This window comes from Mesobacillus foraminis (genome assembly GCF_004340465.1).
In the GTDB taxonomy this organism is placed as follows: domain Bacteria; phylum Bacillota; class Bacilli; order Bacillales; family Cytobacillaceae; genus Mesobacillus_B; species Mesobacillus_B foraminis.
Window position 1 is genome coordinate 57,672 of sequence record NZ_SLVV01000013.1, and the last position, 115,343, is coordinate 173,014.

The 115,343-nt window shown below is 40.4% G+C and carries 97 protein-coding genes and 4 pseudogenes (2 of these 101 cut by a window edge); 17 read left to right on the top strand and 84 right to left on the bottom strand.

Features of this window, described 5'->3' with window-relative positions:
- Both EV146_RS21930 and EV146_RS21935 read right to left on the bottom strand, forming a co-directional pair.
- Positions 1 to 124: pseudogene (locus tag EV146_RS21930) on the bottom strand (PQQ-dependent sugar dehydrogenase) (its annotated part extends 56 nt beyond the left edge of the window); the annotation flags it as partial.
- A 245-nt stretch (positions 125 to 369) separates the two neighbouring features.
- A complete protein-coding gene (locus tag EV146_RS21935) occupies positions 370 to 1,488 on the bottom strand; it encodes an alpha/beta hydrolase (protein WP_132010776.1) in 1,119 nt (372 codons plus the stop codon).
- A 117-nt stretch (positions 1,489 to 1,605) separates the two neighbouring features.
- Between EV146_RS21935 and EV146_RS21940 the strand changes: the two are divergent.
- Positions 1,606 to 2,224: pseudogene (locus EV146_RS21940) on the top strand (LysR family transcriptional regulator); the annotation flags it as partial.
- Positions 2,225 to 2,407: 183 nt separating this feature from the next.
- On the opposite strand, the gene EV146_RS21945 reads toward EV146_RS21940, so the two are convergent.
- The 6 genes from EV146_RS21945 to EV146_RS21970 form a co-directional block, all read right to left on the bottom strand.
- A complete protein-coding gene (locus tag EV146_RS21945) occupies positions 2,408 to 5,539 on the bottom strand; it encodes an alpha-L-rhamnosidase (protein ID WP_199232704.1) in 3,132 nt (1,043 codons plus the stop codon).
- 1,018 nt (positions 5,540 to 6,557) lie between these two features.
- Positions 6,558 to 7,361 carry a fumarylacetoacetate hydrolase family protein gene (locus tag EV146_RS21950; protein WP_132010778.1) on the bottom strand — a complete coding sequence of 268 codons (804 nt, stop codon included), beginning with the start codon at positions 7,359 to 7,361 and terminating at the stop codon, positions 6,558 to 6,560.
- 167 nt (positions 7,362 to 7,528) lie between these two features.
- Positions 7,529 to 9,100, bottom strand: coding sequence for a BCCT family transporter (locus tag EV146_RS21955; RefSeq protein ID WP_132010780.1), 1,572 nt, complete (start codon positions 9,098 to 9,100; stop codon positions 7,529 to 7,531).
- A 108-nt stretch (positions 9,101 to 9,208) separates the two neighbouring features.
- Positions 9,209 to 10,651: an FGGY-family carbohydrate kinase gene (locus EV146_RS21960; RefSeq protein WP_241994009.1), complete on the bottom strand. Its 1,443-nt coding sequence runs from the start codon at positions 10,649 to 10,651 to the stop codon at positions 9,209 to 9,211.
- A 6-nt stretch (positions 10,652 to 10,657) separates the two neighbouring features.
- A complete protein-coding gene (locus EV146_RS21965) occupies positions 10,658 to 12,169 on the bottom strand; it encodes an FAD-binding oxidoreductase (RefSeq protein ID WP_241994010.1) in 1,512 nt (503 codons plus the stop codon).
- Positions 12,170 to 12,203: 34 nt separating this feature from the next.
- On the bottom strand, positions 12,204 to 12,989 hold the full coding sequence (locus EV146_RS21970) for an SDR family oxidoreductase (protein ID WP_132010784.1): 786 nt from the start codon (positions 12,987 to 12,989) through the stop codon (positions 12,204 to 12,206).
- Between the two features lie 117 nt (positions 12,990 to 13,106).
- On the opposite strand from EV146_RS21970, the gene EV146_RS21975 reads away from it, so the two are divergent.
- The gene (locus EV146_RS21975; RefSeq protein WP_132010786.1) at positions 13,107 to 13,886 is read left to right on the top strand and encodes a MurR/RpiR family transcriptional regulator; all 780 of its coding nucleotides are present in this window, start codon (positions 13,107 to 13,109) and stop codon (positions 13,884 to 13,886) included.
- Between the two features lie 42 nt (positions 13,887 to 13,928).
- On the opposite strand, the gene EV146_RS21980 is transcribed toward EV146_RS21975, so the two are convergent.
- From EV146_RS21980 to EV146_RS21990, 3 genes are read right to left on the bottom strand one after another with little or no spacing between them, the layout of a single operon-like run.
- The gene (locus EV146_RS21980; protein ID WP_132010788.1) at positions 13,929 to 15,092 is read right to left on the bottom strand and encodes a Zn-dependent alcohol dehydrogenase; all 1,164 of its coding nucleotides are present in this window, start codon (positions 15,090 to 15,092) and stop codon (positions 13,929 to 13,931) included.
- 30 nt (positions 15,093 to 15,122) lie between these two features.
- Positions 15,123 to 16,655: an aldehyde dehydrogenase family protein gene (locus EV146_RS21985; protein WP_241994011.1), complete on the bottom strand. Its 1,533-nt coding sequence runs from the start codon at positions 16,653 to 16,655 to the stop codon at positions 15,123 to 15,125.
- Positions 16,630 to 17,982 carry a lyase family protein gene (locus EV146_RS21990; RefSeq protein ID WP_132010792.1) on the bottom strand — a complete coding sequence of 451 codons (1,353 nt, stop codon included), beginning with the start codon at positions 17,980 to 17,982 and terminating at the stop codon, positions 16,630 to 16,632. Before EV146_RS21990 ends, EV146_RS21985 begins: the two co-directional genes overlap by 26 nt.
- 180 nt (positions 17,983 to 18,162) lie before the next feature.
- Between EV146_RS21990 and EV146_RS21995 the strand changes: the two genes are divergently transcribed.
- Positions 18,163 to 18,978 carry an IclR family transcriptional regulator gene (locus EV146_RS21995; protein ID WP_241994012.1) on the top strand — a complete coding sequence of 272 codons (816 nt, stop codon included), beginning with the start codon at positions 18,163 to 18,165 and terminating at the stop codon, positions 18,976 to 18,978.
- A gap of 915 nt (positions 18,979 to 19,893) precedes the next feature.
- Here the strand turns inward: EV146_RS21995 and EV146_RS27225 are convergent.
- From EV146_RS27225 to EV146_RS27700, 14 genes are all read right to left on the bottom strand, one after another.
- Complete coding sequence (locus tag EV146_RS27225; protein WP_158287171.1) at positions 19,894 to 20,034, bottom strand: hypothetical protein; 141 nt, start codon at positions 20,032 to 20,034, stop codon at positions 19,894 to 19,896.
- 727 nt (positions 20,035 to 20,761) lie between these two features.
- Positions 20,762 to 23,494 carry a glycoside hydrolase family 2 protein gene (locus EV146_RS22000; RefSeq protein ID WP_132010794.1) on the bottom strand — a complete coding sequence of 911 codons (2,733 nt, stop codon included), beginning with the start codon at positions 23,492 to 23,494 and terminating at the stop codon, positions 20,762 to 20,764.
- 21 nt (positions 23,495 to 23,515) lie between these two features.
- Positions 23,516 to 24,349, bottom strand: a complete 834-nt coding sequence (locus EV146_RS22005) for a carbohydrate ABC transporter permease (RefSeq protein WP_132010796.1) — start codon at positions 24,347 to 24,349, stop codon at positions 23,516 to 23,518.
- A 15-nt stretch (positions 24,350 to 24,364) separates the two neighbouring features.
- Positions 24,365 to 25,315 (bottom strand): carbohydrate ABC transporter permease, encoded by a 951-nt coding sequence (locus EV146_RS22010; RefSeq protein ID WP_241994013.1) that lies wholly within the window; start codon positions 25,313 to 25,315, stop codon positions 24,365 to 24,367.
- A gap of 86 nt (positions 25,316 to 25,401) precedes the next feature.
- Entirely contained in the window at positions 25,402 to 26,694 is a 1,293-nt protein-coding gene (locus EV146_RS22015; RefSeq protein WP_132010798.1) for an ABC transporter substrate-binding protein, read from the bottom strand.
- Positions 26,695 to 26,867: 173 nt separating this feature from the next.
- A complete protein-coding gene (locus EV146_RS22020; protein WP_132010800.1) occupies positions 26,868 to 27,785 on the bottom strand; it encodes an ArsR/SmtB family transcription factor in 918 nt (305 codons plus the stop codon).
- A gap of 359 nt (positions 27,786 to 28,144) precedes the next feature.
- Positions 28,145 to 28,885: a sulfite exporter TauE/SafE family protein gene (locus EV146_RS22025; RefSeq protein WP_132010802.1), complete on the bottom strand. Its 741-nt coding sequence runs from the start codon at positions 28,883 to 28,885 to the stop codon at positions 28,145 to 28,147.
- A 2-nt stretch (positions 28,886 to 28,887) separates the two neighbouring features.
- Positions 28,888 to 30,252, bottom strand: coding sequence for an amidase (locus tag EV146_RS22030; protein ID WP_132010804.1), 1,365 nt, complete (start codon positions 30,250 to 30,252; stop codon positions 28,888 to 28,890).
- Between the two features lie 63 nt (positions 30,253 to 30,315).
- The gene (locus EV146_RS22035; RefSeq protein ID WP_132010806.1) at positions 30,316 to 31,206 is read right to left on the bottom strand and encodes a carbon-nitrogen hydrolase family protein; all 891 of its coding nucleotides are present in this window, start codon (positions 31,204 to 31,206) and stop codon (positions 30,316 to 30,318) included.
- An 18-nt stretch (positions 31,207 to 31,224) separates the two neighbouring features.
- Positions 31,225 to 32,235 (bottom strand): ABC transporter substrate-binding protein, encoded by a 1,011-nt coding sequence (locus EV146_RS22040; protein WP_199232705.1) that lies wholly within the window; start codon positions 32,233 to 32,235, stop codon positions 31,225 to 31,227.
- A gap of 15 nt (positions 32,236 to 32,250) precedes the next feature.
- Positions 32,251 to 33,087: an ABC transporter permease gene (locus EV146_RS22045; protein ID WP_132010808.1), complete on the bottom strand. Its 837-nt coding sequence runs from the start codon at positions 33,085 to 33,087 to the stop codon at positions 32,251 to 32,253.
- Complete coding sequence (locus EV146_RS22050) at positions 33,087 to 33,914, bottom strand: ABC transporter ATP-binding protein (protein WP_241994014.1); 828 nt, start codon at positions 33,912 to 33,914, stop codon at positions 33,087 to 33,089. Before EV146_RS22050 ends, EV146_RS22045 begins: the two co-directional genes overlap by 1 nt.
- A gap of 286 nt (positions 33,915 to 34,200) precedes the next feature.
- The gene (locus tag EV146_RS22055; RefSeq protein ID WP_132010810.1) at positions 34,201 to 34,968 is read right to left on the bottom strand and encodes a GntR family transcriptional regulator; all 768 of its coding nucleotides are present in this window, start codon (positions 34,966 to 34,968) and stop codon (positions 34,201 to 34,203) included.
- A gap of 161 nt (positions 34,969 to 35,129) precedes the next feature.
- Entirely contained in the window at positions 35,130 to 35,315 is a 186-nt protein-coding gene (locus EV146_RS27700; RefSeq protein ID WP_199232706.1) for a hypothetical protein, read from the bottom strand.
- Between the two features lie 416 nt (positions 35,316 to 35,731).
- Between EV146_RS27700 and EV146_RS22060 the strand changes: the two genes are divergently transcribed.
- Both EV146_RS22060 and EV146_RS22065 read left to right on the top strand, forming a co-directional pair.
- Positions 35,732 to 37,339 (top strand): exosporium glycoprotein BclB-related protein, encoded by a 1,608-nt coding sequence (locus EV146_RS22060; protein WP_277873241.1) that lies wholly within the window; start codon positions 35,732 to 35,734, stop codon positions 37,337 to 37,339.
- 482 nt (positions 37,340 to 37,821) lie between these two features.
- Positions 37,822 to 38,532, top strand: coding sequence for an AraC family transcriptional regulator (locus EV146_RS22065; RefSeq protein ID WP_422392561.1), 711 nt, complete (start codon positions 37,822 to 37,824; stop codon positions 38,530 to 38,532).
- On the opposite strand, the pseudogene EV146_RS28435 reads toward EV146_RS22065, so the two are convergent.
- The 12 genes and pseudogenes from EV146_RS28435 to EV146_RS22120 all read right to left on the bottom strand — a co-directional run.
- Positions 38,522 to 38,753, bottom strand: a pseudogene (locus EV146_RS28435) (IS3 family transposase); the annotation flags it as partial. The gene EV146_RS22065 and the pseudogene EV146_RS28435 overlap by 11 nt on opposite strands.
- Before the next feature lie 404 nt (positions 38,754 to 39,157).
- Positions 39,158 to 40,075: an aldo/keto reductase gene (locus EV146_RS22070; RefSeq protein ID WP_132010816.1), complete on the bottom strand. Its 918-nt coding sequence runs from the start codon at positions 40,073 to 40,075 to the stop codon at positions 39,158 to 39,160.
- Positions 40,076 to 40,723: 648 nt separating this feature from the next.
- Positions 40,724 to 42,148, bottom strand: a complete 1,425-nt coding sequence (locus EV146_RS22075) for a HEAT repeat domain-containing protein (protein ID WP_132010818.1) — start codon at positions 42,146 to 42,148, stop codon at positions 40,724 to 40,726.
- Positions 42,149 to 42,753: 605 nt separating this feature from the next.
- Complete coding sequence (locus EV146_RS22080) at positions 42,754 to 43,053, bottom strand: Dabb family protein (protein ID WP_132010820.1); 300 nt, start codon at positions 43,051 to 43,053, stop codon at positions 42,754 to 42,756.
- A gap of 245 nt (positions 43,054 to 43,298) precedes the next feature.
- Positions 43,299 to 44,408, bottom strand: a complete 1,110-nt coding sequence (locus EV146_RS22085) for a GntR family transcriptional regulator (protein WP_132010822.1) — start codon at positions 44,406 to 44,408, stop codon at positions 43,299 to 43,301.
- 141 nt (positions 44,409 to 44,549) lie between these two features.
- Positions 44,550 to 46,520, bottom strand: a complete 1,971-nt coding sequence (locus EV146_RS22090) for a glycoside hydrolase family 127 protein (RefSeq protein WP_132010824.1) — start codon at positions 46,518 to 46,520, stop codon at positions 44,550 to 44,552.
- A 251-nt stretch (positions 46,521 to 46,771) separates the two neighbouring features.
- The gene (locus tag EV146_RS22095) at positions 46,772 to 48,673 is read right to left on the bottom strand and encodes a beta-L-arabinofuranosidase domain-containing protein (protein WP_132010826.1); all 1,902 of its coding nucleotides are present in this window, start codon (positions 48,671 to 48,673) and stop codon (positions 46,772 to 46,774) included.
- A 358-nt stretch (positions 48,674 to 49,031) separates the two neighbouring features.
- Entirely contained in the window at positions 49,032 to 50,702 is a 1,671-nt protein-coding gene (locus EV146_RS22100; protein WP_132010828.1) for a DUF6259 domain-containing protein, read from the bottom strand.
- A 148-nt stretch (positions 50,703 to 50,850) separates the two neighbouring features.
- Positions 50,851 to 51,696: a carbohydrate ABC transporter permease gene (locus EV146_RS22105; protein WP_132010830.1), complete on the bottom strand. Its 846-nt coding sequence runs from the start codon at positions 51,694 to 51,696 to the stop codon at positions 50,851 to 50,853.
- Between the two features lie 14 nt (positions 51,697 to 51,710).
- Complete coding sequence (locus EV146_RS22110) at positions 51,711 to 52,649, bottom strand: carbohydrate ABC transporter permease (protein WP_132010832.1); 939 nt, start codon at positions 52,647 to 52,649, stop codon at positions 51,711 to 51,713.
- Between the two features lie 55 nt (positions 52,650 to 52,704).
- Positions 52,705 to 53,982 carry an ABC transporter substrate-binding protein gene (locus tag EV146_RS22115; RefSeq protein ID WP_241994015.1) on the bottom strand — a complete coding sequence of 426 codons (1,278 nt, stop codon included), beginning with the start codon at positions 53,980 to 53,982 and terminating at the stop codon, positions 52,705 to 52,707.
- Positions 53,983 to 54,146: 164 nt separating this feature from the next.
- Positions 54,147 to 55,193, bottom strand: coding sequence for a LacI family DNA-binding transcriptional regulator (locus EV146_RS22120; protein WP_132010834.1), 1,047 nt, complete (start codon positions 55,191 to 55,193; stop codon positions 54,147 to 54,149).
- Positions 55,194 to 55,697: 504 nt separating this feature from the next.
- Between EV146_RS22120 and EV146_RS28000 the strand changes: the two genes are divergently transcribed.
- Positions 55,698 to 55,910, top strand: coding sequence for an endo-beta-N-acetylglucosaminidase (locus EV146_RS28000; RefSeq protein ID WP_258235998.1), 213 nt, complete (start codon positions 55,698 to 55,700; stop codon positions 55,908 to 55,910).
- A 254-nt stretch (positions 55,911 to 56,164) separates the two neighbouring features.
- On the opposite strand, the gene EV146_RS22130 is transcribed toward EV146_RS28000, so the two are convergent.
- A complete protein-coding gene (locus EV146_RS22130; RefSeq protein ID WP_132010836.1) occupies positions 56,165 to 56,464 on the bottom strand; it encodes a spore coat protein in 300 nt (99 codons plus the stop codon).
- Positions 56,461 to 56,667, bottom strand: a complete 207-nt coding sequence (locus tag EV146_RS22135) for a hypothetical protein (protein WP_132010838.1) — start codon at positions 56,665 to 56,667, stop codon at positions 56,461 to 56,463. The genes EV146_RS22130 and EV146_RS22135 overlap by 4 nt, the downstream gene beginning before the upstream one ends.
- A gap of 157 nt (positions 56,668 to 56,824) precedes the next feature.
- On the opposite strand from EV146_RS22135, the gene EV146_RS22140 reads away from it, so the two are divergent.
- Genes EV146_RS22140 through EV146_RS22150 form a run of 3 tightly spaced genes read left to right on the top strand, consistent with a single transcriptional unit; the run spans position 56,825 to position 58,564 of the window.
- Positions 56,825 to 57,034 carry a spore coat protein gene (locus EV146_RS22140; protein ID WP_132010968.1) on the top strand — a complete coding sequence of 70 codons (210 nt, stop codon included), beginning with the start codon at positions 56,825 to 56,827 and terminating at the stop codon, positions 57,032 to 57,034.
- Positions 57,035 to 57,049: 15 nt separating this feature from the next.
- A complete protein-coding gene (locus EV146_RS22145; RefSeq protein WP_132010840.1) occupies positions 57,050 to 57,409 on the top strand; it encodes a spore coat protein in 360 nt (119 codons plus the stop codon).
- An 18-nt stretch (positions 57,410 to 57,427) separates the two neighbouring features.
- The gene (locus tag EV146_RS22150; protein ID WP_132010842.1) at positions 57,428 to 58,564 is read left to right on the top strand and encodes a zinc-dependent alcohol dehydrogenase; all 1,137 of its coding nucleotides are present in this window, start codon (positions 57,428 to 57,430) and stop codon (positions 58,562 to 58,564) included.
- Positions 58,565 to 58,917: 353 nt separating this feature from the next.
- Here EV146_RS22150 and EV146_RS22155 read toward each other — a convergent pair whose 3' ends face one another.
- The gene (locus EV146_RS22155) at positions 58,918 to 59,790 is read right to left on the bottom strand and encodes an SDR family oxidoreductase (RefSeq protein WP_132010844.1); all 873 of its coding nucleotides are present in this window, start codon (positions 59,788 to 59,790) and stop codon (positions 58,918 to 58,920) included.
- Positions 59,791 to 59,963: 173 nt separating this feature from the next.
- On the opposite strand from EV146_RS22155, the gene EV146_RS22160 reads away from it, so the two are divergent.
- Positions 59,964 to 60,401, top strand: coding sequence for an Rrf2 family transcriptional regulator (locus tag EV146_RS22160; RefSeq protein WP_132010846.1), 438 nt, complete (start codon positions 59,964 to 59,966; stop codon positions 60,399 to 60,401).
- A gap of 430 nt (positions 60,402 to 60,831) precedes the next feature.
- Here the strand turns inward: EV146_RS22160 and EV146_RS22165 are convergent, their stop codons facing one another.
- The 4 genes from EV146_RS22165 to EV146_RS27230 all read right to left on the bottom strand — a co-directional run bounded on the left by EV146_RS22165 (position 60,832) and on the right by EV146_RS27230 (position 63,371).
- Complete coding sequence (locus EV146_RS22165) at positions 60,832 to 61,116, bottom strand: putative quinol monooxygenase (RefSeq protein ID WP_132010848.1); 285 nt, start codon at positions 61,114 to 61,116, stop codon at positions 60,832 to 60,834.
- Between the two features lie 419 nt (positions 61,117 to 61,535).
- Complete coding sequence (locus tag EV146_RS27705; protein ID WP_181215929.1) at positions 61,536 to 61,730, bottom strand: hypothetical protein; 195 nt, start codon at positions 61,728 to 61,730, stop codon at positions 61,536 to 61,538.
- Positions 61,731 to 62,029: 299 nt separating this feature from the next.
- The gene (locus EV146_RS22175; RefSeq protein ID WP_132010850.1) at positions 62,030 to 63,124 is read right to left on the bottom strand and encodes an L-dopachrome tautomerase-related protein; all 1,095 of its coding nucleotides are present in this window, start codon (positions 63,122 to 63,124) and stop codon (positions 62,030 to 62,032) included.
- 70 nt (positions 63,125 to 63,194) lie between these two features.
- Positions 63,195 to 63,371: a hypothetical protein gene (locus EV146_RS27230; protein WP_158287172.1), complete on the bottom strand. Its 177-nt coding sequence runs from the start codon at positions 63,369 to 63,371 to the stop codon at positions 63,195 to 63,197.
- Between the two features lie 337 nt (positions 63,372 to 63,708).
- On the opposite strand from EV146_RS27230, the gene EV146_RS22180 reads away from it, so the two are divergent.
- Entirely contained in the window at positions 63,709 to 64,908 is a 1,200-nt protein-coding gene (locus tag EV146_RS22180) for a NupC/NupG family nucleoside CNT transporter (RefSeq protein WP_132010852.1), read from the top strand.
- A gap of 320 nt (positions 64,909 to 65,228) precedes the next feature.
- Complete coding sequence (locus tag EV146_RS22185; protein WP_132010854.1) at positions 65,229 to 65,453, top strand: manganese catalase family protein; 225 nt, start codon at positions 65,229 to 65,231, stop codon at positions 65,451 to 65,453.
- A gap of 255 nt (positions 65,454 to 65,708) precedes the next feature.
- Here EV146_RS22185 and EV146_RS22190 read toward each other — a convergent pair whose 3' ends face one another.
- The 24 genes and pseudogenes from EV146_RS22190 to EV146_RS22310 form a co-directional block, all read right to left on the bottom strand.
- The gene (locus tag EV146_RS22190) at positions 65,709 to 66,335 is read right to left on the bottom strand and encodes an STAS domain-containing protein (RefSeq protein WP_158287173.1); all 627 of its coding nucleotides are present in this window, start codon (positions 66,333 to 66,335) and stop codon (positions 65,709 to 65,711) included.
- Positions 66,336 to 66,391: 56 nt separating this feature from the next.
- Positions 66,392 to 66,736: a hypothetical protein gene (locus EV146_RS22195; protein ID WP_132010858.1), complete on the bottom strand. Its 345-nt coding sequence runs from the start codon at positions 66,734 to 66,736 to the stop codon at positions 66,392 to 66,394.
- Positions 66,737 to 66,911: 175 nt separating this feature from the next.
- Positions 66,912 to 67,487: pseudogene (locus EV146_RS28440) on the bottom strand (MEDS domain-containing protein).
- Positions 67,488 to 68,472: 985 nt separating this feature from the next.
- A complete protein-coding gene (locus tag EV146_RS22210; RefSeq protein WP_132010862.1) occupies positions 68,473 to 69,456 on the bottom strand; it encodes an ROK family glucokinase in 984 nt (327 codons plus the stop codon).
- Between the two features lie 145 nt (positions 69,457 to 69,601).
- On the bottom strand, positions 69,602 to 70,789 hold the full coding sequence (locus EV146_RS22215) for a levoglucosan dehydrogenase (RefSeq protein ID WP_132010972.1): 1,188 nt from the start codon (positions 70,787 to 70,789) through the stop codon (positions 69,602 to 69,604).
- 64 nt (positions 70,790 to 70,853) lie between these two features.
- Entirely contained in the window at positions 70,854 to 71,675 is an 822-nt protein-coding gene (locus EV146_RS22220) for a sugar phosphate isomerase/epimerase family protein (protein WP_132010864.1), read from the bottom strand.
- Between the two features lie 487 nt (positions 71,676 to 72,162).
- Complete coding sequence (locus EV146_RS22225; protein ID WP_158287175.1) at positions 72,163 to 72,963, bottom strand: SDR family NAD(P)-dependent oxidoreductase; 801 nt, start codon at positions 72,961 to 72,963, stop codon at positions 72,163 to 72,165.
- A 124-nt stretch (positions 72,964 to 73,087) separates the two neighbouring features.
- Positions 73,088 to 73,381, bottom strand: coding sequence for a putative quinol monooxygenase (locus EV146_RS22230; protein WP_132010868.1), 294 nt, complete (start codon positions 73,379 to 73,381; stop codon positions 73,088 to 73,090).
- Positions 73,382 to 73,423: 42 nt separating this feature from the next.
- Positions 73,424 to 74,704, bottom strand: coding sequence for an MFS transporter (locus EV146_RS22235; protein ID WP_132010870.1), 1,281 nt, complete (start codon positions 74,702 to 74,704; stop codon positions 73,424 to 73,426).
- A gap of 55 nt (positions 74,705 to 74,759) precedes the next feature.
- Entirely contained in the window at positions 74,760 to 75,731 is a 972-nt protein-coding gene (locus EV146_RS22240; RefSeq protein WP_132010872.1) for a sugar phosphate isomerase/epimerase family protein, read from the bottom strand.
- Positions 75,728 to 76,906: a Gfo/Idh/MocA family protein gene (locus EV146_RS22245; RefSeq protein ID WP_132010874.1), complete on the bottom strand. Its 1,179-nt coding sequence runs from the start codon at positions 76,904 to 76,906 to the stop codon at positions 75,728 to 75,730. Before EV146_RS22245 ends, EV146_RS22240 begins: the two co-directional genes overlap by 4 nt.
- Before the next feature lie 462 nt (positions 76,907 to 77,368).
- A complete protein-coding gene (locus tag EV146_RS22250) occupies positions 77,369 to 78,376 on the bottom strand; it encodes a LacI family DNA-binding transcriptional regulator (protein ID WP_132010876.1) in 1,008 nt (335 codons plus the stop codon).
- 514 nt (positions 78,377 to 78,890) lie between these two features.
- The gene (locus EV146_RS22255) at positions 78,891 to 79,724 is read right to left on the bottom strand and encodes a sugar phosphate isomerase/epimerase family protein (protein WP_132010878.1); all 834 of its coding nucleotides are present in this window, start codon (positions 79,722 to 79,724) and stop codon (positions 78,891 to 78,893) included.
- A 74-nt stretch (positions 79,725 to 79,798) separates the two neighbouring features.
- On the bottom strand, positions 79,799 to 80,884 hold the full coding sequence (locus EV146_RS22260) for a zinc-dependent alcohol dehydrogenase (RefSeq protein ID WP_132010880.1): 1,086 nt from the start codon (positions 80,882 to 80,884) through the stop codon (positions 79,799 to 79,801).
- Between the two features lies 1 nt (position 80,885).
- A complete protein-coding gene (locus EV146_RS22265) occupies positions 80,886 to 81,710 on the bottom strand; it encodes a sugar phosphate isomerase/epimerase family protein (protein ID WP_132010882.1) in 825 nt (274 codons plus the stop codon).
- Positions 81,711 to 81,855: 145 nt separating this feature from the next.
- The gene (locus EV146_RS22270; RefSeq protein ID WP_132010884.1) at positions 81,856 to 83,025 is read right to left on the bottom strand and encodes a substrate-binding domain-containing protein; all 1,170 of its coding nucleotides are present in this window, start codon (positions 83,023 to 83,025) and stop codon (positions 81,856 to 81,858) included.
- Positions 83,026 to 83,063: 38 nt separating this feature from the next.
- Entirely contained in the window at positions 83,064 to 84,239 is a 1,176-nt protein-coding gene (locus EV146_RS22275; RefSeq protein WP_132010886.1) for a substrate-binding domain-containing protein, read from the bottom strand.
- A gap of 255 nt (positions 84,240 to 84,494) precedes the next feature.
- The gene (locus tag EV146_RS22280) at positions 84,495 to 85,337 is read right to left on the bottom strand and encodes a sugar phosphate isomerase/epimerase family protein (protein WP_132010888.1); all 843 of its coding nucleotides are present in this window, start codon (positions 85,335 to 85,337) and stop codon (positions 84,495 to 84,497) included.
- Positions 85,338 to 85,391: 54 nt separating this feature from the next.
- Positions 85,392 to 86,426, bottom strand: coding sequence for a zinc-dependent alcohol dehydrogenase family protein (locus EV146_RS22285; protein ID WP_241994016.1), 1,035 nt, complete (start codon positions 86,424 to 86,426; stop codon positions 85,392 to 85,394).
- A 125-nt stretch (positions 86,427 to 86,551) separates the two neighbouring features.
- Positions 86,552 to 87,532: an ABC transporter permease gene (locus EV146_RS22290; protein ID WP_132010890.1), complete on the bottom strand. Its 981-nt coding sequence runs from the start codon at positions 87,530 to 87,532 to the stop codon at positions 86,552 to 86,554.
- Positions 87,513 to 89,009: a sugar ABC transporter ATP-binding protein gene (locus EV146_RS22295; protein ID WP_132010892.1), complete on the bottom strand. Its 1,497-nt coding sequence runs from the start codon at positions 89,007 to 89,009 to the stop codon at positions 87,513 to 87,515. Before EV146_RS22295 ends, EV146_RS22290 begins: the two co-directional genes overlap by 20 nt.
- A 62-nt stretch (positions 89,010 to 89,071) precedes the next feature.
- The gene (locus EV146_RS22300; protein ID WP_132010894.1) at positions 89,072 to 90,241 is read right to left on the bottom strand and encodes a substrate-binding domain-containing protein; all 1,170 of its coding nucleotides are present in this window, start codon (positions 90,239 to 90,241) and stop codon (positions 89,072 to 89,074) included.
- Between the two features lie 167 nt (positions 90,242 to 90,408).
- Entirely contained in the window at positions 90,409 to 90,663 is a 255-nt protein-coding gene (locus EV146_RS22305) for a substrate-binding domain-containing protein (protein ID WP_132010896.1), read from the bottom strand.
- Positions 90,664 to 91,117: 454 nt separating this feature from the next.
- Positions 91,118 to 91,831 carry a LytR/AlgR family response regulator transcription factor gene (locus EV146_RS22310; protein ID WP_132010898.1) on the bottom strand — a complete coding sequence of 238 codons (714 nt, stop codon included), beginning with the start codon at positions 91,829 to 91,831 and terminating at the stop codon, positions 91,118 to 91,120.
- A gap of 228 nt (positions 91,832 to 92,059) precedes the next feature.
- On the opposite strand from EV146_RS22310, the gene EV146_RS22315 reads away from it, so the two are divergent.
- The 4 genes from EV146_RS22315 (at position 92,060) to EV146_RS22330 (ending at position 97,957) form a co-directional block, all read left to right on the top strand.
- On the top strand, positions 92,060 to 94,621 hold the full coding sequence (locus EV146_RS22315) for a substrate-binding domain-containing protein (protein ID WP_132010900.1): 2,562 nt from the start codon (positions 92,060 to 92,062) through the stop codon (positions 94,619 to 94,621).
- Positions 94,622 to 95,309: 688 nt separating this feature from the next.
- Positions 95,310 to 96,797 carry an alpha-L-arabinofuranosidase C-terminal domain-containing protein gene (locus EV146_RS22320; protein ID WP_132010902.1) on the top strand — a complete coding sequence of 496 codons (1,488 nt, stop codon included), beginning with the start codon at positions 95,310 to 95,312 and terminating at the stop codon, positions 96,795 to 96,797.
- Positions 96,798 to 97,190: 393 nt separating this feature from the next.
- Positions 97,191 to 97,724, top strand: a complete 534-nt coding sequence (locus tag EV146_RS22325; protein ID WP_132010904.1) for a GNAT family N-acetyltransferase — start codon at positions 97,191 to 97,193, stop codon at positions 97,722 to 97,724.
- Positions 97,703 to 97,957, top strand: coding sequence for a hypothetical protein (locus tag EV146_RS22330; RefSeq protein WP_132010906.1), 255 nt, complete (start codon positions 97,703 to 97,705; stop codon positions 97,955 to 97,957). The genes EV146_RS22325 and EV146_RS22330 overlap by 22 nt, the downstream gene beginning before the upstream one ends.
- 1,409 nt (positions 97,958 to 99,366) lie before the next feature.
- Here the strand turns inward: EV146_RS22330 and EV146_RS22335 are convergent.
- From EV146_RS22335 to EV146_RS22405, 15 genes are all read right to left on the bottom strand, one after another.
- Complete coding sequence (locus EV146_RS22335) at positions 99,367 to 100,239, bottom strand: PhnE/PtxC family ABC transporter permease (protein WP_132010908.1); 873 nt, start codon at positions 100,237 to 100,239, stop codon at positions 99,367 to 99,369.
- Positions 100,239 to 101,024, bottom strand: coding sequence for a PhnE/PtxC family ABC transporter permease (locus tag EV146_RS22340; RefSeq protein WP_132010910.1), 786 nt, complete (start codon positions 101,022 to 101,024; stop codon positions 100,239 to 100,241). Before EV146_RS22340 ends, EV146_RS22335 begins: the two co-directional genes overlap by 1 nt.
- A complete protein-coding gene (gene phnC, locus EV146_RS22345) occupies positions 101,014 to 101,802 on the bottom strand; it encodes a phosphonate ABC transporter ATP-binding protein (protein ID WP_132010912.1) in 789 nt (262 codons plus the stop codon). The genes EV146_RS22340 and phnC overlap by 11 nt, the downstream gene beginning before the upstream one ends.
- Before the next feature lie 22 nt (positions 101,803 to 101,824).
- A complete protein-coding gene (gene phnD, locus EV146_RS22350; protein ID WP_132010976.1) occupies positions 101,825 to 102,865 on the bottom strand; it encodes a phosphate/phosphite/phosphonate ABC transporter substrate-binding protein in 1,041 nt (346 codons plus the stop codon).
- 105 nt (positions 102,866 to 102,970) lie between these two features.
- Positions 102,971 to 103,672, bottom strand: coding sequence for a phosphonate C-P lyase system protein PhnL (locus tag EV146_RS22355; protein WP_132010914.1), 702 nt, complete (start codon positions 103,670 to 103,672; stop codon positions 102,971 to 102,973).
- A gap of 26 nt (positions 103,673 to 103,698) precedes the next feature.
- Entirely contained in the window at positions 103,699 to 104,877 is a 1,179-nt protein-coding gene (phnM, locus tag EV146_RS22360) for a phosphonate metabolism protein PhnM (protein ID WP_132010916.1), read from the bottom strand.
- Between the two features lie 36 nt (positions 104,878 to 104,913).
- Complete coding sequence (locus EV146_RS22365; protein WP_132010918.1) at positions 104,914 to 105,759, bottom strand: ATP-binding cassette domain-containing protein; 846 nt, start codon at positions 105,757 to 105,759, stop codon at positions 104,914 to 104,916.
- Positions 105,759 to 106,616: an alpha-D-ribose 1-methylphosphonate 5-phosphate C-P-lyase PhnJ gene (locus EV146_RS22370; protein WP_132010920.1), complete on the bottom strand. Its 858-nt coding sequence runs from the start codon at positions 106,614 to 106,616 to the stop codon at positions 105,759 to 105,761. Before EV146_RS22370 ends, EV146_RS22365 begins: the two co-directional genes overlap by 1 nt.
- Positions 106,616 to 107,749, bottom strand: a complete 1,134-nt coding sequence (locus tag EV146_RS22375) for a carbon-phosphorus lyase complex subunit PhnI (protein ID WP_132010922.1) — start codon at positions 107,747 to 107,749, stop codon at positions 106,616 to 106,618. Before EV146_RS22375 ends, EV146_RS22370 begins: the two co-directional genes overlap by 1 nt.
- Positions 107,749 to 108,351 (bottom strand): phosphonate C-P lyase system protein PhnH, encoded by a 603-nt coding sequence (gene phnH, locus EV146_RS22380; protein WP_132010924.1) that lies wholly within the window; start codon positions 108,349 to 108,351, stop codon positions 107,749 to 107,751. The genes EV146_RS22375 and phnH overlap by 1 nt, the downstream gene beginning before the upstream one ends.
- 12 nt (positions 108,352 to 108,363) lie before the next feature.
- Complete coding sequence (gene phnG, locus EV146_RS22385; RefSeq protein ID WP_132010926.1) at positions 108,364 to 108,789, bottom strand: phosphonate C-P lyase system protein PhnG; 426 nt, start codon at positions 108,787 to 108,789, stop codon at positions 108,364 to 108,366.
- Between the two features lie 361 nt (positions 108,790 to 109,150).
- Positions 109,151 to 109,852 (bottom strand): GntR family transcriptional regulator, encoded by a 702-nt coding sequence (locus tag EV146_RS22390; protein ID WP_132010928.1) that lies wholly within the window; start codon positions 109,850 to 109,852, stop codon positions 109,151 to 109,153.
- Positions 109,853 to 109,988: 136 nt separating this feature from the next.
- Complete coding sequence (locus tag EV146_RS22395) at positions 109,989 to 110,621, bottom strand: DapH/DapD/GlmU-related protein (RefSeq protein WP_132010930.1); 633 nt, start codon at positions 110,619 to 110,621, stop codon at positions 109,989 to 109,991.
- A gap of 24 nt (positions 110,622 to 110,645) precedes the next feature.
- A complete protein-coding gene (locus EV146_RS22400) occupies positions 110,646 to 111,524 on the bottom strand; it encodes a PHP domain-containing protein (protein ID WP_132010932.1) in 879 nt (292 codons plus the stop codon).
- 293 nt (positions 111,525 to 111,817) lie between these two features.
- The gene (locus EV146_RS22405; RefSeq protein ID WP_132010934.1) at positions 111,818 to 113,425 is read right to left on the bottom strand and encodes an alkaline phosphatase D family protein; all 1,608 of its coding nucleotides are present in this window, start codon (positions 113,423 to 113,425) and stop codon (positions 111,818 to 111,820) included.
- A gap of 765 nt (positions 113,426 to 114,190) precedes the next feature.
- Here EV146_RS22405 and EV146_RS22410 point away from each other — a divergent pair.
- Positions 114,191 to 114,931 carry a VCBS repeat-containing protein gene (locus EV146_RS22410; protein ID WP_241994021.1) on the top strand — a complete coding sequence of 247 codons (741 nt, stop codon included), beginning with the start codon at positions 114,191 to 114,193 and terminating at the stop codon, positions 114,929 to 114,931.
- A gap of 374 nt (positions 114,932 to 115,305) precedes the next feature.
- Here the strand turns inward: EV146_RS22410 and EV146_RS22415 are convergent, their stop codons facing one another.
- Positions 115,306 to 115,343, bottom strand: the 3' portion of a protein-coding gene (locus tag EV146_RS22415) for a site-specific integrase (RefSeq protein WP_132010938.1). It continues 913 nt past the right edge of the window; 38 of the gene's 951 nt are visible here — the last part of the coding sequence; its start codon lies off the right edge, out of view; it ends in the stop codon at positions 115,306 to 115,308.

The following is a 115,343-nucleotide window of genomic DNA, read 5'->3' on the forward strand; positions in this document are numbered from 1 at the left end:
TATATACGTAAGAATCAGGAAATGGGTTATCACTTGGATTCGAGCCATCAAGATTTATCCTAAAACTTTTCCACCAAATTAAAATTGAAATCTTGTGCATATTTTGTTCAGATATATCTCCAGACGATACATAAAAGGCATAGGAGGTTTGTTATGGAGACTTTGATTATTATGTTACTTTATTACCGTTGCGTAAAAACTCCATCATATTTGAATCTTTAACAACACTCTTAAAATCTATATCGCTTATGGAATTCTAGACTTAAAAGTGTGAATCCCGACAAGCTTTGCGGGATTCACACAACGTTTTAACTTAGATTACGATTGACAAAAAAGGCTCTCTATTTACATATAAATCTAATGTTTTCTCTAGAGATTTTCTTGGAAGAATGACTCCAGCATGTCAAATGGAATTAACTCCATGTTGTCGTATAAATCCACGTGTCCAGCACCTGGTACAATATAGAGTTCTTTTTCTTCGCCAGCTAGCTTAAAAGCGTCTTCACTGTAATATCTGGAATGGGCATTTTCACCTGCAATGAACAGCAATGGACGCGGACTAATCATTTCTATCTGCTCAAACGGGAAGAAGTTCATTAGTGCCCCTCTGCTTGTAAGGCTCATAGGCATAGAGCGAGGGTGTTGGCCCCTAGGCGTACCGTAGTATTCAGCAAACTCTGCAGCTGCTGCTTCTTGTGAAGGTTTTAGTTCAACAGCAGAGCCTACCAAGTCTTGTATTGGCTCTCCTCCTTCAGCCTCAATCCATCGCTGTTCAGCAGCTTCTTCAAGCGCCGCCCGCCATTCTTCCTCAGTCATCACCTCATCCGCTACAGGTGCTAACCCTAATCCTTCACGATTGGCGCGACCCATGTCGTACATACTCACTGTCGCAACAGCTTTCAATCGAGGGTCCGCCTGTGCAGCGTTGATTGTAAACCCGCCACTACCACAAACACCTATGACACCAATACGGTCTCGATCCACCAAATCATGCGTCCCTAAATAGTCTACTGCAGCACTAAAATCTTCAACAAATGCTTCTGGAGAGGCTATATTACGCGGTTCTCCACCGCTTTCTCCGTTGTAGGAGGCGTCAAATGCAATTGTTATAAATCCCCGTTCTGCCATCTCCTGGGCATACAAGCCGGATGTCTGTTCCTTCACGCCACCGAACGGATGTCCGACAATGATTGCAGGTAATTCAGCTGAGGTTTCAATATCACTAGGTATATACATATCCGCAACCAATTTAATTCCAAACCTGTTATCGAATGATACTTTTTCGTGAGTCACATAGTCGCTCTTCGGAAAAGTCTTGTCCCATTCTGAGGTACCTACTGTCTCCGTTTGAACTGCGCTTTCTTCATATTCTTCTCGATTATTTGCCGCATCCTTTTTTCCGCCTGAAGCGAATATAAAGATAGTGCTAAATAAAAACAAAACCAGAGTAATGGATCCAAGTGTTACAAACAATAACTTGTTTTTCATTTTATACCTCCTATTATCTTCTTCTCTTTTCAATAAAATCATAAAATGGTACCATCCAAATAACAAATACCTATATCAAATAACGCCATATACATAAAAGGCATAGGAGGTGTCATTATGGAAATTCGATTATTACGTTACTTTATTGCTGTCGCAAATCAACAAAGTATTTCTGCAGCAGCAAAATATTTACATATATCACAACCCACATTATCGACAATTAAGTGACTTGGAAGCCATTTAGGCACCTCTTTATTCATCAGGGGGAATCGAAAAATTACCTTAACAGAAGAAGATTCTTACTAATAAAAGCTAAAGAAGTTGTGGGATTAGTCGATAAAACAGAAGCTAATTTTAACCAACTAGCAGAAATTATAAGCGGAGAAATATATATCGGTGGCGGTGAAACAGAAGCAATGCATTTTATTGCCGAAACCTTAAAGGATTTACTGAAGGATCATCCAGCAATTCAATTTCATTTATACAGCGGAAATGCAGATGATATTACGGATAAGTTAGACAGTGGATTGTTAGACTTTGGTATCGTCATCGAACAGATAAGCAAAAATACGATTATATGCACTTACCAGCTAAAGATGTTTGGGGAGTATTAATGCGTAAAGATAGTCCATTGGCACATAAACCATCGATACAACCAGCGGATTTAATAGATAAGCCTTTAATAATCTCTCGTCAAACAACTGTCGATAACGAGCTATCCGGATGGTTTGGACAGAGATGAATTGGCATCCCACCCTTCTCTTAATATTAAGGTAAAAGGTGGTATCTTTCGGATAATGGGGGGTCATTCTTCGGTATTATTTAAAATATTTTAAAATAAAGTAAAGATAGTCAATGATAAAATTTATTACAAATAGAAAAAGCCTGTAGATATTCCTACCTACAGACTTTTTTGTTTTTATTGAGGTTTGGATCCTGCGATTATAGAGCGGAAGTCGTAGCTACCGGATTGAAGCTCATAAACCGCTTTTCCATCCTTGAATTCTACAAACTTAACACCTTCCGCCTTTTTAATTGGCTGATTCCCTTCTTTAATCGTATTAACATTGTTTGTCGGAATATAGAGGGTTGCTGTCGTATTGGCCGGTACAGTCGCTTGGTATGTTAAAGTACCATTTTTAACTTCCCAGCCACTCTCAATCTTACCGTACAATGACTCAAAGGAACCCTTTGAAGTTGTGATCCGCTTATCATTGTCAATCGTTGGCTTAAGGATGATATGCTTGAATCCAGGATTTGCTGGGTCATTAGAAATACCAAGCATGTCACTGTACATCCATTCACCAATGGCGCCATATGAAAAGTGATTAAAGGAATTCATTCCAGCTGGACCGAAACCATCCTCTTTGGAATAGGAGTTCCAGCGTTCCCAAATTGTAGTGGCGCCATTTTTAACTGAGTATAACCAAGACGGCATCTCATCCTGTAAAAGCAATGTGTAGGCTAAATCAGACTGTCCATTTTCACTTAACACTGGTGCTAGTACATTGATTCCTAGGAACCCAACGGAAAGAGTATTTTCTGCATAGTTTACCCTTGAACTTGTCGGATTAGCTGCCTTATACTCCTCATCATTACGGATATTACTAACCAGCAAATCAATCATTTGTTGTTTCTGATCTTCGTTATCATACAGTCCCAGCTTCAGTGCCCATAACAATGAAGTTTGTGCATTATTCTCACCATCGCCACCCGTTCTGTTTCCTGCCAACAAGGTTAGACGTCCATTGGTAGGATCCATCACGATATAGTTCTTGATAAAGGCATTCTTAATATTGGCAAACAATCTCTCGTACTTTTCTGCATCTTGAGTATAGCCCAGTGCTCTTGCCATTTGAGCCATTAGCTTGGCATCATATGCATAATAAGCATCGCTAATTAAGTTATGATTGGCTCCAGAAATTCCGTTGAAATTAGCTCTTTGGAAAGATAACCAATCCCCATAAAAACTGCCCGGACCTTTATAAGTATCTCCTGTTCTTTGGTATATCAAATCCATGTACTTCTTCATGCTTTGATATGACTTTTCTATAACCGTGGTATCACCGGTCATTTGCCAATGAGTCCAAGGAATAACTACTCCTGCATCTGACCATCCTGAGTCTGGATTTTGAGATCTGCTGTACCGTGTACGTGGTATAGTTACTGGAATGGAGCCGTTATCATATTGATTAGCTACAATATTGTCGGCAAAGTTTTCCATGAAGTTATACGTATCCATGTTATAGAAGCCCGTTTTCGCAAATAATTGTGCATCCCCTAGCCAACCAGCACGCTCATCCCTTTGAGGACAGTCAGTAGGTATCCATAGATAGTTGCCCCGTTGACCCCATTCGATGTTGCTAATAAGTTGGTTGACATCTTCGTTTGATGTCTCAATTTCACCAGTTACATCCACTGCAGATGTCGCAACTTTACCTGTTATGTTCTGGACTTCGACAGAAGCGCCTGGCGTTACTACGCTTACCTCTACATATCTGAAACCAAAGAATGATAGGGAAGTCTGATAGGTCTCTCCTTCTTCACTTCCTTTCAAGGTATAGGAAGCGGAAGCCTTTGCTGATCGAAGATTTGCCTGATAGATCGACCCTTTTGGACCGTCTGCATTCTGGCTGTCATCATTCAGCATTTCTGCGAACCTTAATTTAATCTGTGTGCCGGGTTCTCCCTTTACAGTAATATTAGGCACACCAACCATGTTTTGACCAAGGTCATAAATGACAGTATCACCAGCGGAAACTTTCACCTTATAATCTTTTGCTGTATTACGGTCATTATTGGTTCTTGAAGAGTCTATTTGGATTTCGCCTTTGCCGTTTTTGCTTGATTCTTGATTAATCACGCCTGTGGCGGTTGTGACTGAGATCGGTTTTTGATCTAGGTTATCAACAATTTGAGCCGTTTTTCCGTTATAAGAAGTGACGGTTGCAGCTGGGTATTTTTGTTTATAAAAGTGTTCTTTTACGCCTTTCCAGTTGGAGTCATCAAAACCACTCTTATTCCAGTTTGAAATTTCCTTGGTTGCATCATAGCTTTCTCCATCATAGATATCATTAGCTACATAAGGACTGTCATTAGAAGCCTTCCAGCCGGAAGTAGTATCGGTGACAATCGTCTCGGTGGAACCATCCTTGTAAGTGATTAGCATTTTTGCTAGCAATGCAAGATCATTCCCTGTTGAACTATAGTATTCTGCACTGCTAGATATCCTACTGTTGTACCAGCCATTTCCTAATACAGCAGCCAAAGTGGCACTATTTTTGCCTTGTAAATAACTCGTTACATCATAGGTCATATAATTAATATTCTTATGGTAAGCAGTCCAACCGGGTGCTAGTAACTCGTAAGTTTTACTGCCATCTTCATTAGCAATACCTAATTTTTCCCCGTTAATATAGGCATCAAAAACACCTAATGAAGAAACATATAAACGAGCACTCTTTACTTCACCCTTTAATGGAGTTTCTTTACGTAACATAGGAGCGCCTTTCTTTTCCGTGCTATCTAAGGAAATCCATTTAGCGCCATCCCATCCTTCGACTCCGTCTGTACTCAACAAGCCGGTTTCAAAATAAGTAGAATCTGTCTCCAGTTTATTACCATCTTTATCCCAGATAATAACTTTCCAATAATAACGAGTGGAAGAAGTAAAGGCTTTACCACCGTATTCTACCGCTACAGATTGATCAGACTCGACTTTTCCGCTATTCCATACATCCGCTGCATTTGCTGTAAGCTTTTCCGGGCTGGTTGCAACAAGCAGTTGATAGGCGGTTTGTTTTTGTCCGCGTTGATTTGAAACCATCTCCCAACTGAAACGGGGTTTTTCAGAATCAATTCCGAGTGGGTTGCTTCTATACTCCACTTTTAAATCTACTACCTTTGTTTCAATAGTTTCGGTTGCCGATACACCAGATTCGACTGCTCGGACCGGAACACTAGTACTAACCACCCCAGGAATTAGTAAAGTCATAGCCATGGTAACATTAATTGCAAATCGCTTTGAAACTCTTACTTTACTGTTTTTCATAGTCTCCTCCTATTAAAACGATTCCTTTTGGCATTTCTTAATAGTTTAATCTACAAAATTAGTAGTTTAATTTGCATTACCCCCTTCTTTTAAATATCAGAAAAACCAGTTTCGTAACTGGCCGAACTTAAACTAACTCCTAAATTCTCCGCTAGCAGGGTCTTACATAATTTTTGCTTTGATTCTTTCACTACTGGTTTTCCTCCCTTTAGTCTTAATCTATAAATTTGTTTACTTAATGCCTCCCTTCTATTTAATCCTTTATACAATCAGCCAAAGAGACTGTTACAAAATAATTAAAGTGAAAATCGGAATGTACTGAAAAATTTGCCGAAATAAAACTAACGTTTCCGTTGTAGTTGATTTCCTGATAGATACACAGGGAATTCCCTGGTGATGCCTCTAAGTTCAGTACAAATTCTGATGCTATCACTCCTAACATGTTGTGATTTCAGTAACCAGTCATTTTATTTATACCGTAACAGTATTTTGAATCCGCTTTCATTTATCATAATCAAACTTTTGGCTTACGTGTAGGAGATGATTTTCGGTTTAGGGGGTCTATTTTCTGATATTTATAAAAAATAAAAAAACTCCCGGAAAAGGGAGCTATCTTTGTTCCAATATTATTTCTCTTTGTACTTTGAAGGGGTTTCCCCATGCTGTCTTTTGAATAATTTACTGATTTGGCAGCAGCCAAATGTGAGCCAAACATGTTTAGTAAGCTGATAAAAAACCTTCTCTAAAAGTTGGTTATTGTGAAAAAAGAAAAGCATTTTTTGTTTACTTTGAGCAAAAATATGAGCATTTACCTTTATTCCACTATACCTATATATATTAAGGCTTTATGATGATTATTTCATTATGCCGCCCCTAAGGAGAGAGTATGTATATCTTTAGCAGGGTGTGCGTAGAGTGCGGTTTAGCAAGGTTTTTCTAAATTATTTCTGTAAAATCTTTAACGAGGTTTTAACGTTTTCACTGGATTACGTTAGCTAGAATTCGGTATTTGTATTTTTTATTTTACATAGTTACAAAGTTTACCGATTTGCTCTACTTCAACAACTACAGTATCACCAGACTTCATTGGGCAACTTCCAGAAGGTGAACCGGTAGCTAAAACATCACCCGGCTCTAGTGTCATAACCTGTGAAATCCAACTAATTAGGAAAGGAATTGATAGTGTCATCTCATTAGTGCTACCATCTTGTACAACTTTGCCGTTTAGAGTTGTTATTATTCGTAAATTTGTTGGATCAATACCTGTCACAATACATGGACCTAACGGGCCAAAGGTATCGAAACCTTTTCCGCGTGTAAACTGAGGATCAGTTTTTGTAAGATCTCTTGCAGTTACATCATTAAATACAGTACAGCCAAAAACATAGTCCAACGCCTCTTCTTCTTTTATGTTTTTACAGCGTTTTCCAATTACAACAGCCACCTCTCCCTCCATCTCCACCTGCTTGGTTAAACCACTTGGAGGAAGAATGATTTCACCATGATCGGGAATTACAGACGATGTAGGCTTTAAAAATAAAAACGGTTCTTTAAGATAGGCTGTACCTCCAGTCTCTTTTGCATGCCCAGCGTATGTCCAGCCAAAATTAACGATTTTTGAGGGTACTACCGGCTCCAGTATCTTTACATCACTATATTTAACTCTTATGCCATCATATCTTAGCTTACTGTTAACAATTTCTGTAAAATCACTAGTCAATTGTAAAATTTCCTCGCCCTGAACAAATCCGTAAAATACTTTACTGTTATGATTTTGATAACGAACTATTGTTTTCGTTTTTTGTAGTACCTGCGTCACCATCGCGAGATCAACTCCCTTATTTACTAATGAATCGGACCTGCTTGCTGATTAGTTCATATTGTTCTCCTTTCTTTTTATTGAACTCCACCTTTTTTGATGCATTAAATAAAGCCACTTAAAAGGAGTCCCATAGCTGAGACCCCTCTCGAATTCAAATGTTCAAAAAGTTACATTACTTTTTTTAAATCTTCTGTATCCTCAGCCTCATTGTTCTGGTCTTTGCTTGCGATATCATATTTTTCCGGGTTTCTTGCTACTTTCACTAAGGCGAAGACGGTTAACAGCCCTAATATAAGTGCAGGTACGCCTCCTAGGTTGGAAAGCATTTTGATTCCGTCAATTTTAGCGAAGCTAATCATGATCCAAGAGATAATTCCAATCGCCGCACCCCAAACCACTTTAATACCCAAGCCGGCTTCAGGGCTTTCAGGCGTAATTCCAGAAGAACTGATTCCGCCCATTGCCGAGATATTGGAGTCGGATGCCGTTACAAAAGAGATAAAGACGACAAACAGATAAAAAGGAATAACCAAACTAGACAATGGTACATCTGCTAAAACTGAATAAAGCACGGATTCCGGTCCTTGGTTCGTTAAGATATCCCCTAAGGTTCCTTCCGTCATCTGCTTGTGAATCGCCGTGCCTCCAAAGATTGTCATCCATAGAGCACCGAAAGCGGAAGGGAACACAAAATTCACCATAATAAACGCTCTTACGGAATAACCATAGGAGATTCTTCCAAGGAATAAGGCTGTAATGGCTGCCCATGAAAACCAGTTAGCCCAATAAAACACTGTCCACCATTGTGGCCACGGGTCAGCAGCTCCAGCACCTGTAAATAAGCTTTTTTCAAAAAAATGAGTAACAAAGTTTCCAAAGGATTCCGTTCCTAGATTGACGATATAAGCTGCTGGTCCAGCAACAAACATAAATAGGACGATCACAATATAGACCTTCATATTGATATCGGATAAAATTCTAATCCCCTTCATTAAACCGGTAGAAGCAGAAAGAATAAACGTTACCATGACCACGATAGAGATAATGGCCCAAAGGCTGGGAGTACTCGCAATACCTGTTAAGTAATTCACTCCACCAGCTAAGTTCAAAATACTGGTTCCCATGGCTGCAGCCATTCCAAGCGCTAATGTATATAAACATAATGCATCAATGGTTTTTCCCCAGCCGCCAAATATTTTATCGCCAAATAGCGGTGATAAGGTTGAACTTAAACTGAATGGCTTGCGCATATTATAATAAGCAAAAGCGAACATAAGTGCAGGTACACAATAAATGGCATATGGCGTCACCGTCCAGTGAAGATACATGGTTGACATCGAGAAAATGGCAGCCGCTGCGCTATTTGGTTCGATTCCTAGAGACTCAGGCGGAGCCGTTACATGATAGATCGGCTCAACAATTCCCCAAAACGTTACACCTGATGCAATCGTCGTACAAAGAGTAATTGCCAGCCAGTTTGATAACTTAAGCATCGGCTTTGCATCTTTTCCACCAATTTTGACTTTTCCCAGTGGTGAAAAATAAACCCCTACAACCGTTACTAGCATAATCAAGCCGCCTAAGCTAAATAACCAACCGACATTTGCCAGCAGCCAGTTATTCGCGTCGGTTGCCATTTTAATGAAGCCATCTCTGTTGAAAAAGCTAAAAAGAGCGGCAGCAATCAGCAACAAAAACGGCGGCCAAAAAACGCTGTGCCTTAAATTTAAATTTTTCATCCAATAATCCCCCTTGTTTCTTGACAATTTAGAAATATCTCGATATATAAGTCGCCAGAACATACTTGGAACGCTCCGGCTTCTTGATAACTCTAATCTAGTAAGGTCTTAGTTGAAGATTGGATGAGTAAGCTTAAAAATCTCATCTGTATGTTTTCTCACCTGTTTAACGACCGTATCGTTAACCGTGTTATAAAGCACGTGATTATTGGGATTCGGTAAAAACGTTTTTTGCGTTTTGACCATTGTTTCTACTGCATCATAGAAGTCACTATAAATAGATAGATGCTGGCAGACACAGATTGCAGCTCCTAGACAGGCAACACTGCTGCCTTCACGTCTATGGACAGGTAATCCAAACAGGTCGGCAATAATTTGCATCATCAAGTCACTTTTTGAGCCACCGCCGATTACCACCACATCATTTAGTGTTACATCAATTTCCGCTAGCATATCATCAATATTGTTCTTAATATTATAGGAAATCGCTTCCAAAATTGAGCGGTAGATATGGAATTTCGTATGGCGCTGATCAAACCCCATCATGATCCCTTTTCGATAAGGTTCAGATGGTGTTGATAACCAGTCGAGAATCGTAATCAGGCCGTCACTGCCCACCGGTACTTCCTGTGCTTTCCTGTTCAAGTATTCCTCTTCGGATACTCCGAGCTTGCCTGCTTCTGTAACGAGCTCTTCACCAATCAGCTTTTTAAACCAGCTCACGGTCCACATTCCACGCCTGATGCCAGTTGATTCATACACATATTTAAATGGAATACAGGCGAGCGTTGGGAAAAAATTCACTGCATTTTCCTTATATTGATTGCGTAACAACATCGACGAAATGAAGGTACCAAGAGAGATCATAATAGTCCCATCGTGCTTAATTCCAGAACCCAAAGCCTCTACCGCTTTATCATTGGCTGTAGCTACAACTGGGATGTCTGGATTCAATCCAAGCGCATCAGCCAGTTCCCGCCGAAGCGTCCCGAGCTTTTCCCCCGGCTTAACCAGAGTAAATACCATCTCTCTTTTCAAGCCATATGCCTTAAATACTTCCTCGTCCTTCGACCAATCAAGTGTTTTATGGTCTAACGGCCAGTGAACTTCATAATTAGCAGCCGTGTCCTTTAATTCCCCTGTCAATCGAAAGCCTAGATACCCAGAAGTAGTGGTTACATACTTTACTTGATCATCAGAATGGACATATGGTTTGTTTAAACGCGAATCCATCCAACTTATCACAGGATAAGCCAACTGGCCATCTTCCTTTAACAACACCCGGCAGCAGCGAATGGTACAAAGGCCAATCCCGGCAATCTCTTGAGGATTGCCGGTAAAATTGGCTAGACAATTTTTCATTGCTCCATATACACTGTCCCATAAATCATCATCGGGATGGATGACGACGCCTGGTTCCGGGGATAGCGTTTCTTTTAATTCAAAGGCTCCAAATGCAACCTCATTGCCTTCGAAATCATAAATGGCAACTTTAGTACTCTGCGAGCCATTATCAATCCCCATTACATAACCGCTCATATAGCCAGCCATCCTTTTTTATCCTTTGATATATTTTAGGCCTTCTTCTTGAGGGAAGATGGTGCCAAAATTCATGATACCATTCGGGTCAAACGCTTCTTTTAATTTTTCCAGCATATAGTAAGCAGAACCGTGCTCTTCTAGTGTCCACTCGCTGCGGTATTTTCCAATACCATGGTGATGACACATGGATCCACCAAGCTTTAATGTTTCTTCAACAATAATGGTTTGGATAGGATGATGATAAATTCTCATTTCATCCTCTGGTTCACAATTAATATTGTAGTTATATACAAAGTACATATTTGTTCCATTTAAATAGCTATGAGATGAGTGACCGCCAAGCATGGTGATATCTTCAATCCGGTCAAATTCTTCCCTCACTCTTTTGATTACATTGTGATAAATCTTTGTGATGGTTTCCCAGTCAGCGGATACTTCGGTTGTATAGCCATCATGCTTATCATGATTAATCATCGTTTGAATCTCATGATCAATATGACCTTGTGTCCAATTCAAGTTGTTGAACCAATTTTCGATGTAATGGTCTTCTACTTTTTCAACAATGCCTTCTTGGAATTTAGCGACTGCTTCTTCAATTGCTTCATTCGTCGCTTTGACAATCCCTTTTGGTCCTTCAGCCATAAAGATCAGTACACATTTGTCTTTGTAGAAGTGAGAAAAATGTTGTCTTGCATCTTCTTCCGAATAGACGCGTGCCACAGAAGGTCTAAATCCGTTCGTAATGACTTCTCTTAAAATGTGAATCCCTGTATCCATATCCTTGATTAAATAACCGTGGAATGCATTGTTCTCAGGATAGTATTTAAAAATTTTCACTGTCACTTCAGTGATGTAGCATAATGTTCCTTCATTACCGATGACGATGTGTCGGATATCAGGTCCGCCAGCTCTTCTTGGCACATTTTTAATTTTAGAAATGTGTCCGTCCGGGAAAACACATTCTAATCCGACAACCATGTCTTCAATCGCACCGTAAAGAGTTGAGAACTGGCCAATACTTCTTGTGGCTAGTAACCCGCCAAATTGGGCAACTGGCTTTGACTGCGGAGAGTGCCCTGTTGTATAGCCAATTTTACGAAGCTCATCTTCTAATGTTTGCAGCTTTACACCTGCTTGAACCGTTGCTTGCATATTATATGGATCGATTTTAATGATTTGGCTCATTTTTGAGCCATCAATAACTACTGCAATTTCCTTCCAGTTTTCAAGACCGCCTTCCGTAGCTGTTTTCCCGCTTCGAGGAATCACATTGATCTTGTGTTTATTGCAGAACTGTAGGAGGGATTGAACTTCTTCTGTAGAGTGTGGATAAACAATCGCCATTGGCATAGGAACATCAAGAACCTTTTTAGCCTTTGCATATTTTCTATAACGGTCCGCTGATGCATCATAAAGTGCTTCATGATCGGTATTAATTTGTTCTAGTGAGATAATAGACTCTAATTCTTTTAATAACTGCTCTTTACGCAACATCGTTTCTTCTTTCAATAATTGATTATTTGTCATCGCTGCATTTCCCCTTTTCCATTTCTATAGTCGGTTATCGTACTAAATATCCGCCATCAACATTTAAGAGAGTACCATTTACATAGTTGGAAGCATCTGAAGCTAAATAAACAACTGCACCCATTAAATCTAAGATATTCCCCCACCGATTGGCTGGAATATGATCCAAGATTCGTTGATTCGCTTCTGGGTTTGCTCTTGTCTCGGCTGTAACCGCCGTAGCAAAATACCCAGGTGCAATTCCGTTGACTTGAATATTGAATTGAGCTAACTCATCACAATAGGCTTTTGTAAAACCTGCTAAACCATGCTTCGTTGCTGCATAGGCTGGTGACCATTGCCCGCCCAGATAGGAGAACAAGGAACACGTGTTAATGATTTTCCCGCTTTGTTGTGGAATCATGTACTTAGCCACTTCATGTGATAATTCGAAAGCGGCTGTTAAATTGATTGAAACCATTTTATCCCATTGAAGTCTAGTAAACTTCGTCACGTCTGGTTCATTGATACTGATACCTGCGTTATTCATGAGGATATCGATTTTTCCAAAAGTACGGAAGCATTCTTCTGCAATCTTTTGACAAGCCCCGTCTTGAGTCACATCTGCTAGCATGAGATGATACCGAACACCCTCTGCTTCAATGAGGTTTTTCGTTTCATCATTGTCCCCAGCGATGCTGACCGCAAAAATATCTGCCCCCGCTTTTGCCAGTGCTAAAGCAAAGCCTTGACCGAGTCCTGAATTTCCTCCGGTGATGATGGCCACTTTTCCTTTTAAGCTAAAAAAATCCATTGAGAAGTCTTTGATATCAGTCGTCATGTTTAACCCTTCTTTTTAGAAAGTTTTTAAAATTAATAAGGTTAATATACAATAAACAACCCTCTATGTAAACGATTTCTATAGAAAATTTTCTAAAATAAATTAAAATATTTTATATTGTGGAAAATTTTCCACTTTGGTATACTTTCATTACAGAATAAAATAGGAAGTGAGGGAAAGGCCATAAATATTAATGTAAACAAGTTAAATGACCTGGAGCTTTCAATCCATAACAAACTCTCTGAAATTATAAAAGAGAACGATAACCTAAAAATTTTAGAAGCGGCAGATTATTGTCAGGTGTCTTCATCCAAAGTATCTAAGATGGTAAGGAAACTAGGATTTGAAAACTTTAAACAGTACAAACAATATCTTAGTGGTGAGCCTATCATTCACGAGGATAAAACCATTTCAAGTGAACTTGAACGATTAAATCACTTTATTAATCATTTTGACCAGACATTAGTGGATGAGTTTATCACCCTTTTTAACAAATACAACCGAATTGTTCTTTTCGGTTTGGGCCCATCCTTTATTTGTGTAGAATACTTTGCTTATAAGCTGGCTCTCGTTTCTGCAAAAAACATTTTAGTGTCCCAAGGGGAAGATCACGCGCAGCATTTGGTTGATGAGGATACGCTATTGATTGTTTTTTCCGTAACCGGTAAATTCACCTCTTTTGAAAACCTTTTCGAAAAAGTGAAGGCTAAAGGGGCTGAAAGCTTATTGATTTTGGAGGAATACGACAATACCTCGACTTTAAAGGCAGATCATACGTTTTACTTAACCCAATCCGCTCAAAGTGATAAATTACTACCGTACGAAAAAACTAGAACCATATTTTTTATTTTCATCGAAGAAATTATGGCCAAATTAATGTCCGAACGAGATAGCTAAAAAAACAGACCGTCTAGTCATCAGACGGTCTGCTTCCTTTTATTAGATAGTAACTACACTATCAGTAGATTTTAGTTGTTCCTTTTGTTCTTGTGATGAAAACTCAACGACGGTTCTACCGACGTTGATGCAGTTGCAGTCATGGAAGCTATCGAAGGCTTGATTAATATCGTCGAGTTGAATGCGTCCAAGGATGAGCTCATCCAGCATAAATTTGCCGTCCAAATAAAGTTGAGCAATCGTAGGGAAGTCGCGATATGGCTGTGTATCGCCATAGAAGCTGCCCTTTAAAATTTTTCCTACTCGATGGAAGCCGCCTGCTGGCAATTGGAGTGCTGCAGCTGGGTTGAATGCTCCAACGACCACCACGGTGCCGCCTTTTCTTGTCCCTTTCCATGCACTTTCTGTCGCTCCTGTATGTCCAGAGCAGTCGATCGCAAAATGCACACCGTATCCGCCTGTCAACTCTTTTAAGGCTTCTTCCGCATTTTGTTCAGCGACATCGATCGTATGAGTCGCCCCGAATTTTTTCGCGATCTCAAGGTTAGCCACTTTCATATCACAGGCAATAATTTTTGCCGCACCTGCGATACGTGCCCCTTGAATGGCGTTGACACCGACTCCCCCGATGCCGAATACCGCTACGGTCGAACCTGGTGTTATTTTTGCAGCATGAACGGCTGCGCCGTACCCTGTCGCCACTCCGCAACCGATCAACGACGCTTGGGCCAGCGGCATGGCATCAGGAATTCTTATACATGAAAGCTCCGGTACAACGGCATATTCTGCAAAGGTAGACAATAATGAGTTGTGATAAATCAATTCGCCATTTTTACTTAAACGGGAGGTTCCGTCCAATAGCGTCCCTTCAAACATAGGGCCGAATGCTGTTTCACATAGATGGACATTCCCTGTTACGCAAAACTCGCACGTTCCGCAATAAGGGGCCCAGCTTAAAGCAACCTTATCCCCCACTTTTACTTTCGTTACATTAGGGCCCACTGCGGCCACAATTCCTGCTCCTTCATGGCCAAGAATGGTGGGCTTCGGAGTGGTTTCGTCCCCTAAGGCATTTAAATCGCTGTGGCAGACGCCTGTTGCCCCCATTTTTACAAGAACTTCATTCGCTTTTGGTTGTGCAAGTTCCACTTCTTGAATTTGTAGTGGTGTTCCTACTCCCGTCATGACTGCAGCTTTCATTTTCATCTCTTACGTTCCCCCGTGTCCTCGGAATTTTTAATAAGCAAACCAAATTGCTTTTTGTTTTGTATATGATGACAGGGAATGAACCGCGTACTCTTTTCCCCATCCGCTTTGTTTCAAGCCGCCAAAAGGACTGGCAAAATCATAACAGCCATATTTATTCACAAAAATCATCCCTGCTTGAAGCTTACTGGCCACACGGTGTGCTCTTGATACATCATTTGTCCAAAGACCTGCCCCAAGACCATAGATTGTGTCGTTAGCCATGGCAATAACTTCTTCTTCTGTTTCAAAGGGAATAATGCAAAGAACAGGTCCAAAGATTTCCTCTTGCGCAATTTTCATCTTATTGTCTACGTCAGCAAAGACCGTAGGGCGAATATAGAATCCGTTTGCATTTTCCCCTGTCATATCCCGCTCTCCACCAGCTACTAATCTAGCACCTTGGCTTTTTCCACTTTCGATGTAGCCTAAAATCCGTTCCATATGCTCTTCAGAAACCTGGGCACCTTGATTGCTCTTTGGGTCGAATGGATCTCCTACTACATAGCTGTTTGCTAGTTTCGAGATGTCTTCAACCACTTTTTCGTACACATCTACATGAGCAAACAAACGAGTTGGTGCTGAACATTTCTCCCCTTTGTGTGTAAACAACCCATAGAACGAACGCTCAATTGCTTGATCTAGATTTGGCGGGTCGTTAAAGATAATGTTAGGAGATTTTCCGCCCAGTTCAAGGGAAACTGGCTTTAAGTTTGAATCCGCAGAATTGTGGACAAGTTTCTTCCCGATATCCGTGCTTCCCGTAAAGGCTACTTTATCAACGCCCATGTGAGTGGAAATATTCTGTCCTGTCTCTCCATCCCCAAGGAGCAGGTTGATGACTCCTTTTGGTAAGAGGTTGGCGCCATCGATTAATTCGAACAGACGAATCACCGAAAAAGAGGTTTTTTCTGACGGCTTTAATAAAACCGTATTTCCCATTGCTAAGGCTGGTGCAAGCTTCCAGGCAGCCATATCGAGCGGGAAGTTGAAAGGAAGGATTTGACCGCACACACCAATCGGATCTCTGGTTGTAACGCTTAAGAAATTTCCATCAACAGGGTTGTTTTCCCCATAATATTTGTCTGTCCATCCTGCATAATATTCAAAAATATCAACGGCTTCTCCCACCGCATCATGATAGGATTCCGTGTATAGCTTCCCGTTGTCCAAGGTCTCAAGCGTAGCCAACTCTGCACGATGCTGATCCATTAAATCGCTGATTTTCCGCAAAATTTTGGCACGCTCTTTACGAGAAACGGTACTCCATGCTCCATGTTCAAACGCGTCGCGTGCAGCTGATACTGCCTGGTCCACATCCGCTTTTGAAGCGGCTTGGAAATTACCAATTACTTTACCATTTGCCGGATTGATGGATTCGATGAATTGGCCGCTTGTGCTATCCATCCATTCGCCATTGATATATAGTTTTTTAGTTGTCTTAAGCCATTCCTTAGCCCATTCCAGTTTCGGCTGTTCGATTCCTTCAAATACTTTACTATTCATTGCTTGTGTCACGTTCATTCCCTCCATTTTGAATCATATTCTTTATTTCTTCTTTTCCTTTTTCCTTCACTAACCGAGCAGTAGCAGTGTAGCCAATCTTTTCTTTTAACTCGACAACCACAGGGATTAAGCTGTTAGCTAGCTCCTCACAGCGCTCTCGATTGGCTTCTGTACCTGTAATACATTTCTCAGTAAATGTAGTAAGTGCTTTTTCAAGCATCACCATCGCATCTAAAATATTGGCACCCGCTGCCCCTTCAAATACGTTTAGCCCTAATTCTCCATGTTCCAGTGTGGTCTGGACGACATGATCACAGCCTATTACTTGAAAGCAGCATTGAATCAACGTTTCCGGTATGACTGGATTCACTTTTCCAGGAAAAAAGGTGGACCCCGCCTGCACAGCCGGCAGCTGAATTTCAGAAAAACCTGCTTCCGGTCCAGATGATAGAAGTCGTAAATCCTTTGCTAGTTTCAGCAAACAGGAAGCAAGTATACGTAATTCACTTGAAACCCTAGCTAGGTCATCGATGTTTTGAGCCGCATCATATAAATTTTCACGATGGGACAACTCCATCCCTGAAACCCCACAAAGTTTGGATACTACTCTGTCCCGATAGGCTTTCGGAGCTCCAACCCCTGATCCGATTACTGTACCGCCTAGATTAATAGAGTGAAGTTTTTTGACTGCGTCTTCTAATGCAAGGACCCTCCGTTTGATCACTTGACTATACCCTCTGAAGGTCTCACCAAGCTGAACCCTCATCCCGTCTTGCAAGCATGTACGGGCAATCGTTGTCACGTCTTGGAACTCTCCTGCTTTTGCCTTCACTACCACGACTAGTTGGTCTAATGCTTTAAAAAGCGGTTGAAAGCTTTTCATGATAGCTAACCTTATGGCCGTGTGACACACATCAGACGTCGACTGGGAAGCGTTTACATGTTCAGCAGGATGCACGGGAGAATAGCTTCCTCTTGGGTACCCGAAAGATTCATTCGCAAGGTTGGCAATGACTTCGTTCACATTCATGTTGGTGCCAATTCCGCCGCCCCCATGCAAAATATCGATGGGAAATTGCTCATGGTGATCACCTTGGATTAAACTGTCGCATGCATGTATAATGGCATTTCCAATTATTTCGTCAAATACCCCTGCTTCCTGATTGGCGAGGGCAGCTGCCTTTTTGACCATGCCAAGCGATTCGATATATGTAGGATACTGGCTCAAAGTACGGCCAGAAAACGAGAGGTTTTGTATCGTTCTCACCGTTTGAATCCCATACAGAGCATCCTTTGGAATTTCAATGACCCCAAAATAATCCGATTCTTCCCTCATTAACAGCATTCAAACCATCCCCATATGAGTCTATTTCTATTGTTATTTTTTTGTTCGTATTGTGAACATAATGTTCATATAAGGAACTTTAGTGCAATTGTAAAATGGAAAATCATTTGTGTCAAACAAAAATTAAAAGTTTTCGGAAATATTTAAAAGGTTAGATTATGGTAAGGTATTTAAGCTATAATGAAAGACATGAAAAAGAATAGTGAATTACAAAACAAGGAAAAAACTAAACAGGAGAATACATCCGTTCAAGCAGTGGGCCGTGCATTATCGTTGCTCCAAATCGTAGCAGAAAGTAGCAACTCTATATCCATTGGCGACTTAGTGGAAAAATCCAATATGAATAGAACGACTGTATGGCGCCTCATAGGTACGCTTGAAAATTATGGGTTTGTAGAACGTGATCCGTTAACGAAAGGGTACCAGCTCGGGATTTCAGCTAATCGACTATCCGCACAAGCAACAAATCATTACGGTTCACTTATCCGACGTGCGCGTAATAGTATGGAGAAATTGAGAGATGAAACCCAAGAAACCGTTCTGCTGAGTGTACCAAAACATTATGGAACTTTAACTGTTGATCAAATTGATCCGGTGCATAGTGTAAGGCTGGTGGATTATGTAAACGCACACTTACCCCTTCATTGTACGTCTAATGGAAAACTGCTTTTAAGCTTGCTCCCTTCTGAAGAACTGGACATTATATTGGGACAGCCACTTGAAAAGGTTACACCGTTTACCATTACAAACCCTGATGAATTACTTGAAGAGATTCAAATCGTACGAAGACGAGGAATTGCTACATCTGTTGGAGAATTGGATGAAAATGAGAACGGCATTTCAGCTCCTATTTTTGATCAGCGAAATAATCTGATTGCATTTATTAGCGTTTGCGGTCCAAGCTTTCGCTTTACAAAGGAAAAAATGTTAGCATTATCGGATCGAATAATCAGTGCCACACAGGAAATTACAAAACACCTTGCATTAGGGAACTAAAATTGGGATGGTTCTTCTTTCCAATATGTATAAACCAAAAGAAGCGTCAATAATTCGAAGTCGAAACATTAAATCAGTAACTTATTTATAGAAAAGGTTAAAGCCCTTCCGTCTTGGAAGGGCTTAGCTTATTAATACAAAATAAATTTAAACCTACTTGTGGCCAAGGATATAGACCACTCTGCAATAATGCCGTCCTTATGTCTCCAGACTGAATTCCTCCAATTATAACCTATTGCTATCTTATTTCTCATGTGCGCTTCATTAATTTCAATTCCAAGGACACCATGATTGGTACTATTATAGGCTCTATTGCGAAAGGTTCATATGCCAGTTAATTACGCAAAAGGTGTGCATTATAATACTATAGTGTTACTGGTGGCGAACCCTCATCACTTTAAGAATGTTCCAAATAAATATAAATATTATTATTTATATTTTTATTAACAATTATAAAAATAATATTATAACCATGGCTGGTCCTGTAGATAAATTGTTGTGAGAAACTCTTTTATTTAGACATTTAAAATAGAGTATCCTATGCAAAAAAAGACTACCAAAGAATCTAGCTGCTATGCCTTATTTCTCTTTACTACCACTGGTAAATTGCTTATAGAAAATTAATTCACAGCAAGATTGCATTTGTAAATCGTGTGAGAACCATTTCCATTCGCATGAAGGATCGGGGGAATTTCCTGTTAATGTGCTCAGTTTTAACTTCATTTGATAAGGGAAATTGTTCGGGATACGCTTTCAGGGCAGCATTTCTTTAACTTAAATGAAACGGTAAAGATCAATATGATTCCAATACATCTAGTGCAATAAAAACCCGATTGCAATCGTAAAAACAAGGATTGTCCTCCGGCAATATAACATAAAGAAACCGGACAAAAACTGCCCGGTAAGGTAAGTAAACTATGCAGAAGGAAGTACCTTCTTACGTTTGTCTTGTACCATAAAGAAAGGTTCAGGGATTTGTTGGTTTTCCGTCTTTTTTAATTCACGGCGAAGTATGCGCCTAATCTCTCTCCGTCTATGAACAGCTTTTTTACCCATTACAAAACCCTCCTTAGAATGGGATTAATGGTTATAATTCTCGTTAATATTCAGGGACATACTTTTCATCAGATTCGAAGTAAAAATCGTAGATATTGTCCCCTGCGGTTAATTCTCGGCAAGCGGAACAATAAAGACTTGCAGGCCAAACTCGAAGTGTTCTTCCACAATTGATACAAGAATCTATCATGACGAACGCCCCTCCTTATTGAAATGATGTTTACGATTCTTATATATCAAAAATTAAAAGTAGTGACAACGCCAATGAAAAACGATTTTATGCCATAAATACCGGTTATTATTTATTTTGAGCAAAATTCTACAGAATTCTAAAAATATCTCATTATCTCTATTAGTTCCTTTGTGTTTGGATGCCTTTTTCAGAACGAAAGTAGGTTGCGCCTTTTCATCAAGCATTGGGGATTTAACATTACTAGAATTCACCTAACGTTAATAACCTGTTACCGATTCGATTTTATAGGTCATACTCCGGATATTCTATACCCTTGTTACACCTAACAAGGGTATTCATTAACCTAACTACATTCTTTAAGGTCTCCCGAGCCATTACTATTGAATGAATTAAGGAATACATGAATTAAAAAGAAGCCAGTTTATACCTGGCTTCCTGTGCGAAATGAAATTCAGCCTGACATTGTGGATTGTAGACCTTTAATATCAAAACCTAATGTTGCTATATATGTGATTTTTGATTTTTGAATATAAACTATACAGTAGCTGTTGTTTCCTTTATAAACAAGTCCTTAGTTTCCATCGAAATAAGTCGATCCAAAACTTGTGTTGCAATGGGATGAGTTCCATAATTCTCTTTCAGCTTCCAAGTAGTCAAGGTGATGGTCCCTTTTCCGCATCTTTGTACAATTAAAGAACCACCAACCTGGCCGACCCACCCTTGAAAGTATCCTGAAATCACTCTAGAGGATCGGGCGATACCAGGACTCCCAAACATATTGATGCTACGGCGGCTTCCAGGTTTTTTGTAGTCACTGAATGGGACAACGTAGTCCGGGATTAGTAGGTCGACCTCCCACCCCATTTCTGGATGTAAAGGGATCCCAGGAAAATGATTAGGATTAACGAAATTAAAGGAAGAGGCACGAGGCCAACTTTCCCCTTCAGGAAGTTCCCTGAAAGTGTAATGTCCTTTGTTCTCAATTCGATCTCCTTCTTCGGCGAGAAAGACAACTTTTCCCCCTTTATGAACGAAATTTAGAATCTCTTCGTCCAGGGTGTCGGTAATAACTGTTAGATTCTCGTCTAAATAATCGATTGTTTCATAACCGTTTAAGTCTAGTTCCGTTAATATCTGTTTATTCAGAGCGTAAACGGAAATCTCCCCTTTACTTCGCTTGATTCTTGGCGTAATGGTCATCTCCTCTTTATTTGTAGCAAGAGTTTGGCCGCCTGTTGTTTTTAGGAGCAGCTCTAACTGATGGAAGCCCGGCAAGGTCACCTCCGGAACTTGAAAGGAAATAGGATCGTTAAGTCTGGTGATGGCTTCTCCTGATGAATTTACGGGTATGCTTCCGCTAAGTTGTGTGCCTGTAATGGACCATTCAACCGCCCCTTCAAAAGGTCTTAAATGGTCATTACATACGATAATATCCAAGTCCACCATTTCCCCTGACCATACATTGTTGGCCATTTTATCTATCAAAACTGTGATGGGACCGTTAAAATCGATCAGTCGCTCGAATCCTTCCTTTGGATTTCTCAGGTAATCAAGCCACCCATTGGTCTCCCACTCAATATCTGTAAATTCTGTTACTACATATCCCGCAATACTTGGTCGCTTCCTCATTTCCTCAATGACCGATTTAACAGCCCGAAACATTCGGTTTTGAGATGCAACCGCTAAATTTTCAAATGAACCAAAGGTTTCATCCAATTGATATTTTGTGAAGTTTTCAAGATAGGTGGTCGGCTTTTTGTAGTCCTCCTGATGGGACTCTTCCCCCTGATTAATGAACCACCATGGCACTCCTTCGTAATGTTCCTTTAGCTTTTCGACACTAGGTAGTCCCCAAACGCCAAACTCAGAAACAATGATTGGTTCCCCCTTAGATTCATATCCATCAACAAAGTTTTTATCTGGGTCACCGATTACGAACTCATCCAGGTCTTTTTTCCATGATATCAACTGATCCGGACATACAAAATACCTATGATGATCATTTATGTCGGTTTTAACATGAGTCCAACCCGAATTGTCACAAATCAGCCTTGTAGGATCCAGCATTTTGATAGAATCATACATTTCCTCCACATGCTTCTGCTTGACCGGGTCATTGGCCAGATCCCATTCCAACCCCCATTCTTCATTATAGATAGACCAGATGATAATGGAAGGATGATTGAAATCCCTTTTTATCATAGCGGTTAATTCGTCCGTAAACCTCTTGGTTGCCTGTGGGGTGAACTTTACATAGTTAGGCGGTTCAGCCCAAATCAGGATTCCCATCCTATCGGCCCAATATAAATACCGTGGGATTTCCACTTTAATATGTTTTCTCAGCATGTTGAAGCCCATTTGTTTGGCAAGCCTGATTTCTTTTTGAATGTATTCATCAGATGGTGCCACGTATATAGTATCAGGATAAAACGCCTGATCTAGTGCACCTCGGATGTAGACCGGTTTGTTGTTTAATGTGATCCTGCCATCCTCAAAAGAGATCTTTCTCATCCCAAATGTACAAGTCATTGAGTCTTCCCCAATTGCTACTTCCAGATCATACAAGTGTGGATTCTCTAATTCCCACAGGACAGGATTAGGAATATTTAATATGTACTCGATATCGTTTGAAGTTAGGAATTCCTTTTGGGATATTACCGCCAAGTCAGTAGAAAGATGATTACAAACTGTAAATAGTGCCTCAGCGTTTCTGGATAACTTACCATTTACCTTCAACTTTACCTTTAATTGCTCTTTATCAGGATCCGGTATGACCTTAACACTTTCAATAAATGTATCAGGTCTTCTTTCTATACCAACACTTTGCCATATCCCGCTTACTCTTGTGTACCAGCTTCCCTGCTTACCGATCGGAATCTCGGCATTATCTTCAGGATCAAAAACTCTTACAGTCAATACATTCTCTTCATCCTGAAGCAGGACCTTTGAAATATCGAATTCAAAGGGGGTAAACCCGCCTTCGTGTTCACCAATATACTGTCCATTGAGCCAAACTTTTGTGTGATAATCAACCGCCTGAAATTGGAGAAAGATCCTCCCTTCGGTTTCCTTGAAAGGGAACCTTTTCTCATACCACGCAGCTCCATTATAGGTAACAAGCTCCTCTCCATCCCTTTGCCATATATGGGGTACCTTCACCTCGTATCCCCCCGGTACCCCTTCTACATGCCAGTCCCGCCATTCGCCTTCATCCTTTTTGTCCGGTCTAAAGGTCCAAACACCATCTAAACTTAACGTTTTTCTCATCTCTTCTCCTCCTCGTGGATATTATTTAATTCCTGTCATTGCAATACCTTTAATGATGTGTTTTTGGAACAGGATAAACACAATTAATGCTGGTAGACTTGCCAGCATATTTGCAGCCATTGGAATAGTAAGTTCCGCTGCATATCCGCTCTGGAAGAGCGGTATACCGATAGGCAAGGTCATCATTTTTTCATCGCTAATCGCGAGGAATGGCCATAAAAAGTTATTCCAGGAACTAATAAATGTAAAAATACCAAGGGCGGCCATAGAAGAACGGGAAAGAGGCAAGAAAATGCTCCACCAAATTCTAAGCTTATTCGCACCATCCATTTCAGCTGCTTCCACAAGCTCCTTCGGAATAGAATCATAGAATTGTTTTAAGATCAACACCCCAAGAGGTGCAGCAACACTTGGAAAAATGATCGAACTGTAGCTGTTAACAAGCCCGCTGTCGACCATCATCAAGAATAATGGAATGATCGTAGCCTCAGTCGGAACCATTAGCCCGGCAATGATTATTCCAAAAACGAGCTTATTTCCTTTGAAAGGGATCGTTGACAAGACGTATGCCGCCATAGAAGTTAACAGCAAGGTTAAAGCGGTCGTCACGACAGCTATATATACACTATTCCAGGTCCATCTCCAAATCGATGCGTTTTCGGAGACATACTGATAGTTGTCCATGGTAAAAGGAGGTTTAATCAGTTCTGTCAGTATAGTCACCGGACTCCCATCCGGTTTTATCGCTGTAATCACCATCCAAAGCATAGGAATCAGCCAGATTATCACAAAGGAATAACTGAAAATATAAAGGAGTGTTCTTCCTGGCTTAATTCTTGACTTGAGTATTTCCATTAGGCATCCCCTCCTCTAATCTTTCTTTGACATAAATTTAAACTGTACGATTGCAAATAGGATCATAACCAAAAACAGCACATAAGACATGGCCGATGCCACACCCATTTCATTGCTTCTGAACCCTGTTTCGTAGATATACTGAACAAGGGTTCTAGTCGAGGTGCCAGGACCACCGTTAGTCATGAGGTAGGATTGTCCGAATAACTTGAATGAAGCAATCGATTGGAGGACGACAACTAACAAAATAACACCTTTTAGTAAAGGGAGTGTGATGAATCTGAAACAGTGCCAGCTGTTAGCTCCATCAATACGTGCTGCTTCGTAATAATCATCCGGGATTTCCTGTAATCCGGCTAAGAACAGAACCATATTGAATCCCACTGTCCACCATATGGTTGCTAGAAGTATTGATAACCACGCAAGGTTTTCACTATCAAGCCAGAAAATTTCTGTGGTTATCCCTATAGATTTAAGCACAGCATTCATGAGACCGGTATAAGGCTGGAGGACGAATACCCAGATACTACTGATGACAGAGATTGATAGAATATGAGGAAGAAAGAATGCCGATCTTAAAAATCCTGTACCCTTAAGTTTGGCGTTTACGATTAATGCCAATAAGATTCCTGTTATTACGAGTGTTGGTGTGGAGATAACAACGAAATAAACTGTATTGCTCAAGGCTTCCCAGAAAAAACTATCTTGAAAAATACTTTTGTAGTTACCGAAACCTACAAACGTCCTCTCATTCCCAATGGACCACTCGTATAGGCTGATGATAAAGCCTTTTACAATGGGGTATAACATAAACCATGAATAAAACAATAAATATGGCGATAAAAACAGCCAGGCAAACAGGTTAAGCGATAATTTCTTCTTGTTTGACAACAAACCTATAACTTTATTCGCTTTCCTTTTTTTTTGTTGTTTTTTGTTTTCGTTGACTATCGATACTGGTTCCACACTTTTACCTCCTTCTTTCAAAATCGGAATGAATCATACCCATTTTACAAAGGGGGCCCCTGGGAAGGGGCGACCCTCTAATCTTATTATTTAGATAGCAACTGATTAACTTCCTTTTCGGCTTTGGTCATCACTTCGTCAACCGAAGCCTGTCCATTCATCACTAAATCAAAGTTTGCACGCAAGGCATCACCTATTGGCATTAACTTTTCGGAGCTAGGCATGAAATTAACATCGTCGATAACTCCTACATAATCCTTTCGATACGGCTGCTCAGTAAATTCCGTTGATTCAATAACTTCAGGTTTACTTGGAACGTGCCCAGCTTTTGACCACATGGCACCGTTTTGGGCAAGCCAGTTTGCGAAAGTGACAGCAGCCTTCTGCTTTTCGTCATTTACCTCCTTCTGGACTGGCAATACGATCGTATGGGAATCTCCCCAGGTAGCTTTTTGATCATAAAGCTGCGGGATGGTGGTCACTCCAAATTCAAGAGACTTGTTCTTTTCATATGTCCCGGTAGACCAGACTCCATTGAAATTAACGGCAGCTTTTCCGGCAGCAAAAATCTCTCCACCATTTTTCACATTTTTAGGCCAAAGTTTATCCTCGTGTACCAAATCTGAAATAAACTGTAATGCTTCCTTACCCTCATCATTGTTAAAGGCTGCTTTTTTTCCATCCTCACTTAGAAGCTCACCGTCCATTTGGCTGTATAGTGCCCACCACATCCAAAATGGGTTATTACCATTTGAAGTCCCAACGAAAGGCATTATATCCTTCGGTGCTTTTTTCTGTACTTGTTTCAGAAAATCTATGAAACCCTCTGCTCCAGGCTCAATCTTGGGGTTACCATCGCTGTCTAATAAACCGGCATCCCCAAGAATCTTCTTGTTGTAAAACATGACCATTGCGTGTGTATCAAGTGGAATGGCCATATGTTTATCGTTGAATACAGTGGCGTTTAAGATGTTCTCATTGAAAGATTCCCACTTGACCCCAGCTTCCTCTGCGATAGGGTCGAGTTCGTAAACCATATCTGAAGGAACAATCTCCCCTAGATATGAAGTGTGTGCCACCGCCACATCAGGGGCTTGCTTTGATACAACGGCCGTGCGCAGCTTCGTATAGTATTCTTCCCATTTCAAATTCAACATCTCAACATGGATATCTGAATTTGTTTTATTGAATTCCTGAACCATGGCTTTCATGTAATCGCCGTCACCCCCACTAAAGGGAACCCAATATTTTAGCTCAATTTCGTTGTTACCGCTTTCATTTTGACCTTCACTTGAGCTTGCGGATTCTGAATTACTGCAACCTGTGAAGATTGATAATGTTAAAAGCATGACGCAAACCAATAAATAAACCTTTTTCATTGCATTTCCCCCTTACTTAGTTTTAATTTTCTGAATTTTAATATAACACGGTTTTATTTTCTATTACAACCTTTATTGTAATAGAAGGTAAAAAAATTTTAATAGTTGATACAAGGTTCATATTCTGGAAAACAAGAAAATGCTGTTGACATTGTCTACAGCACATAAGAAAACTATATTTTCGATGAATGAAAGATTTTCAAAAGTATCCCTTGTTCATGGTTACCAAAACGGTGTCCAAAGAGGTTCATTCCACCCGAATTTAAAGCATCTTTCTTGACGCCAAACTTTATTGAGATATAGGGCTTTGAGTGTAGGGACAACTCCATCAATGTTACATCTGATAGCCTAACTCCGTCGACAAAGGATCCCTTCTTGTTAATTGTCCATGTTTTTAGAAGACCAAATTGCGTATTTTCAGTAAGCCACCATTCAGGAGTAAAGTTTCCTCGTTCACCCCCGAAATCACCAGGGCACGTCCACGTTCCTATTTCGATACCATTAACCCAAACTGTGATATCTGAAGGCCAGTCAAACTTATGATAAGGAGCCTCGGAGCATAACTCCGCCATGATTTCTATTTGGTCACACTTTGAATCATCTGGAACCCTGTTTGGGAACCTATATTCAATAAACCCACTCCGAAACCAAATTAACTCAGCATTTTTTCGGTCCGTTTCATAAAAAGTTCTGGGATCATCTAGCACCCCCAAAAAGTCTGTATCGCTGACTAATCCGCAGGTTGGCTCTACCTCACAATCTGTATACTCGCCAATTGGCATATCAATGGAAATCACATTCTCCTCACTATGTGTCTCCTTCCTAAGTTTAATGATTATCTGATCATATCTCTTTGAGCTCACTTTCTGCATCCCTCGGCCTGGTACCTGCTCAGTTGATATTAGGCCTGCATCCTCCAGCTTTTTTATATTTACCGCTGTAGTAGAAAAAGGCAGGTCCATCATTTCGGCTAAATCATTGACATTTAACGGACCCGAAGTAAGGATCTCTAGTATGTTCATCCTATGCTCATTTGACAGCGCCTTGCATATTACAATGGCTTCCTCTAAGGTTAATTGTAAGGTCCTCATAAATAAACTCCCTTTAAACTCCATTTGAAAATTATATTATCATAAAGACTGAAACTTCACATTTTTCTTTTATGGAATAACTATCATTACCTACTACTTAAATCAAAATTGAAGGTCATTATACTACGAGTGAAAACATATCACTTAAAGGCTGTTCCAAAAAATAATAAATATTATCAACTATATTCATATTAACAATAACATAAATATTAGTAATATAATCGTCACAACGCTAGTGATAATTTATTGTGATAAGCTCAATTATCATGAGCTTTAATATAAAGTGCCCCATGCAAAAAAGACTACCAAAAGATCTGGCAGCCTTTCTTTTCCCCATTCACTGAGGCCTAGTAAGTTATTTAAAGAAAATTAATTAATAGCAAGATGGCGCTTGTAATTGGTGTAAGAACCATTCCATATCGCAAGACGGCTCGCGGTAGTTTTCTGGTTAACTTCGCTCCCAGGTATGTACCAATGATTGTTCCTGAAGCAACTTTTAAGAATAGTGCCCCTCCCAAGTAGCCATTTTGAATGAAGCCAAAGGAAGCGAATAAGGCAATTGGCAGAATCACAAGCATGGTCGTTCCCACTGCAATCCTAATCGGGAAATGAAGCCATTTAATCAGGGACAATTGGATAAAAGGGGCAGCACCTATTCCACAAATCCCGGATATTAATCCATTCCCCATTCCAACGGCCATATATTTCATTGTTTTCAGCTCGGATTCCTGGTTTTGTTCTTCCAAGTTTAAATTCGTCCTCAGCCAAAGTAGCAGTCCGGATAAAGCTAAGCCTCCCACAGTGAAAAACATTAACACATTTGAATCGATAAACGGAGTCAACTGGGTGCCAAGATAAGCGCCAATCCCTCCAAAAAACCCTACTTTTAAGCCTTGCTTTAAATTTAAGTTTCCTTCCCGAAAATGACTCCAGCTTCCCGTCAATGTACTTAAACACATAACGGCCATTGCGGTCCCTAAAGCCGTATGGATTGGTACGTGAAAAATCGTAACAAGAATGGCAATGATAAATCCGGAACCCCCAGCTCCAATAAATCCTAACACGACCCCAAGGAAAAGCATTGTAATGGTAATACTCATTTTTATTTGAGTATCTCGGGTATATTTAAATGCCAATCTGTTTGTTTTTGAAACAGATATCCGGCATCAATGAGTTTTTGTTCCTCCAATGGCGCCGCTATTAGCTGGATGGCCATAGGAAGATTGCTATTTTTTGTGTAACCAGCAGGGAGTGTCAGGGTGGGAACACCTGCATTTGTAAAAGGAAGATTAAAAGCCGGTGAACCCGTTGCTAAAATTCCCTCTGGGGCAGGGGTTGGTGTTGCCGCTGTCAATAAGAGATCCACCTGTTTGAACAGATCACTTACCTCTTGCCGGAATACAGTTCGAATTCTCTGTGCCTTTAAATAGTCATTTGCTTTGATCTGAAGTCCGTCCCGAATGAACTCTTGGAGGAAAAAGCCAAATCGGGAGGCATCCTTCAAAAACTCCTCTTCATGAAAATGGGCAACTTCAGATTTCATTACGATATGGTGTGCGGCATTGGCAGCCTCTAAACTATCTGGGAGACGGATGTAAGTGATAGTAAAGCCCATTCTCTCAAACTCTCGAATTGCCTCCTCCATTGTCCTTTTTACCTCAGCATCTGTATCTTGGAAATAGTCATCGATGACAACACCGACTGTATATCCTCGTTGCTCCTGGATACGAAGATTTTGCTTTGGTAATGTCCATGTAGCTGAGTCGTCAGGATCTGGTCCGGAAATCTCATTGTATACAAGAACCGTATCTTCAACGGTACGAGTAAAAGCACCAATGTGATCCAGGCTCCAACTGGCTGGGATGACACCCGCCTTGCTGATTCTTCCATATGTTGCTTTTAGAACGGTTAATCCATTGTAGGCAGCAGGTCTGGATAAGGAGCCCGCCGTCTGGGTTCCTAATGAAAGCATGGCCATCCCTCCTGCAACAGCGGCAGCGGATCCAGAGCTTGAACCACCTGGCGTATGATTTAGGTTCCAAGGGTTCCTCGTTTCTGGAGGTCCCCCCCAGTTCGCAAATTCAGTTGTAGTGGTCTTCCCAAGCAGGATTGCTCCTGAATTTTGTAGTTTTTCAATGACTTTGGCATTCCGGTCAGGAATGAATCCTTTATTAACAAGGGATCCGCCTTCAGTAGGGATCCCCTTTGTATACATAATGTCCTTCGCTCCATATGGAATGGCAAATAACGGTGGCAGTTCATCAGGGTCCTTCATCTTCATTTCAAGTGCCTTTGCCCGTTCTACCGCCTGCGCCTTCTCCACTCTTACCCATGCTTTTACTTGGGGGTCAACTTTATCAATTTGATCGATGAACAAGGAAACCAATTCTGTGGGGGAAATCTGTTTTTCTCGTAATAACCGATGAGAATCTGCAATGGTTAAGGTAGATGTAGAGGTTTTAATCAATGGTCAAAACTCCTTTCGGTCCAAAAAGCGGCTCCGTTTCTTTTGTAATCTTATATCCTCTAATTACTTGAAGTTCATTGGAATAGGCATGATATAAATCCCCTGTAAAAAGTCCAAAAAGCTCAATTTTCTTCTGGTTTCTGCAATTTTTACAGTATCTACTTCAAGATGGAGTGCTTTCCATGGGGTACTGTCAAGATTGTGTGCCACTTCCTTTCCATCCGGACCAAAGGCACAGCTTAACCCAAAGAATTGAGATTTAATATCTGAACCTAAATGATTTATAGTCTCTTCCCCGGCCTTATTAACTCCCATTACATAAAGGCCATTTTCCCTTGCTCTTGCCTGACATTCTGACAGCCAAGCATTCTTTCTCTCTTCACCACCAGCAGCTGTTGGGATCACGATTAAGTCTGCCCCTTGTAAGGCTAAGGCTCTCGATGCTTCTGGAAAGGACCGGTCAAAACAGATTAATATGCCAACTTTGATTCCCTTAATCTCAAACACTGGGTATCCTAAACCTCTTGAGAAATACAGGGTTTCGTCTGTTGTTAAAGTAGCGAGTGATAATTTGGGAATATGGGTCTTCCGATAATAACCCACCATTTCTCCCTCATCGGAAATGACAATTGCTGTATTATAATAGAGAGTTTTACCCCCTTCCAAGTCCTTCTCAAAAATGGTGATGATTGCAAACACTCCTGCAGCTTTTGCCTTTTCCGAGAAAAATTGAAAGGTCTCCCCTTTTAATGGTTCAGCAAGATCAAAAAAAGTTTCATCCCTGACTTTACAAAAATAAGGCAATGTCATCAGCTCAGGGAAAACAATAAGATCTGCATCCGGCACTTCCAGTAAAGCTTTGTCGAACTGAGCAGCTAGCTGCTCAATCCGACCATGATAGCCCTTTTCTTCAATATTTGGACCACTTTGTAGTCCCACTACTTTTAATTTCATGTGGCCTTCTCCTCCTTATCACTCGGGAACGAAATCTGTATTGACGATATCCTCATATTTCATATTATTTTTTATATTCCCAACAAATTTTTGCATGTCGATGGCATTCTTAAACGCTTCTTCCGTAATGTCAACATCTTGAGGATATACATTGCTTTCAATCATCCGTTGTACTGCTTGTTCTACCACCTTTGCATCAAGTTCTGGGAATTCCTCTTTGGCTACTGCTTTTGCAACTTCAGGGTCTTTATGCATTAATGCAAGTGATTCCTTCATGGACTTTACAAAGCGTTTTACCAAATCAGGATTTTCCTCGATTAGTTTTTGAGATGTGTTAAAAGTAGAAAATGCATATTCTGGGTAGTCTTTGGTGAAATCATAGACTACGGTTAACCCTTCTGATAAGCCTTGTTCCACTTGCGGCTGATAAGCAACAGCAATATCGGCTTCTCCAGCAAGGACAGGGCCCAACTCCGAACCATTCTGTACTTCTGTCACCTTTACATCCTTTTCATAATCAAGGCCGTTATCTTCAAGCAAACGTTTCAACAAGGTATTGGATGTTCCTGGTGCTAACCCAACAACAATGCGTTTCCCTCTTAGGTCAGCAGGTGATTCAAATTTAACATCTTTATTTGCAAGCACCCAAACTGGGGCACTATTTGCTACAGCACTTATTGCTTTTGCGTCTCCTCCCTTTTCTTTAGCAAATCCTACGTGCTCTGGGCCATGAACAGAAAATTGAGCTTCACCAGAAAGAACAGAGGCTAAAGCGGTAGGCCCCGTACCTGCAGACCGAATATTTGTGATTTCAATTTTATTATCCTTAAAGATGCCTTCGTGGTGTCCAACATACACTGGCAAATAGAGGAGTGAATGAAAGGCCTCGGTTACAAGCACCGTATCCATCCCGCCGCTTTGTTGATTTGTTGCTGAAGCCGTCTTTGTTGAAGACGAAGCCCCTCCTGAACAAGCTGCTAAAATAAGCATGGTCAGTGAAATGAATGTGCCAAACAAGTATTTCTTCATATATTCTCCCCCTTATTAATTCTCCCTTTGTTTATTTGAAGCTTCCCATGGAATTAAGCGACTTTCCATTTTTGATACACCCACATAAAGGATGATAGCAACGGCCATTAAAGTTAGTACGCCTACCCATACAACATTCAGGTTAAATAGGTTTCCGGCAACGAATATCATTCTCCCTAACCCTTTATCGGATGAAATGAATTCCCCACCGATAACAGCAATAAGAGCAAAACCGATATTTAAACGAAAGGCGGAAATGATCCATGGCAAGGAGGACGGGATGACAACCTTTTTAAAAATCTGTCCCTTTGTCGCACCAAGTGATTTCATCAGATTGATTAAATTAGAATCAATTTGATGTGTCCCCTGATAAGCGGAAAGCAAGGCTACAATAAAAGTGGCAATGCTAGCCAGGGCAATTTTCGAAAACATCCCTGATCCAAACCAGATGATAATCATCGGAGCAAGGGCGATCTTGGGCAGACCATTTAACGCGACAACAAATGGGTCAATTATGTTGGCGAATGTTTTCGAGTACCATAGAAGCAACCCAATAATAGATCCGAGCAGACTTCCAAGAACGAAGCCGAAAATAGTGCCGTATACAGTGGCGAACATATCTGTAAATAATTGGCCGCTTTGGACTAACCGAACGCTTTCTTCCCAAATTCCACTTGGAGATCCCATTAAGAATGGATTGATCATTTGAAATCGTACTGCAAGCTCCCAAACCGCCAGTAAACCTAGGATTATACCTAGCCGACAGAGATTTATGAAGAGAATGGGGGTGCTTTTCCTTTTCACTTTCCTGATCTTTTGTTTTGTTACATTTTCAACTTGGATCATTTCCATTATGATGACCTCCCTATTTGAATATCTAAGTCAGCCCATATATTTTCAAAGAACTCATTGTACCTCTGGTCAGCTCTTGCCTTCATTCCTGATCCGAGCCTTTTGGCCAGCCCAACGTCATATATCTTCTTAACAGATGTCGGGCGCTGGGTCATCACGGCAATTCGGTCAGACATCGCAATGGCTTCCCCAATGTCATGGGTTATTAATACAGCGGTCTTCCCAAAGTCCCTTAAAATCCCTAGGATTTCTTCTTCCAACACTAGTCTGGTTTGATAGTCCAAGGCGGAAAAGGGTTCATCCAACAGGATAATATCGGGGTCAATGGCCAACGTTCTGATTAATGCAACCCTTTGCCGCATCCCTCCCGATAAGGTCGCTGGATAGGCCTTCGCAAAATCAGCCAGTCCATATTTCGCTAAATATTCTAAGGCAATGTCTTCCCTTTCTTTCTTCGCAATCCCTTTGACTTCAAGTCCAAGACTTACGTTATCCAATATGGTGCGCCAAGGAAACAGCAAGTCCTTCTGCATCATATATCCAACATGTCCCGTCGAACTTCCAATACTCTCTCCGTGTACCTTTACATTCCCTTCAGATGGTTCCATAAGGCCTGCAATGATATTAAACATGGTGCTCTTTCCACATCCGCTTGGGCCCACAATACTGATAAACTCTTTTTCTTTTATATCAAGGGTTATGTCCTTGATTACCTGGATTACATTTTCATCACTATCATAGAAATGTTTCTTCACTCCTCTTAGTTCAATCGCAATTCTTTTTTCCACATCCACCATACTCGTTTTTTCCAAATAAGTTTGAACCATTTCAGAAGATCACCTCTCATAATTTGTAATGATGTCTTTACAACTGGATGTAAAAAAATAATAGAACTTCATAAGGAGTTTTATTATGAAGATGTGAACAGAATCAATGAGTTTCTATTATTTATGATATAAAGCCTAAACTTTATACCATCGCCATCTCTTAAGTGAATTATATGTTGATAGATTTTGGATGTATATTGTGTTGTAACAAAATCTGACGCTGTTTTTTGCTTTGATTGAAAATACGACAAAAAAGCCTTCCATTGTAGATGGAAGACATCTTATGTTATTTATTATCTGAAACCCATTCATTGTCATTATTTAAATATATATTTGGCTGCTGTCTTGTTTGATCAATTTCAAATCGAAAATGAGAACCAAGATAAACCACTTTTACTTTTTCCATAGGCAACTCATTTGTGGTAAAAACAATCCCTTCCCACAGCATCAAAGGAGTTCCTTCGGTGACATTCAGTAACTCAGCTTCTTTCTCATTGGCTGGGACCGCCTGAAAGGTTTGTTTCGACCTTTTGGGAAAGATGCCTTTTTGTGCAAATAAGGAATAAAGCTCTTCGAGATTCTCCTCAAGCAAATTTGGATACAATTTAACAGGAATAATAGAGGTCCTTATAGCCAATGGTTTCCCTATGGCATATCTTAATCGAACAAGTTCAAATACCTCATCCCCTTCTTCTATACACAATGACTTAGCTAAACTGGAAGAAGCAGGGTAAATCTTTTTATCAATCAGCTTCGCACTATGACTGAATCCGAATATTTCCATCTCTTCAGCAAATGTCCTAAATATAGTAGCATCCCCAGTAAATAAAGGGGAAGATACAAACGTACCAAGCCCTCTCCTTTTAGTTAAATAACCTTCCTGAACTAGCTCAGATAAAGCTTGTCTGACAGTGGGACGGCTTATATTATGCATTTCGGAAAGGTTGTGTTCTGTTGGGATTTTTCCCCCACTTTTAAAAACTTCATTTTCAATCTGCTTGATGATCCACATCTTTAATTGAATATAAAGCGGCAGTCTGCTGTTTTGATCCATCCTCTCAATCCCTTTTTATTAGACGTTAGCAACTTATTTAAAATCAAGTATAGCAAAGGAGTTATTCTCTTTTAAACGATTAATTTCTATAAAAATACATTGGAAACACGAAAAATTCTCGTACTCGCCACCTTACAAGATACTTCCACTCTTTTAGCTCTTTAACCATAGACACACCTTCCACTTAAGGTGAGGTGAAAGAAAAGTAGCCAGCAATCCGCCTTTTCGTAGGATTGCGCCGAATAGCGGAGGAAACCTGCAAGGGAAGAGGTCTCGTTCTCCATCCATTGCTGAAGGTTCCCCAGTTCCGAAGCGGTCTTCTTTACCGCCATCTGCGACTCGGGCATTTTTTTAAAACTTTTTGAAATTTTTTCAAAGCCCCCGCCTAAAATTTTTTAAAAACTTTTCTAAGGGAAGACCGGCGCCAGGGAGGGGCTTTTCCGAGAAAGGCCGTTGTACACCCTAGGGAACCCTCTTTGAACTTGTTTCGGATGGAATCGCAGATGTCGGCCACTTCCCTCAGGTGTTCCGGGGTGACCTTAAGCCGGCCTAGTGTTCATTCAAGAATTTCTTCTCCCCATGTTCGTCGACTATACTAACAATCGACTGTCCATCTACCCCTCCACAGCCTTTCTTTCGTTTCACACGTTGCATGCTTCCCATAGGATGACCAGGATAATTTTGACATGGATAAGGATATTTGTCCGAACACATTAATTTTTAATTTCATAGAATATGACGAATAATGTATAGGAGGGAATTTATGCTCAGCGGTAATAAAGAAGAAAGATGTTTTAACTGTGGAAAAAGAGATTGCCAATGCAAAAAGAACGAATGTTCTAAATGTGAAAAAATAAAATGCCAATGTAAATCTGAACAGAAAGTTAAAGTAAAAGTAAACTACCAAGGTGGTACTCCTGGTGCTCCGGGCCCTACTGGTGCTACTGGTGCTACTGGTGCTCCGGGTGCTACTGGGGCTACTGGGGCTCCGGGCGCTACTGGGGCTCCGGGTGCTCCGGGCGCTCCGGGCGCTACTGGCGCTCCGGGTGCTACTGGCGCTACTGGCGCTACTGGGGCTCCGGGCGCTACTGGGGCTACTGGGGCTACTGGGGCTACTGGGGCTCCGGGGGCTCCGGGCGCTACTGGGGCTCCGGGCGCTACTGGTGCCACTGGCGACCCTGGTCCTACTGGAGCTACTGGCGCTACTGGTGCTCCGGGCGCAACTGGTGCCACTGGCGACCCTGGTCCTACTGGCGCTACAGGTGCTCCGGGCGCAACTGGTGCCACTGGCGCAACTGGTGCCACTGGCGACCCTGGTGCTACTGGCGCTACTGGTGCTCCGGGCGCAACTGGTGCCACTGGCGACCCTGGTCCTACTGGCGCAACTGGCGCTACTGGTGCTCCGGGCGCAACTGGCGCTACTGGTGCTCCGGGCGCTACTGGTGCCACTGGTGCCACTGGCGACCCTGGTCCTACTGGCGCTACTGGTGCTCCGGGCGCTACTGGTGCCACTGGTGCCACTGGCGACCCTGGTCCTACTGGCGCTACTGGTGCTCCGGGCGCAACTGGTGCCACTGGCGCTACTGGTGCCACTGGCGACCCTGGTGCTACTGGAGCTACTGGCGCTACTGGTGCCACTGGCGACCCTGGTCCTACTGGTGCTACTGGTGCTACTGGCGCAACTGGTGCCACTGGCGACCCTGGTCCTACTGGTGCTACTGGTGCTACTGGGGCCACTGGCGACCCTGGTGTTACTGGAGCTACTGGCGCTACTGGTGCTCCGGGCGCAACTGGGGCCACTGGCGCTACTGGCGCTACTGGTGCTCCGGGCGCAACAGGCGCAACTGGTGCTACTGGTGCGGCAGGAGCTGGAGCTATAATTCCACTAGCATCTGGTACTCCAAATGCATTAGCTACTGTAGCAGGCGGGGCAGCTGATGTTGGAGCTATTGTTGGATTTGGAGAATCAATCCCAAATGTAAGTTTAGGGGCTGGAACAATAAATCTTCAAGGTTTGGTGAACCTTGCGTTTTCAGTTCCTCGGAATGGAGCCATTACCTCATTAGCTGCCTTCTTTAGTACAACAGCTGCACTAAATCTTAACCCTGCTGTTACAGCAACAATTCAAGCTCAAGTATGGCGCTCCACTTCATCATCCAACATTTTCACTCCAATTCCTGGCGCTGTTGTAACATTAGCACCATCTCTTACAGGGTTAATTGTTATTGGAACTATTAGCAGTGGCACTGCGACTGTAAATATACCAGTAACCGCCGGAGAACGTCTAATAATGGTCTTTTCTGTAACATCTCCAGGTGGTCCAGCATCTGTTGTTACCGGAGTTGCAAGCGCAGGTATTGGAATCAGTTAATTTAAAGATTAGATTACTATTCTTTGGAGATTGGAAGGTTTACTTTTAAGTAATCCTTCCTTTTTACTGGTTCCTTATATACTTTGTTTTAGTTATATTTCAAAATTCCGGATTGGACCCATCAGTTATTTGAAATCAATTAATAAAGGGCGAGCAATAAGATAGGTTCCAGGATAGCGATACTGTTATACTTAAGGTATCGATAACATATTTGCCCCTTGTTTTATTATTAATTAAGTGTTCCGATTACGCACTAATTAGATTTAAAATCTATTAAACTTTAATTTAAGAACTTTTAATACTATGGAGGATTTTCTAGTACGGAAGGCAGGTTGGAAGGGAAAATGATACAAAATAGAACCTTTTGGGGGAAGTATCTTACCAATACTCAATTAGATCTTTCTATTGCCAGCTATACAAAAGTTCCTCTTACTTGGGGTGAAGATAGCTATATTCCCGAATTTAACAAACTGTATTTCATTATGGAAGGTGAAGGATTTGTAAGGGTAAATGATAAGACGTATTACCCTAAACCTGGTGAACTTTATTTGCTTCCTTCTGGAACCGTCCAAGCATATGGCACAATTAGTGGTAATACATTCGGCAAATATTGGTGTCATTTTACATCCAAACTAAACGACTCTCAATTATTTGATTTGATAAAGACTCCTGTTTTCCTTAAAACTCACAATCAGGAACAACTTAAAAGTAAATTTGAACAGCTTATTTTTTACTCGGAAAAAGAAGACATCTCCAGTGGGTTTCGTGTTCATGCAATTTTGTTGGATTTTATCGCGGAATTTATTGAAAAAAGTGGCACTGTCAATTTAAACACTAGAACTGTTCCGTCATACGATAAAATGGACGATATTGTTCAATATATAGAAGAAAATCTTGATGCACCACTATGTGTAGATGACTTAGCTAGTATTGCTAATTTTCATCCGAATTACTTCATTTCAGTTTTTAAAAAATACACCGGGCTTTCCCCTATCCAGTTTATTAATCGGCAGCGTATGGAAAGAGCTAAGCACTTATTGATTACAACTGATTATAGCGTATCAACAATAGCTGAATCTCTAGGATTCGATCTTTCCTATTTTTCTCGTATGTTTAGGGTACACATCGGGTTTTCACCCACTAATTATCGGGATATGGTGTCTATGTCTGCATTATCAAAATATGGTGAATAATAGGTGTATAAGGAACTAATTCTTTTTCAAAGTGCTCCATACTGTCGAATTCCTGCAGGTAAAGTAGCTCAGACTTTATGATAATCCAAAGAGAATTTTCCATGACTGCGTAATCTAAACAATTTCCCTTTACGAGACATGCATTGTATAATGCCATGCTCCTTTAATGTTCTTTGATATTTTTTCATTTTGTAATGCCAGCCTTGAGCGGAATGGAGGATGGCTCGATCTTCTTATTTTAAACGCTAAGCTACTTGTTCCAACATATCACTTACAAGTTGATAACTGGTCGTTTCAATACTTTTTAGGTAATGATTTCGCCATTACATAAATTAAGATTGGGTGAAAAATATAAAAACACCCCAAAACCGTTAGATTTGTGTCTAACTATTTAGGGGCAGTTCAGAAATATTGACTTTAATCGATCACATTAAGGTGCAAACATAACTCTGGAAAGAAGTTAGTGTATTTCCAGCCAGTATTACTCTATTTCCCCTATAATATTAAATCATATGCAAGTTCAATCACCAATCTATGGGAGATAAATCATTCTTCCTTAGGGTATTGGTATTAATAGACATATTTTAGATTCAATATTTATCTCTGCAACATTATAGAATAGTAATTAAGGCAATACATTACCTGCAGCACGATAGATGCCATACCACTCCTCACGAGTAAGAGAGATCTCAGAAGCCTTACAGCAATCCTTTAAACGGACTTCATTCATCGTACCGATAACCGGTTGCATGTTTGCTGGATGACGCAATAACCAAGCTATAGCGATTGTTGTATTGCTAACTTCATATTTGTTAGCAACTTCATTAACCTTTTGATTCAATTCAGGAAACTTGTCGTTATCTAGGAATACCCCCTCAAAAAATCCGTATTGGAAAGGAGACCATGGCTGAATGGTAATATCGTTTAGTCTGCAGTAATCAAGGATGCTGCCGTCTCTGTTCACTGCAGCATCATTTTCCATGTTTACATTAAATCCATTAGAGATCATATTTGCGTTGGTAATACTTAATTGAAGCTGATTAGCAACTATTGTTTGCTTCACCGACTTCTTTAATAATTCAATCTGCATTGGATTCTGATTGGATACACCAAAGTGACGAACTTTTCCTGACCTTTCAAGAATATCGAAAGCCTCTGCTACTTCTTCTGGATCTACCAACGTATCCGGACGGTGTAGCAATAGAATATCCAGGTAATCTGTCTTCAATCTCTTTAAGCTTCCATCAACGGATTCTAAAATATGTTCTTTTGAGAAGTCGAACATTCCCTCTCTAATACCGCACTTAGATTGCAGAAAAATCTTTTCACGTATATCATCGTTCATATGGATGGCTTCAGAAAAAATTTCCTCACATGTTCCGCCCCCATAAATATCCGCATGGTCGAAGAAATTCGCACCTAATTCAAGCGCTGAATGGACAAAGTGCTCAGCCTCAGCCTTTTCCAGAGAATTAATGCGCATACAGCCGACAGAAACAACCGGCACCTCTAAAGTACTTTTCCCAAGTTTCATAGTCCTCATGATTTATCCTCCTTGTTTATAATTATTTTATTTATAATGTTTAAACACTTTTTATGCTGGTGGCAAAGGTGTATGAATAAGACAAATAGAAATTGTATGTATCCTTTATGATTGTAAAACACAGATAAAGCGTTTACAAGAACTTAATACGCATTAATAACTTTGTCTTCTTTGTAGAAGCGTTGCTTTTTAGAGAATCATGCGTCTTAAAGTATTTAATATTAGTAGTCATCTATACACGAAAAGGGCGTATTAGTCCAAGAACTTCTAGGTTGCAACATAAAGCTCTTATTGAGTAAGTTTAAAAGCGAACCTCTTTGTAACAATATAAGAATAATATAAAAACACCTACATTGAGTTTCCTTCCAATCCTGTCCAAGCATGGGACAATAGAAAAAGCTAAGCACTTATTTTACAACTGAATATAGTGTATCAACAATAACGGAATCTTTATGCCTGGATCTTCTTCACGAATGTTTAGGGACCAAAACGGATTTTCGCCCACTAAGCCTATAGCACATTCTATATGGAATTAAAAACAGACCCCGTACTATGACGGGGTCATCAGGTCAGAGTAAAGTTCTTAAGATAAATCTGTATTTATGGATAGGGTTTATTGATTTTTTTGGATTCCATTCTTAAAATCTTTTATGGATAAAATGTATTAGCTGGCGTAGTGGTAGGACACCATCGTGAGTTTAAGAGAAACTTAATAAGACTATCCTTTGCCCTCTCTGTTCCAATATACCGCAAAGCCTCTGCGGCATGAGCACGAACATATCGATTCTCATCATTTAAAGCTAGTTCCAATTCAGGGACTGCTGTATCTGCATAAGAACTAAGGCGTGCGAGAGACAGACATGCCATAAAACGAACTTGATTGTCAGAGTCTTGTAAACACTTAGACAATTCGTTAGCAATAATTTCTGAATGGCTGCCATTCATAGAGAGCGCTTCCACTATAGTTCTTCGAACGTATACAGAAGAATGGTTTTTTAGGCAGTCAATCAAATAAGGGACTGCTTCTCCTGCAAGATAGCCCTGTTCGCCTAGAGCAAAAGCTGCATGTACTACTGTTTCGACCCGACTGTTTTCCAAAGCTGATATTAAACCAGGAATTGCTTCTGGACCAGCTATTGATAATCCATACGCAGCAAGCCGAGAAACATTCGTGTTCTCATGGTGAAGGGCTTGTAAAAGACCTTGTACACCGGCCTTTCCGCTGCAGGCAAGTTCATAAGCTGCATTTAATGCGACAGGCTCATAATGATGTTCAATGGATTTAACCAACTCTTCTACCTGCATTACATCTTTGGGCTGAGTATCAGCCATGCTACCAATTTTTCCATGTAACCAATTCCAAGTATCTTCCCACATCACATTATGTTCACCTGGTAGGGCCTTGGCTGAGGAAGGTTTAACCCATGCCTTTTCGGAATTATTCCAGCTAGGTGATTCAGGTAATTGAGTTCTCATAAATTCAAACTTTAACATAAAGCGAGGTTGTCCGAGTTTGTTTGGTGTAGCCCGATGCCATATATCATAATGGATTAACGCAAATGTCCCTGCTTTTCCACTCGCTAATGCCTCCTCTTTTGGGTCGTCGGTTTCAAAAATACGAGTCTCATAATTTTGTGTACCAGGCATAATTCCTGTTGGGCCAAGCTCTACTGGTGTATCTTGAGGAAAGTACATTATCATGGCCCACCAAGGGTGATGATTTCTCATTCTCTCATATCCCCAGTAGCTGTCTTTATGCCATCCACCAGCCACAGGAGAAGCATTATAATGCCCATGTCTGTGGGCATGAAGCATATAGTTCGGACCTAATACACTGGTTAATGCACCAGTAATAACAGGGTTATCGAATACCTTTTGCACCTCTTGAATTCTAGGCAATATATTATTTCCAGGGTTCCCTTCTTCTTCATACACTTTTTTTAGCTGCGTATTAAGATTTTCATGAAATTCCTCAGGAAAATCAGTTTGAAGGATAAGATAGCCATCAGTAATGAATTTCCTCATCTGTTCATCTGATAATAATGACGGGGTATCGAGTTTCAGTTGCGTCATAAATTCCCTCCTAAAATAAAGTTTCCCACTACACTTTGATTATAGAGGAGGTTTTGTAGTACCAGAATGGATTAAACTAAGGTAGATTTGTATAAAATTAAGAAAGTTGATGAATCTGTGATCACGATGCTCTAGAATTTATCAATTCTTTTTTTGTTTATCTTTCTTTTATATTAAAAGTTTAAAGTTTAAAATAAGACAGCGAACGTAGCACTTAACAAGTCAGATTTTAGTACATTGTTTTTTCTTACCACCATGGAAGCGCTTGGTTTATAGCTGATTAATCTCCTTTTTTCTGGATTATCCAATGCGGTTATGGATCCAGCTTGGTGGGAAAAACTTGATTTTGGGTTTATATATCCAGGCAAACTAATGGCAATCCCGCTTATTGAGGAGCTGGTATATTCCTCAATGACATAAAGGATATCAGACAAAAAGAACTCTAGATTACCACATTGAGTAGGGTAAATATACTTTGAGAGAATCGTGTAATCCTCCAATATTATTCCTGCTTGACCTTTGTACCGCCGACACCAAAAAAAATGTACTTTTTCATCGATTAGCCCCCTTGGCTTCTCGGTTTTTAATGATTGGAAGAGTATTTATTAAATTTCATAATCTACGACAATCACATTGTCGATGACTCCATTTAAGGAGGAAACAAATTCTTGGTGAATTGGATGTGGCAAATAATCATGAAGTGCATGCTTGTTTTCAAAGGTTATACGCAACGCCAGAGTATAGCCCTGTTTATTTTCAATTTCTTCTGTCACGTTAATACCTGCAGTGAGCTCCATGATTCCAGGGATTTTTCCTTTAAACGATTTCAGTTGTTTTAAGAGTTCCTGTTCTTTTTCGAAGGTAATATGTTCATTGAATTTAAAAGTAACAATGTGCTCGTACATCTTCTCTCCTTCTTTCTATTATCATTTTTTGTTTCTGAAATCAGTTAATTCAACTCGTTTTTATTTATTAGAAGTGTATACCTCATGCCCAGCTACCATCTCACGGTATAGATTCTTCAAAAGGTTTAGTTTGTAAGCTCTTTAAGCTTTTTCATCTTGAATTTCCCTATATCTACAACTTTTTTCTCTGTCCAAATCATATAAACTTAAATTCTCATTCCTTCACAATCGGACATAGAGGTACTCTATTTCAAAACTTCCTTATTTCTTTTAGTAGAATTTCTGATAATAAGCTCTGATTGGTAAAGGATTTCTTGATTCCATCGTTTCTGTTTACCTTCTATCATATCTAGAATTATTTTTGTCGCTTGAATACCCATTTCCTTTTTTAACTGTTTAAGACAAGTTAGTTTTACTTCTGTTGCTGTTGCTAGAGACGATTCTTCAAAACTGAGTATGGATATATCTTCTGGAACCTTTAGCCGTTTTTTCCGTAAAATCTCTAATAGTTTTATCGCAACTTCATCGTCGTAGCATACAAAAGCTGTAGGTCTCTCTATAGAATCTTGAAGCAAAAATCTGAATGCATTTAATGTCTTCCAATCTGTTTCTTCAGTAATGCTGGTTAGGATTAAATCTGGATTAAGCGCCAAATTAAACTCATTATGCGCTCGGATAAATCCTTTTAATCGGTGAACACCTTGTAAGTCATCGGTTTTAAAGAAACCAGCAATCCTCCGATGACCTAGTGTTATCAAGTGTTCTCCCGCTAAAAATCCTGCCTCTTCGTCATCCACCTTGATACAAGGACAGCTTAATTCTGGATAACGCTCATTTATCATTACATACGGAATATTTTTATTAGCCAGCCCTAGGAATAATGATAAATTTTCATTTTTATGAGCGCTCTTCGTTGGTTCAATGATCATCCCGCCAATAGGTTGGCAAGTTAGGTTTTTAATGTGTTCCCCTTCTTTTTTCTTGTCACCATCTGAACTGCATAGCAGTAATTTGTATCCTCGGTTCCGAAGTGTCTCATCCACACCTTTTATAATGCTAGGGAAATTATGATTAGATAGATTTGTAGTTACTAGTGCAATAGTTTTTGAATCAGGCTCATCACTTTTTTTCATAGTTCTAACAAAAGTCCCTTTCCCCTTGTGTCTGGTAACATACCCCTCTCTTTCCAATATACCTAATGCTTGCCGGACTGTTTGTCTGCTAACGTTAAAGTTTTTTGCTATCCACATTTCTGGAGGTAACAGTCCGTTTGTTATATATAGACTATTAGCATTAATCCAAGTAAGAATTTCATTTTTTATTTGAAGGTACTTTGGCATTAATTGATCATCCATATTTTCACCTTGGCTCCTAGTAGTTTTATAAGTTCCTTGTTGAAAATATTGAAATTGTACAGGTTTATTAGGTAATAAAAACTACTTAAAAACAGCCTAAATCCTTACTAGTTGAGGATTTAGGCGTAAAAAGGTTAATAATTAAATTGTTTCTCTTTCTTGCACCCAAACTTGCATTTCACCTAAGCCTCTGTTGGCCCAGGAAAAGTATGGTATGAACTTTAAGGTAACGGCTTCTGTCTCTATTTTGGGATTACTCTTATATAAGGCTTCTCCCCAGTTTTCCGCCTTCTGTTTTATTGCTTGTCCAATAATCACTTGCATCCCGCCGAACAGGTTTTGGTCTGAATTTACCTCCAGCTTTCCATCTGTCGGCAACATCACCTGTTGCAAATTTGATCCGTTATCTGCCTCCTCGATACAATACACAAGCGGTCCTCTCTGCAGTGCCACTTTTCCTGCAGTCTGCCTGATATAAGGATGACCTTTTACCCGCTGAACTGGCATGGAAAGAATCAATTGAATCTCGTCACCTGTTTTCCAGCTTCCCTCTAGTATTGCAAACCCATCGGCCATAATACCATCCAAAGACTTTCTTTCCCCGTTTACAGTAATCTCTGCCTGATCGCACCATTCTGGGATACGAAGAGCAATGGAGAAATTAGTTTCCCGATCAGCCTGTACAGTAAAATTAATATTTCCATCCCATGGATAGTTAGAATTCTGTTCCAGAATAACTCGATTACTTTCAAATTCAAATTCGGCTTTTCCGCTAATATATAATTGTGCATAAACAGTATTTTCCTGAACTGTATAAATATATTGTCCTAGTGAGGCAAGCATTCTGGCGACATTTGGTGGGCAGCATGCACAGCCAAACCATTTTTGCCGAACAGGTTTAACGTGGTCATAATTTTGGTTGTTTTCATACGCCTTTGGGTAGACCTCGAGAGGGTTGACGTAAAAGAAGCTTTTCCCATCCCGAGACATCCCACCCAGCACTGTATTGTATAGGGCCCTTTCCATAACGTCCGCATATTTTCTGACCGGTTCCAATTGCATCATTCTCTGAGCAAAGAAAATCAACCCTATAGAAGCACAAGTCTCTGCATAAACGGTATCATTCGGAAGGTCATAATCAGATGAAAAAGCCTCACCATGTCTCTGGGATCCAATACCTCCCGTGATATACATCTGTTTTGTAACCATATTTCTCCAAAGTCTCTGACACGTTTGAATCATATCCCGGTTGCCCGTTTCAGCTGCCAAATGTGCAATTCCAGCGCACATATATACGAAACGCACTGCATGGCCAATAGCCTTCTCCTGCTCATTAATTGGCTTGTGTGCTTGGCTGTATGCCTTGTCCTTAATCATAAAATCATCGGCCCAATGATGGGTGCCACCACGCTTCTTTGCTTCTATATCATAAAAGTATGGTTCCTTTCCTCTCTCTTCAAGGAAAAATTGACAAAGCTTTACATACTTTTCATCATACGTCACTTCATATAATTTCATCAATGCTAGCTCTATTTCCTGATGCCCATCATACCCTTGGAGTTTTCCGGGTTCGGAGCCAAAAACATCGTCAATATGATCCGCTAATTTTATGACCACATCAAGAATCTTTCTTTTCCCTGTGGCCCTATAATAGGCGACAGCTCCTTCAATCATATGCCCGGCACAATATAGTTCATGGCATTCACAAAGGTCTGTCCAGCGGTTATTCGGTTCCTTCAAAGTATAATAAGTATTCAAGTACCCATCTTCACGTTGGGCTTTTGCTATAATATCAATCACTTCATCCGCAATTTTCTCCAGCTCCGGATCCCTTTCTACAGCTAACAAATATCCGACGGCTTCGAGCCATTTTGCCACATCGCTGTCCTGAAACACCATCCCATAATATTCACCCTGTTCTTCACCTGCTGCAATCTTAAAATTTTTAATGGCATGGCTTGGTTCAGCATTAGGGATACGATCATTTAGAGCATCCCATTGATATGGAACCACGACATCTCTAACCAAGTTAATATAATACGACCAAAATGAATCATTGATTTGGACATTGTTCAATGGAAGCGTCATTGTTTTAGAGATTGTATTTTTCATTTTTTCCTCCTGTTATCCGGGTTTATTTTAGTAGTACGTTTTCAAGCTTTGTGTCCGACTCTCATTATTGAATGCAATTTCATAGGTGCCTCAATAAAGAGTAAATTTGTTTTTTAGTTCTTTTTAGTGCATTCCTATAAATTAAGGCTTCTATATGAGGAAGATCCCTTTTTCCTACTATGCTTAGTTCTTACCCGTTTAACTATAAAAATCAGGTAATACTTATTTTCAATCTATTAATAGATATATAGCTAGCGAATTACAGGAAATTCCCCGATTCGTAACCGCGCACAGCCATACGGGACAAGTTCCAGAGCTTCAGCCCGGCCCTTTTCATAAGGTCGTGGATTCAAAGGTGGCGCCCCCGCCGAGTTTTTCTCCATCACCCAGTTCGATATGAGCTGTCCCTTTGTCATGAGCTTAATAGGAGCCGTTTCTGCACGAAATGGTTGAGATGTTAGCTCTCCTGTTTCCAATTTAAATTCTGCATTTTCAAGAAGAGCGTAACGCCAGGCACTCTTGGGATAGATCTCCCAATCATGGAAACGTTCCCTTTCTTGCACGCATACCCATTGTTCACCGAGTGGCAGAACATACACAAGAGGACCCCGTTCCACACTTACGGCCGAATTATTTCGTTCATTTAACTCAACTTCCATCGGTAAGCTCAATTCAATTTGATCATTATTACTCCAAAATTGATTTAAACACGCAAATCCATTTTCAACCTGAACTTCCATACGGGTACCGTTTACCTTAATGATTGGCGCTTTACACCATCTTGGAATACGCAAGTTTAATGGGAATCTTGTTTCTTTCGATACACTCAGATCAATAGTCACATGTTCTCGGAACGGATAATCACTCTGAACCGTTAACTCAACCCCTATCCCCTTCTCAACTGTTGTTAGCACTTTACATGGTGCATAGGAAATAGCAGCCAAACCGCCATCCTGTGTAGACATCCATAAACTCGTCACAAATTTTGGCCATCCCTGGTGCATATTCGATGTGCAACAGCCAAAATGAGGCTCTAATCCAAACATGTTTGCATCAGGTCCATTTACCCATGGACGCTTTGCTGCATTGCACATAATTTGGTTAACTTGCTGATCGTATTGATGTGAATCCCATGTGGGAGATATTGCTGCTGGAAGTGCGTTAAACGCAACCTTTTCCAATATGTCGGCAAAACTCCCATCCCCTAGGATTCTTATGATCTGTTCCAAACTGAACATATACTCGACTACGGCACATAGCTCAATACCTTGGCTAGGATGGGTTCCTGATAACCACTCATCGCCGGAAAACATGCCATGCGCTTGTCCATGGTACGTCATCAAGCTTTCAATTCCTTTATATACCGCTTCTTTTTCCATAACATCATTTGTTTGGCGAAAGAAAACGGCTGGTGCCTTTATCCCCATTGCAACATTCACAACATGAGTACGGTGGTTCCATTCGTACTGTTTGCGCCAATACGGGAATTTTGCAAAAATACTGCTCCAATCGATTGTTTGCGTGCGAACCGTTTCAGCCAATTCAAGGAGAGATGGATCCTTTGTTTTCTCATGTAACCATTGAATCGATAGAAGCAAATCTGCTCCGCGTGCCTGGGCCCACTCCCTCAAAGGCACTTTTTCAATTGCTTCTTTTAAATAGTGGAAATAACGGATCAGAAACGGAATCACTCGTTCGTCATTAGTGGCTTCTTGGTATTGCGTCAATACCTTTAACATGATGATTTCCTGCCACCAATCTTGCTGATCCATATCTACATTATCATCACACTCTAGATTGACTGTCGTCAGGTGGTTAGGGCCAAATGATCCATCTTCTCGCTGGCTGTTTAATGTCCATTCAATCCACGGACGAGCCTTTTCAATTAACTGCTGGTCTTCCAGTAAATAAGCAAGCGGAACTAATCCATCCAAATAATAAGGACCCCGTTCCCAACTATCACCAGAACCGCCAAGCCAGCCATTGTTTGGTCCTACATCCTCCCAATGTTCATCTAAATGGCCAGTGAATCCGTTAGCCTGTATTTTTAATTGATTTTTCAACCATCCTTCTGGTTTGATGCTCCCAAGCGGTAACGATTGTAATTTGGTTTCTGCAAGAGAGAGGCTTGGGAGCTCATTGGTTCTGTTCATTATTAGACACTCCAATCTAAAGGATCATTGAGTATAATAAGTTCTGAAAAGATGCGGGATTGCTCCTGCAACCCATTATCATAACGGGTACAGATGCTGGTTAAAAACTGTTTACTAGAGATTATGGAACTTAGAGGATGCAGCTCATCTTTGATTAAACTAATCTTTCATTTCATGGGTCTCAGGTTTGTTCAGGAATAAGAAGGAACAACTTTACTCTTAATATTGAGTAACTTACTGTCAATTCAGTAGCTTATTCCCTCCACTCTTTTATTAAGTGAACTTTAAATCCACAACTCTCCGTTTTCTTTTTCATTTGGTATCTTCTTTTGGAAGTTCAAGCCTCTGAAACAAATATCTACTTTAATGAAGGAATGCTACTTCTGGCTTCATCCCATTTCAAGTTAGACACACCAGGGTAGAACTGCTTCCAGGCTTTCGCCTGTTTTATAATATTTTCAACCGCTTTCGGATGATTTTGAATTGTGTTCTGGACAATAGATAAGGTAGGGATTAATTCAGGATGATGCCTTTCCCACGGTTGTCCATTTTCTTTCCATGCAAATTCGTGTATGCCGCCTGATCCCATTCCGGGTGCCGGGTATGCAAGGTAATGGGTCTGAACCGCATAACGATATAGTGCGCTTCCATGTCCAGCGGGAAAACCTTTTTCATGAAACATTGAAAATACACCCCAAAGTGCATCATAACTATTTTCACCGAACAGCAGCAGGTCTGGACGGTTCTTTTTCATTTCCTTTGCCCAGCTGACAAGACCTTCATATGGTGAATAATGAGGATCGTTTGCCCACCAGAAGGAGATATCCAGAAAAATTCCGTCTACTTTATATGTTTCAATTAAATATTTGGATCGTTCAATCATATGTTGTAAATATCCTGGATGGCCCATGTTGGCTAACATACAATTGTTTTCAGTTGATAAATCATAATCCCAGTCCACCCAGTCACATCTTTGTTCAAGACCCCAGGCATCCTTAATGACCGCATCTTCCAATCCAAGTTTCTTCATCACTTCAATATTGGCATTATTCGCACCTAGCATTGGTACAACTTTGACACCTAGTTCGTGGGCTTTTTGGACAAACCCTTTGAACCCTTCCTTGCCCCCCATCCTGGCACTTGGTTCATATTCAGGATAGTTGTAATAATACCGGCCATCCCAGCCAGGTAAAAAAGCAAGCACATGCTTTCCATCGATTTTTTCTGTAATGGATTTTAGGGTCTTCTCCATGTCGGCAAAAGTATTGAACACATGCCCTGTCCAATGCTCACCGTGGAGGATCGTAACAAGCTTAATGTCCTCAAGCCAAGCGGGTGTATCTTCACGCTGACGGAAGGGTACTAAGTTAAAGTTGTTCTCCAAGTCCTCGCACCGCTCCAAAATAATGGATTCAACATCCTCATAACAGCCAAGATGCCATGGTGGCATGACAATCTCGTTGGTTCGGTATCTTTTGTCCTCTTCATGCGCCAAGTCTAATACTTGAGTTTCAAGATAGGGATCAAAGTGGCTAGCAAAGCCCTTTAAACGAACCTTGTTGTCTTTTGATAATGCAAACCATTTGTTCTGCTGATGATCCTCAATAAAAGCAAGCGGCATTTTCATGTTAATTGGATAATGTTTCGCTTTAATGTCACGATGGTAATCATGAACATTAAGGACGGTCTTATTGTTCTCGTCAAATTGCATACTGGTTAAATTCAGATTAAAAACCTGGACTAGGATTGACTTGCACACTTCAGTTCCATGGCTTCCCCGGGCATTTATTACATAGCGGCCATCTGTCCCAAGGGTGATTTCCAATTGTATCTCACCTGGTGCTTTCTCTTGATTTCCAGCCCAGGAAAGACCTGTTGCCGTTAATAATGCGCGTTCGTTTGTCTCCACTATGGTCACTTTGTCAGGATCTGGAGCATAGGCGTTTTGTTCTGTAAATAACCTTACCGCGAAACTTAATTCCTTTAATTGAATCACTGTATCCCCAAAATCAAATCCAATTGTATACAAGTCCAATTTCCTCCACTTCAATATGGTTATAGTTTTTAAGCTTGATAGAATGTAAGTTCATAGGTGCAAGAGTTGTTTAAAAAGGTTTTATTGAACCTAACCTACAATCTCTTCAATCCTCGGATACTAATACCCAGAGGGTTTAAAATCATTTGACTGAACCGCTTGTCAGTCCACTGATAAAGTACCTCTGCAAGAAGAAAAACAATAAGATTATAGGAATAAAGCTTATGATTGATCCTGAAGAAAGCAGACCCCAATTCGTTCCATATTGCCCTACAGCAAGGTTTGTCAGGCCTACATTCAATGTTTTCAATTCGTTTGAATTGGCAAACACGAGAGCGATCAGGAAATCATTCCAAGTCGTATAGGCTGAAAAAATAGCGACAGTCGCGAGTCCCGGCCATACAAGAGGGAGCGCAATTTTTAGGAAGGTTTGAATGTCACTGTAACCGTCAATCAGAGCCGCCTCTCTCAAACTATTGGGCAATGCATCAAATGAATTTTTCAGCATGAACACCGCAAAAGGCAGCTGAAATGTAACATAGATAATCACCAAAGCAATATGAGTATTTAATAAATTTAATCCTTTCATAATGGAAAACAACGGAATGAGTAGACCATGAAACGGAATCATCAGGGTGACTAAAATGAGCATGAGAATGATATTTTTAAATGGGATATTTAACTTTGAGAAGCCATAACCGGCAAAAGCCCCTACAAGCGTGACAATCAGTACAGTGCTTATCGTCAAAATTGCGCTATTGAGAAAATAATTTAAAAATACACCGTTTTGAAGAGTAAAAATGGATTGGTAATTATCAAAAGTGAAGTTATCAGGAATCCATTCGGGCGGATACTTGACAATATCGCTCGATTTTTTGAATGACGTACTGACGATCCAAAGAAAAGGAACCAGGAATAGAAACGCGACAATGAAATTTACAATATAATTAAGCTTATGGTTTTGTAGATCTGAAAATAATCCCCTCAAGTTAGACACTCCTTTTAGTTTCCAGCTGGATCACGCATCATTTTAACCTGGAACACACTAAAAATGATTAAAATCACTAGTAATATAAAGGTCATAGCAGATCCGTAGCCTAGATTGAAGTATTTAAAAGATGTATTGTAGATATGGTGTACCACTGTGGTCGTGCTATTTGAAGGGCCTCCATGGGTCATGACGAGAAATTGTTCAAAAGCCAAAACTGAACCAATGACTGAGATGACAAGTGATAAACCAATGGAAGGCTTGAGAAGTGGGATCGTGATGTATAATATCTGCTGCCATTTGCTGGCTCCGTCAGTCTTTGCGGCTTCATAGACCTCTTCCGAAATTGATTGTAAACCCGATAAAAGAATGACCATCGTGAAGCCAGCCATCTTCCACGTAATCATGAAAGAGATTGCGGGCAAAGAAGTACTTGCCTGTCCCATCCAGACTATAGGCTCATTGATAATATGGAACTTCAACAGATAATAATTGAGCATCCCATACAGGTCATTGTAGATCCACAGCCACATTAAACTGCAGGAAACCATAGAAATAACGACTGGCATAAAATACACGGAGCGAAAGAATGAAGTTGCCCTTAATCGATTATTTATGAGCAGTGCCAGTATAAAACCAACTAGAAACAATGCAGGCGTCACGATGAGAGTATATTTTGCCGTAAACCAAAGTGAGCTCCAAAACGTACCGTCCTTTAGGAGGTTCAAATAATTGGTTAACCCGATAAAGGTACTCTCCCCCATGATTGGCCATTTATAAAATGACATAATGAAGGATTTTATAAACGGATAGACAAAGAAAATAAGATTCAATAGTAAAGCGGGCAAAATAAAACATATATGGCTTAATTTATATTTTCGTAATTTAAAATTCCGTCTTTTTACAGGCTTTTTAATTGATACTTGTACTTGCTGATTTGTAGCAATTCCCATTTCCTTTTTCCTCCTTTCAAGAGGAAGAAAGTTTCCTTTCTTCCTCATATCTCTACTAATTACTTAATATGTTATTAATTTCTTTATCGGCCTTTTTAAATGCTTCTTCTGGGGTAACATCCCCTTTTAGAGCACTTTGCATCGCATTTAGCAATGGCTGACTAAAGATTTCAGTATACTTTGTTGTGTAAGGGGTATTTCCTACTTTTAATGCTTCTGCGAACACCTGGTATCTAGGTTCTTCCTTAAAGTATTGGTTATCAAACAAATCTGTTCGAATTGGAATCGTTCCACTCTTTGCGAATACGTCAATCTGAGCCTCTTCAGATAGAGCATACTCAATAAATTCCCAGGCTTCTTCTGGATATTTAGAACCATTCGGTATTGCGATTAATTCACCTCCTGCAAATGAGGAGTGTTCCTTTCCTTCATTTTTAGGGATGAGAGTTACTCCGTAGTCAATATCCGGGTATTCTTTATTAAGCGTGTTTATGACAAAATTCCCTGTCAAAATCATACTAGCCTTTCCTGAAGTAAAGGCATCTTGTGTTTGGGCCCAACTATAGGTAACTACACCCTCAGGGGTAACGTTATCTTTCCGGGTTAAATCTGTATAGTACTGCAATGCTTCCAATGCCTCTTTGGACTTCAACGCAGATTTCGTACTATCATCATTAAAGACATCTCCTCCATTTCCCCACATAAAAGGAAGGAACGTAAAGGCATATGCTCCAAGGTCCGCTCCGGCAAATACGTAACCATAACGATCTTTCGTTGTCAGTTTCTTTGCATATTCACGCATCTCTTGCCAAGTAGTGGGCGGCTTTTCCGGGTCCAGCCCAGCTTCTTTAAAATGCTGTTTGTTGTAAACTAAAGCAGATACATCCGCACTAAATGGAAGGGCATATTTTTTATCTTCGTATGTTCCGAGCCGGTCCATTGCGTCAATAAACTGGTCTTTGTATGATAATGACTCGTATTTATCTGTTAAATCTTGAAGTGCGCCGATTGATGAGAAGTAGGGTGCCAATATTAAATCAAGGGATAAGATGTCTGGAACATCATTAGATGATAATCCTGCTGCAAATTGGTCAGAAAAGCTATGATTAGGAAATGAAGTCACTTCAATTTTAAACCCATGTTTTTCTTCATTAAATTTATCAACGACTTCCTGTACGTTTGCTGCACTTGCTTCTCGAGTCCACATTTTTATTACTTTTTCTCCGCCTGATTCCTCAGCAGATGAAGAAGATCCCTCGCTTGAGCATCCCGAAATTAAAGCAACCGACATTACAAGCGCGATCGCAGTTTTAAAGAATTTTCTTTTCTTCATCGTTGCATCCCCTTTAGTCAAATAATTTAAAAACGCTTTCATTTTTTAGGTATGTACATATCCATTCAATCAGATATACATCACCTCCTAAAATAGGTTGGCATTATTAATTGCACGAACTAGTTAAACGATTAAGTACCACTTACAATAATCCTTATGGCGGATTATTGGTGAGGACAAGAAACTGATTCTCTTTCAATCAATTCACATAGAAGTTGAGTTTTCTCACTATGGTTTTCGTTATTTTTTAACTGTTTGATTCGTTCAACCATCTTCTTAATGGATAGTTCCCCCATCTGACCTAGCGGTAATTTCATGGTCGTTAACTTAGGGGTAAAATACCAGCTGCATTCTTGGCCATCAAAACCAATAAGAGACAGATCATCGGGCACCTTAATTTCTAATTCCCTACATGCATCTAACACCCCTCCGGCCATGACATCACTCATGGCAAAAATTGCGCTTGGTGGATCATGGTTCTTAAGGAGTTCTTTGGCCATTTCATACCCAGATTGATATTCCCAGTCTCCTGTTTTAATATAGGCGGGATTAAATGAAATCTGATGGTCCATAAGTGCGCGGTGATAACCAATTAATCGCCGATGAGCAGGAACAGAGTCAACAGGGCCACTGATAATCGCAATTTTGCTATGACCCTTGTGAATCAAGTATTTTGTTGCTTCAAATGCTGCATTCTCATCGTCATAGTTAACGGAATCTTGATTCGAACTTGTATAGCAATACGTATAGATTATTGGTTTATTGATTTCAGGAATTAATCCAGTAACATCTCTGGTATGAACACCGATATAGATGATTCCATCCACTTGTTTGCTGAGTAATTCATTTGTTGCACTAACAATTAGATCTTTATACTTTTCAATATTGTCCAACTTCAGCCCCAGCTTTTTATAGATACGGAGGTTGACTAATAAAATGGAAAATCCTAATTTTTCAGCATATTTATTAATGCCATCAATGATTTCCGGAACGTAAAAGGTGGTAATATCCTCTACAATAACCCCGATTGTGCTCGTCTTTTTTATCTTCAAGCTTCTTGCTATCTCATTTGGTTTATAGTTCATTTCTTTTAAAACCTGGTATACTTTTTCTCTCGTTTTGTCGCTTACGTTGCCTGTATTATTTAGTACATAGGAAACAGTTGCGGTTGAAACGTTGGCTCTTTCTGCTATATCTTTTAGTCTGATCATTTAGATTCTCCTAGTTAATCGTTTAACTTAAACAAATAATAACTGAAAATTTATAATTTTGTCAATAGATTATCTTTAAAAAAGTTATAGGGTAGGATTATCAATTTAATTAAAGGGGCTCTTTTATTCCTAAATGTTATTTCGAATAAATTAGCATTAGCCTATCCACCTGTGTGCTTGTCCCATTTGCTTCCACATCAATTCCGGTTTACAAAGTCTGCCAAGTTCCTGGAGTTTATTATAAGAAAACTACTAATCTCGCAATCAGAAGTTTAAAAACATACTGTCAGAAACAAGTGTTTCTCAGTCTTGCAGGAATATGCTATTTTGATCAGTCAATATATTTTGACATCGAACCTTCCGTCTTTGTTTTCCAATCGAACACATGATTTCCAAGCCTTTTGGCTTATGCTGTTGAAGATCCAAAAAGGAATTCTTTCTTTTTTTCAGGCTGTTTTGACATCTCCACCTTCTGTTTCCTGGTATAAACCAGCAGTCAAACCCATGCGTGCAACTCCAAGTAGCTACTCTACATGGCAATACGTTGACCTTATGGTGTATTTGGCAGGTTCAGCTCCTGAAGGGATTATCGTACCCCCAAGAGAGGACGTCATTAACGCTACGCATACAAATAGGTTACCTATTTTAGGGAATGTATTCTTTCCCTACCGGTATATGGGGGAAAGAAATGAATTCCCCCCCAATAACAAGCAATGATCGGATAGAAGAAAATGATTTCTATAGGAGGTTTCCATTGGCGGACCAGTATTTTTCCAAAATATAAATAATACCAGAGGAGCCATGCGGTATTTCCTAATGTCCTCTTAGACTAACTTTATAGAATATAGACCTAAAGGTGGTAACCCCTAAAGAATAAACCTGTGCAGAGACAATTCTACACAGGCAAATTCGTAACTTCTCCCCTAATTAAAGTTGCTATGAAATCCTCTCTTCCCTTAATAAACAAAAGCCTATTGCTGTGCCAAGTTGGTTGCAGTTTGTGATGCAGTTAAATCAACCTGCAGCTGCTCACTTAGATTATGCGGATGATAGTATCCTTTTGACATCATATAGTTTGTGATATTTTCATGAGTTAGGATAGCAGCCTGTAAATGTTCTCTCAATACTGTTCTTAATTCCGGGGTAGCTGCTTCTGTAATTGCAATTGTGTAGTTTCTTATTCCTGCTTTGGCAGACATTAAGAAATCAGTTGCGATAATCTGGTCAGTCATACCGCCCATTCCTACCATGTTTTGGATAAATTGATTCATTGGTTGGCCTCCCGATTTGTTAAAAATTGCTGTAATTGCTGAATTTGCTGCTGTCCTGCCGAGACATCATTTGAAAGAATTGTTTGTAATTCTTCATCCTGTGCCAAAGGACCCATTGTTGTTGATTTGGTTAAACACAGGTTTTTAAAGGTTAACAATTCGTGTACTTCCAGAGTCTCATGCAATCCTAGATATTTGACCATCAATTTCACTCCTTTTAAGTTTGTGTATCTTCTTATTTATTTGAATGACTTTAATGGAATATTCATGTTAAGAATTATTCACTCTCTGATTGTGTATAAATAGAAAACCACCTTGGGAAAATACTTTAGATTATAAAAAAGTGGAGGTGAAGAATTGATGGATCAGCAAAAATTGGCTCTACACGAAACTTTGGAAACACACGAAATCATCAATATGAAAACTGTTTGTTTACTGAGGTCAAAATTAATGCAAGGGATTTGCTTTAATAATGAGCTGAAACAATTAATGCAAAAAGATGTTCAACAATCAACAGAAGCGATAAATGAGCTACTGCCTTTTTATAAACAAAGTGAAATTCTTCATTAACCAGGAGGTGGATTCATGAAAGACTATCTAGACCCGAGAAACGCGGAAGGCATGCCGAATCTGGCTGATTCTGCATTTGCAATGGATTTCTTGCTTTCTGTAAAAAATGGTATTCGTAACTATGGCTTTGCCATTGCAGAAGTTGCTAATCCGGAACTTAAAAGAGTATTAACTAAACAATTGATGCAAGCAATTGATCTACACGGAGAAATAGCCGACTTAATGATGAAGAGAAAATGGCTTCACCCCTATAATTTTAAAGAGCAGTATCCAGTTGATTTAAAAGGAGCAGAGACAGCCGTTCAAATTGGACAAATGACTCTCTTCCATAATGACACCGACCGGGGCGGAATGTTCGCTACTCCAAATGAATAAAAGGAGAGAACTATTTAGATGAAAGCAGTTACCTATCAAGGGATTAAAAATGTAGAAGTAAGAGAAGTGAAAGATCCAACAATTAAGAATTCAGATGATATTATTGTTAAAATAACAAGTTCCGCAATTTGTGGGTCGGACCTTCATTTAATTCATGGTATGATTCCAAGTATGCCTACTGATTTCGTCATTGGGCATGAGCCGATGGGGGTTGTTGAGGAAGTTGGGCCAGATGTAAGGAATTTAAAAAAAGGCGACCGGGTTATTATCCCTTTCAACGTGAGTTGCGGCTCGTGCTGGTATTGTCAGCATGATCTAACCAGCCAATGTGATAATTCCAATCCCCATGGTGACATGGGCGGATTTTTCGGCTACTCTGAACTTACTGGCGGCTATGCTGGCGGGCAAGCTGAGTATATGCGTGTACCTTACGGAAACTTTACGCCTTTTAAAATTCCGGAAGCTTGCGAAGTTGAAGATGAAAAGCTCTGTTTACTTGCCGATGCAGCTTCAACTGCCTACTGGTCGGTAGACCATGCCGGCGTCAAAGAGGGAGATACAGTCGTAGTGCTTGGTTGCGGCCCGGTTGGACTGCTTGCCCAAAAATTTGCCTGGTACAAGGGAGCAAAGAGGGTTATTGCTGTAGATTACGTTAACTACCGACTGCAGCATGCCAAGAGACACAACAAGGTTGAGATTGTGAATTTTGAACAGCATGAAAACACCGGTCAGTACCTAAAGGAAATTACAAAGGGCGGAGCAGATATTGTCATCGATGCTGTCGGTATGGATGGAAAATGGACCGAAATGGAATTTCTTGCAAGCGGATTAAAGCTTCAGGGCGGAGCGATGGGGGCAATTGTAATTGCTAGCCAGGCGGTTAGAAAAGGCGGTACCATCCAAATTACAGGCGTTTACGGAGGACGATATAATGCTTTTCCGCTAGGAGATTTTTTCCAGAGAAATATCGATCTAAAAATGGGACAGGCACCAGTTATTCCGTATATGCCTTTCCTATATGACCTGTTCAATTCAGGAAAAGTAGACCCTAGCGATGTTATTACACACGTTCTCCCCCTCGATCAGGCTAAGCATGGATATGAGGTTTTCGACACAAAAACAGAAGATTGCATTAAAGTTGTATTAAAGCCATAAAAACAGACAGCCCAGTAAGTTTAAGACTGGGTTTTTGGTTTTGTTAACAGAAAAATACGGATTTCGCCAAGAAGTTAAGAGTTTTTAGATGTAAGCTTTACTCATTCCTTAAATCTATATAGTGAAGCAGTTCCAATACGGTTGAAAGCTCTTAAAACAACTCCATGATGCGGGTATTTTTCCCAGGCAAATGGTACCGTATCAATATACATCAAAGCGAGGGCATGTACTTTAGAAAACATTGGCACGGAGCCATTGTAAGGGATCTAAATAAGAAGCCTTCCCACTTTAAAACCTACGGTAACAAAAAAACCGGCCAATTCTATTTAAGAAAGGCCGGTTGAATTTTGCTTTTATTTTGACTGGGAAATTTCATTAACAATTTCAGTTAATGCCTCTTTGACCGGTGTAGCAGGACGTCCCAGAACCTTTTCGAAATCATTGCTTTCAGTTTCCAGAGAGCCGTTGCGAATGCTTTCCTGAATGCCGACTAGGAGCGGAATGATGAAAGCAGGGAGACCTGCATCTTTCATGATAGAGGCATAGGCAGTGTCATCCACCTGCTGCACCTTAATATCTTTACCCAGGACATTGCTCAATTCGGATACAAGTTCTTCCTGGGTCAATAACTTCCCTGACAGTTCGTAGATTGTGTTTTCGTGGCCTTTCCCGGAAAGGACTGCAGCAGCAGCTTCTGCATAATCCTGCTGCGTTGCCCAGCCTACCCTGCCATTACCTGCTGATGTAACCCAAGGTGCCCCTGCCATGGCAGCCTGGATGGTTGGAATTTCATTCTCGAGATACCAGTTATTGCGTAGGAATGAATAAGGTATACCTGTTTTCTTGATGGCTGTTTCAGTAGCAACATGAGGCGGAGCCATTAGATTAGTGCTTTCTGGAGCGTTAGCTATACTTGTATAAGCAATAAATTTAACACCCGCGCGCTCCGCAGCAACGACTGCGTTTGTATGCTGGCGGATTCTTGTTTCATTGTCTCCATCAGCAGAAATTATTAACAAGCGGTCGATGCCTGCAAATGCAGTATCCAATGTCTCCGGGCTGTCAAAATCACCCTGCCGGACGTCGACTCCGCGGGCTTGTAATCCTGCAGCCTTTTCAGGGTTACGCACACTGACAGCCACCTGCTCAGCTGGAATAGTGTTTAATAAGGTATCCACGATTTTGGTTCCAAGTTTTCCAGTAGCGCCTGTAACTAACAATTTCATAAAAAAGTCCTCCTAGATTCATTTTAATATTGTAACCTATTCAATTACATGTAATCATTATAATTACAAGTTTATGTCAAGTCAACAAAAACCGTTTGTCCTTTGTTATTCTTCATGATTTTAAGGTATAATAAACCTGTAATCCAATTAATTACAAACGGAAGGGATGCTTTATGTCCATCAGCAGTCGATTTTCAGTTGGAATTCATATATTGTCGTTGATTGAATTTAATAAGGAAGGGATTAGCACATCCGATTTTCTGGCTTCAAGCGTCAACACGAACCCCGCTGTAATCAGGAAACTTATGGGGATGCTGAAGAAAGCAGGATTGGTAGAGGTGCATCCAGGAATCGCTGGAGCCAAGCTTGCTAAGAAAATGTCGGAAATAACACTCCTTGACGTATACAAGGCTGTTAATGTTGTACAAGATAATGAGTTGTTTGGAATGCATGAAAATCCGAACGCCGACTGTCCGGTGGGGAGGCATATCCAAAATACAATAGAGCCGATATTTTCAGCTGCACAGTTAGCAATGGAGAAAGTATTGGGTAATGTGACTCTGGAGGATGTTGTTAAGGATATTGGCAAAAAATCAAATATCGTCTGTTAATATAAAGGGCATTCCTATAGAATGTCTTTTAATTTTTCTGGTGTTTAATGAATTAAATAAATAATAGAGCTGGTGGGGTACTAACCTCCGGCTTCTCACACATCACGAGCTCTCGCATTTTATCCTTTGCCTTATTGGTCAAAGTGATCGGACAACAATATACAGTATTGAAGTGACGGGCTGATCTTACTTCGGATATTTCTGTTTTTACATTATTTAAATGAGTCAACAAGCTGCCTCATGGAGTCTATCTGAGAAGATAGTTTCAGTAAACCATTTCTCATCTCCTGTAGAAAGCGCTAAGTCAATCAGAAGACAATTTGCTCTATGTCTGATAATTTCAATTCCGGCAATTTCTTCACATCTTTGCTCTGTATTAGAATAGTTTTCCAACAGTCATCTAATTGTCAGACGTAACGATCTTATGAACTTATTCCATTATTTTTAGCTTATACACTTCTCTAGTTGATACAAGCTCTGCAATATTGTTCCTATATTCCTGATAATGAGCCGACTGAATATGGTGTTCCAACGCTTCCTCATCCTTCCACACTTCATATAAAACAAAAGTTAGGTCTTCAGATTGGTGCAAGTCATATTTTATACAACCTGCCTCTTCCCTTGATGCATCTTGTACCTTTTTAAGTTCTGATAATAGGTGCCCCTGCAGGCCTTCTTTTGGTTTTAATACAGCAGTAATTACAATATGCTCCATTTTCATCCCCCTTAATAATGAGTAGTTCGTCTTTCTTTTAAAAGTTGGTGGCAACGGAGTCAATGTCCCCCCAGCATGGTGTAAAAAATATACCTCTTTAATCTCTTATCTGCTCCAGTTATGTAAGCTTTTAACTGTTACTCCTAACTTTTTTAGTAGGCTTAAATTAGTAAAGGATTTGATACACTTTGATAGACACTTACATCGTTATATATCACCCTAAAAAATGCAAGTGTGAAAGGACCGTATAAAATGGTTTCAGCTCCCTTGCCGTCATCAAGGAGCACATGTCCCTACATCATCAGATTCTGTGCTTCATCAAGGCTGTTCAGAGCGTCAGCTTTTAATGAGGCAATGCATATATGTATCATGTCTTCAGAACAATGTTTTAACAGCTGAATGCTGGATTCATTTAACCTCTAAACGTCAATCAACGTTCGGATGAAAATAAGAGTTATATTCCGATCTTCATTAATCCTGTATTCTATCAATTCTCCATCATCCATAGAAAACAGGTCCTTGACAACAGCTATAGATGAATCATTATTCTTTTGAATAAGCTGGTTGCTGTCCTTATTTTCTGACGGATTCGTTTGCTTTTCTCTTTTTCCCAAACATAAATTTTCTTATCTGAAATCCTTAATGAGTTCTGTAAAAACTCCCGTTCTTTCCAGGATTATTATCCTCATTCCGCCTTTTCTTATCCATTTACACGGACGAAAAGGCGCCCCTGTTTATGCGGAGACGCCCAGTGTCATTCATCCTATATGTAAAGAATAAAAACTCATTTAAGAAGGAGAGTTAAACCTGGATTTATGATCTTTAGGGAAGCAGAAATCTATCCATAATAAGGCTGGAAGTAGCTGTACGACATCTAAAAGGCCTACTGCTGGAAGGAAGTAGACCATTTTTATTAAAAGGGAGGAGCAGGTACTTCGCCAATTTTCATACGAAGTAAACTATAAGGTTTTTCTCGTAAATCTCTTCCATAATGAAATCTGGCCTGCCGATGCAATTGGTTTACAATGACATATAAATATCCATCAGGGCCAATAGAAAAAGTATCAGGCCATAGTATTCTTGGATCATGTGCAATGGTTTCCATTGCTCCATTCGGCAATATCTTTCGAATACTGTTATTTTCATAGTCCCCAGCATAAATGATTCCTCTTGCATCGGTGATCATTCCATCAGATGCACCTTTTTCTCCCCAATACTCCACATGATAAGGTAATTCCATGTCAGGTATATTTCTGTCTCTCAGGGCTTCTGTTGAGATCGAGAACAAATGCCGACTGGTTAGTGGAGCAAAGAATAATATCTTTCCATCGGGAGAAATCGCAAGACTATCAGACGCCAATCTAAATGGAGAAGTTGAACCGTCTTTGTTTCGATTCATCAAAATTTGACCTTCTACTTTCGGTAAAAAGTGGGGATCGGGTGAAGTTGAGTTTGCCCCATTTAACCGTCTAAACGCGTTTCCATTTGATAAATCTACGACGATAATAGCTCCTGGTCCTCTTGAAGAAGAATCCGTTATATAGGCATAACCTGCTTTTCCAACACGAAAATCAAAACGGACATCATTCAGATAAGTTGTAGGCAGGACAACATCTTCTGTAAAAGTATATACTTTTCTTAATGTATTGGTATCTATATCAACAGCAACTAATTTGGCCCCTCCTTTAATAGGTTCAGAAAAATTGGGTGCCGCTGTATCTAAAATCCAAAGCGTTCCCCTTCCATCAGCAACTACGCTTTGGACACTGATGAAAGTCATTGTGATATTCTCGGGGTTAACCAAATTGGTTTGTAAATTAGGATAAGGCTGCAATTTATCTTCAACTATTTCCGCCACCGTAAATTTAACATCGTCTCCCCATTTCGGGAAGCAAATGAAAATACGACCGGTTTCTGAAACAGTAACACCTGTAGGCATAGCCCCATAAAATGCATAAACTAGTTCTAAATTACCGAAATATTTTTCACTAGCTAACATAGGTTTCATAATATCCTCCTCAAGCATTCAAACGGGATAACACCTATATATGATTTATATTTTTTCTAGTGCATGTTTCTTAATAAGTTTTTCTATACGAAAAGATAACTTTTTTAATTTGGATGCTGTAACATTGATCACAAACTCCGCCATTAACCAATAACTTATCCTCCTCATCAATCTCACAATTAAATTCAGAGCCTAATGATTTTTTTATATCCTCTCCCCCAATCTGCCATGGCATAAAATAGTCCATGTAATGATTTCATATTACCCCTTTCGTTTTCTTTCTGGCTTTTCGCCGAAACTTATTCCATGTTTGATATGTGTTCACTAGACTCTCCTTTGTCGGCAGCCTCGTGATGTTGTTCGGTTTAGTTTGCGTGTGGCACCGTTGATTGTTCCCTTGGGATTTCCGTCTACACCACTTTCGGTCCCTCCCAGCACCTGTTAACTAGAAGTAAAGATTTATTATTCTCCATAATGATAAATCTTTTTGTACCCTACTCAATGAACTCTTCTAGCATAAGAAGGGAAATGGTAGCCCATCATAAAGATGTAATTAAACCTATATAATTACGGGGGTAACAAATTTGGATATTCTTATTGCGATATTGGGTATCATCGTCCTATTAGGCCTGCCATATGTCCTCTCAAAAGACCGAAAAAACATAAATCTCAAAGCCGTAGCGATCATGTTGGCTTTACAGTTTGCACTAACCTGGTTTATGTTCAATACGACAATCGGTCAAAGCATCCTTAATACCATATCAGCCGGTTTTAACAGGCTGCTGGATTTCGCCACTGTCGGCGTTGAATTTGTATTTGGAGGAATAGCGACTGACGCTCCATTCGTGTTCTTCTTTAACGTCTCTTTAGTTATCATTTTCTTCTCCACTTTGCTTTCGATCTTAACCTATCTTAAAATCCTTCCATTGGTCATCAGATTATTGGGCGGGGCATTATCAACTGTGACCGGGTTGCCAAAAGTGGAATCTTTCAATGCTGTAAATTCCATCTTCTTTGGACAATCCGAAGCGCTCTTAACCATTAAGTCGCAATTTTTTCGTTTGAGCCGGGACCGCTTGTACACGGTCTGTGCTTCAGCAATGGGCTCTGTATCCGCATCCACCAGTGGATCCTATATGCAGCTTCTTCCTCCACAATACGTCTTGGGGGCAATGGTTCTCAATGCTTTTTCCGCTTTGATAATTGCTTCCATATTAATGCCGGTGAAATTGCCAAAAGAAGAAGACATTATTGAGATAAATAAAACGGAGCAGGCTGACAGTTTTTTCGAGGCTATGAGTGAGGGGGCAATAGACGGATTGAAAATTGCAGGAATTGTAGCAGGAATGCTCATCGCGTTTATTGCCACAATGGAAATGGTCAACTTCATTATCTCCGGAGTAACCAGACTGGCTGGCTATGAAACAACCCTGCAAGAAATTTTCGGCTTTATTCTATATCCACTCGTCTTTTTAAGTGGGGTTCCGGCGAACGAAGCCATTCAGGCAGGAGGCATTATGGGCACGAAAATCGTCCTAAATGAATTTGTGGCTATGCTGAGTTTTCAGCCAATGATTCCTGACCTCTCAGAAAAGACAGTTGCGATTGTTTCAACTTTCTTAATCTCATTTGCAAACTTCAGTTCGATTGGAATCATAGCGGGCTCCGTTAAAGCGATGGATCCGGAGAAAGGAAGGATGGTTTCGGGCTTCGGATTTAAGTTGCTTTTCGGAGCAACCTTGGCCTCCTTTTTATCAGCAACGATTGTTGGCCTCTTTATCTGATTAAGACCCATTGCCCACATGAGTTCTAATAAGAATTCGTTCCCTAGAGAACGATATTTGTTGAACTTGTTTGGGTGATTATGGGTATCCAGAAAGAGTGATAAAAATCGGCCGTCGTCTAGTCACTATAGAGAGACGTCGGTTTCTCAAGGAATGTGGGTTGGCACCTTGATTCAGTTTCAGCAGAAACAAACTAAATCACTAGCCATTAAAGTAACAGGAAAATTGGACTTTGCCAATCATCCCATGCTGGAAGACTATAAGTACCTCCATACAGTAGCTGGAGATCATGTAGGGAATTTACCATACCGAGTCCTAGCATGCTTCATTTTCGCGGAGAGATTGATAAGGACTGCTACTATCGGCTTTCCTACAAGCTGTATAACTTTTCGGAAGGAGAGGAAAGCAGCACTGGCCGCTGGGCACAGGGCCAGGCTCTGGATGGTCATGGTGATTACGAATATGTCAGTTCCCCAGTGCCAGAGGGTAAACGGCCTAACCTAAAGCCGGCTCCTTCCAACCTTCATAATAAGCTCTTCCGCTAGATTACAAGACCTCCTGCCTGACACACTGTCAGGCAGCTTTTTTGTTTATCCCCCGAACTCTCTCCCTATCCTCCACGAAAATCTTTACTAAAATCATTCCGATGCTCCCGATTGGTAGTAATCCTTCTATTTCCGATCGCTGGTTTCTCTTCGTCGCGAGCAGAACCATTGTACAGAGTATGAGGAAGGATTTATTTTAGTCTTTCTTATCTCTATAAAGGTTATAGGAGTTAAGTTTAAGATAGATCGTTTCACCTACAGTTTTGTCCCTTTTAACATTAGTTCATAGCCGTGTTGCTCCAATGCGTATTCTACTCCTTGTTGAAGGCTAGAGAAGGAAAGGAAATCATTCATATCTATTCCTGACAGTGTGATTGTTATTGCAAGCTCTTTGGACACTCCTACAACAAAACAATCTCCCCCAAGTAAACGAACCGCTTTTATTAATTTCTGTATTCCAAAAATAGTGTAATCATCAACACTAGATATTCCAGTTAAATCGATAAGGAGATATTGAGCTTTGTTCCTGCTTAATTCAAAAAGAGCTCTTTGCATTAAATCAGACAGTCGGTCTTCATTAAATTTTCCAATTAGGGGTGTCACAAGTATCCCTTTTAAGACTGGAATTATCGGAAAAGATAGTTCCTGTACAAGTGAGGTCAGTTCCTCAGTCCTTTCGCTCACCTTTTGTTCCAATTCTTTGATGCTTTGTCGTTCTTTACGCCTGGCCAATTCATGAATATTCCTTGAGGGTGTAACATCTGAAGGAAATATCTCTATTTCATCATATTCGTTCCCGTTTAGCTGACTTTTAATGATTTTATACCATACATTTTGTCCAAAGAGACCTGTAAAAACGCCCGCCCAATGGCTTGGCAACAAAACACCTGCATGATCCCTGTTGGAGTCATTGAAAATACGGTGCTCCCAGCTATTAGTTAGCTGAACAACGGCTCTTTTTTCGCTAAACGAATAATCTGTGATAGTAACGTTTCCCCAACCTGCATTTTATATATGTCAGAATACTCTTCAAGAAGCTGCTCAATATCAGTCCTTCCCTTATAATACGAACTGACTAGGTGTCCCATTCGGTATCCTGTCGCTTCATAAACTGTCTTTGATACATCACTGCCTGATACTTCTTCAATCGTCTTCAGGAACAGCTCTATTGCAGAATCCCAAAAAAGAAGAGCTGAAGCTCCATCAAAAGTAAAAAGCCCCTTTTCTTGGTCCCACACAAACTCATTCTTGTTTACTTTTACTTTAACGTTCGAATCCGCCATTTTTACCCGCTCCATGAATTTATAGATTTTTATTTTGATTTATCAGCTTCAATGGTTACAAATCCAATAACGCCAGCCGGTGCGGGTGCTACGTTTGTAATCTGTGCTAATGCAGCATAAAGATTTTTTATAACATGTTGGAACCTGTATAATAGTTTGAAAATTACGCTTAAAATTAATAAAGGTGGGGTGAGACATTGTAAGGACTCGATGAAAACTCCGTGTCTGTCATATAAAATTCATGGCATTCAATGAGCTTAGCCTTTAGTTCCTCGGATACTCTTATAGCATCATACGCGCATACTGCAAGTATTTCCTCCCTGTTGATGATACTGTTCATCTCGTTTTCGAATTTTACCAAAGTTTGGCTGAGATCTTCTTGATATCCCCATTCAACATGCCCCCATATTCAGAACGGGATATCATTCTCATAATAAGGGTGAACAACTTTATAGAAGTAATCTAAAGTCGTGGGGGGATGTAATTGACCATTAACGCAGTAATAATCAAAGTTATTGACAAAATTCACCTTCATCAATTGTTCAGTTGAAAGGGTTATAGAAATTTCCTCGCGCAATTTAGAGTAAATTTTATCATTATCTATTAATATTATCTGGTCACCTTTTTCAATACCAGATATTATGTAATGAGCCGCATTGCTTAAGTATTGTTCTAAATCCTCGAAACAATAAAGTATATGTGCACTATTTTGTGGTTTATTGTTTAGGTTTGAAATAATAGTCATATACATACTCTCTTACTAAAAAAACAAATTTGGTTAACCTGATTCCTTATGATTTATAAAGGGTAGGGTGATTATCTCGTTTTTTAATCGAAACCTCATACATCAAAAATAGAGTTCTCCAATGACAAAATGAACGCGCTACGACCTGATCTCTTAATCGACCTTGGCATTTCGATGCCGGTCAATAGAACGGTATAATGTCGAATTTATTCCTCATGCTTTGATCCATTCCTGGGTGGCGTTGACCGAACAAAATCATTGTGAGTAAACAGAACTCCTTTTCCTAATTCATCTTGTTTGGTTTATGTATCCTGTATCCGGACATCGATTCAAAATCACGGACTTCCAAATCTTCTATATGGATCGCTACCACTCTGACCGGCCATTTGCTAAGGCAAATCTAGTAAATCTCACCCTGTTACCAACCAATGTGGTAAACAATTTATCCATGAAACCTTGTAAAATCTGTTGCATTAACACCTTTTTTCGATTCATAACATTTACAGTGTCTAATATATTATATCAGATACCATTGTGCATCCATTATGACAAAGCACGTCAAAGCTTTTTTAATCGTTTTTAGCTAATGTTTTCAATGTATTAATTAACCTCTATCAATAACTTTTTAGACAAGCAACAGATACACTTAGAATGTGATACTACAAGAACGATAGCCCTCAGTGGCGCTTGCTTAATCTCCATTTACGATTTGGGTTCTGTGTGCTATCCTGCTTTATCAGTATCAATCAATCTTCCTACGAACTCGGTTCAGAGCAGTAGAAGTACTTCTAAAGAAACTAAGTAAGCTATCATATTGTTATAAAGAATAGGGGCTCCCTACACACTTTGTTGGTATAAGGAAGTTATTAAAATCATGAATAAATTTACTATTTCACTTTAGTAATTTCAAATACACAAGAAAATTAGTGAATAGAAAAATAAACAAGGCGAAAACTGATTAGTTTTCGCCTTTCTCTTCTCAAAAAAATTATCATTGAAATACATTCTTATTGAGGATCTTTTCTTTCGCCAGCCATGCTGCACCAATAACACCTGCATAATTGCCTAGTTTAGCAGTCACAATCTCGACACCTTGTGCCACTCTCGGAAAAGCAAATTGAACAAACTCCTCTCTAAGCGGTCGCAACAAGGTATACTCAGCTTTCGAAACCCCTCCTCCAATCACAATTGTTTCAGGATTTAAGCCATTCGCTAAATTTGAAAGAGACAATCCTAAATGAAAGGCCACTTGTTCGACGACTCGGTTAGCAAGTACATCGCCTTCCTTCGCCGCATCAAAGACGTGCTTGGCGGACAAGGTTTGATGTATCTGATATTGTCGTAAACAGCTACTCTCATCTGAAGAGACTAATTCTTCTTTGGCCAAGCGAACAATTCCAGTAGCTGAAGCTACTGTTTCCAGACACCCTAATTTCCCGCAGTTACATGGTGCTCCGTTTTTCGGTACGGCTGTGATATGTCCAATTTCACCACCGGCTCCATTTACCCCATGTACAACCTCGCCATTAACGATAATTCCACCACCAACACCTGTTCCTAAAGTAACACAAATTAAGTTTTTAGCCCCTTTGCCCGCACCTTTCCACATTTCACCGATTGCCGCTATATTTGCATCGTTGTCGACAACAACCGGCAGAGATGTTTCCCTCTCGAGAATCGTTTGTAATTGGAATTTTTCCCAGCCCAGGTTTACCGCCACTTCAACGGATCCGTCATCCTTGTTCACAGGGCCTGGCGCACCAACTCCGATTGCAACTAACTGATTTTTGGTTAGATTGAATTCTTTCAATCTTTCGTCAATAGATTTCGCAATGGATGCGGGTATGTGTTTGCCTTTATTACAAATGTCAGTATCGATCTCCCAACTACAAATAATGTCACCAGACAAACTGATAAATGCCATTTTAATCGTAGTGCCACCTATATCAACACCTACTAGCCATTTTTCTCCCATAACGATTCACTCATTTCCTTCATGTTTTCCTGCTCCGAAAAGCGACACTTTACAAAAGAGGCTCCTCAATTGAGAAGCCTCCTGTTGCAGTTTGAGAGATTTGTGTAGCTAGAGCCAACTAGGAGTAGGCATTCTGCTTCTCTCATTATTTTACAGCTGCAGCTGTTTTTTCAAGATTGATCCATTGACCCTTTTCGGCTGATTCAAGAATCGCATCTGCAATTAATTCAATCTGGTAACCATCGTTGAAGTTAGGTGAGAATTCAGTATCCTCACTGATTGCTTTAAAGAAATCATATGTTTCAATGATCTTTGTTTCACCGTAACCAATACCGAGAGCAGGGATTGGCCATAGTCCTTCACCGTAAGGAGTAGCTGGTCCTGAGTAAACTGTTCTAAATCCTTTTGCATCACTTGGATCATCAGCGAAGCAAACTTGAAGCTCGTCACGGCGCTCATAGTTAAAGTATAAAGAACCTTTTTCACCATGAATTTCAAAAGTTAGGAAGTTGTTGCGGCCATGCGCATTACGTGTTGCTTCAATCGTTCCGATTGCACCAGTATCAAACTTAACCATCGTAATAAATTCATCATCCACGTCTACAGCTGCTTTAGGTACATCGTCGCTTCCGGCCTTCACAGTACCTAACTTGTCGATGCCGCCCGTTTGAATGGGTCTTTCAGGAATCCATGTTTTTGTCATCGCATTTACATCTGTGATTTCACCAACAAGGTAACGAGCATAATCAACTACGTGTGTGCCAATATCACCTAGAGCACCTGACCCAGCGATTTTCTTTTGGAAACGCCATGATAATGGAGAGTTCGGGTCAGCTGACCAGTCTTGTAAGTACGTTCCACGGAAGCTCAGAACTTTACCAATTCTTCCTTCTTCAATATATTTTTTCGCAAGCGCAACAGCTGGTGTTCTCCTGTAGTTAAAAGCGACCGCGTGTTTTACACCTGCTGCTTTTACTGCTTCCAACATTTCTTTCGCTTGTTCAGCACCTAATGCTAATGGCTTCTCACAGATAATATGCTTTCCAGCTTTTGCAGCTGCAATCGCAATCTCTGCGTGAGTATTATTTGGAGTTACGATATCAATCACATCGATTTCTGGATTGTTAACAACTTCTCTCCAATCGGTAGCATAGTTGTCAAAGCCTAATCTTGCTGCCGCATCTTTAGCCAATCCTTCGTTAACGTCAACTACTGTATGGCGATGAGGAATGGCTGGTGCTGGCCAGAAAAACATTGGCATTCCTGCATATGCAAGTGAATGCGCCTTACCCATAAATCCTCCACCAATCATACCTACGTTTAATTTTTTCATCATAGTATCCTCCCACTTTTATCTTCTTTTTTTAAAAAATTTACTATTCTTAATAGATGAAACGTTATGCTTTTTTTACTTTATCGAATTGATTTAAATAGCTGCGGCTGATTTTAGCCCCGTGTTTCGGATCTGGGTAGCTGTCTAACTCAACCGTAATCCAGCCATCATAGTTCGCCTCTTCTAATGCTTTAACCATTTCATCAAATTTTTGATGGCCTTCACCTAATGGTAAAAAATCTCCATTGGCATAATCTTTGAAATGCACATACTTGATACGATCCACATATTTTCTGATCACAGTCACGGGATCTCCACCGCCTGCTTCGATATGAGCTGTGTCTGGGCAAAGATTAATTTTTGTTAATGGCATTAATTTATCAAGTTGTTTAGGAGCCTGAACATTCGTTCCTAAATGAGGGTGATAACTTGCAACAAGATTATATTTTTCAGCAATTTCTACTACTTTATTAAGCGCGTTACCAAGAGCCCTATAATCACTTTCAAGAATCCCGTTTGCACGTACTGCTCCTCCGCCGATTACTAGATGCTCTGCACCTACTTCGGATGCGAATGCCGCGACATTTTCTATTTTTATTAATTCTTCTTCTAAAATATCAGGGAAAATAAAGTTCCCGCCGGTATAAACACCAACCAAAGTTAAAGAATGCTCGTTCATCAATTTTAAGAACTCTTCTTTTTTTTCTTTGTATTCCATTAAGTTGCCATCGAAGAGTTCAAAGCCATCATAGCCAGCTTCAGAAATATCCTTTAATGCCTCTTCTGTTGATCCGTAAGCAAGGTAGTAAGAATCCTTAACAGAAGTAACACCCGCTGGATGACCAACTACGCCGCCCCAAGTATTTGTTTGATAACCTAATTTCATGTGATTACCTCCATATGTGTTGGATATAGTGTGCCATAATTCTCATAGAAAATATGAAGCAAACTCACCTCCAAGATAGTAATCGATTACATTTTTCAATAAAAAATATTTTATGACTTTCAGATATAACAGTAATTTAAGTATCTTTTACGATACCTCATGCCACAAACTAAATGTAATCCATTACATTTACTCTTACAGATGAACAGCTTGTTTCTAAGGATAAAATGATTCGTATCTCTTTATTTCAAGTAAAACAAACACCTGAAAAGAATGACAGATTGTGTATCGCTTACATGAATAATTGTAATCGATTACACCCTAAAATGCAACCTCTAAATTTAGATTTTCTAAAATGAGACTAATTATTCACTAAACTATCGCTAATGGGTCGTATGATCAAAAGGAAAAAATTTTTCTTATACTGTCCCCGTGAATAGATCGGCCTAATTGATTCAGTATGAACAACCATGTCTAAGGAATTAACTTAGAGGCTCGCAACGGAGCCGCCATCTACTCGAAGGTTTACACCATTAACAAAAGAAGCCTTATTAGATGCAAGATAAATGACCGCAGAAGCGACTTCCTCGACGGTCCCTGGCCGTTTCACTTCAACATGAGGACGATTTTGCTTTAAAAACTCCTGAATTGCTTCCTCATAGCTTATATTCAGTTTCGCTGAGTTATCTTTTAACAAATTCTCCAGCATTGGTGTCATGATAAACGCTGGCGAAACCGTATTGACAAGGATCCCATCAGCAGCATAGGCCTTAGATAGGCTTTTTGTAAAATTAATCAGCGCCGCTTTGGAAGCATTATAATGAGGCATGAATGCGTCCGGTTGAATACCTGATTCAGATGAAATATTAATAATACGGCCTAATCCTGTTTTTTTCATATATGGAATCACAGCTTTTGTCACACGTACAGCTCCGAAAAGATTGACATCAAATAGATGTTGCCATTGGTCTATATCCAATGATTCAAAGTGATCAAATCCACTGGCGATTCCCGCGTTATTAACGAGAATATCAATGGTCTTATAATAATCAACAGCAGTAGAAATAAGATGATCCACATCGGTTTGTTTCGTTAAGTCCGCTTGAACGGCAAGCACAGTTCCACCCATTTTTTCAATCTCAAGCGATGTTTCTTTCAAAGCCTCTTCACCACGTCCACAAATAATAACGTTTGCACCTTCCTCCGCGAACGCTATCGCAATAGCCTTCCCGATACCTTTACTACCGCCGGTTACAAGTATGGTTTTATTTTTGAATTCTAGATTCACTTTATATTCATCCTTTCTAAATTTTATGTGTCTATATTTCCTTTCAAAGTTCCACTTTCCATGAAAAAATAAGGATTAACCCGAGCCTTGGTAGGCTGAGATAATCCTGCATTTCATCACCTTATTAATCTTTTACTGATGTCTCAAACAATTCTGCATAAATGGGTTCAGAAAGGAAAGTTTCAATTTCCTTTACGAATTTTTTAAAATGCGAGGTTTCCTCATGTTGTTGAATCGCTTGTACATCCTTCCATTTTTCCACAAAAATAAAGCTATTTGCTTCTTCCGGATCCTCATAGTAATCATAACTAATATTTCCTGACTCGGCTTTAGAAGGTTTTGTTACAAGTCTGGCCTCTTCAAGAAATGCTTCGCGATACTGCGATTTTATTTTAATGTATGCATGAATGATAATCAAAGTTGATCCCCCTAACTTGTTCCTCTAGTCAAAATGTAATGGTTAACCTGCGTGTTTTTCTAGTATAATTCCTTTTTCATTTTGTTCCTCTTCTGATGGAAGCGTCATAAATTTCATTAAGTAAGCACCAAGGAAATACGTGCCTGCGAATATCCACATAACCCCTTCTGCACCGATAATTCCAATAAATAACCCAACGATTGCCGGTGCGATAAAGTACGACATTCCTGCACCAAAGCTCACAATCGCCATCGCAGATCCTTTTTTCTCAGGTGCCAGCGCTGCCACCAAAGCAGAAAGTGGGACAAAACCACAGAGAACAATTCCCATGAAAATCCCAACAATATTCAAGACTAAGAAACTGCTCCCAAAAACCTGCGGCGTGTAAAGCATAACCAGAAACATGACCCCCATGCCGAAGCTGCCGAGCCATTGAATCGTTTTGCGCCAGCCTAACCATTTATCACTGATATAAGGAATGATCAGGTTAAATATGATGTTTGCAAACCACATGGTTCCCCACATTTGCAGAAACTGTTCAGTGGTGAATCCGTATTTACCTGACAAATACATCGGGAAAAAGATAGGCAGTGCACCGATACCTGTCGAATTAATTATCCGGACTACGCCGCCTATCGCAACTTTTGGTTGTTCGATACAAATCGTAAATCCACTCATTAAGCTTTTTAATTTTTCCTTTGGATCTTTTGCTTGTTTTTTTATTCCTTCGTCTTTTACCACAATAATCCCAATAATTCCTCCAACTAAAACCCAAGCTATTGCACTCCACATTAACCCGATATATCCGATCTTTGGAAGCATGTAGGCTGGGAAATAACTGCCCACTACATAGAGACCGCCGCTCCAAGCTGCCCAAAACAATCCAACGGCCGTCGCCAAGATGCGATCGGGACTGCGATACGTAACCCACACTAAGAATGAATAGCAAAATAACGGATAACCCAAACCACGAATTCCATAAGTTGGTATCATAATGGCGTAATTATTTAGCTTTAAACCATATTCAATGAATAGTACCTGACCAAGCAACCAAGTTACAAGTCCGATTACCATGACTTTCCTTGGTCCCCACATCTCAGTGAGGACACCTGAAAAGTAAGAGGCAATAGCCAATACGGCTCCATAAACAGCAAAAATTGTAGCAGATTGTTGAACGGTCAGACCCTTTTCGATAAGGTACGGAGACAACCATGCGTGTTCAAGACCGTCACCAGCCATAAAAATTAATGTTGCAACAAATCCCCAAACCACTCCCACAGGAAGGCCGCCAAGAGTACGTTCCTGACCTAAAACCGTTTTCATTTTCAACACCTCTATTTTATAATGTTGGGTGATTGAGAGGAAGATTAATTCCTACTTAAGCCCACCACATTTCCGATACTTTTTCTTTAAACAGCGTTCCTTTTAACAGTGTGATGGCTTTCATTAAACCTTCATCGATAGACGCAAGCATATCCTCATGTTCAATGGAAACAACGTAATCATATCCTACAGCCCGGAGTGTACTGATGATGTCCTTCCACATTTTTTCATTATGGCCATATCCGACAGAGCGGAATGTCCAAGAGCGATCCAACACTTCACTGTAATGCTTGGTATCAAGAACACCATTCACCTTAATATTTGCCTGGTCTAAATACGTATCTTTCGCATGGAAATGGAAGATTGCATTTTCCCTGCCTAATTTTTTGATAGCTTCGACTGGGTCGATTCCTTGCCATACCAAATGGCTTGGATCGAAGTTGGCTCCAATGTTCACTCCTGCTTGTTCTCTTAGTTTTAGTAATGTTTCTGGATTATAGACAACAAATCCCGGGTGCATTTCGAAAGCGATTTGATGAATCCCATGCATTCTTGCGAATTTCGCTTCTTCTTTCCAGTACGGAATAACGATATCATTCCATTGCCATTCTAAGACTTCTGCATATTCTGGAGGCCAAGAGCAGGTCACCCAATTTGGAAACTTGGCACCCGGATGATCCCCTGGACATCCAGCAAAACCATTGATAACTGGTACCTCTAACTGTTCAGCCAGTAAAACTGTTTTTCTCCATACATCATGCGCCTCTTTGGCATCCTTTGCATTAGGATGTAGAGGGTTGCCATGGCAGCTTAGTCCGCTGATAGTTAGTCCCCTGCTTTCAATCGCCCGTCGGAACGATTTGATTTTATCTGGATTCCCTAACAATTCATCAGGATTACAATGACTATTCCCTGGATAGTTACCGGTTCCTAACTCAACCGCTTCTACTCCTATTTGTGCTAATTTATCTAACATGGCTTCGAAAGGAAGATTTTGATATAGAACTGTAAACACACCTAGTTTCACAATAAAGCCTCCTTATTCGCACGAACCTTCACCCATTTTTGCTGTTCATGACTTTCCAGAATGGCATCCGTAATCGCCATTGAAGTATGACCGTCTTCAAATGTGGCGAAATTCGGTTTATCCTGGAGCGGATCTTTGCCTTCACGAATAAACGTATAAACATTCAACATCATATTTTTGAGAGCGTCCGGCCAGCCTTCATTATGTCCGCCAGGATGATGGATCGCTGATTTTGCTTCCGGTGAGAAGAGTGCAGGATCGGCAAGCAGGATTTCATTCGGCTTATCCCTGTGCCCCATCCATAATTTTTCAGGCTCTTCTTGGTTCCAATATGCAGAACTCTTGCTGCCATTAATCTCAAAGCTTAGTCGATTCTTTCGGCCTGCACTTACTTGTGAAACGGTGAAGACTCCTCTTGAACCATCTTCAAAACGAACTAGTACAGATGCATAGTCTTCTGTATTGATTGAAACATCTTCATATTCTACATCTTCAGTACTTTGTGTGCTAAAAGTGGCTACACTTCCAATTGCTTTCTTTCTAACTGGAATGACTGTTGCTAAATCAGCAAATACTTCCACAATCTTTTTACCAGTAACAAATTGAACGGTGTCACACCAATGAGACCCGATATCTGCTACTGCGCGGGATTTTCCGCCAACTTCCGGAGCTAAACGCCAGTTAAAATCCGTTTCATATAGTAACCAATCCTGCAAATAGCTTCCGTGAACCAAATTCACTTTCCCGAGGTCACCGGTAGCAATTTTAGCTCGCAGGTTTTGCACACTCGCATGCTGTCTGTAATTAAAGTTCACACCATGTACAACACCCTGTTTTTGAGCCAATGCCAACAATTCCGCTGATTCTTTACTATTCATCGCAAGCGGTTTCTCTGAAATCACATGTTTACCTGCTAAAAGGATTTCCTTATTGATCACAAAGTGCACATGGTTTGGGGTACAATTATGAACTACCTGAATTTCGCTGTCACGCAGCATTTCACGGTAATCCCCGTACGCTTTCGGAATTCCAAGTTCAACTGCCTTTTTTTCCGCTTGTTCTTGACTTGTCTCGGCTAAAGCTACGACTTCCACGAATCCAAGCCTTCTGATTGCTTCAATATGAGTCGGGCCAATGAAACCTGTCCCGATGACTCCTACTTTTATTTTTTCCATTTGTTCTCCGTCCTCCAATTGAACTTTTCGATTTACCCAAGGAAGGGTATACGTTATTCAGTGTAATCGATTACACTATCTTGCAAAAAAAATGTGACTAGCCCAAGTAAATAAATAATTCGCCCATCCACCAAACTTCAATAAATGTAATGGATTACATTTTTGTCGAAAAAAATTGAATTTATTCATGCTGTTATCTAAAGAAATAACCTTTTAGAATAAAATAGCTATTCACTTAGCACTAAAATATTTTACTCTTTTTTCGACACCCTTATTGTAATCGATTACAGTGTAGAATTCAATATTTTTTTTAAACTTCCTCGATTCTTTTTTATCAGAATCATAAAAACTGTTCTGGAACCAATAGATTCGCTGGTCCCTTAATAAAAAGGGGAGTGAACCATTATTAATTTCACTCCCCATTTGTTTTCATTATTTTAATTCTACCAGGAATAAGCTAAACTATTCTTCTATGGTAAGTTCTTTGCATGATTCACGGACAATGAGTTTATCAGGAAGAATAAATTGATCTTTCTCTAATTCTTCATCTTTAATTAATTTTAACAATAAACGCATCGCTTTTTGTCCCATATCAAACGTTGGTTGTGCTACGGTTGTTAGTGCAGGTTCAAAAATCGATGCAAATTGAATATCATCAAAGCCAACAACAGATAAATCTTCTGGAACTCTTAAACCTTTAGATTTAGCGGCTTTAATGGCACCCATTGCCAGTTCATCATTACCGGCAAAAAGGGCTGTTGGAGGATTCTCTAGCGACAAAAATTTCATCATTAAATTAAATCCACTTTCAAAAGAGAATTCGCCTTCCTGTACCAAACTTGGATCCACAGACAGGCCGTGTTGCGCCATTGCTTGATGAAACCCCCTACATCGATCTCGTCCAACGACAATATTCAATGGTCCGGAAATATGTCCAATTCTCTTGTGATTTAAGCTAATTAAATATTCAGTTGCCTTTCTTGCACTGCTAATATTATCAATGGAGACCGTAGGCAGCTTGGAACCCTCATAGTATTCACACGCCAATACTACAGGGTAATCCTGGGATAAATCTTCTAATATTTTTTGATTGGTCCTTGCCGTTAATAATATCAACCCATCTGCTTTTTTCTGACCTAATAGCGTTAAAAAAGTAGTTTCGCTTTCTACATCGTTTCGCGCATCTCCTAGAAGTACTTGATATCCGTTTTCGATGGCAACGGATTCAATTCCGCGCAGCACCGCAGAAAAGAAAGTATTGGTTATATCAGGAACAACCACAAGAATTGTTTTGGTTTCAGATCTTCTTAATTGTCTTGCCAGCATATTAGGCTGGTAATTTAATTCTTTTATGGCTTCTAAAACTTTTTCTGCTGTTTCTTTTTTCACAGTCCCTGCATTACTTATGACTCGGGATACTGTGGCCGTTGAAACATTTGCCATTTTTGCAACATCCGCAATTCTGACCATGTATCTCTTTCCCTTTCAGTGTTCGTTTACATTTATTGTAATCGATTACATTGAGAATTACAATAACTTTCGTAAATCAGCCATAAACGGGTGAATCTCTTACAGAAAAAGAGGCTCTAGAAATCGAGCCTCTTTTTCTCTAAACAAATGGTGGTTATTTTATGGCACCTTGAATTCACTGTGCAGAACCATGATGGTTTCCTTGCATCTAATACATCTTCTTTCATTACATTTTAACATTGGTACAACTACTTTAGAGTTAGGCACCTTTTATTTCATGCATCGAAACGAATGAGTGGTCGCTTCGTGACGATCAAGCAGCGCCGGATCCTTCCGCTTCTCCACAAATACAAAGGTGTTTGGCTGTTTTTGAATTTGAAAAATTCATAGCTACTATTGCCTTCTTCAACTCGAGATGGTTCCGCTACTAGGTTAGTTGGTCCAGGAATTCATGACGTTGTTTCGGATTCACTTTTAAATAGGCATGTATCATAATGTAGATAAGTACCCCTTTTTACTGTATGGTTTTAACGATTTTTATCATATGTCCAATAGATTGCTTCGTGAATTCATCAAAAATATCAGCTTCACCTTGAAGTCCTGAAGCCACATATGGGTTTGACACGGCTGGCAAGAACTCCATCGTAATATAGCCCTTATAACCAAGTTCTTTAAGGAGGGAAATGACTGGTGCAAAATCCGTTTGTCCTAGTCCCGCTGCTTCCCTTGTATTATCAGCGATGTGTACATGGGCAAGATAACGTGAAATCTTCATTATCGAATCCCTCATATCACGTTCTTCTATGCTCATGTGGAACAGATCCGCCATGATCCCTACACCTTCTACATTCACTTCCTCCACAAAACGTAAGGCTAAGGTGAGGTTATTAACTAAGTAGGTTTCATAACGATTTAATGCTTCAATGGCTATGGTGATTCCTTGTTCCTTTGCATACAGCCCCGCCTCTTTCACACTTTGAATGGCATTATTCCATTCTTCCTCAAGCGTCGTTTCTGGGCTAAGTTTACCAACACAAGTAGGAACGACAATTAGAGTTGATGCATGTAAAGTCTTCGCTAAATCAACCGATCTTTTCACATATTCGACTGCCTTTTTTCTAATTTCGTCGTTTGATGAGGAAAGATCCCTTTCAGGCGTAAAAATTCCACAAATAGAACTGCATTCAAGTTCATAATTTGTTAAAAGTTCTTTCGTTTCCTCAATATCAATGGTATACGGCTCGCCGGCGAGTTCGACACCTTGATAACCAAATCTCTTCAGCCTTTTTAAACTATCTTCTAAACTTTCATTTCCGTATATCCATTGTGTGGCACTATATTTGAACATTTGAATTCACCTCTTAGATTATGAAAAAATCAGAGTTCCCACATAAACCGTAGAGAACTCTGTCTACCTATATATTAATCCGAGATTTTAACTACAGTTTTAAGGATATCCTTATTATGCTCTGCCGTTTCAATTCCGTGTTTCACATCTGCAAATTCAAAATGATTTGTGAAGATTGGAGTTGGATCAAAACGCTTGCTTGCGATTAAATCAATCGCTTTAGAGAAGGTATCATATGTTCCTGCATAGGAGGAAACAATGGTTAATTCACGGCTGTAAATTTCAAATGGACTTACAGGAATTGTTACATCTGCAGGGGCTGCTCCAAAAACCAGTATTTTTCCGCCTTTTCTCACTAATTTAAACGTTTGCGCGTAAGTATACGCAGAACCTACCGCTTCAATAACAACGTCAGCACCGCGTCCGTCTGTTAATCTTTTAACAGCTTCTACCGGGTCTTCTTCACCTGCATTAATCACATAATCAACACCACTATTTTTAGCTGATTCAATTCTCGCAGGATTTAGTTCGGAAAGGACTACTTTACTAGCCCCTTTCAATTTTGCAAGTAAGGCATGAGCGATACCCATTGGACCTCCGCCAATAATTGCGACTGTTTCACCGAATTGGACATTAACTTGATCCTGACCGCTGATTGCACATGCTAATGGCTCAATATAGGCTCCATGGATCCAAGACATAGAATCTGGCAACTTATGAATATTACTCTCTGGAACTCTCACAAATTCGGCAAATGCTCCGTTAATGTGTACCCCTAATTGAGTTATTTTTTCACAATGCAATTTTTGGCCATGGCGGCAATAATAACATGTGCCGCAGCTAATATTGATATCGGCAGTCACACGGTCACCTGGCTGTACAAACCTTACTTTAGAACCAACATTTGCCACTTCACCGGAAAATTCATGACCTAAGATTAATGGAAGCTTTGCTGGAAAACGCCCTTCATAAATATGCGGATCCGTACCACAGATTGCGGTATATTTCACTCTTATCAATACATCTGTATCCCCAAGTTCAGGAACCGGTACATCTTCTAATCTTAAATCTTTTTTACCGTACAATACAGCTGCTTTCATTGTTTTTTGATCAAACCCTGCTTCTAAATTTTCATTGTTTTCTACTGTATCTTGTGCCATCTTATTTTTCCTCCTTAAAAAGGTTTTTTAGGAAATTAATTGACTCTTCAGTGTATTGATCATAAAACTCTTCACATCTAGTGCCATTAAAAGGATCGGCAAACGGAGGCAATAGCTCCATCGTTAAATATCCGCTATAGTTAATATCAAGTAAAGCCTGGGCGATTGGTTCAAAATCGATATGACCACGGCCTGGTGCAGCCCGATTACTATCAGCGATGTGAAGGTGATATAATTTATCTCCAACCTTCCTTATGGTTTCCGCAATATCGACTTCTTCAATATTCATATGGTAGGTATCACCCATCACACCTACGCTTGGCAGATTCACACGATTGACCAGCTCAAGTGATTGCTCTAATCGATTGATCAAATAGTTTTCATAACGATTCCATGCTTCTACCGTCAAACGGACCCCATGTTCTCCCGCATATATACCTGCTTCTCTTATCCCTTCTTCAGCCCATTTCAATTCTGTTTCGCGGTCTGCTTCTCCATAAATTTTCATACAAGCAGTTGGAGTGAGAGAGATTCCCTTTGCTCCAATTTTGCTCGCAAAATCAACGCAGCTTTTTAAATATTGGACAGCATTTCTTCTAATATTCTCATTACTCGAAACTAAATCTCTTTCCTCGTTATAAATGGCACAAATAGTAGAAGCTTCAATATTATATTTTTGAAGTAATTCTTTAATTCGGTCTGCATCCATTTGTTCTGGCTCGCCAACAAATTCCACACCGTTATAACCATATTTAGCGAGTCTAGCAATGCTTGCTTCAATATCTTCTCCGGTATATACTAGCGTGTTGTAAGAGTACTTTATCATTTGAACATCTCCTTATCACTATATTGTCTATGTAACTTTCCTGGATTTCAGATTTTTTAAATAGGGGCCGCATATAAAAGCGGCCACTATTTCACTTTATTACTAGAAAGTTTGTAATCTGCTTTTCTGACTGGTTAAGCGATCACTATTTTGCTGCCTTTTGGATAACTTCTGGGGCATCTTGACGATAAGCCATTTTCCAAACCTTTAAGACGTTTTCTTTTGTAACTTTCATCGATGGAACAACATAGTATGGATCTAATTGTTTGCCAAGTAATGAATATCCGGCAACAAGAGCTTGCGCAGCACCGTTTTCATATGGTAACTGTGCCCCAAGACCTTTTACATTCCCTCCAGATGCAATTTGAAGAGCCACGTTCGTTCCTAAATCAACTGTGGTGATAACTAAATCATTTTTCCCTGCTGTTCGAGCCGCAGCAAGTGTTCCTTCCGCTGGTACATCCCAAATGGCAAAAATCCCATCTAAATCTTTGTGTTTCGTTAACATGCCTGAAGCTACTTTTTCAGCATCGTTAGGAGTGATAATTCCACCATGTGCCACAATGTTTATATTTGGATATTTTTCTTTAATGGTTTTCTCGAATGCTTCTTTACGTTGGTTATTTACAAAGAAGTTGACATCGTGGAAAATAACACCGATTTTTCCTTTTCCTTTTAGTTCTTCACCCATAATTTCACCGGCAAAGATACCGTTTCCATAGTTATCTGATGAAACAACGCTGACATAATCTTTTCCAGCTTTGAAGCCTTTTGGTACATTATCCATGAAGACTAGTTTTACACCGGCTTCCGCAGCCTTTTTAAAAGCGGGAGCAGTAGCAACTGGATCAACCGGCAAAGATACGATAACATCCGGCTTTTTCGCCATGATGGTTTCGATATCTGAAATTTGTTTTTCAGGCTTAAATTGTGCATCCGTAACCGCCACAACTTTGATGCCCATTTTTTCAAAAGTGTCTTTTACACCATTGATGATGGCAGTTGAGAAATCATTTCCTGCATAGTGCATGGAAATAGCCGCTTTGAATTTACCTTCTTTAATTTTCTTTACATCCTCTTCAGACAATTGCAAAGTTGCTGCAGGTGTGGCTGTTTCTCCATTTGGACCTGTACTTAAAATTTTCTGATCGCTAGGTATTTCAGGGTTAATGGTAAGAGGATAAGTGACTTTTGCTGATGCTACTTTTCCTTCGTTTTGCTCACCAGAAGCAGTTGAACTTTGTTTTCCACACCCCATAAGAGCCAAACTGCTAATGAGGAGTATCGTAAGAATTAGTGAAGTAAGTTTTTTCATAGTAACCCCCAGTAATAGATTTAGATAATAGTGTTTTATTATTTAGCTGCCCCTTGAATGGACTTAGGTGCCTCTTGGTGGTAAACAAGTTTCCATGCTTCTATTACATTTTCTTTCGTTACATTTAAAGCAGGAACGGCTACATAAGCAGGTGCTTTTTTCCCAAGTAAAGAATAACCGGCCAAAATCGCTTCTGAAATCCCCTGGTCATATGGCAGCTGGGCACCGAGTCCTTTAATCAAACCATTTGATGCGATGTCTAAAGCTACGTTTGTCCCTAAATCAATAGTCGTAATGACAAAATCTTTCTTTCCTGCAGTACGGGCTGCTGCTAATGCACCTTCAGCTGGCACGTCCCAAACGACAAACATTCCATCAAGGTCACGATTTTTGGTAAGCATTCCTGATGCTACTTTTTCCCCATCGTTAGGGCCAATGATTCCGCCGCGTTCAACGATTTTCATTTTCGGATATTTTTCTTTGATTGTTTTTTCAAAGGCTTCGGTTCGCTGTTTGGTCACAAAGTAATCAGCATCGTGATAGATTACGCCGATCTTCCCTTTTCCACCAAGCTGTTTCGCCATAATTTCTGCTGCTTGAACACCATTTCCATAGTTGTCTGCAGATACAACGCTGACATAATCCTTGCCGGCTTCTAATCCTTTTGGTTTATTATCCATGAACACGATTTTCACTCCTGCATCTGCCGCTTTCTTAAAAGCGGATGCAGTTGAAACAGGATCTACCGGGATCCCCACAATAATATCGGGCTTTTTCGCTAAAACAGTTTCAATATCCGATACTTGTTTTTCAGCCTTGAACTGGGCATCTGTTACAGCTACCACTTTAATTCCCATCTTTGCAAAAGTTGCTTTTAAGCCATTGATTTGTGCAGTTGCCCAGTCATTACCAGCATAGTGCATGACAATGGCCGCTTTGTATTTTCCTTCTTTGATCTTTTGCACTTCTTCTTCAGTAAGCTGTAATGTTTTTGCTGAAACAGCAGATTCTCCACTAGGACCTTTACTTAAAATTTCTTGATCGGGAATCTCTTGATTTATGGTGATTGGACCTGAACTAGCAGTTGTTTCTTCCGTTGTTGTGTTCTCTGTTTCGTTGCTACCGCTGCTAGTCGTGCTATCCTTGCCGCAGCCGATGAGTGCCATGCTAGTGATTAATAGAATAATAGTAATAACAGATAGTAACTTTTTCATGATTTGCCCCCTTTTCGTGCTTGTTTTTTAAATAATGGATTAAAATACTCGAATATTTGGTCCGTATTTAAGTAACACATTCTCTGCAGGTTTGTAATCGATTACATTTTTTCATTAATAAGAATTGATTTTTACCTACTTTTCTACGGTCATCATATTTTCTAAATTTTACAAATGTATAAATAGATTTACTGGGCGAACCAGTTGCAATTAAACACCTGCATCCGCCCCGATTGTATTTTTTTAATTAGGTTCTTACTTACATCCAATTCCTTTTAACTTTTCTGTCAAATAATCAATGGAGGTTTTCGCATACCAATCAGGATCTGCTTTTCTAGTACCAAATCCAATTTCCATTGAGAGGTAGCCCTTGTAATCAACTTCCTTTAATGCTTTTAATACGGTATCCCAATTTACCGTTCCTTGTCCAGGCGGTAAGCGATCGTCATCCGAAATATGAACATGATGCAACTTATCTCTCATTCTATAAACATAATCACTCGGTACTTCATTACGATAGAGGGCATGGAACGTATCAAACATCACTTTCACATTGGATTCACCTGATTCTTCTGCCAACTGTAAGGCATCATCTGCCGATTCAATTAAATTACAATCAGCAGCTTGAGGTTCAACTACTAATGTGATTCCAAGCTCTTTGGCATATCTCGCTACATCTTGCAAACCTTCGCGGCTATACTTCCATGCTTCTTGTTTGTTCATGCCAAAACCAAACCAGCCAGCAAGCCACATCACAGTTGGGCATTCCCAGTCATGCGCTAAACGAATAACTTCCTTATAATGATTGATCGTAAACTCACGCTCTTCTTTTAAAGCTGAACTTGGATTCACTCCAGGTCCTCCTCCAGGTGCGGGAAGCATAGCAGCTACATTAAGATTATTTCTTTTTAAATGCTGAAGAATTTCCTTGCGTCTTTGTGTGGAAAGATAATCAGGCCAGGCGTGCGGACTTGCACAACCTATTTCAATTCCATCATATCCAAATGCAGCAATTCGACTAATCACTTCTTCTAATGGATAAAAGGGCAACATGGATGGAAAAGAATTATAAACCCAAGTATTAAATGAAAGTTTCATTTTTTGATCCTCCTCAAAAATTAAGTCATTAACCAAATTTGTTATTCAATGTGATTATTCCCAAACAAACACTGCTTTTTCAGTCTTTCTTTCATCAAACATACGGAAAGCTGTTTCTGCTTCTTCCAATTTAAATTGGTGTGTAACTAATTTTTCAACAGGCAGATTTTTTCTTACAATAAACTCCGCAATTTCATCGAATTCTTGGATTGGGAAATACCACGAACCCATCACAGAAATCTGCTTACGAATTAATTGTTGACTTGGCTTAATGGTTGTTTCTTTGCTTTCACCAATAAACGCTACTCGTCCGTGTGCTCTAACGCAGTCTAATGCATCATTTTCTCCAAATGGGCTACCGGAACAATCAATCGCAGCGTCTGCACCAAGACCCTTTGTTATACGGGCGATTTCTTCTTGAACATTCATTGTTTTACCATTGATGGTATAATCCGCACCCAATTCCTTCGCAAGCTCCAAGCGCTCATCTAGCATATCAACAGCGATTACGGTTGCTCCTAATCCCTTAGCGATCATCACACCAGCTCCGCCCATTGGACCCATTCCAAAGATAACCAGGAAGTCTCTCCCTGAAATTCCTAACCTCTTTTGAGCGTGGTAAAGGGTTCCAACAGCGTCAGTTGAAACGGCAGCCGTTACGAAACTCATGCTATCTGGCAATCTCATACAGTTTTCAGCTGGAACCACCATGTACTCTGCGTCACCGCCGTGAGAGTCAAAGCCGATACATTTAAATTCTTTACAGAACATTTTGTAGCCGCTCTTACAATGCGGACATTCACCACAGCCAAGAGCTAAGTAAACAGCAACTCTGTCACCGGCTTTGTAATTGGTAACACCATCTCCTACTTCCGTGATAACTCCTGCAGGTTCATGCCCGGGTACCGTGCATCCGCATTTTGTTCCTTCAAAAACGGAAGTACCGTAATATAAGCTCATATCGCTTCGGCAGATTGCTGATGCTTTTAACTGAACTAATACTTCCCCTTGGCTAGGCGTTGGTATTTCAACCTGGCGAATCTCTACCTTTTTATCTCCTGGAAAAAATACAGCATTCATTGTTGTCATTGTACTGCCTCCAATCATTCATATTAATTTTGAAAAACAATTATCCTATCATACTTCCTTGAAATGAGGTGCGGGAGGGAAAACCCTCCAAGCCCAGCCTTCTGATGGCTTCAATGTGAGATAAATTATCGTTTCATCGCTTTCTTACCAAATGCCACCGCCAAGATAATGATAATTCCTTTGATAATCATTTGCTGGCTGACATCAAGACCCATGATAATCAAACCATTGTTGATCGTACCAATCATTAGGGAACCAACAATCGTTCCAATGATTGTTCCTACACCGCCAAACAAGCTTGTCCCACCAAGGATAACCGCTGCAATAACAGATAGTTCATCCCCTTCACCGAAGGAAAAACGTCCGGCATTCATACGGCCTGCATAAAGGAGACCTGCTAACCCAGCCATTAAACCAGTTGCAAGAAATACCATTAGCTTGATCTTCATTGTCTTTACGCCAGAGAATCTTGCCGCATTTTCGTTACCACCTGTCGCCAATACCTGACGGCCAAAAGTTGTTTTACGAAGTAAGATATGGGCAATCACTGTAAATACTAGAGTCCAAATAAGTAGAACTGGAATCGGTCCAATGTCCCCTGAACCAAAGATGAAATTGAAATTTGCGTCTACAATCGGAACTGGAGCCGTATCTGTAACCCACATTGCAGCTCCTTTAATAGCTCCCATTGTTCCAAGTGTTACTAAGAAAGAAGGAATCGCTACTTTTGTTACTAGCAAACCATTGATTAATCCAACCACAAGTCCAGTACCTACACCACCGATGAGTCCACCAATAATGCCATAGCCCGCTTGTATGGCTAATGCACCGACTAGAGAAGAAAGGGCCGCAATGGAACCAACAGAAAGGTCAATCTCCCCAGTACTAATAACAAATGTCATTGCCAACGCCATCAAAGAAATCGTGGCTGTTTGTCTAACAATGTTTAATAAGTTCCCTGAAGTTAAGAAACCTTCATCACTTAAGCTGATAGAAAAATAGATTAAAACGCCCACGAAGGCAAAATAGACAATATAATTACGCCACTCGAATCCTTTCAATGAAGGAGTTGCTGGCTTTTCAATACTAGAAACCTTGGATTGCATATTGTAATTCCTCCTCTGATTTAATCTCCCTGCGGGTCATTTCCTTTTTAATTTTTCCATCATGCATAACGATGACACGATCACTCAATGCAAGCAGTTCTGGAAGTTCGGAAGAGACCACAAGGATTGCCTTGCCGTTTTCGGCCATGGCTCTAATAATCTCCACAATTTCCGTTTTTGCACCAATATCCACTCCAATCGTTGGTTCATCCAACATCAACACAGTGGGGTCGTTCGCGAGCCATTTGGCTAGAACGATTTTTTGCTGATTACCGCCTGATAGCAACCCGGCCTGTTTAAAAATATTATCCGTTTTAATATTTAATATCTTTACAAAATCCCTACTAATTTCATTGGATTTCTTACTATCAATAAAAGCTCCTTTTTTTACCTTCGAAAGAATTGGAAGTATCATATTATCCTTGACACTATGTTCAAGGACTAATCCTTGCATCCGGCGGTCTTCCGGAATGAGTGCAAGTCCGGCTTCTATGGCATTCTTAGGATTTTTAATGGATTGTTTTTGACCACTAATGTAGATGTCTCCACTCTTAATTGGGTCAATCCCAAAGAGATTTCGCAGTAATTCCGTCCGGCCGCTTCCCATTAAGCCCGCAATTCCAACAATTTCACCCGGCTGAATTTTAAGATTAATATCTTCGACATGTTCGGCACTTAAGTTTCTTACTTCAAAAATGGGCGGCACATCCGTTGCGTAGGAACGTTCTTTCCATTCAAACGCTTGGTCAAATTGCATACCAACTATATGTGAAATTACTGTATCAAGATTGGTTTCACTGCATTTTTCCGTGGTGATATATCTGCCATCACGCATAATCGTAATTCGGTCGCATATTTGAAAGATTTCATCCATCCGGTGAGAAATATAGATGATAGAATACCCTTTTGCTTTTAATTTGTTAATAAAACTAAAAAGTATTTCTGTTTCATTTTTAGTTAACGAAGAGGTTGGCTCATCCATGATCAGGATCTTTGCTTCCTGGGATAATGCCTTGGCGATTTCTGTCATTTGCCAGTAGCCGACTCCCAAATTCTGAACAATTTCTGTTGGCTTAATATCTACGCCTAATTCTTCTAGCAATTTTTCTGTTTTCATCTCACAATCCTTGTCATCAAGCAGCCCTAATGATGTTTTCTTTTCACGAGTAAGATAGATGTTTTGGGCGACGCTAAGGGTAGGAATTAAACTAAACTCTTGGAAAATCATTGATATATTATTCTTCTGAGCATCATCATAACTTTTAATGCTTACCGGTTTTCCTTCAATTAAAATCTCGCCGCTGTCTGCAGAGTATACGCCGGTGAGGATTTTCATTAATGTGGATTTCCCTGCGCCATTCCCCCCCATCAAGGCGTGAACTTCACCTTTTTTGACGGAAAAATTGACATCGTTTAAAACCGTAATCCCATTAAAAGCTTTATTAATACCTCTCATTTCGAGAATCGGTTGTTCCATCCAAGTTCACCTTCTTTTTATGTTAGAGCTGCTTTCAAAAAGCAGCCTCTATCTTTTTTTTATTATTTCAAAGCCTTTTTTACTGTGTCAGGAGCCTCTGTTCCGTAGATTAACTTCCATTCATCTAATACATTCTCTTTCGTAACTTTGATTGATGGTGAAGCCACATACGCTGGTGCTTCTTTTCCTAATAAGGCATATCCGGCAAGGATCGCTTGTGCTACACCCTGGTCATATGGCAGCTGTGCTCCAAGACCTTTAACAATTCCATCTTGTGCAATCGAGATGGCTACGTTTGTTCCTAAGTCAACTGTTGTAACAACTAGGTCATCCCTGCCAGCCGTTCTTGCTGCAGCCATAACACCTTCAGCCGGTACATCCCATGGAGCGAAGATACCATCAATATCATGGTGTCTTGTCAACATAGCAGATGCTACTTCTTCTGCCTGATTTGGACCAGTAATCCCACTTTTTGCTACAATCTCAATATTTGGATATTTTTCTTTCATTCTTTTTTCAAAAGCATCAGAACGGTTTTTGGTTACAAAGAAGTTTACATCGTGATACACAATGCCGATTTTACCCTTTCTGCCAAGTTTTTCAGCCATAATGTCTGCTGCGGTTGCACCGTTACCCATGTTGTCACCAGATACAATACTGATGTAATCTTTACCTGCAACTAAACCTTGTGCAGCACCATCCATGAATACTAACTTTACGCCTTGGGCAACAGCCTTTTTATAAGCTGGTGCGGTAGATACTGCATCAACTGGAACAGAAATCATAATGTCCGGCTTTTTCGCTAAAACGGTTTCGATATCATTTACCTGCTTTTCCGCTTTGAACTGTGCATCTGTTACAGCAACAATCTTGATGCCCATCTTCTTAAATGTATCCTTCATCGCACCAACTGCGGCATTCATATAGTCAGTACCAGAGTAGTGCATAACAATCGCCGCTTTATAATTACCTTCTTTAATCTTCTTTAGCTCATCTTCCGTAAGCTGCAATGTCTTAGCTGAAACGGCCTGTTCTCCGTTCGGCCCTTTATCTTGTACCGCTAAATCAGGAATCTTTGGATTGATCGTTAATGGTCCTGAAGCTGTTTCTGAGTAGTTTTCATTCTTTTTCGTGCTCGCTTGTTCAGATGTAGAGTTTTTTCCGCCACACCCTGCAAGAAAAACACTTAAAAGAAGTAGCAGTAAAACTGCAATTGAAAAACTCTTTTTCATTTGATTACCCCCACTATAGTAGTTATTTAGTTGAAGCTCGTTCTTTGTCGGTACCACCTTACAATCGATAAGTGTGGCACCACCCCCTTTTCATAAATGTAAGCTTAAAGAATATTACTAGTAATGGATTACATTCATTTAAGTGATAAAACCAGGCTTCTATGGCTTCAAAAAATGTAATTGATTACATTTTTTTCTAAAAAAATTTTCACATACTGCTGAAAAGACTGTCTTACAATCAACTGGTCATCTAAAAACATTTGCTCTTGTTTGATTACCTCTTTGTTGATGAGCCTCAATAGTAATTCCACAGCTTTCTCACAACTTTCAAACGCCGGCTGGGCAATCGTTGTCAAACATGGTTGGAATAAGGACGAGAATTTCTGATTATCAAAACCGAGAACCGAAATACCCTCTGGCACTTAAGCCCCCTAGATTTAATGGCTTTAATGACTCCCATTGCCATTTCATCATAGCAGCGAAAATCTCTGGTGGGAGTTGACCAATGGAAGAAAACCCCATTACAACCGCTTTCAAAAGAGAAATCACCTTCCTGGACTAACACAGGATCAACAATAAGGTTGTTGCTAATCCAAACGGATTTGTAATGTCAGGCACAACAACTAGAATGGTTTTAGCAGAAAAATTTCCTTCTTTGCTACATCTACAATCCCTACCATCTTTGTTATTTGTCCTCTCTTGTTTCTATATTTGGATTGTAATCGATTACAAAATTGTCGTCTAATCATCTTCCGACAAGGTTTTTTTTTAACTGATATCGTTTTATATCCTTTTGAACACAATTATCGTTCATTCGGACAATAAAATCATAAATATTAAAAAAGCAAAAAAATTGAGGTCCGGTAAACCCGGACCTCACAACGATTTATTTCTTTGTAATTCTGCTAACTTATTTTTGGAAACCTTTGCTGTCTCCTGATAATTTTTAAAATATGCTTTGTACGTTTGCCCTACCGTTTCAATCCTATTTAAATATTGCAAATTAATAATATAGGAACGATGAGAGGCAGCAAAGCGAGAATCTAGGATTTCTTCAAGGTTCGTTAATGCCTCATTTAACTCTATTTTTTGATCCACCGTATGGATCACAGCCTTTCGATCTGCCCGTTCAATAAATATAATGTCCTCTAACGGTATAAAAGAAAACTGATTCGATTGTTTAACCATTAAATCTTTCTTAATAGATGGCTGCTCTTTCCTTGCTGACGCTACAGAAAAAGCCTCTGCACGGCCGAGAGCTGCATAAAGACGGTCACGATCAATAGGCTTGATAATGTAATCGATTGCATTTACATCAAAAGCTTCTAACGCAAAATTATCATGGCCGGTGATAAAGATGATTTGAATGGACGAGACCATCTTTTTGCAAGATTTCACTGCCTCCATGCCGTTCAGCAATGGCATATTGATATCAACTAAAATGATGTCAGGTTTTTCTTTCATTACCATGCAAATTAAGTCCTCCCCATTCTCGGCTTCTCCGACAATTTGAAAGTTTTGCAGTGGTTTAATTAGATGCTTCAATAATTTTCTAGATGGTGCATGGTCCTCTGCGATTAGAACCCTCATAGGATGACCTCCTGTTAAATGCTTTAAGTTATTGAAACATTAATATAAGTAAATGGAAAAGACTTTTTGAAATCGTTAACAAATCACTTTTAGTATAAGGCAGTTTAAGCGGCAAAGAAAGTAATTAAACACAATTTGCTAATAGTGTTTTTTCTGTTTTCTGTGATTATACTAACACTATAGCTTCAGAAAAATGTACGACTATTCGTTAAAAGGCAGGATAAGAAAATGGAACTCACCCCTAACGAAAATTTATATAAAGAAGTTCTACAGACCATGTCTGAATACGTCATTATTCAGGAAAAGTCAGGTAAAATGATTGCACTTAATGAAAATGCGGAAACAGTGCTCGGTGTTAAATCAGAATTTTTTACAGACTCAAGCTTTCAGCAACTTGAATATATAAAAGAAGACGGTACACCACTGCCCTATTCCCAATTGCCAGGAATGATCACACTCGAGAAAGGGATCCCTTTTTATAACTATGTGGTGGGAGTGATTGATCCTGAATCCAGTACCAAATGGCTTTCAATAAATTCAAAACCTCTCAACATGCGTAAAGATGGTGAACAGGCTGCCCTTATTACCCTTTCGGATATCACCGAACGAAAAAAAATGGAACAAACCATTATTCATGCGAAAGAAGAGGCAGAAAAGGCAAATCTGGCTAAATCAGACTTTCTCTCAAAAATGAGCCATGAACTCCGGACACCCCTGAATGGAATACTTGGCTTTGCCCAGCTGTTAGAAATAGATGATTCCTTAAATGATGAGCAGCGTGACTTTGTCCAGGAGATACTAGGCGGTGGAAGACATTTATTAAGCTTAATTAATGATATTTTAGATCTATCAAGAATAGATACCGGCCAATTACAAGTTTCAATCAAAAAGGTAGATCTTCAAACCATTATTACTGAATGTATCAATATCGTGCAGCCGCTTGCCAAGAAGAAAAGAATTCACATACATAACCAACTGGATCAATCACAAACCATGTCGGTTCTGGCTGATCCCATTCGCCTGAAACAAATCCTTCTGAATCTGCTGGATAACGCCATTAAATATAACCAAGAAGACGGCAAAGTTATGATTTACTCTTATTTAAAAAGAAATGATGCTGTTATCCATATCGCCGATACTGGGATCGGGCTTTCAGTTGAGGAGTATCAAAAAGTGTTTGTTCCATTTTACAGAATTAAAGGAACACAAGAAGAAGGTACTGGGATAGGATTGTCATTAGTGAAACAGCTTGTCCAGCTAATGGGAGGAAAAATTAGTGTCACAAGCCAGAAAGGAATAGGCAGCGACTTTTACTTTAGTCTCCCTCTTCCCGATGATTTAAAGGCCGCGATGCACTGGGAGGAAGGAGTGATCGGACTTCCAATAAAGAGCGGTAAATCAGAGCAATATTGCTTGCTGTATATTGAAGATAATCAATCCAATTTAAACTTGGTAAAGAACATCCTGAAATCGCAGTCCTCCTACACGCTCTTAACGGCTCGATCTGGAATAGAAGGATTAGACCTCGCTAGGACAAATAAAGTCGATTTAATCCTGCTGGATCTGAACCTCCCGGATATCCATGGCTTCGAAGTATTTAAGATTTTAAAAACAAATGAAAATACGAGAGACATTGCCGTTATCGCTGTAAGTGCCAATGCCATGCCTAAGGACATACAGCAGACATTAGGCCTGGGGTTTGATAATTATATTACAAAACCTGTTAATGTAAAGGAGTTCTTAACAACAATATACGAAACTTTAACTAGTACGATTAATCAAAATATACCTGAACATAAAATTTTAAGTACCGGACCAAACGGAGAGGAAGCTGTATCGGCCAAGACACTGCAGTTGTCTTTGAAAGATCTGAAAAAGCTTAGAGAAAAGAACTATACAGCTGCTATTGCCATGCACTATACAGGGAATAATTGGGCAAGAGCACAAATCGAAGGGTTGAAGACAACTTTTAATAAAATGGGGATTAGGGTTGTAGCTGTAACTGATGCCGAATTTAACTGGGAAAAGCAAGTTGCAGACATTCAAAAGATATTAGCAAAAAAACCCGACATTATTGTTAGTCTTCCCATCGACCCGCTATCAACCGCGGGTGCCTTTCAAACCGCAGCTCAATCAGGTGTTAAGCTGGTTTTTATGGACAATACACCATACGGGTTGGAAGCGGGTGAGGATTATGTAAGCGTCGTTTCAGCTGACAATTATGGAAACGGGGCCTATGCCGCCGACATTATGGCAGAGAAAATAGGTTTTAAAGGCAAGATTGGGGTCATATACCACGATGCTGATTTTTTTGTAACGAAACAAAGATTAACGGCCTTTGAAAAGACGATTAGAGAAAGTTATCCTGACATTCGAATCATAGCCCGCAGCGGTTTTACTAGTCCAAATGATGGGAAAGAGCTTGCAGACGCTATGATTTCTCAACACCTCGATTTGAAGGGAATCTTTGTTGTATGGGATTTAGTGGCCGAAGGTGCTATGGCCTCCGCACGTGCCTTAGGCAAACATGATTTAGTTATTACGACAATCGATTTGGGTACCAATGCTGCTGTAGAAATTGCAAAAGATGGACTTATCAAGGGATCTGGTTCTCAGATGCCCTACCATCAAGGAGTGGCCGAGGCAATCCTTGCCGGTTATGCACTGCTCGGCAAACCAGCACCAGCTTATGTTGCTGTACCGGCTCTAAAAGTAACGAAAGAAAATCTTCTTGAAGCATGGAAACTTGTATATAACAAAGATCCCTCAGAATTAAATAGGTACATATAACTCAAATAAAGCCATGAAGCATCCAAAGAAAAAACCAACTTCCATTTATGATTAGGGCGTCACTACCTGTCCCATTCCTTTCAACTGCCACGCGACAGGCAGTGGCCACACCACCTACATCTTTATAAATGCAAAAGAGGTTTTTTCTTTTTAAAGGTCATGGATGAATTTTGGGAAGAGCTTATACATTTCAAGTGAAATCACGATCGTTATCTTTATATAAAATAATGCTAAAATTTGAGAATGAGTAACGGTAATAGGTGCCTAGTTTGTGGTTTTCCGGAGCTTTTCTTAAACGGGGTATAACTGGAATTAATTTTTTGGAGTGGCCGAACCAATTCCTGGTGCGACTACGTCTTGTTTAGGGCTTTAAAAAGAGGAAATACTTCCCCTACCTCTTATGATCAATAATATTAACATTAATAATTTTAATTAGAAATTTATTATTGTTAATGTTAGTTAGAAAAATAATGCCCCTCCCAAGTAGCAGTTTTGAATTAAGCCAAAAGAAAAATAGACTTCACCACTATAGGATTTCTTTCCTTTTACTCCTTCATAGATACTAATGAATTGGAGGAAGCCGATGTATTTACATAACCAATTAAATTATATTTCCATCCCATTGACTTTTTTTAAGAAGGAGATTGCATGACTTACTCGTATTTATAGGGTAAGGAGTGTGAGATTTGTGGCTAAATTAGAAATTAATTCAAGGAGAGAACTTAGCAAAAGAGATAAGAAAATTTTCGGTCACTTCCTGGAGCATTTTCATCGCCAAATCTACGGAGGAATTTTTGATCCGGACTCAGCATTTTCGAACAGCAGTGGTTTTCGCCAGGATGTTTTGGAAGCGCTCAAAAGAATCGAGGTGCCGATTATACGCTGGCCTGGTGGATGCTTTGTTTCTGCCTACCACTGGAAAAACGGAATAGGAAAACAACGGACGCCTTATTTTGACAAAGCCTGGCGGGTAGAAGAGCCGAATAGCTTCGGAACGGATGAATTCATCGAGTATTGCCGGTTGCTTGGAGCCGAGCCTTATATATGTACCAATGCTGGGACAGGTTCTGCTGAGGAAATGAGCGATTGGGTTGAATATTGTAACCTTCCATCCGAAGGGAAATGGGCGAAGCTCCGTATTGAAAATGGCCATCCCGAGCCTTATAACGTAAAATATTGGAGCATTGGGAATGAAAATTATGGCGACTGGGAAATGGGAGCCAAGGATGTTAAGGAATGGGGACGGTTCGTTAGGGAATCGGCCAAGATGATGAAGCGTGTGGACCCTACCATTGAGCTCATGGCAGCGAGTATTTCAGATTTGGATTGGAATCTGGATCTCCTTCGTGAAGCTGGACAATATCTCGATTGGATTTCGATTCATGACTATTGGGATAAACTGCATAACGTAAACGATTTATCAGATTACGAGACTTGTATCGCGTATACAATGGACATCGAGCAGCCTATACTAAAGACGAAATATATCCTTGGCTCACTTGGCTATTTAGGAAAAATTCGTATTTCCTTTGATGAATGGAATCTTCGGGGCTGGCACCATCCGCATGTGAACTCGGGAACGGATGATTATTTAACCCCTAGGGATAAAAATGATATCAACTCAAGCTATACAATGGCTGATGCTGTGTTTACAGCTTGTTTTTTAAACCAATGTCTCAAACATAGTGATGTAGTGGGAATGGCCAATTTCTCTCCCACTGTCAATACAAGAGGAGCGATCTTTACTCATCCCGAAGGAATTGTCTTGAGACCGACTTATTTTGTGTATGAACTCTATACTCGTTACCTTGGGGATATCATCATCGACTCTTGGATGTCGGAGGATTCCAACTTCCTCCTGGAAAAGGCCAATAAGACCACTCGCATCCCGTTTTTGGATGCGATCGCCACCAAACGTTCGGGAAGTGAAAATTTACGGATTGCTTTGGTTAATCGCCATCCTGACAGAGTGGAAACGGTATCCATTCAGTTTGACAGTTCAATCCAGTATTCAAGTGCTGTATTCTACAGTGTGATTGGAGATTCGAAAGACGCTTATAATGATATCGGAAAAGAACGGGTTCGAACCATTGAACAGCCTCTAAAGTTGGATATGCAATCAAATCTTGAAGTTGAAATCCTGCCCCATTCAGTGAACGTCTTGGTAATAAAGTAAAGATATCTTTGGTTCATTGAGAAATTAAACAGCGAAGAGACCGTAAATACAGGTCCCTTCGCTGACTGAAAGGCAGGCTGGGCCTTCACTAACCCATCATCAATTTTTATATGTTTTTTTAAGGCTATGCTCAATACCCCTTAATCTTTCCGTCGCATATTCGTGGAGTTAAATTAACTTTGTTTATAGAGTTCCCCCCTGCCCGCTTTCCATTGCCACCAATCAATCTAGTTTAGGTAGCATAATAATAACCTCCAAATGCTTAGTCTAAAGAAAGGCCCAGCTAAAGCTTAAAAATAATTAACCTTTATAAGAGAACTAATGGTAACACTAAGGATAGATAAATTTATGGTATAATATAATATATATAATGGAAAAGAAAGAGATTTTAAAATGCTGATAGATTTAACAACCAACAAAGAAGTTGAGTTTTATTTTCGTAAAGTTGACCGGGCTGAAATTAAAAAGAATACTTATTTACCCGACAATGGATGGGATTTTAATTGGCTTCATCCGATTTCACATGAATTTGAAGTCTTTGGCTTAGTTACCCAATCTAATCATGACTTTGTAGAAGGGTTAATTGCTCTGAAACAAAACCATGATCCAGACTTTATGTGTATTGATATCGACATAGTGGAATCTTCCCCAATCAATAAAAAAATAATAAAAGGAATTCCTAACTTGCGGAGAAATTATAAAGGTGTAGGCCGGTGTTTAATCGCGTTTGCTTGCCAGTATAGTCTGGATAAGGGTTTTGATGGTTTTGTAGGTTTAACTTCTAAAACATCAAAGTTTCCTTTTTATGAAAGCATGGGGGCAATTCATACATTCGGTCAGCAGTATATGTTTAACGATATTGCTTCCCAAAAACTTGTGAAAACTTATTTTCCAGGAGGTGTCTTATGGTCGCCAAAGCAAATTTGAGAACTGTATTGAAACAAGCACAAAACGGGTATACTCTAAAAAGGAGTGATACTATGTTGCGTGAAGAAATTGAAAAATTTGATAATGCATTTCCTGATGGTGTTTTTGCATTCCCACCAAGCCCTGAAGCCCCGAAGGTTAGAATAAGAGCCCTAGACAAATACTGTAGAGAAAAAGGAATCACCCCCCGTGATCTTAGTAAAGAAGAAATGGAACAATTTCTAGTTTATTAAAATCGCTTTTATAATTAAGAGGCTGTCTCAAAAGTATAACTTTTGGGACTTTTTTTGTTACAAGAACCTTAATTTAAGTATGTAAAATACGTAGAATTGCCCTGATTATAGGGTTTGGTACAAGTATGGCAATGATCCTAGGAAAGATATTGGTATGCATTTACAAGGCTTATTTTTAAAGCTTTACCATCCCCGTAACCGCCGATTGGTGATCTCAGATACCAAATATCGGTGAAGTCATGATCCGTCCATCCATTCTCTCCAATACATTTCAGCCGTCCGCTTGCAATTTTCGCTCGAAGGGTACAGATTACTGTTAAAAAGGGGGTCGTTCCATATCCCTAAAACTGGCTTTTTCCCTCCAGCTGGGCTAACAAAGGACTGCAAAGTTTCCATGTGGAAATTCTGCAGCCCCTTCATCTCTTGTTTTTTTATCCTTATGAGCTGATCATTTGCTACCTCTTAAAATTAGCTTCTCCCTTCCTCTCTTCTGTATTACTGACCCTAAAATGAAAATAGAAAACTACACATGGGACATCTTATAATTTTCCCGTGTTTAGGAATACGGGTACTATTCTCATCGAATTTTCCGATGGGCACTAAGTCTTTTTAGCAGCATTTAAATTGATCTTTAAATTTTCAATTTAATTTCTTTACAGGGTAAATAGTCTATTAAACATTTAATAAATTCAATATATTTAAAATCGGGATTAAGAGAATAAAAATTAACCTGTCCTCTGCGTTTTACGTTGACCATTCTCGCCCTTTTCAACCTGTTAATATCCAAGTTGACACTTTTTTTCCCAAGGTTAAGGAAGACCATCATTTCATTGACAGTTCTTTCGTCGTCCAATAGTAGTCTTAGCATGTTTAATCGATTGACAGAACTTAAAAACTTTAATAATTGAAACGCTGTGATTGTTTCAATTGTGTGTTTCATTATACATACACCCCTAATTGCTATCCAAGAAAAATTTCCCTATTGAAAATAATTATTTCTAAAGTCTTTATCCGTAAATCCAATCTACTAAAAAAACAATGTCAATGAACAGCGTCTTCTTTAGGGTGGAACATATTTAGATGCAACCAATGCTGATCATTCAAATTATTCGTTTTTGCTTCAGGAGCGAAAGCGCTGTCAACAATATGTAGTCATTCTTTCTAATATTTACAAAACAATTATAATTAAGAAGTGTTTGAGTATCTTTAAACAGTATTTAATAGATTGTTAATTTTTATTATAGCTGTGTAAATTAGAAAAGGCCGATTTTCGGCAAGGGCTGGGAGTGCCAATGTTGTTGCCTAGCACCATTACATAATATGCTTCCATCTGAAAGGACCCGACTAAATATTTTATCTTCTCAAAAAAGTAACTGGCCGGAGCATCCAGCCAGTTTGTTTTACGAGAGTTACCCATTTACTTTTAGTTTCTTTTTTAATCCCGCTCCGAAAACTTCTAGAAGGATGGCAAGGATGAGGATAAAATAAGTGATTGCTCCGATTTCCCTGATATCCAAGTAAAAATTGCTTGCCATGAACATATCAAAGCCAATCCCTCCTGCACCGGCTGCAGCGCCCATTGCAACGGCGACGGCAAAGTTGATTTCAAATCGCAGAAAGGTCCATGAAATCATGTAGGTGAGGGAGGAAGGAATCACAGCTTGAAAGACAATCTGCCACCAGTTTGCCCCACTGGCTTGCAGAGCCTCTATTGCTCCCCTGTCGAGCTCTTCAAAAGACTCAGAATAAGCTTTTACAAGGTAGCTAACGGAATGAAAAGTCATCCCAATCACGGCTGCTACGCTTCCAAGGCCGGCTGCCACGGCGAAGATCAAAACCCACAAAACGGTTGGTACTGCCCTGATAAAAGAAACTAATCCTTTGATCAAAAGAGATACTCGCCTTGAGGAAAGATTTTCAGCCGCTAGTAAGCCTAACAGGACGGCTATCAAGCCTCCAAACAACGTAGTCAGAAAAGCGAGACCTAGAGTCACAAAGACCTGGTGAACTGCTTGGAGAAAGGTAAAATGCTTCAGATGGGGCTCGAGGAACATCACTTTGATATTGGTCAACGTCCCCAAGGCAGCTTCTTTGAAATCCACTTCTTTGTAATCAAAGCTCACGAAGGCGTATACCGTTAATACCGTTAACAGGAGAAGTGTTGTCCTCATGACAACAAGTGATTTATTCCACGCTCTTGATTTTAGCCGTTTATCCGGATAAGGCTTGAGGAATGGATCGGTTGCCGAAGAAACATTGGTCATTTGTTCATTTGCTTCCATTACAAAATCGCCCTCCGAACATAATTTGATACAAATTCTATGGAAAGGATGGTAAAGGCAATCACAATCACAACAAGGCTCGCAATATCATAGCTTAAATTTTTATAATACAAGTTAAACGTAAACCCTATTCCCGATCCGGTAAGCAGCCCGATCAAGGTGGCGCTTCGGATATTCGTTTCAATCACGAATAGAACCCAGCTGATCATTTGTGGCAGACTCGCAGGAATGACAGATTGGAAAATGACCGATAGATAACCGGCACCAGTGGCTTTCAGCGCTTCCACTGAGCTCCCGCTAGCCTCGTCGATTGTTTCTGTGAAGGCTCTTGTTAAAAACCCAAAGGAACCGAAAAACAAGGCGAAGTATCCTGTCAATGAGCTCTGACCAAACGAAAATAACAAAATCATTGCCCAGGCGGCCACATCAATGTTCCGAAAAAAAGTCGCAATGCTTCGGCAAACACTTTTAATTAATGGATTTACCCCAGTTGTATTGGACCCTAGGATTGAAAAGAACAAGGCAAATACGGCCCCTACTGTTGATGCAGCAATGGAAACTAAAAGCGTCTCTTTAAGCTTTTCCAGGATATCAGGCAGTTTACTTAACGACTCTTTGGTGGGATAGAAGTTACTCAACGCCCATTGAACGGCAGTGGGAACAGAAGTAATCCCTTTTACAACGTTGTATTCAGTAATAAAAATGGAAACGAGAGTGATGACAGTAAGAATGAGCAGGACACTCAGTGTATTTCGTTTCTTCTTAGCAAAGTAATCAGCTCGCATGGATGCCACCTACATCGAATATAAGATCTTCGGCTTCTGACCCGTAAATGAGCTGGATGTCATCTTTCGTCAGGTTTTTAGGTGAGCCATTGTAAACGACTTGTCCATTATTGATGCCAATGATCCTATCAGAATATTTCAAGGCAACATCCACTTGATGGAGATTAACCAGGATGGTGATACCCCAATTGGTTGAGATGTTTTTTAAATGATCCATTATGACTTTTGCAGAGCCTGGGTCCAATGAGGCAATAGGCTCATCGCATAGAAGCATGCGCGGATTTTGAAGGAGAGCCCGGGCAATTCCCACCCGCTGCTTTTGTCCCCCGCTCAATTGGTCTGCACGCTTATAGATTAAATCGGCTAAGCCTAAGGCATTTAAAATCTTCATGGCTTCTTCCTTTTCATCTATGCTGTACAAACCCAGTACACCAGCCAATGCTGACTTGTTCCCTAATTTTCCGTGAAGCGCATTTTCAATCACGCTCAGCCTGTTCACCAGATTATAATGCTGGAAGACCATCCCTATTTTTGTGCGGATCGTTTTTAGCTCCTTTTTCTTGAGGTCCAGCACGTTCCGGTTATCAAAGATAATTTCTCCGCTTGTCGCATCAACCATCCGATTGATACAGCGCAGGAGAGTCGACTTCCCTGCCCCCGAAGGACCAATGATTGAAACAAACTCTCCTTCTGCAACAGAGAAGTGAACATCCTTTAAAGCTTTTGTGTCTTTTCCAAATTGCTTGGATACATGGTTCACTTCCAATAAAGCTGCCATCAGTCAACTCTCCTCACCTAGATTATTTCGCAAGTTCCCGGATAGGATCAAACCAGCCATCCTGGACTTCCACTAAACGCTCGGCATCCGTCTTCTTGAACAACCCCGAGAATTCGGACTCCTCCGGTACGAAGATTTTTTCATTATTGGCAATCTCATCCGATGTCATGATCTCAAGTAGCTTCTTTCGATCTTCTTCCTTAACATTGTCTGTATTCACAACGAACGGTGCGTTCAGGACGGGGGTTACCGAAATAAGCGTGAACTCTTTCCCGGCAACGGTATTAAAAGGTTCTGCTGCATCTTCCTTCACTTTATAGACCGCACCGGTCTTGTTCTCTTCTCCATCAGCCAATTCGACATAATTGTTCACACAGGTATCACAGAATGCTGCCACGTCTGCCTTCTCGGTCAGGAGGTTGACCGCGGACCCTTGATGGGACCCTCCATATAAAACTTCACTGAAGAATTTATCTTCTCCCCCTTCAAGCAGGTCCTCTGGCGTCAAATCCCCATATTCACCTTCTTGTTTAAAGTAATCGACAATCCCGGTTGAGGGGACTTTGAAACCTGAAGTCGAACTGTTGGAGACGAAGGAAAATTTCTTCCCTTGAATCGGATCAATCGAGAATTCATCCCCATTCTTATACGTATCTGCATCTTTTGATTGAACAGCCAGCCAGCTGTTATACACAGCATCCTCCAGTGTGCCGGATGGTCCCGTTGCCACCGCTATTGGAAGAACCTTTTCATTTTTATTGTGTGCTTCTATATATCCTTGGGCTCCTAGGAATGCCAGATCGGCATTGCCATTTGCGATGGCCTCAATGGCGACGATATAGTCCGTTGTTGTCTGATGCTCCACCTTTTTTCCTGTCTTTGCTTCGATTACTTTTCCAATTTCTTCACGGGCCTCGACAAGATCTGCTCCAGATTCATTTGGAAGCCAGGCAATTGTAAGGGTATCATCCCCCTTGTTGTTTTCCGAATTGGCGGAAGTGGAACATCCTGCAAAAATAACTGCTATCAAGAACGTAAGTAAGATCAAACCTGCCTTTTTCATCATAATCCCCTCTCGCTTTTTTTGTTTTCAGTCCTTTTTTACTATAACGAGTAGATATCAATCTATTATTAAAGCAAGATTAGTATTTATTAAGTGTTGGTAAAACTAGCAGAAGGTGAGGGTGCCATTTTGCATGTTATACTCCCTGTCGCATAAATCGTTCATGAACTCGAGGTCATGAAAGATCCCGAGCATCGTTGTTCCTTCCTTCATCAGCTGCTCTATCAGAAGTTTTACTTTCCATTTGGAATCCTGGTCGAGGCTGGCGGTGGGTTCATCGAGGAGAAGCAGCCTAGGCTTTTTCACCATGGCACGTGCTATGTTGAGCCTAAGCTTTTCCCCACCGGAAAAAGTGGTCGGATAGCTGTCCCATAACTCCCGATCCAATTCAAAATGAGAAAGGATCGTCTCCGTTTCTTTATCAGCCAATTCATGTTCTCCCCCCATTTCGAGGATGGCCTGCTTTACAAGCTGCCTGGCCGTTGTTCTCGGCATTACATTCAAAAATTGGGACACATACCCTATCTCATGTTTTCTCAAGTGGAGCATTTCCCGTTCCGACACCTGAGCTAAATTGACAGGTCCCAATTTACTGGAGTTATAAAAAATGCTCCCTTCCTTTAGTCTGTATGTACCATAAATGCATTTTAAAATCGTAGATTTCCCACTCCCGCTTTTTCCGGTGATTCCGACAAACTCACCTTCTTTTAAATGGATATTCACCCCGCCTACGGCATGAATATGTTTTCCCAGGTTATGAAGCTCGAAGGATTTGGACAAGTCATTAATCTCTAAAAGGTTTTCCATCGTATCACCTGCTCGTTTTAATGTTGTTAAATGCGATAATTGGTCTTCTGAATCAGCTTTCCATCAACAAATACAGAGGTAATCACAGGAAAATCATCTGACAATTTTTCGATAATCAGAAGGTCTGCCTTTTTCCCTTCCTCTATGGAACCAATGTCATGGTCCATTTTCACCGCTTTTGCCGGATTGATTGTCACAAGCTTCACCATTTCTGCAAGGTCCATTTCATGATTCTTTGCCAATTCGAAAATCGAATGAAGCATAGAGGCCGGATAGTAATCGCTGCACAAGATATCTATGCAATCATTTTGGATCGCCTCCGTTGCACATAGATTGCCGCTATGGGATCCGCCAAGCAGGACATTGGGAGCACCCGCAATCGTATACATCCCCAGCTGCTTTGCTCTGTGTGCCACCTCAAGGGTGATTGGAAACTCGCTTATGGTCGTACCAAAGCCATGGACCAGTTCAAGCTTTCCAAGGGAATCATCATCATGCGAGGCTACCCCAATGTTATGGTCGTGCGCAAGCTGGGCGATTTCCTTCATATCTTCAATGGATAGTTTCTCTTTTGTCTGGTGATTACGAATTAGGACGTCAATTGAGGAGTCACTTATGTTGTTATAGCTTTTAACCGTGTTTCTGTATATCTCGAGATGGCGGTACTGACCTTGGCCGGGTGTATGGTCCATAAATGAAACCAAATGGACTTTTTTTTCGGCAATATACTGTTTAAGATTGTTAATCTCGTCGACATTATCAATCTCAAACCTGGCGTGGAAACGATGCCGGACCAGATGTTTCATTTGATGGGTCTGCTGGATCAGATCGATTAATTTCCGGACATTTTCCGGTTCCCGGATTGGCTTATAGGCATATTCTGTGGCTTTATACAAGGAAAGGGAGTGGAACATTGTCGTGATTCCATGCGAAATGAGCTCTTTTTCCGTTTCTCTCAGGCTAAGCTCAAAATTCATGAGCGATGTAGGGCGCGGTGCTGCCATATGCTCGATATAGTCAGAGTGAATATCAATGAAACCCGGCGAGACATACCCTCCCTCAGCGTCGATGATTTCCATCTCTTCCGTAAACTTGATCTCTCCCTTAGGGGCAATCCGTGCGATTCTGTCCCCTTCAATTAAAAGATCATAACCCTGTAGGATAACGTCCTTGGTTATTAACTTCCCATTAGTGATGACGAACATTGATCTTCCCCCTAAATAGTTCATAGCATTACATTTTCATAGAAGAGAATGGACGAGCTGTTGGGTGTACTGGTGCTGTGGATCTTCAAGGATCTGATCGGTCAGGCCTTGTTCGATCACCCTTCCCTCCAGCATCACCATGGTTCTATCGGCCAGCATCCGTATGACCCCGAGGTCGTGGGAAACAAGAACAATGCTTATATTCAACTCCCTCTGGAGACCTTTGATTAAATCAAGGACGCTTGCCTGGACCGACAAATCCAGCCCTGTGGTTACCTCGTCAAGCAATAGCAGCGGGGGATTATTGGATAGCGCCTTGGCTATTTGAACCCTCTGCTGCATGCCACCTGAAAAATTTTTGGGTGCTTCTTTTCTTCGATGGACAGGAATGTTCACTTTATCCAGGAGCTCCGTCCCTCTTTCTTCCATCAAAGAGACCTTCCGGTGACCGGCACTGATCAACTTTTCGGCAATATTCCCAATCGATGAGAAATCCATCTTCAATCCCAGGATGGGATTTTGATAGACCTTTCCCATGACATGGTTCCGAATGTAACGCTTTTGCTGGGAAGACTGCTTGAAGAGATTTTCCTCTCCATTTTGATAGGCTGCCAGGTAGGCTTCCCCATTGGTTGTATCCTGATCGAAATAAAGGCATTGCATGAGAGTGGACTTCCCGCTGCCGCTTTCCCCGACGATTCCCAGAACCTCCCCCGGAAAGACATCAAACGATACATCCCTGCAGGCATACACCGTTCCGCAGACCTGGCAATAATTTTTTATCAGGTTCTCTGATCGGGCACCCTGACAGTTGCTGCAGCCCGGCCCAAACTGTTTACTCAAATTCTTAACCGATATAACCGGCGATTCAAAACCAGCCATTACTTCACACCCCCTAATGCTTCAACACTGTTTAATGTCTCGATACAATAGCTTGTATCATTGCATTGATAGACCGTTCCACCCGTGGTTTCATCCACTAGCTCATCAAAAAAGACGCCTGTTGACCCACATAACCGGCACTGCTTATCCTGGAAGGTTTCCGGCTCAAACGGATAGTCATGAAAATCAAGGGAAACCACTTTTGTATACGGTGGGATTGCGTATACCTTCTTTTCCCTGCCAGCACCTAAGAGAATGAGCGCTTCACTGTGATTCATTTTTGGATTATCAAAACGCGGAATGGGACTCGGTGCCATCACATACCGGTCGTGAACCATGACAGGATGGTCCGCCCCCGTCGTCATGCTTCCATATTTAATGATTTGTTCGAACAGCATCAACCATGCGCCGCTATACTCTTTTTCTGCATGATGCTTTTTGGTTACACTTTCCTGTGGCTCATAGAATCGCAGCGGCTCAGGAATCGGAACCTGCAAAATGAGAATCTGGTCTTTGTTTAGTGGTACTTCGGGAATTCGGTGCCTTGACTGGATAAGGGTGGCTTCCCTTGTAAGTTCGGTGATCTCCACCCCCGTTGTATCCCTCACCAGCTTCTTAATGTTAACGGCGTTGACTGATTCATCAGATCCCTGATCAATCACCTTCAGGACATCTGTTTTCCCGATTAACGAAAGGGTCAGCTGCAGCCCCCCGGTTCCCCAGCCCCGTCCAATCGGCATCTCCCTGGAGGCAAAAGGAACCTGATAGCCCGGAATCGCGATTGCTTTTAAGGTAGCCCTCCTGATTTCCCGCTTGGAGCCTTCATCAAAAAATGCAAAATTATATGCGGTATTCATTAGCTTTTCACCTCTTGTTTTTCCTTCGCTTCCTCATCCTGTTTCTTGGTTTTCCGGACACTGTCGAGCTTTGATTGGAAGGTCACATAATGAGGCATTTTCAAGTGGGATATAAACCCGGTAGACTCCACGGAATCAATGTGATAGAGGACAAATTCCTCATCATGGCTTGGGTAGCCAAGATGAGGGTTTTCCAGACAGTTGTCCAGGATACTCATCCCAATCGCTTTCGTCTCGTTTTGTCCGTAGCAAATGCCGTAGCCAATCTCGAATTCCATTTCCTTCTTTCCGTATTCTTTCTCAACCGTTACAGGCATGAGCATTTCCACTTCGGTGACCTTTACGTCCCCTATGTAATATCCGTCCTCCTCATCCCCCTCTTCGTATGGATGACTTATGTATACAGGCAGTTTGCCTACCCTCAGCTCCCCAACGGTAGGATGCAAGGCGCCATATCCCCTAATCACTGCATAGGCAAGAGATGTAACCGCTCCGGTTTGCCCCCTAGTCAAGATTTGCAGCCTTTGGCTTCTGCTTGAGGGAAATTCAAGGCTCTCCCTTGTCACATCATCCGGTTCATCATTCTTGCATTCACAGGGCGGGATCAAACCCTCCGACCGCAGGTAATCCAGTACCTTTGGCAACGTCAAGGGCGAGGAAGTTGAATCCTGCTCTATGTGGCATTCTTCCTGAAAGCGATGCAGCCATTCCTGAACCTGCTGATTGCTTTCAGACAATAGGCCAAAGTCTAGTAAACGATGGGTATAATCCGTGGTGGCTCCAAGGATCTGTCCCCCCGGAATGTCTTTAAAGCTTGCGGAAATCCTTCTTTCGACCTTCATCTCGTTGGATTCAATGACCTGGGAATAATGTTTCCTAGGTAATGTGGAGCGAAAAGCCCTTAAAAGAAAGACCGCTTCTTCAGGATTTCCTTCGGCCTGCTTGATGGCCAAGGAAGCCAACTTTTCGTTGTACAGGCTGCTTTCAGACATCACCTGGTCAACAAGTCCGCGTAAACCAGCCTCAATTTGACCCACCTCGACAGCCTGCCCTTGGCAAACTCTTTCATATTTTAGTCGTTTGATCGACTCTTCAATTGCACGGGTTCCACCCTTAACGGCTACGTATCCCATTAGACAACCACCCTGTTTTCGATAATTTGCGTAGTTCTAGGCAACGATAAAAGCTGATGCTCTTTATCGATGATCATCAAGTCAATCCCGAGCGGATATTCCCTGTTTTTTTGATTTCGGCTTGCAATCCAATCACCGGTTAAACAGACATTTACGGACGTCGATGTTTGAATCCCAGGACCGCTCAAAAGAAGTTCAACCCCATCATTGACGTTCTCTGCTTCGACAATGATGGTTGCTGAATTGTGTGGATTCATTAATGTACCGTGCTTCCCCAATTCAATCGCTTCTTCAAGTGACCCTTCCTCCGCATCTGAGAGGACGAATATGAAGTCAGCTTCATTTATCTCCACTGGTTTTGCATAGGTTAGTTGATTGATTGCCCTGGAAGCTTTCTCAGCTTGAGCGGAGTAAACCTTGAACGTAACCTCCTGATCTAATAAAGTCAAAGCCAAAACCCAAATGGAAGCAGCGCATTGAACAGGTATATTTTCAACTGATAAGGCTTCATCGCTTAAATTAGAGATCATTCCTGGCCTGGAAGTTGCATTTACTACTTTTCGATAGACAGACTGAAGGTCGTGTACTACATCTAGCTTCAAAATTTCTCCTCCTTATCCAACATCCATTGTTTCAAAGCTGACCTTTGTTCTTAAAATTGAAGAGTCCATTGATTTTTGAATTTCAAGGATATTTTGCTCTTCTGTTTCAAGCAAATCCAGCCATGTTTTTGTCTCCGGAAACTCTCCTTCGAAAGCTGCATCAATCACGGCAAGCTGGTAGGCAAGTTGAGGCTCATCCCCTGACACAACCCCCAACCCAATATGATTCTGAATCTGCACTTTGCACTCAGTCACTAGAACCTCGCCAAGATAAAACAAGCTTTTTTGCGAAGTTTCTCTCACCTTCAGCATGACGAGGCCGTTTTCTGGCTCCTGGATGATCTTTACCTGATAACCTCGTTCCACTTCATGAGTCATCTGTTCAGGTAATATTCGGGATCCTTTTATTAAGATTTCGGTTCTACGTTTCCTCTTCATCTAGTGCCTCCATCTCTCTTTTTCTTACACCTTTAATCTATCTTGTTGCCAAGTCAGTGCACGTAAAGGAACCGTTAATTTTGTTTGGATTTTGTAAACGGATATGAAGTTCTTCCCCATAGAAGGGAGATGGTAATAACTCGAGGTGCAATGTGGGATTCAAGGCTCATGGTTGGAAACAATATACATTTTTATAGGTAGGATTAATCAATGAGGGAATTTTAAGTAGACAAGAAACAACCGAAATGGCAGCAACCTTGGTTTGTTCCTTGAGTTGTTTGACTTATACAAATGGGGTTGGAATACAAAAAAACCGGCCCAATAGCCGTTTTGAAATAACATCCTATTTTCGTACGACAAGTCAGATAACATATGTAAAACAATCGCTCCGATAGAAGATTTTTGAATGCTCAAGCACGGTCCCCGTTTTCCTGTCCATACAACCTGATTCCAGGAACAATAGAGGAATCAAGCTGGAGCATCTCAAGAGATTTCGTTCCGCTTCATTAGGGAAAACGACACTGAGTTGTGTTTTCATTGGACCGAAGCCTGCGTATCCTTTGCTTTTGTAATATTGAAACATGGAGGTGATGGATTTTCCTGTTTGGCCAATATCCTGGAAAACGGTTTCTTTCACATAGGAAACATGCACCGCAATCGGACAGCCGTCTACAATACGCAATCGTCCAATTTTGAACACAATATCATGCTGAGAGGCTTTTAAAGAGTGATAAATGGATGCGTCGTATTCGATTTGTTCACAGTAGATGTTTTTCGTTTCGAAATTATAACCCATTTCCTGCATTTTTTCGGTGAAACTGACGTCACCAGTCAATATCAGTGGAATTTGGAGTTTTTGATTTTGGACAAAACTGCCTTTGCCTTGTTTCGAAAAGATATATCCTAGTTCCTGCAGTCGCTCATACGCTTTTCGAACCACCATCCTTGGAACCTTATGTTGATCCGCCAGTTCATTTTCCGATGGGAGTTTATCATGTGGTCTATATTTTCCACCCTTAATTTCTTCAATGATCTTATCTACCAACAAAGCTTTCTCGCCCATAACATACGTCCCCTTTCTTAAACTAATTCGAGTATATCTTTAAAATATAAAAAGGACGTTAAACCTTTGTTAAGTTAATCGAATCTCGTTATCCTTCAAAAAAAAGAATCCCAACATTACGTTAGGACTCCAGAGATCAGCCGTGTTTTTTTATGAAAAGTTCTATATCATTAAGATCGTCAAAATGCTCCTCAAGCTTTTTCCTTGGCCAATCCCACCAGGCAATATCCATCAATTTATTCGTTATTGCCGCCGGGAACCTCTCTTTTATTGGTTTGGCAGGTGCCCCTACGACTATCGTGTAGGGCGCTACATTTTTTGTTACGATGGCCCCCGAACCTACGACGGCCCCCGTACCGATTTCCACCCCTTTCATGATAATCGCTCCATGCCCGACCCATACATCATGGCCAATTTTAACGGTTTGTGTGCGCCTCCAATCAAAGAAGTCTTTATCATCACTCTCCGCAAAATGATAGGCCACCTTCCGATAAGTCATATGGTGCTGGGTTACACGGTCCATGGGATGTTGAACCGGGTTGATGCATACGTGAGAAGCAATGGAACAAAACTTTCCGATTTCCGTGTAGTTGACTGTGACTTCATCCATTGTGTATGTATAGTCTCCGAAAGTAGATTCAATGATTTTGTTATTGGCCCCAAGGGAGGTCCATTCCCCAGCATGGCTATCGATGATCAAACTGGAATCATCAATGCTGGGTGTTTTTGAGAGCTTGGGTTCTGGCATTGGCTTATATATATATTGCATGAAGTGAACAGCTCCTTAACATCATTAAACCCCTATGTTTCTCCTCTTATTATTCAAAGCTTTCCTTGCATGTAATGCTGCCAATGTTTCAATTCCAGGACATTTGCTGCCCAACTGGACTGGCTGTTCACCGTATTCCCCATGAAAGTCCGAACCACCTGTCATGATAAGACCGTGTTTGATTGCTAGCCTTCTAGCCTCTTCCTCATGCTTTTCATCATGAAGGGGATGCCACACTTCTATTCCCTGCAACCCAGTTTCTACTAAAGCAGGGACCATTTCAAAATTTCCATATTGACCGGGATGAGCAAGCACCGGGACTCCCCCTGCCTGGCACACAGCGTTGACAGCATCTTTGGCATCGACATACTCCATCGGGATAAACGCAATCCCCGGCTTTTCTCCATTTTGCCCGCGGTTAAACAATGTTTTGTATAGCGGGCCATATATGGAATCCGTATATTGGGATTCTATCAGTGCATGCATGATATGCTGCTTATATACACCGGTTCCTCCTTTAGCCAGTTCCAGGCACCGTTCCCATGTGATGGAATACCCAGACTTGTTCAAATGATGAACCATTTCCTCTGAGGCACGATGCCTTTTTTCGACGATAGGTTCACATAGTGTTTCAATCGCTTCGTGTCCAGGTTCTACAAAATATCCAAGAATGTGAACCCTCCGCCCTCTGTCAAAATCAAATGCCGAGATTTCTATTCCTGGTATGACTTCAATCCCGTATTCAATCCCTTTTCCTACTGCTTCCCTTAGCCCTTTAGTTGTATCATGATTGGTAATGGCCAAGTGGCCGATTTTTTGTTCAACTGCCAGCTCCATAACTTGGTCTATTGACAACGGGCAATCAGAAATATTGGTGTGGCAATGAAGCTCTATCTTCTTCATAAAGGAACCTCCCTATCTTTTTCTTTAGGATAACTTGGTGCCAAGATAGGAAGGTTAAAGCAATGTAAATTTCTAATAATAGGTTTGTAAACTGCATGGTACGATTTAAACTCTTAATGAGTAGTAATCAATTCCTCTGCAGGGATGATCCTACACCATTTTCATTATGATTGAAACACCAATTAGGGTAAGAAGAATCAAATACTTAGCAGTGTAAAGAAAAAACCTGAAAATCTTGATTTCAGGTTTTTTATATTAGAGTTGGGGTGGTCTTTATGCTAAACAAACTATTTTTACTTGATGGCCAAACCTATCTTATTATAATTTGAGGTTCCTACTTCAATTGCTCCTGGTTTTCCGTTCTCAACCACCCAAGTGGTCATGGTAAAAGCATTTGCATTCGCATCACCTGGTGCAGAAACTACACGGTAATCACTTTTCCACCTATCGTGTGTTACTTGGCATTTTACATATCCTCGTAAATCGCCATTGAAAAACTTTACATGCGGGTTGGCTGGAAGTGCGGCCTCAACATTTCCTTTCCATCCACAACCTGAACTGATTGAAGTTCCCACGAATTCAGTTGCAAGAGTTTCCGAATGAGGATTACGAAAGTCTGCCTTTAAATCGTTTACCCAGCTGGAGTGCCAGTCTCCGGCCAAAACAACCGGATTTGAAGGGCGATGTTCTTGTATAAACCTTAATAGACGATCACGCTCAGCGGTGTAACCATCCCACTGGTCATGATTGACGCTTATGCCCGAACCGGGATCATAATCAAACTGGGCCATAATGGTTTGCTGGGCAATCACGTTCCAACGAGCATGCGAGTTTTCAAGATTCTTTAATAACCACTTTTCCTGTTTTGACCCCATCATTGTTCTGGAAGGACTCGATGCATCGGGATGAAGTGGAGCACCTGGGAATCCGTCACTCAATTGGTTATCCCGGTATTGACGTGTATCCAAGACGTTAAAATCCGCTAAATTACCATAAGTGAATTGACGGTAGAGAATCATGTCAGAACCATGTGGTTTTGATCGAAGCCTTAGTGGTAAGTGTTCGTAATATGCTTGGAATGCTGCAGCACGCAGTGCAAGGAAGTCTTGGTTTGATTCTTCACCGTCCGGTTGTGAAATGCTATTTGCCCAGTTATTCTCTATCTCATGATCATCGAAGGTCACGATAAAGGGAAAAGCTGCATGGGCAGCTTGTAAATCCGGTGAGGTTTTATAAAGGGCATGCTGGTTTCGGAAATCGGCAAGGGTTGCAGTGTCTCTTTTTTCATAAATATAATCACCAAGATGGAAAACCAGATCAAGGTCTTGCTGAGCCATATCCCGGTATGCAGAGTAGCGGCCCCCAACCCAGGATTGACAAGAAGCAAAGGCAAAAGATAGACGATCTAGGTGTGCCCCTCTTGCCGGAGCTGTTTTTGTCCTCCCAACGGGACTTAACTCATTTCCCGCTTTAAACCGATAATAGTACTCCCTTCCCGGTTTCAGGCCATGTACTTCTGCATGTACAGAATGGGCGAACTCTTGCATCGCGACTTCCGTACCCCGTTTGATCACCTTAGTAAATTTTTTGTCTTCCGCAATTTCCCACTCGACACGAATATTTTTGTCCACCATCCCGCCTAACCCATCGGCAGCAGTAGGGTTAGGAGCCAGTCTTGTCCATAAGACGACTCCATCTGGTAATGGGTCACCTGAAGCTACACCCAAAGTAAAAGGATACTCATTAAAAGTGAAAGAAGCTTCCACGCCCTTTTTTGACAACGAATAGGGAATGGTAAGGCTTAGCGTAGCAGCAAAAGCAGCTTTCCCGGATGTCTCTAAAAAAGATCTCCTGTTCAATTTTTTCGCGTTGAAATCTTGTAACCATTTTTCGTATCTCATTTTTCCACTCCTAAGATTATGTATATTTGTGACAAAAATTCACACTTTTATAAAAACATATCACCTAAGAGTTGAGGATCTAATTTACCGAAAACATACAGAATCTATAACTATCTAATATTGTAGTAAATATAGGTAACAAAATTAACGTCACCTAAATACCAATATTGATAATGACCTACGTGATAACTGCTCCACATAAAAAAATTGAAAATCATATAAAACGCTTGTTAATATTGCTGAATTAATTCCAGAACTTACTCCCCACTTAATAAGTAATACTCACACCTTCCAACAGCTTAGGCAGGGGTATGCCTTCCCGTCTTGGATGAGAAAGAACTTCTAAGCGTTGAAATTGGGACTATGTAAATGGCTCCGGCGATATTGCAGCTCGTTAATTGCCAAGCTAGAAATAAGAAGCTTCCCCTCCCTGCGGAACAAAATCAACTGAGTGGCCATTCCCAATTGCCGCTTGTTCTGATACTTAGTTAGGGTAGTACCTTCAAGTTAAGCAGGCTTCCTACATGACATTAGTGCATATAATCCATATGAGAATAAGGAAGGCGGGTTACTATGGACACGTATTTACTCAGAAGAGCAATCGATTACTATCACACAAGAGCACAGGAAACGAACGATCCTTATTATTGGTTCTTTTTGGCTGATGCACAGGTAAGGGCGGGATTAATAAATCAAGCAAGGCAATCGGTTGATAAAGCATTGTGGTTCCCCAATCCTTTTCCTCTAAGGCAGAGGCTGTTGGAAATGAAAGCGAAATTAAATTCTGACCTGACAAGGGAAAATAATCCAAACAGTCCTTCAATTGTGGCTGCAAAGAGAGGTGATATTGACGGCGACGGTATCATTGACCATGTTTTTCTTACTGCATATAAAACCCCAGATAGTCCATTTTTGAAAAATATAACTCTGTCCATTCAAAACGGGAAAACAAACCACCTTCAACAAATCGCCTTTAACAATAACGCTGGGTACAATCCGACACTGTTTCTTGGTGATTTTACAGGTAACAAAGTGGATGATATCTTAGTGGTCATTGATACGGGAGGTAGCGGCGGGGCTATTTATTCGTATATATTTTCTAATATCAACGGTCAAATGAGGCAAATATTTAATTCCGATACATTTAATGAAAACTCTAACTACAGTGTGACCTATCAAGATCAATATAAGGCATTTGTGATCAATCAAAAACTAGGAGAAAAGTATGTTCTTGATCTTACTTATAAGGGTAAGAATTATTTAAATGATATTTATAACGAGAATGGAGATTTGAAGGCTCCGATAGAGGGATGGGTAAATCCGTTATCTGGATTATACCCGGTTGATTTTAATAGGGATGGCACATATGAGCTGGAATCCTATCAAAGAATAGCCGGCAGGTATAATGCAGACTCACTTGGATATGTACTGAATGTATTGAAGTGGAACGGCCAAGTGTTTAGTACCGAAAGGAGGAATATAATTATCTTTGGGGGTGAATTTTAACTAAGGGTTTGGCTTTTGAAAGCTGATTGTTTCTGCATCTGAACATGGTCAATTTTTTTGGGGAATGCCATATAGTTTGGATTTTTCATTGTGCACAGAGTAGTTTCTTTACGAGAGTTCTTTTCATCTGTGTTCCACTAATTATTTTATTTATATTATTAATTTCTAATCAATTTCAAATCTATTTTATTCAATCGTTTGATTAAATCTTTTCCTTTCTACCTACACAACTGTATTAATGACTCTCTGTTAATAATTAACTCTAAGTCAACCAAAATTATATACGACCAACAAGTTATTTGTATATAATTTTTGATTATTCAAAGTGTTTCAGAACCCCTTTCGAAAGGGGTTCGACATAACAAAAAATCCCTCTATAATTCTTTTAAAATACTACTAGCATTGTTCCTAT

Excerpts from the sequence above, each read along its gene's own strand:
- EV146_RS21935 (WP_132010776.1), bottom strand. The coding sequence starts at position 1,488 with ATGAAAAACAAGTTATTGTTTGTAACACTTGGATCCATTACTCTGGTT.
- EV146_RS21945 (WP_199232704.1), bottom strand. The coding sequence starts at position 5,539 with ATGAAAAACAGTAAAGTAAGAGTTTCAAAGCGATTTGCAATTAATGTT.
- EV146_RS21950 (WP_132010778.1), bottom strand. The coding sequence starts at position 7,361 with ATGGTGACGCAGGTACTACAAAAAACGAAAACAATAGTTCGTTATCAA.
- EV146_RS21955 (WP_132010780.1), bottom strand. The coding sequence starts at position 9,100 with ATGAAAAATTTAAATTTAAGGCACAGCGTTTTTTGGCCGCCGTTTTTG.
- EV146_RS21960 (WP_241994009.1), bottom strand. The coding sequence starts at position 10,651 with ATGGCTGGCTATATGAGCGGTTATGTAATGGGGATTGATAATGGCTCG.
- EV146_RS21965 (WP_241994010.1), bottom strand. The coding sequence starts at position 12,169 with ATGACAAATAATCAATTATTGAAAGAAGAAACGATGTTGCGTAAAGAG.
- EV146_RS21970 (WP_132010784.1), bottom strand. The coding sequence starts at position 12,989 with ATGACGACTGATATCAAAGACTTCTCAATGGATTTTTTTAGCTTAAAA.
- EV146_RS21980 (WP_132010788.1), bottom strand. The coding sequence starts at position 15,092 with ATGAAAATGAAAGCTGCAGTCATGACGGGAGTAGGAACACCACTACAA.
- EV146_RS21985 (WP_241994011.1), bottom strand. The coding sequence starts at position 16,655 with ATGAACGTGACACAAGCAATGAATAGTAAAGTATTTGAAGGAATCGAA.
- EV146_RS21990 (WP_132010792.1), bottom strand. The coding sequence starts at position 17,982 with ATGCTGTTAATGAGGGAAGAATCGGATTATTTTGGGGTCATTGAAATT.
- EV146_RS21995 (WP_241994012.1), top strand. The coding sequence starts at position 18,163 with ATGAAAGACATGAAAAAGAATAGTGAATTACAAAACAAGGAAAAAACT.
- EV146_RS27225 (WP_158287171.1), bottom strand. The coding sequence starts at position 20,034 with ATGGGTAAAAAAGCTGTTCATAGACGGAGAGAGATTAGGCGCATACTT.
- EV146_RS22000 (WP_132010794.1), bottom strand. The coding sequence starts at position 23,494 with ATGAGAAAAACGTTAAGTTTAGATGGTGTTTGGACCTTTAGACCGGAC.
- EV146_RS22005 (WP_132010796.1), bottom strand. The coding sequence starts at position 24,349 with ATGGAAATACTCAAGTCAAGAATTAAGCCAGGAAGAACACTCCTTTAT.
- EV146_RS22015 (WP_132010798.1), bottom strand. The coding sequence starts at position 26,694 with ATGAAAAAGGTTTATTTATTGGTTTGCGTCATGCTTTTAACATTATCA.
- EV146_RS22020 (WP_132010800.1), bottom strand. The coding sequence starts at position 27,785 with ATGAGGACCTTACAATTAACCTTAGAGGAAGCCATTGTAATATGCAAG.
- EV146_RS22025 (WP_132010802.1), bottom strand. The coding sequence starts at position 28,885 with ATGAGTATTACCATTACAATGCTTTTCCTTGGGGTCGTGTTAGGATTT.
- EV146_RS22035 (WP_132010806.1), bottom strand. The coding sequence starts at position 31,206 with ATGAAATTAAAAGTAGTGGGACTACAAAGTGGTCCAAATATTGAAGAA.
- EV146_RS22040 (WP_199232705.1), bottom strand. The coding sequence starts at position 32,235 with ATGAAGAAATACTTGTTTGGCACATTCATTTCACTGACCATGCTTATT.
- EV146_RS22045 (WP_132010808.1), bottom strand. The coding sequence starts at position 33,087 with ATGGAAATGATCCAAGTTGAAAATGTAACAAAACAAAAGATCAGGAAA.
- EV146_RS22050 (WP_241994014.1), bottom strand. The coding sequence starts at position 33,914 with ATGGTTCAAACTTATTTGGAAAAAACGAGTATGGTGGATGTGGAAAAA.
- EV146_RS22055 (WP_132010810.1), bottom strand. The coding sequence starts at position 34,968 with ATGGATCAAAACAGCAGACTGCCGCTTTATATTCAATTAAAGATGTGG.
- EV146_RS27700 (WP_199232706.1), bottom strand. The coding sequence starts at position 35,315 with ATGCCCGAGTCGCAGATGGCGGTAAAGAAGACCGCTTCGGAACTGGGG.
- EV146_RS22060 (WP_277873241.1), top strand. The coding sequence starts at position 35,732 with ATGCTCAGCGGTAATAAAGAAGAAAGATGTTTTAACTGTGGAAAAAGA.
- EV146_RS22065 (WP_422392561.1), top strand. The coding sequence starts at position 37,822 with ATGGAAGGTGAAGGATTTGTAAGGGTAAATGATAAGACGTATTACCCT.
- EV146_RS22070 (WP_132010816.1), bottom strand. The coding sequence starts at position 40,075 with ATGAGGACTATGAAACTTGGGAAAAGTACTTTAGAGGTGCCGGTTGTT.
- EV146_RS22075 (WP_132010818.1), bottom strand. The coding sequence starts at position 42,148 with ATGACGCAACTGAAACTCGATACCCCGTCATTATTATCAGATGAACAG.
- EV146_RS22080 (WP_132010820.1), bottom strand. The coding sequence starts at position 43,053 with ATGTACGAGCACATTGTTACTTTTAAATTCAATGAACATATTACCTTC.
- EV146_RS22085 (WP_132010822.1), bottom strand. The coding sequence starts at position 44,408 with ATGGATGATCAATTAATGCCAAAGTACCTTCAAATAAAAAATGAAATT.
- EV146_RS22090 (WP_132010824.1), bottom strand. The coding sequence starts at position 46,520 with ATGAAAAATACAATCTCTAAAACAATGACGCTTCCATTGAACAATGTC.
- EV146_RS22095 (WP_132010826.1), bottom strand. The coding sequence starts at position 48,673 with ATGAACAGAACCAATGAGCTCCCAAGCCTCTCTCTTGCAGAAACCAAA.
- EV146_RS22110 (WP_132010832.1), bottom strand. The coding sequence starts at position 52,649 with ATGGGAATTGCTACAAATCAGCAAGTACAAGTATCAATTAAAAAGCCT.
- EV146_RS22115 (WP_241994015.1), bottom strand. The coding sequence starts at position 53,982 with ATGAAGAAAAGAAAATTCTTTAAAACTGCGATCGCGCTTGTAATGTCG.
- EV146_RS22120 (WP_132010834.1), bottom strand. The coding sequence starts at position 55,193 with ATGATCAGACTAAAAGATATAGCAGAAAGAGCCAACGTTTCAACCGCA.
- EV146_RS28000 (WP_258235998.1), top strand. The coding sequence starts at position 55,698 with ATGCGTGCAACTCCAAGTAGCTACTCTACATGGCAATACGTTGACCTT.
- EV146_RS22130 (WP_132010836.1), bottom strand. The coding sequence starts at position 56,464 with ATGAATCAATTTATCCAAAACATGGTAGGAATGGGCGGTATGACTGAC.
- EV146_RS22135 (WP_132010838.1), bottom strand. The coding sequence starts at position 56,667 with ATGGTCAAATATCTAGGATTGCATGAGACTCTGGAAGTACACGAATTG.
- EV146_RS22140 (WP_132010968.1), top strand. The coding sequence starts at position 56,825 with ATGGATCAGCAAAAATTGGCTCTACACGAAACTTTGGAAACACACGAA.
- EV146_RS22145 (WP_132010840.1), top strand. The coding sequence starts at position 57,050 with ATGAAAGACTATCTAGACCCGAGAAACGCGGAAGGCATGCCGAATCTG.
- EV146_RS22150 (WP_132010842.1), top strand. The coding sequence starts at position 57,428 with ATGAAAGCAGTTACCTATCAAGGGATTAAAAATGTAGAAGTAAGAGAA.
- EV146_RS22155 (WP_132010844.1), bottom strand. The coding sequence starts at position 59,790 with ATGAAATTGTTAGTTACAGGCGCTACTGGAAAACTTGGAACCAAAATC.
- EV146_RS22160 (WP_132010846.1), top strand. The coding sequence starts at position 59,964 with ATGTCCATCAGCAGTCGATTTTCAGTTGGAATTCATATATTGTCGTTG.
- EV146_RS22165 (WP_132010848.1), bottom strand. The coding sequence starts at position 61,116 with ATGGAGCATATTGTAATTACTGCTGTATTAAAACCAAAAGAAGGCCTG.
- EV146_RS22175 (WP_132010850.1), bottom strand. The coding sequence starts at position 63,124 with ATGAAACCTATGTTAGCTAGTGAAAAATATTTCGGTAATTTAGAACTA.
- EV146_RS27230 (WP_158287172.1), bottom strand. The coding sequence starts at position 63,371 with ATGGACTATTTTATGCCATGGCAGATTGGGGGAGAGGATATAAAAAAA.
- EV146_RS22185 (WP_132010854.1), top strand. The coding sequence starts at position 65,229 with ATGCTTCATTTTCGCGGAGAGATTGATAAGGACTGCTACTATCGGCTT.
- EV146_RS22195 (WP_132010858.1), bottom strand. The coding sequence starts at position 66,736 with ATGGCGGATTCGAACGTTAAAGTAAAAGTAAACAAGAATGAGTTTGTG.
- EV146_RS22210 (WP_132010862.1), bottom strand. The coding sequence starts at position 69,456 with ATGGGAGAAAAATGGCTAGTAGGTGTTGATATAGGTGGCACTACGATT.
- EV146_RS22215 (WP_132010972.1), bottom strand. The coding sequence starts at position 70,789 with ATGAAAAAATTAAACGTAGGTATGATTGGTGGAGGATTTATGGGTAAG.
- EV146_RS22220 (WP_132010864.1), bottom strand. The coding sequence starts at position 71,675 with ATGAAATTAGGTTATCAAACAAATACTTGGGGCGGCGTAGTTGGTCAT.
- EV146_RS22235 (WP_132010870.1), bottom strand. The coding sequence starts at position 74,704 with ATGAAAACGGTTTTAGGTCAGGAACGTACTCTTGGCGGCCTTCCTGTG.
- EV146_RS22245 (WP_132010874.1), bottom strand. The coding sequence starts at position 76,906 with ATGGAAAAAATAAAAGTAGGAGTCATCGGGACAGGTTTCATTGGCCCG.
- EV146_RS22250 (WP_132010876.1), bottom strand. The coding sequence starts at position 78,376 with ATGGTCAGAATTGCGGATGTTGCAAAAATGGCAAATGTTTCAACGGCC.
- EV146_RS22255 (WP_132010878.1), bottom strand. The coding sequence starts at position 79,724 with ATGTTCAAATATAGTGCCACACAATGGATATACGGAAATGAAAGTTTA.
- EV146_RS22260 (WP_132010880.1), bottom strand. The coding sequence starts at position 80,884 with ATGGCACAAGATACAGTAGAAAACAATGAAAATTTAGAAGCAGGGTTT.
- EV146_RS22265 (WP_132010882.1), bottom strand. The coding sequence starts at position 81,710 with ATGATAAAGTACTCTTACAACACGCTAGTATATACCGGAGAAGATATT.
- EV146_RS22270 (WP_132010884.1), bottom strand. The coding sequence starts at position 83,025 with ATGAAAAAACTTACTTCACTAATTCTTACGATACTCCTCATTAGCAGT.
- EV146_RS22275 (WP_132010886.1), bottom strand. The coding sequence starts at position 84,239 with ATGAAAAAGTTACTATCTGTTATTACTATTATTCTATTAATCACTAGC.
- EV146_RS22280 (WP_132010888.1), bottom strand. The coding sequence starts at position 85,337 with ATGAAACTTTCATTTAATACTTGGGTTTATAATTCTTTTCCATCCATG.
- EV146_RS22285 (WP_241994016.1), bottom strand. The coding sequence starts at position 86,426 with ATGACAACAATGAATGCTGTATTTTTTCCAGGAGATAAAAAGGTAGAG.
- EV146_RS22290 (WP_132010890.1), bottom strand. The coding sequence starts at position 87,532 with ATGCAATCCAAGGTTTCTAGTATTGAAAAGCCAGCAACTCCTTCATTG.
- EV146_RS22295 (WP_132010892.1), bottom strand. The coding sequence starts at position 89,009 with ATGGAACAACCGATTCTCGAAATGAGAGGTATTAATAAAGCTTTTAAT.
- EV146_RS22300 (WP_132010894.1), bottom strand. The coding sequence starts at position 90,241 with ATGAAAAAGAGTTTTTCAATTGCAGTTTTACTGCTACTTCTTTTAAGT.
- EV146_RS22310 (WP_132010898.1), bottom strand. The coding sequence starts at position 91,831 with ATGAGGGTTCTAATCGCAGAGGACCATGCACCATCTAGAAAATTATTG.
- EV146_RS22315 (WP_132010900.1), top strand. The coding sequence starts at position 92,060 with ATGGAACTCACCCCTAACGAAAATTTATATAAAGAAGTTCTACAGACC.
- EV146_RS22325 (WP_132010904.1), top strand. The coding sequence starts at position 97,191 with ATGCTGATAGATTTAACAACCAACAAAGAAGTTGAGTTTTATTTTCGT.
- EV146_RS22330 (WP_132010906.1), top strand. The coding sequence starts at position 97,703 with ATGGTCGCCAAAGCAAATTTGAGAACTGTATTGAAACAAGCACAAAAC.
- EV146_RS22335 (WP_132010908.1), bottom strand. The coding sequence starts at position 100,239 with ATGGAAGCAAATGAACAAATGACCAATGTTTCTTCGGCAACCGATCCA.
- EV146_RS22340 (WP_132010910.1), bottom strand. The coding sequence starts at position 101,024 with ATGCGAGCTGATTACTTTGCTAAGAAGAAACGAAATACACTGAGTGTC.
- phnC (WP_132010912.1), bottom strand. The coding sequence starts at position 101,802 with ATGGCAGCTTTATTGGAAGTGAACCATGTATCCAAGCAATTTGGAAAA.
- phnD (WP_132010976.1), bottom strand. The coding sequence starts at position 102,865 with ATGAAAAAGGCAGGTTTGATCTTACTTACGTTCTTGATAGCAGTTATT.
- EV146_RS22355 (WP_132010914.1), bottom strand. The coding sequence starts at position 103,672 with ATGGAAAACCTTTTAGAGATTAATGACTTGTCCAAATCCTTCGAGCTT.
- phnM (WP_132010916.1), bottom strand. The coding sequence starts at position 104,877 with ATGTTCGTCATCACTAATGGGAAGTTAATAACCAAGGACGTTATCCTA.
- EV146_RS22365 (WP_132010918.1), bottom strand. The coding sequence starts at position 105,759 with ATGGCTGGTTTTGAATCGCCGGTTATATCGGTTAAGAATTTGAGTAAA.
- EV146_RS22370 (WP_132010920.1), bottom strand. The coding sequence starts at position 106,616 with ATGAATACCGCATATAATTTTGCATTTTTTGATGAAGGCTCCAAGCGG.
- EV146_RS22375 (WP_132010922.1), bottom strand. The coding sequence starts at position 107,749 with ATGGGATACGTAGCCGTTAAGGGTGGAACCCGTGCAATTGAAGAGTCG.
- phnG (WP_132010926.1), bottom strand. The coding sequence starts at position 108,789 with ATGAAGAGGAAACGTAGAACCGAAATCTTAATAAAAGGATCCCGAATA.
- EV146_RS22390 (WP_132010928.1), bottom strand. The coding sequence starts at position 109,852 with ATGGGCGAGAAAGCTTTGTTGGTAGATAAGATCATTGAAGAAATTAAG.
- EV146_RS22395 (WP_132010930.1), bottom strand. The coding sequence starts at position 110,621 with ATGCAATATATATATAAGCCAATGCCAGAACCCAAGCTCTCAAAAACA.
- EV146_RS22400 (WP_132010932.1), bottom strand. The coding sequence starts at position 111,524 with ATGAAGAAGATAGAGCTTCATTGCCACACCAATATTTCTGATTGCCCG.
- EV146_RS22405 (WP_132010934.1), bottom strand. The coding sequence starts at position 113,425 with ATGAGATACGAAAAATGGTTACAAGATTTCAACGCGAAAAAATTGAAC.
- EV146_RS22410 (WP_241994021.1), top strand. The coding sequence starts at position 114,191 with ATGAAAGCGAAATTAAATTCTGACCTGACAAGGGAAAATAATCCAAAC.